At 69.3% G+C, this 115,343-nt stretch carries 92 protein-coding genes, 6 tRNA genes, 2 pseudogenes and 1 riboswitch (1 of these 101 running past the window's edge); of the genes and pseudogenes, 40 read left to right on the top strand and 60 right to left on the bottom strand.

What is annotated here, in order from left to right:
- Nucleotides 1-442: 442 nt before the first annotated feature.
- Nucleotides 443-973: a MarR family transcriptional regulator gene (locus tag AB0M63_RS09755; protein WP_355923667.1), complete on the bottom strand. Its 531-nt coding sequence runs from the start codon at nt 971-973 to the stop codon at nt 443-445.
- Nucleotides 974-1,129: 156 nt separating this feature from the next.
- On the opposite strand from AB0M63_RS09755, the gene AB0M63_RS09760 reads away from it, so the two are divergent.
- Nucleotides 1,130-2,389 (top strand): MFS transporter, encoded by a 1,260-nt coding sequence (locus AB0M63_RS09760; RefSeq protein ID WP_366019464.1) that lies wholly within the window; start codon nt 1,130-1,132, stop codon nt 2,387-2,389.
- A gap of 7 nt (nt 2,390-2,396) precedes the next feature.
- Here the strand turns inward: AB0M63_RS09760 and AB0M63_RS09765 are convergent, their stop codons facing one another.
- Both AB0M63_RS09765 and AB0M63_RS09770 read right to left on the bottom strand, forming a co-directional pair.
- Nucleotides 2,397-4,055 carry a SpoIIE family protein phosphatase gene (locus AB0M63_RS09765; RefSeq protein ID WP_366019006.1) on the bottom strand — a complete coding sequence of 553 codons (1,659 nt, stop codon included), beginning with the start codon at nt 4,053-4,055 and terminating at the stop codon, nt 2,397-2,399.
- Nucleotides 4,056-4,270: 215 nt separating this feature from the next.
- Complete coding sequence (locus tag AB0M63_RS09770) at nt 4,271-5,638, bottom strand: NAD(P)/FAD-dependent oxidoreductase (RefSeq protein ID WP_355923663.1); 1,368 nt, start codon at nt 5,636-5,638, stop codon at nt 4,271-4,273.
- 377 nt (nt 5,639-6,015) lie between these two features.
- Between AB0M63_RS09770 and AB0M63_RS09775 the strand changes: the two genes are divergently transcribed.
- Nucleotides 6,016-6,786: a helix-turn-helix domain-containing protein gene (locus AB0M63_RS09775; protein WP_366019007.1), complete on the top strand. Its 771-nt coding sequence runs from the start codon at nt 6,016-6,018 to the stop codon at nt 6,784-6,786.
- Between the two features lie 297 nt (nt 6,787-7,083).
- Nucleotides 7,084-8,970: a sigma-70 family RNA polymerase sigma factor gene (locus AB0M63_RS09780; protein ID WP_366019008.1), complete on the top strand. Its 1,887-nt coding sequence runs from the start codon at nt 7,084-7,086 to the stop codon at nt 8,968-8,970.
- A 3-nt stretch (nt 8,971-8,973) separates the two neighbouring features.
- On the opposite strand, the gene AB0M63_RS09785 is transcribed toward AB0M63_RS09780, so the two are convergent.
- The 3 genes from AB0M63_RS09785 to AB0M63_RS09795 form a co-directional block, all read right to left on the bottom strand.
- On the bottom strand, nt 8,974-12,195 hold the full coding sequence (locus AB0M63_RS09785) for a BTAD domain-containing putative transcriptional regulator (protein WP_366019009.1): 3,222 nt from the start codon (nt 12,193-12,195) through the stop codon (nt 8,974-8,976).
- A 192-nt stretch (nt 12,196-12,387) separates the two neighbouring features.
- Nucleotides 12,388-12,588, bottom strand: coding sequence for a hypothetical protein (locus AB0M63_RS09790; protein ID WP_366019010.1), 201 nt, complete (start codon nt 12,586-12,588; stop codon nt 12,388-12,390).
- Nucleotides 12,589-12,617: 29 nt separating this feature from the next.
- The gene (locus AB0M63_RS09795; RefSeq protein WP_355923654.1) at nt 12,618-14,699 is read right to left on the bottom strand and encodes an asparagine synthase-related protein; all 2,082 of its coding nucleotides are present in this window, start codon (nt 14,697-14,699) and stop codon (nt 12,618-12,620) included.
- A gap of 671 nt (nt 14,700-15,370) precedes the next feature.
- On the opposite strand from AB0M63_RS09795, the gene AB0M63_RS09800 reads away from it, so the two are divergent.
- The 4 genes from AB0M63_RS09800 to AB0M63_RS09815 all read left to right on the top strand — a co-directional run bounded on the left by AB0M63_RS09800 (nt 15,371) and on the right by AB0M63_RS09815 (nt 20,353).
- Nucleotides 15,371-16,795 (top strand): MFS transporter, encoded by a 1,425-nt coding sequence (locus AB0M63_RS09800; protein WP_355923652.1) that lies wholly within the window; start codon nt 15,371-15,373, stop codon nt 16,793-16,795.
- Nucleotides 16,796-16,862: 67 nt separating this feature from the next.
- Entirely contained in the window at nt 16,863-18,122 is a 1,260-nt protein-coding gene (gene lhgO / locus AB0M63_RS09805) for an L-2-hydroxyglutarate oxidase (RefSeq protein ID WP_366019011.1), read from the top strand.
- A 52-nt stretch (nt 18,123-18,174) separates the two neighbouring features.
- Nucleotides 18,175-18,996 carry a tRNA (guanosine(46)-N7)-methyltransferase TrmB gene (gene trmB, locus AB0M63_RS09810; RefSeq protein WP_366019012.1) on the top strand — a complete coding sequence of 274 codons (822 nt, stop codon included), beginning with the start codon at nt 18,175-18,177 and terminating at the stop codon, nt 18,994-18,996.
- Between the two features lie 49 nt (nt 18,997-19,045).
- On the top strand, nt 19,046-20,353 hold the full coding sequence (locus AB0M63_RS09815; RefSeq protein WP_366019013.1) for a PrsW family intramembrane metalloprotease: 1,308 nt from the start codon (nt 19,046-19,048) through the stop codon (nt 20,351-20,353).
- A 6-nt stretch (nt 20,354-20,359) separates the two neighbouring features.
- On the opposite strand, the gene AB0M63_RS09820 is transcribed toward AB0M63_RS09815, so the two are convergent.
- The 9 genes and pseudogenes from AB0M63_RS09820 to AB0M63_RS09860 all read right to left on the bottom strand — a co-directional run bounded on the left by AB0M63_RS09820 (nt 20,360) and on the right by AB0M63_RS09860 (nt 28,442).
- Nucleotides 20,360-20,500: a hypothetical protein gene (locus tag AB0M63_RS09820; RefSeq protein WP_366019014.1), complete on the bottom strand. Its 141-nt coding sequence runs from the start codon at nt 20,498-20,500 to the stop codon at nt 20,360-20,362.
- Nucleotides 20,501-20,899: 399 nt separating this feature from the next.
- Entirely contained in the window at nt 20,900-21,844 is a 945-nt protein-coding gene (locus AB0M63_RS09825) for an aldo/keto reductase (protein ID WP_366019015.1), read from the bottom strand.
- Between the two features lie 56 nt (nt 21,845-21,900).
- Nucleotides 21,901-22,908, bottom strand: a complete 1,008-nt coding sequence (locus AB0M63_RS09830) for a M23 family metallopeptidase (protein WP_366019016.1) — start codon at nt 22,906-22,908, stop codon at nt 21,901-21,903.
- An 11-nt stretch (nt 22,909-22,919) separates the two neighbouring features.
- Nucleotides 22,920-23,076: riboswitch (cyclic di-AMP (ydaO/yuaA leader) on the bottom strand.
- Between the two features lie 233 nt (nt 23,077-23,309).
- On the bottom strand, nt 23,310-24,464 hold the full coding sequence (locus tag AB0M63_RS09835) for a PP2C family protein-serine/threonine phosphatase (RefSeq protein WP_366019017.1): 1,155 nt from the start codon (nt 24,462-24,464) through the stop codon (nt 23,310-23,312).
- Nucleotides 24,465-24,583: 119 nt separating this feature from the next.
- Nucleotides 24,584-24,657, bottom strand: a tRNA-Met gene (locus AB0M63_RS09840).
- Between the two features lie 52 nt (nt 24,658-24,709).
- Nucleotides 24,710-25,933 (bottom strand): alginate lyase family protein, encoded by a 1,224-nt coding sequence (locus AB0M63_RS09845; protein WP_355923639.1) that lies wholly within the window; start codon nt 25,931-25,933, stop codon nt 24,710-24,712.
- Nucleotides 25,934-26,039: 106 nt separating this feature from the next.
- Nucleotides 26,040-26,147, bottom strand: a pseudogene (locus AB0M63_RS09850) (oxidoreductase); the annotation flags it as partial.
- A 70-nt stretch (nt 26,148-26,217) separates the two neighbouring features.
- Nucleotides 26,218-27,045, bottom strand: coding sequence for an alpha/beta hydrolase (locus AB0M63_RS09855; protein ID WP_366019465.1), 828 nt, complete (start codon nt 27,043-27,045; stop codon nt 26,218-26,220).
- Between the two features lie 266 nt (nt 27,046-27,311).
- Nucleotides 27,312-28,442 (bottom strand): dihydrofolate reductase family protein, encoded by a 1,131-nt coding sequence (locus AB0M63_RS09860; RefSeq protein WP_366019018.1) that lies wholly within the window; start codon nt 28,440-28,442, stop codon nt 27,312-27,314.
- Nucleotides 28,443-28,534: 92 nt separating this feature from the next.
- On the opposite strand from AB0M63_RS09860, the gene AB0M63_RS09865 reads away from it, so the two are divergent.
- From AB0M63_RS09865 to AB0M63_RS09885, 5 genes are all read left to right on the top strand, one after another.
- Entirely contained in the window at nt 28,535-29,032 is a 498-nt protein-coding gene (locus tag AB0M63_RS09865) for a MarR family transcriptional regulator (RefSeq protein WP_366019019.1), read from the top strand.
- A gap of 141 nt (nt 29,033-29,173) precedes the next feature.
- Nucleotides 29,174-29,815, top strand: a complete 642-nt coding sequence (ribA, locus tag AB0M63_RS09870) for a GTP cyclohydrolase II (RefSeq protein ID WP_355923633.1) — start codon at nt 29,174-29,176, stop codon at nt 29,813-29,815.
- 145 nt (nt 29,816-29,960) lie between these two features.
- Nucleotides 29,961-32,168, top strand: a complete 2,208-nt coding sequence (locus AB0M63_RS09875; RefSeq protein WP_366019020.1) for an MMPL family transporter — start codon at nt 29,961-29,963, stop codon at nt 32,166-32,168.
- Between the two features lie 163 nt (nt 32,169-32,331).
- Entirely contained in the window at nt 32,332-33,279 is a 948-nt protein-coding gene (locus AB0M63_RS09880) for an SGNH/GDSL hydrolase family protein (RefSeq protein WP_366019021.1), read from the top strand.
- A gap of 157 nt (nt 33,280-33,436) precedes the next feature.
- Nucleotides 33,437-35,110 carry a carboxylesterase family protein gene (locus AB0M63_RS09885; RefSeq protein ID WP_366019022.1) on the top strand — a complete coding sequence of 558 codons (1,674 nt, stop codon included), beginning with the start codon at nt 33,437-33,439 and terminating at the stop codon, nt 35,108-35,110.
- A gap of 31 nt (nt 35,111-35,141) precedes the next feature.
- On the opposite strand, the gene AB0M63_RS09890 is transcribed toward AB0M63_RS09885, so the two are convergent.
- The 6 genes from AB0M63_RS09890 to AB0M63_RS09915 form a co-directional block, all read right to left on the bottom strand.
- Complete coding sequence (locus AB0M63_RS09890) at nt 35,142-35,690, bottom strand: NADPH-dependent FMN reductase (RefSeq protein ID WP_366019023.1); 549 nt, start codon at nt 35,688-35,690, stop codon at nt 35,142-35,144.
- A gap of 19 nt (nt 35,691-35,709) precedes the next feature.
- On the bottom strand, nt 35,710-36,402 hold the full coding sequence (locus AB0M63_RS09895; RefSeq protein WP_366019024.1) for a maleylpyruvate isomerase family mycothiol-dependent enzyme: 693 nt from the start codon (nt 36,400-36,402) through the stop codon (nt 35,710-35,712).
- Nucleotides 36,403-36,405: 3 nt separating this feature from the next.
- Nucleotides 36,406-36,855, bottom strand: a complete 450-nt coding sequence (locus tag AB0M63_RS09900) for an NUDIX domain-containing protein (RefSeq protein ID WP_355923669.1) — start codon at nt 36,853-36,855, stop codon at nt 36,406-36,408.
- 96 nt (nt 36,856-36,951) lie between these two features.
- The gene (locus AB0M63_RS09905) at nt 36,952-37,374 is read right to left on the bottom strand and encodes an arsenate reductase ArsC (RefSeq protein WP_355923621.1); all 423 of its coding nucleotides are present in this window, start codon (nt 37,372-37,374) and stop codon (nt 36,952-36,954) included.
- Nucleotides 37,371-38,138, bottom strand: coding sequence for an aquaporin (locus tag AB0M63_RS09910; protein ID WP_366019025.1), 768 nt, complete (start codon nt 38,136-38,138; stop codon nt 37,371-37,373). Before AB0M63_RS09910 ends, AB0M63_RS09905 begins: the two co-directional genes overlap by 4 nt.
- Nucleotides 38,135-38,506 carry a metalloregulator ArsR/SmtB family transcription factor gene (locus AB0M63_RS09915; RefSeq protein WP_366019026.1) on the bottom strand — a complete coding sequence of 124 codons (372 nt, stop codon included), beginning with the start codon at nt 38,504-38,506 and terminating at the stop codon, nt 38,135-38,137. Before AB0M63_RS09915 ends, AB0M63_RS09910 begins: the two co-directional genes overlap by 4 nt.
- 104 nt (nt 38,507-38,610) lie before the next feature.
- Here AB0M63_RS09915 and arsM point away from each other — a divergent pair, with 104 nt between their 5' ends.
- Entirely contained in the window at nt 38,611-39,372 is a 762-nt protein-coding gene (arsM, locus tag AB0M63_RS09920) for an arsenite methyltransferase (RefSeq protein WP_366019027.1), read from the top strand.
- On the opposite strand, the gene AB0M63_RS09925 is transcribed toward arsM, so the two are convergent.
- From AB0M63_RS09925 to AB0M63_RS09950, 6 genes are all read right to left on the bottom strand, one after another.
- The gene (locus AB0M63_RS09925; protein ID WP_366019028.1) at nt 39,360-42,215 is read right to left on the bottom strand and encodes a PKD domain-containing protein; all 2,856 of its coding nucleotides are present in this window, start codon (nt 42,213-42,215) and stop codon (nt 39,360-39,362) included. The two genes, arsM and AB0M63_RS09925, sit on opposite strands and share 13 nt — an antisense overlap.
- Nucleotides 42,216-42,407: 192 nt before the next feature.
- Entirely contained in the window at nt 42,408-43,214 is an 807-nt protein-coding gene (locus AB0M63_RS09930; protein WP_366019029.1) for a class II glutamine amidotransferase, read from the bottom strand.
- 21 nt (nt 43,215-43,235) lie between these two features.
- Nucleotides 43,236-44,078 carry an amino acid ABC transporter permease gene (locus AB0M63_RS09935; protein ID WP_366019030.1) on the bottom strand — a complete coding sequence of 281 codons (843 nt, stop codon included), beginning with the start codon at nt 44,076-44,078 and terminating at the stop codon, nt 43,236-43,238.
- The gene (locus AB0M63_RS09940) at nt 44,075-44,722 is read right to left on the bottom strand and encodes an amino acid ABC transporter permease (RefSeq protein ID WP_366019031.1); all 648 of its coding nucleotides are present in this window, start codon (nt 44,720-44,722) and stop codon (nt 44,075-44,077) included. The genes AB0M63_RS09935 and AB0M63_RS09940 overlap by 4 nt, the downstream gene beginning before the upstream one ends.
- 8 nt (nt 44,723-44,730) lie before the next feature.
- On the bottom strand, nt 44,731-45,675 hold the full coding sequence (locus AB0M63_RS09945) for a glutamate ABC transporter substrate-binding protein (RefSeq protein ID WP_355923605.1): 945 nt from the start codon (nt 45,673-45,675) through the stop codon (nt 44,731-44,733).
- Nucleotides 45,676-45,761: 86 nt separating this feature from the next.
- Nucleotides 45,762-46,487, bottom strand: a complete 726-nt coding sequence (locus AB0M63_RS09950) for an amino acid ABC transporter ATP-binding protein (RefSeq protein ID WP_366019032.1) — start codon at nt 46,485-46,487, stop codon at nt 45,762-45,764.
- 151 nt (nt 46,488-46,638) lie between these two features.
- Here AB0M63_RS09950 and AB0M63_RS09955 point away from each other — a divergent pair, with 151 nt between their 5' ends.
- Nucleotides 46,639-47,595, top strand: coding sequence for a LysR family transcriptional regulator (locus tag AB0M63_RS09955; RefSeq protein WP_366019033.1), 957 nt, complete (start codon nt 46,639-46,641; stop codon nt 47,593-47,595).
- Between the two features lie 190 nt (nt 47,596-47,785).
- Here the strand turns inward: AB0M63_RS09955 and AB0M63_RS09960 are convergent, their stop codons facing one another.
- Complete coding sequence (locus tag AB0M63_RS09960; protein WP_355923598.1) at nt 47,786-48,124, bottom strand: MerR family transcriptional regulator; 339 nt, start codon at nt 48,122-48,124, stop codon at nt 47,786-47,788.
- A 687-nt stretch (nt 48,125-48,811) separates the two neighbouring features.
- Between AB0M63_RS09960 and AB0M63_RS09965 the strand changes: the two genes are divergently transcribed.
- Both AB0M63_RS09965 and AB0M63_RS09970 read left to right on the top strand, forming a co-directional pair.
- The gene (locus AB0M63_RS09965; RefSeq protein WP_355923596.1) at nt 48,812-49,171 is read left to right on the top strand and encodes a hypothetical protein; all 360 of its coding nucleotides are present in this window, start codon (nt 48,812-48,814) and stop codon (nt 49,169-49,171) included.
- A gap of 214 nt (nt 49,172-49,385) precedes the next feature.
- Nucleotides 49,386-49,591, top strand: a pseudogene (locus tag AB0M63_RS09970) (flavoprotein); the annotation flags it as partial.
- Nucleotides 49,592-49,840: 249 nt separating this feature from the next.
- Here the strand turns inward: AB0M63_RS09970 and AB0M63_RS09975 are convergent.
- Nucleotides 49,841-50,482 (bottom strand): histidine kinase, encoded by a 642-nt coding sequence (locus AB0M63_RS09975; RefSeq protein ID WP_366019034.1) that lies wholly within the window; start codon nt 50,480-50,482, stop codon nt 49,841-49,843.
- On the opposite strand from AB0M63_RS09975, the gene AB0M63_RS09980 reads away from it, so the two are divergent.
- From AB0M63_RS09980 to AB0M63_RS09995, 4 genes are all read left to right on the top strand, one after another.
- A complete protein-coding gene (locus AB0M63_RS09980; RefSeq protein ID WP_366019494.1) occupies nt 50,387-50,932 on the top strand; it encodes a hypothetical protein in 546 nt (181 codons plus the stop codon). The two genes, AB0M63_RS09975 and AB0M63_RS09980, sit on opposite strands and share 96 nt — an antisense overlap.
- Complete coding sequence (locus AB0M63_RS09985; protein ID WP_366019035.1) at nt 50,925-51,293, top strand: DUF393 domain-containing protein; 369 nt, start codon at nt 50,925-50,927, stop codon at nt 51,291-51,293. The genes AB0M63_RS09980 and AB0M63_RS09985 overlap by 8 nt, the downstream gene beginning before the upstream one ends.
- Nucleotides 51,294-51,391: 98 nt before the next feature.
- Entirely contained in the window at nt 51,392-52,474 is a 1,083-nt protein-coding gene (locus AB0M63_RS09990; RefSeq protein ID WP_366019036.1) for a M23 family metallopeptidase, read from the top strand.
- Nucleotides 52,475-52,572: 98 nt separating this feature from the next.
- Nucleotides 52,573-54,504: a S53 family peptidase gene (locus tag AB0M63_RS09995; RefSeq protein ID WP_366019037.1), complete on the top strand. Its 1,932-nt coding sequence runs from the start codon at nt 52,573-52,575 to the stop codon at nt 54,502-54,504.
- A gap of 546 nt (nt 54,505-55,050) precedes the next feature.
- Here AB0M63_RS09995 and AB0M63_RS10000 read toward each other — a convergent pair.
- Entirely contained in the window at nt 55,051-58,371 is a 3,321-nt protein-coding gene (locus AB0M63_RS10000; protein ID WP_366019038.1) for a type ISP restriction/modification enzyme, read from the bottom strand.
- 626 nt (nt 58,372-58,997) lie between these two features.
- On the opposite strand from AB0M63_RS10000, the gene AB0M63_RS10005 reads away from it, so the two are divergent.
- From AB0M63_RS10005 to AB0M63_RS10015, 3 genes are all read left to right on the top strand, one after another.
- Nucleotides 58,998-60,743 carry a class I SAM-dependent DNA methyltransferase gene (locus AB0M63_RS10005; RefSeq protein WP_366019039.1) on the top strand — a complete coding sequence of 582 codons (1,746 nt, stop codon included), beginning with the start codon at nt 58,998-59,000 and terminating at the stop codon, nt 60,741-60,743.
- 230 nt (nt 60,744-60,973) lie between these two features.
- Nucleotides 60,974-61,975, top strand: coding sequence for a restriction endonuclease subunit S (locus AB0M63_RS10010; RefSeq protein WP_366019040.1), 1,002 nt, complete (start codon nt 60,974-60,976; stop codon nt 61,973-61,975).
- A complete protein-coding gene (locus tag AB0M63_RS10015) occupies nt 61,975-65,109 on the top strand; it encodes a DEAD/DEAH box helicase family protein (protein WP_366019041.1) in 3,135 nt (1,044 codons plus the stop codon). Before AB0M63_RS10010 ends, AB0M63_RS10015 begins: the two co-directional genes overlap by 1 nt.
- A gap of 291 nt (nt 65,110-65,400) precedes the next feature.
- Here AB0M63_RS10015 and AB0M63_RS10020 read toward each other — a convergent pair whose 3' ends face one another.
- The 15 genes from AB0M63_RS10020 to AB0M63_RS10090 all read right to left on the bottom strand — a co-directional run bounded on the left by AB0M63_RS10020 (nt 65,401) and on the right by AB0M63_RS10090 (nt 82,178).
- Nucleotides 65,401-65,565 (bottom strand): hypothetical protein, encoded by a 165-nt coding sequence (locus AB0M63_RS10020; protein WP_366019042.1) that lies wholly within the window; start codon nt 65,563-65,565, stop codon nt 65,401-65,403.
- A gap of 74 nt (nt 65,566-65,639) precedes the next feature.
- Nucleotides 65,640-67,019 carry a Shedu anti-phage system protein SduA domain-containing protein gene (locus tag AB0M63_RS10025; protein WP_366019043.1) on the bottom strand — a complete coding sequence of 460 codons (1,380 nt, stop codon included), beginning with the start codon at nt 67,017-67,019 and terminating at the stop codon, nt 65,640-65,642.
- A gap of 316 nt (nt 67,020-67,335) precedes the next feature.
- Nucleotides 67,336-68,991 (bottom strand): hypothetical protein, encoded by a 1,656-nt coding sequence (locus tag AB0M63_RS10030; protein ID WP_366019044.1) that lies wholly within the window; start codon nt 68,989-68,991, stop codon nt 67,336-67,338.
- On the bottom strand, nt 68,988-72,632 hold the full coding sequence (locus AB0M63_RS10035; protein WP_366019045.1) for an AAA domain-containing protein: 3,645 nt from the start codon (nt 72,630-72,632) through the stop codon (nt 68,988-68,990). The genes AB0M63_RS10030 and AB0M63_RS10035 overlap by 4 nt, the downstream gene beginning before the upstream one ends.
- A 432-nt stretch (nt 72,633-73,064) precedes the next feature.
- The gene (locus tag AB0M63_RS10040) at nt 73,065-73,604 is read right to left on the bottom strand and encodes a GNAT family N-acetyltransferase (protein WP_366019046.1); all 540 of its coding nucleotides are present in this window, start codon (nt 73,602-73,604) and stop codon (nt 73,065-73,067) included.
- Entirely contained in the window at nt 73,601-74,512 is a 912-nt protein-coding gene (locus tag AB0M63_RS10045) for a hypothetical protein (RefSeq protein ID WP_366019047.1), read from the bottom strand. The genes AB0M63_RS10040 and AB0M63_RS10045 overlap by 4 nt, the downstream gene beginning before the upstream one ends.
- 62 nt (nt 74,513-74,574) lie before the next feature.
- Nucleotides 74,575-75,702 (bottom strand): hypothetical protein, encoded by a 1,128-nt coding sequence (locus AB0M63_RS10050; RefSeq protein ID WP_366019048.1) that lies wholly within the window; start codon nt 75,700-75,702, stop codon nt 74,575-74,577.
- Between the two features lies 1 nt (nt 75,703).
- Nucleotides 75,704-75,865 (bottom strand): hypothetical protein, encoded by a 162-nt coding sequence (locus AB0M63_RS10055; RefSeq protein ID WP_366019049.1) that lies wholly within the window; start codon nt 75,863-75,865, stop codon nt 75,704-75,706.
- A 5-nt stretch (nt 75,866-75,870) separates the two neighbouring features.
- Nucleotides 75,871-76,914: a serine hydrolase domain-containing protein gene (locus AB0M63_RS10060; protein WP_366019050.1), complete on the bottom strand. Its 1,044-nt coding sequence runs from the start codon at nt 76,912-76,914 to the stop codon at nt 75,871-75,873.
- Nucleotides 76,915-77,007: 93 nt separating this feature from the next.
- On the bottom strand, nt 77,008-78,123 hold the full coding sequence (locus AB0M63_RS10065) for a glycosyltransferase family 4 protein (RefSeq protein ID WP_366019051.1): 1,116 nt from the start codon (nt 78,121-78,123) through the stop codon (nt 77,008-77,010).
- On the bottom strand, nt 78,120-78,656 hold the full coding sequence (locus AB0M63_RS10070) for a deoxycytidine triphosphate deaminase (protein WP_366019052.1): 537 nt from the start codon (nt 78,654-78,656) through the stop codon (nt 78,120-78,122). The genes AB0M63_RS10065 and AB0M63_RS10070 overlap by 4 nt, the downstream gene beginning before the upstream one ends.
- Nucleotides 78,653-79,192 carry a dCTP deaminase gene (gene dcd, locus AB0M63_RS10075; RefSeq protein ID WP_366019053.1) on the bottom strand — a complete coding sequence of 180 codons (540 nt, stop codon included), beginning with the start codon at nt 79,190-79,192 and terminating at the stop codon, nt 78,653-78,655. The genes AB0M63_RS10070 and dcd overlap by 4 nt, the downstream gene beginning before the upstream one ends.
- A complete protein-coding gene (locus AB0M63_RS10080) occupies nt 79,189-80,427 on the bottom strand; it encodes a metallophosphoesterase (protein ID WP_366019054.1) in 1,239 nt (412 codons plus the stop codon). The genes dcd and AB0M63_RS10080 overlap by 4 nt, the downstream gene beginning before the upstream one ends.
- On the bottom strand, nt 80,424-81,707 hold the full coding sequence (locus tag AB0M63_RS10085) for a UDP-N-acetylglucosamine 1-carboxyvinyltransferase (RefSeq protein WP_366019466.1): 1,284 nt from the start codon (nt 81,705-81,707) through the stop codon (nt 80,424-80,426). Before AB0M63_RS10085 ends, AB0M63_RS10080 begins: the two co-directional genes overlap by 4 nt.
- A 39-nt stretch (nt 81,708-81,746) precedes the next feature.
- Nucleotides 81,747-82,178, bottom strand: a complete 432-nt coding sequence (locus AB0M63_RS10090) for an ATP-binding protein (protein ID WP_366019055.1) — start codon at nt 82,176-82,178, stop codon at nt 81,747-81,749.
- Between the two features lie 175 nt (nt 82,179-82,353).
- Between AB0M63_RS10090 and AB0M63_RS10095 the strand changes: the two genes are divergently transcribed.
- Both AB0M63_RS10095 and AB0M63_RS10100 read left to right on the top strand, forming a co-directional pair.
- Nucleotides 82,354-83,625 carry a helix-turn-helix transcriptional regulator gene (locus tag AB0M63_RS10095; protein WP_366019056.1) on the top strand — a complete coding sequence of 424 codons (1,272 nt, stop codon included), beginning with the start codon at nt 82,354-82,356 and terminating at the stop codon, nt 83,623-83,625.
- Nucleotides 83,622-84,167 carry a flavoprotein gene (locus AB0M63_RS10100; protein ID WP_366019057.1) on the top strand — a complete coding sequence of 182 codons (546 nt, stop codon included), beginning with the start codon at nt 83,622-83,624 and terminating at the stop codon, nt 84,165-84,167. Before AB0M63_RS10095 ends, AB0M63_RS10100 begins: the two co-directional genes overlap by 4 nt.
- On the opposite strand, the gene AB0M63_RS10105 is transcribed toward AB0M63_RS10100, so the two are convergent.
- The 5 genes from AB0M63_RS10105 to AB0M63_RS10125 all read right to left on the bottom strand — a co-directional run bounded on the left by AB0M63_RS10105 (nt 84,168) and on the right by AB0M63_RS10125 (nt 89,599).
- Entirely contained in the window at nt 84,168-85,877 is a 1,710-nt protein-coding gene (locus AB0M63_RS10105) for a mobilization protein (RefSeq protein WP_366019058.1), read from the bottom strand.
- Nucleotides 85,874-86,518, bottom strand: a complete 645-nt coding sequence (locus tag AB0M63_RS10110; protein ID WP_366019059.1) for a MobC family plasmid mobilization relaxosome protein — start codon at nt 86,516-86,518, stop codon at nt 85,874-85,876. The genes AB0M63_RS10105 and AB0M63_RS10110 overlap by 4 nt, the downstream gene beginning before the upstream one ends.
- A gap of 45 nt (nt 86,519-86,563) precedes the next feature.
- A complete protein-coding gene (locus tag AB0M63_RS10115; protein ID WP_366019060.1) occupies nt 86,564-87,466 on the bottom strand; it encodes a DUF2637 domain-containing protein in 903 nt (300 codons plus the stop codon).
- Nucleotides 87,467-87,833: 367 nt separating this feature from the next.
- Nucleotides 87,834-89,126: a DUF3631 domain-containing protein gene (locus tag AB0M63_RS10120; RefSeq protein ID WP_366019061.1), complete on the bottom strand. Its 1,293-nt coding sequence runs from the start codon at nt 89,124-89,126 to the stop codon at nt 87,834-87,836.
- A 233-nt stretch (nt 89,127-89,359) separates the two neighbouring features.
- On the bottom strand, nt 89,360-89,599 hold the full coding sequence (locus AB0M63_RS10125) for a hypothetical protein (RefSeq protein WP_366019062.1): 240 nt from the start codon (nt 89,597-89,599) through the stop codon (nt 89,360-89,362).
- Nucleotides 89,600-89,696: 97 nt separating this feature from the next.
- Between AB0M63_RS10125 and AB0M63_RS10130 the strand changes: the two genes are divergently transcribed.
- Together AB0M63_RS10130 and AB0M63_RS10135 are read left to right on the top strand one after the other, a co-directional pair.
- On the top strand, nt 89,697-90,377 hold the full coding sequence (locus AB0M63_RS10130; RefSeq protein WP_366019063.1) for a helix-turn-helix transcriptional regulator: 681 nt from the start codon (nt 89,697-89,699) through the stop codon (nt 90,375-90,377).
- Nucleotides 90,374-92,011, top strand: a complete 1,638-nt coding sequence (locus tag AB0M63_RS10135; protein WP_366019064.1) for a site-specific integrase — start codon at nt 90,374-90,376, stop codon at nt 92,009-92,011. Before AB0M63_RS10130 ends, AB0M63_RS10135 begins: the two co-directional genes overlap by 4 nt.
- A gap of 34 nt (nt 92,012-92,045) precedes the next feature.
- Here the strand turns inward: AB0M63_RS10135 and AB0M63_RS10140 are convergent.
- From AB0M63_RS10140 to AB0M63_RS10160, 5 genes are all read right to left on the bottom strand, one after another.
- A tRNA-Lys gene (locus tag AB0M63_RS10140) sits at nt 92,046-92,118 on the bottom strand.
- A 173-nt stretch (nt 92,119-92,291) separates the two neighbouring features.
- A complete protein-coding gene (locus AB0M63_RS10145) occupies nt 92,292-93,851 on the bottom strand; it encodes an amino acid permease (RefSeq protein ID WP_355925427.1) in 1,560 nt (519 codons plus the stop codon).
- A 69-nt stretch (nt 93,852-93,920) separates the two neighbouring features.
- Entirely contained in the window at nt 93,921-96,989 is a 3,069-nt protein-coding gene (locus tag AB0M63_RS10150) for an FG-GAP-like repeat-containing protein (RefSeq protein WP_366019065.1), read from the bottom strand.
- Between the two features lie 139 nt (nt 96,990-97,128).
- Complete coding sequence (locus AB0M63_RS10155; protein ID WP_366019066.1) at nt 97,129-99,318, bottom strand: DEAD/DEAH box helicase; 2,190 nt, start codon at nt 99,316-99,318, stop codon at nt 97,129-97,131.
- Between the two features lie 824 nt (nt 99,319-100,142).
- Complete coding sequence (locus tag AB0M63_RS10160) at nt 100,143-100,649, bottom strand: hypothetical protein (protein ID WP_366019067.1); 507 nt, start codon at nt 100,647-100,649, stop codon at nt 100,143-100,145.
- Between the two features lie 240 nt (nt 100,650-100,889).
- Here AB0M63_RS10160 and AB0M63_RS10165 point away from each other — a divergent pair, with 240 nt between their 5' ends.
- Entirely contained in the window at nt 100,890-101,312 is a 423-nt protein-coding gene (locus AB0M63_RS10165) for a hypothetical protein (protein WP_366019068.1), read from the top strand.
- On the opposite strand, the gene AB0M63_RS10170 is transcribed toward AB0M63_RS10165, so the two are convergent.
- Nucleotides 101,291-102,058: a helix-turn-helix domain-containing protein gene (locus tag AB0M63_RS10170; protein ID WP_355910814.1), complete on the bottom strand. Its 768-nt coding sequence runs from the start codon at nt 102,056-102,058 to the stop codon at nt 101,291-101,293. The two genes, AB0M63_RS10165 and AB0M63_RS10170, sit on opposite strands and share 22 nt — an antisense overlap.
- Before the next feature lie 85 nt (nt 102,059-102,143).
- Here AB0M63_RS10170 and AB0M63_RS10175 point away from each other — a divergent pair, with 85 nt between their 5' ends.
- The 10 genes from AB0M63_RS10175 (at nt 102,144) to AB0M63_RS10220 (ending at nt 110,290) form a co-directional block, all read left to right on the top strand.
- Complete coding sequence (locus AB0M63_RS10175; RefSeq protein WP_366019069.1) at nt 102,144-103,118, top strand: LLM class flavin-dependent oxidoreductase; 975 nt, start codon at nt 102,144-102,146, stop codon at nt 103,116-103,118.
- Nucleotides 103,119-103,122: 4 nt separating this feature from the next.
- Nucleotides 103,123-103,473: a metallopeptidase family protein gene (locus AB0M63_RS10180; RefSeq protein WP_355910808.1), complete on the top strand. Its 351-nt coding sequence runs from the start codon at nt 103,123-103,125 to the stop codon at nt 103,471-103,473.
- Nucleotides 103,474-103,515: 42 nt separating this feature from the next.
- Complete coding sequence (locus AB0M63_RS10185; RefSeq protein ID WP_366019070.1) at nt 103,516-105,075, top strand: metallophosphoesterase; 1,560 nt, start codon at nt 103,516-103,518, stop codon at nt 105,073-105,075.
- Between the two features lie 80 nt (nt 105,076-105,155).
- Nucleotides 105,156-105,228: transfer RNA gene (locus AB0M63_RS10190), tRNA-Glu, on the top strand.
- 49 nt (nt 105,229-105,277) lie between these two features.
- Nucleotides 105,278-105,352 (top strand) — tRNA-Asp (locus AB0M63_RS10195).
- Nucleotides 105,353-105,376: 24 nt separating this feature from the next.
- Nucleotides 105,377-105,450: transfer RNA gene (locus AB0M63_RS10200), tRNA-Phe, on the top strand.
- A gap of 68 nt (nt 105,451-105,518) precedes the next feature.
- Nucleotides 105,519-105,767 carry a hypothetical protein gene (locus AB0M63_RS10205; RefSeq protein ID WP_355910802.1) on the top strand — a complete coding sequence of 83 codons (249 nt, stop codon included), beginning with the start codon at nt 105,519-105,521 and terminating at the stop codon, nt 105,765-105,767.
- 72 nt (nt 105,768-105,839) lie between these two features.
- On the top strand, nt 105,840-109,814 hold the full coding sequence (gene hrpA, locus AB0M63_RS10210; RefSeq protein WP_366019071.1) for an ATP-dependent RNA helicase HrpA: 3,975 nt from the start codon (nt 105,840-105,842) through the stop codon (nt 109,812-109,814).
- A 94-nt stretch (nt 109,815-109,908) separates the two neighbouring features.
- Nucleotides 109,909-109,983: transfer RNA gene (locus AB0M63_RS10215), tRNA-Asp, on the top strand.
- Nucleotides 109,984-110,122: 139 nt separating this feature from the next.
- Nucleotides 110,123-110,290 (top strand): DUF6274 family protein, encoded by a 168-nt coding sequence (locus AB0M63_RS10220; RefSeq protein ID WP_355910796.1) that lies wholly within the window; start codon nt 110,123-110,125, stop codon nt 110,288-110,290.
- A gap of 401 nt (nt 110,291-110,691) precedes the next feature.
- On the opposite strand, the gene bldC is transcribed toward AB0M63_RS10220, so the two are convergent.
- Together bldC and AB0M63_RS10230 are read right to left on the bottom strand one after the other, a co-directional pair.
- Nucleotides 110,692-110,898 (bottom strand): developmental transcriptional regulator BldC, encoded by a 207-nt coding sequence (bldC, locus tag AB0M63_RS10225; protein ID WP_003949541.1) that lies wholly within the window; start codon nt 110,896-110,898, stop codon nt 110,692-110,694.
- A gap of 490 nt (nt 110,899-111,388) precedes the next feature.
- Entirely contained in the window at nt 111,389-112,231 is an 843-nt protein-coding gene (locus AB0M63_RS10230) for a hypothetical protein (RefSeq protein WP_355910793.1), read from the bottom strand.
- Nucleotides 112,232-112,455: 224 nt separating this feature from the next.
- Here AB0M63_RS10230 and AB0M63_RS10235 point away from each other — a divergent pair, with 224 nt between their 5' ends.
- Together AB0M63_RS10235 and AB0M63_RS10240 are read left to right on the top strand one after the other, a co-directional pair.
- Nucleotides 112,456-113,547 carry a Glu/Leu/Phe/Val dehydrogenase dimerization domain-containing protein gene (locus AB0M63_RS10235; protein WP_366019072.1) on the top strand — a complete coding sequence of 364 codons (1,092 nt, stop codon included), beginning with the start codon at nt 112,456-112,458 and terminating at the stop codon, nt 113,545-113,547.
- A 274-nt stretch (nt 113,548-113,821) separates the two neighbouring features.
- Nucleotides 113,822-114,079: a DUF3073 domain-containing protein gene (locus AB0M63_RS10240; protein ID WP_355910787.1), complete on the top strand. Its 258-nt coding sequence runs from the start codon at nt 113,822-113,824 to the stop codon at nt 114,077-114,079.
- A 113-nt stretch (nt 114,080-114,192) separates the two neighbouring features.
- On the opposite strand, the gene purM is transcribed toward AB0M63_RS10240, so the two are convergent.
- Both purM and purF read right to left on the bottom strand, forming a co-directional pair.
- Nucleotides 114,193-115,266 (bottom strand): phosphoribosylformylglycinamidine cyclo-ligase, encoded by a 1,074-nt coding sequence (purM, locus tag AB0M63_RS10245; protein WP_355910783.1) that lies wholly within the window; start codon nt 115,264-115,266, stop codon nt 114,193-114,195.
- Nucleotides 115,267-115,300: 34 nt separating this feature from the next.
- Nucleotides 115,301-115,343, bottom strand: the end of a protein-coding gene (gene purF, locus AB0M63_RS10250; RefSeq protein WP_355910780.1) for an amidophosphoribosyltransferase. 1,484 nt of this gene lie beyond the right edge of the window; the window shows 43 of its 1,527 coding nt (coding positions 1,485-1,527); its start codon lies off the right edge, out of view — the gene reads right to left on this strand; the stop codon is at nt 115,301-115,303.

Genomic DNA, 115,343 nt, shown 5'->3' on the forward strand with positions numbered 1-115,343 from the left:
TCCTTTGTACTCACCCTCTCGGGCTTTCCTCCGGGCTTCCCTTCGGTCTTGCGTTTCCGACTCTATCAGACCGTTTCCGGACCCGATTTCCTCGGCGCTTTCCAGGTTTCCGCTTCCGCGTTTCCCTTTCCGGCGGTTCCGACTCTACCAGACCCTTTCGGGCCTGACTCCCAGTCAGCGGGGCTTGTCTTCCCAGCCCTTGGGCCGTTCCGACGTCTCAAACCTTAGCGGATCGACTCGGCAGTTCCTAATCGAGCTGCCGTACCCAAATCGAATTGAATTCGGGCACGCCGAAATCAATCCCGTTGGGAGATCGCGCTAATGGTTTGGGTTGCCGCTGATGCGGCGGAGGTGCTGTCGCAGAACCGTTACGGCCCTGCGGCAACCCGAAGAACTCTACGCATCGAGACAGGCAGTGTCAACCACCCTCTGTCAAGATCTTTTAGTCGAGATCGCTGAGACGTCCACCGGCGTCCGGCTGGGCGTGCTCCACCCTGCGCAGGAGGCGGGTGAGGACCTCACCGAGGGCCGTGCGCTCCTCCGGTGACAGGTCCTGGAGCAGCTCGCCCTCGAAGACCGTCGCCATGCGCATCGCCTCCAGCCACTTGCCGCGGCCCTCTGGCGTCAGCTCCACGATCACGCGGACGCGGTTGGACTCGTCCCGCTCCCTGGTGACCAGACCCTCGGCAACCATGCGGTCGATCCGGTGGGTCATCGCGGCCGGCGTGAGGCCGAGGCGCTTGGCGAGGTCGCTCGGGCCCATCCGGTAGGGGGCGCCGGAGAGGACGAGGGCCTTGAGGACCTCCCACTCGGCGTTGCTGAGGCCGAGGTTCGCGGTCTGGCGGCCGTAAGCGACGTTCATACGGCGGTTCAGGCGGCCCAGGGCCGAGACGATCTTCTCGACCTGGGGGTCGAGGTCCTGGAACTCGCGCTGGTAGGCGGCGATCTGCTCATCGAGTGTCGGTTCGCCCATGGGCGTCAGTATCGCACGGGCCCGCTTGGCGTTGAAGTCCTTCTGGATGTACTGTTTAGCTTCTAACTTTAGCTTCGAAGCCTTCGGTACTAAGAAGTACCGAAGGCGACCAACTACTTGATTGAGGTGAACGTGACCAGGGCGATGGGCGCAGCAATGCGCCGGATCCACGTGGGAAACGCACTCAGCGCGTTCGGGCTCGGCTTCACCGTCCCCTACCTGTACGTCTATGTGGCGCAGGTGCGGGGACTGGGAGCCATGACGGCGGGTCTCGTACTCGCCGTCTTCGCCGTGGCCGCGCTGATCGTGCTGCCGTTCGCCGGGCGGGCCATCGTCCGGCGTGGTCCCCGGCCGGTCCTCATCGCCGCCCTGGTTCTGGCCGCCGTAGGGTCGATGAGCCTGGGGCTGGCGGGTGACGCGACGGCGGTGCTGCTGTCGGCCGCCGCGCTCGGGGCCGGGCAGGCCGTGATGCAGCCGGCGCTCGCCACGATGATCGTGGACTGTTCGACGGCCGAGACCCGGTCGCGTGCTTTTGCCATGCAGTTCTTTCTGCAGAACCTCGGGCTCGGTGTCGGCGGTCTCATCGGCGGTCATCTGGTCGACACGACGAGCGCCGCCTCCTTCACGCTGCTGTTCGGGATCGAGTCGGCGATGTTCCTGGTGCTGGCCGGGGTCGTCGCGACCGTGCGGATGCCGCACTCGCCGAGCATCGGGGACGCCCCGTCGCGGTCGGCCAAGGGCGCCTGGAAGCAGTTGCTCGGCAACAAGGCCATGGTGCAGCTCGGTGTGCTCGGCTTCGTGCTGTTCTTCGCCTGCTACGGGCAGTTCGAGTCGGGGCTGAGTGCCTACGGGGTGGAGGCGGCCGGGATCTCGACGTCCGCGCTCGGTACGGCGCTGGCCGCGAACACCGCGATGATCGTGGTCGCGCAGTTCGCGGTGCTGAGGTTCGTCGAGCGGCGTCGGCGGTCCAGGGTGATCGCGGCCGTCGGGCTGATCTGGGCGCTGGCCTGGGTCACGGCGGGGTTCGCGGGGCTCGGGCACGGGAGTCAGGAGATGGCCACGGCTGCCTTCGTGTCGACGTACGCGCTGTTCGGGCTCGGTGAGGCGATGCTGTCGCCGACCGTCGCACCGCTGGTCGCCGATCTGGCGCCGGAGGGGATGGCGGGGCAGTACAACTCGGCCTTCGCGCTGGTGAAGCAGCTCGCGCTGGCCGTCGGGCCCGCGGTGGGCGGTCCGCTCGGGGCGTCGCTGCCGGGGCCGTACGTCGTGATGTTCCTGTTGTTCTCGCTGGGGATCAGCGTGCTGGCCGTGCGACTCGGGCGGCGGCTCACCGCCGTACAGGATCAGCCGTGGCGGGCGAAGGGGAGTCTGGTCGTCGCTCGGGGGGCTGTGGAGCCCGTGGGCGTGGAGGCGTAGAGCCCCCTCATACCGGGGCCGTCCTGGGGAGGACGAACTCGCACCAGACCGCCTTGCCGCCGCCCGGGGTGCGGCGGGAGCCCCAGGTGGAGGCGATCGTGGCGACGATCGCGATGCCTCGGCCGGACTCGTCGGCGGGTTCCGCGCGGCGGCGCCTGGGGAGGTGGTCGTCGCCGTCCGTGACCTCGACGATGAGGCGGCGGTCGGTGCGGCGCAGACGGAGGCGCATGGGCGGGGTGCCGTGCTGGAGGCTGTTGGCGACCAGTTCGCTGGCGGCCAGGACGCCGAGGTCGTGCAGTTCGGTGGGGAAGCGCCAACTGGTGAGGACTCCGGAGGCGAACGCACGCGCGCGTGGGGCCGCTTCGACTCCGCCGAGCAGTTCCAGGGCGGCGTTGCGGAAGAGGTCGCCGTCGTGGCCGGTGCGGGCCGGATGCTGGAGGACCAGGACGGCCACGTCGTCGTCGTGGTCGGCGGTGACGCCGAGCGCGCGGACCAGGCGGTCGCAGACCACCTGGGGGGTGCCGGTGGCGCCGGCCAGGGCGCGCTCCAGGGAGGCGATGCCCTCGTCCAGGTCCTCGTCCCGGCGCTCGACCAGACCGTCCGTGTAGAGGACCGCGGTGGAGCCGGGGCTGAGCGGGATCGAGCCCGAGGAATGGATCCAGCCGCCGGTGCCGAGAGGGGGGCCGGTGGGTTCGTCGGCGCGCTGGACCGCGCCGCTCTCGTCGCGGACGAGGATCGGGAGGTGGCCGGCCGAGGCGTACACCAGGCGCCCCTCGTTCGGGTCGAAGATGGCGTACACGCAGGTGGCGATCTGGTTGGCGTCGATCTCCGTGGCGAGGCCGTCCAGGAGCTGGAGGATCTCGTGCGGGGGCAGGTCGAGGCGGGCGTACGCGCGGACCGCTGTGCGGAGTTGGCCCATGACGGCCGCCGCCCGCACGCCCCGGCCCATGACGTCGCCGATGACCAGGGCGGTGCGGCCGCCGCCGAGGGTGATCACGTCGTACCAGTCGCCGCCGACGGCCGCTTCGGTGCCGCCGGGCTGGTAGGTGGCGGCGATGCGCAGGTCGTCGGGTTCTTCGAGTTCCTGGGGCAGCAGGGAGCGCTGGAGCGTTACGGCGGTCTCGCGCTGGCGGCGTTCGCTGGTGCGCAGGCGCTCGGCGGCCTCGGCGTGGTCGGTGACGTCGGTGGCGAAGATCAGGACGCCGCCCTCGCCGCTGTCGGCGCTCTCGGCGACCGGGGTGCAGGTGAAGGTGTAGGAGCGGCCGCCGGGGGCCTTGCGGGACTTCAGGGTGCGGGGCTTGCCGCTGCGCAGGACCTGGTCGAGGAGCGGGAGCAGGCCGAGTTCGTCGAGTTCGGGGAGGGCCTCGCGGGCGGGTGCGCCCAGCGGGCGGGTGCCGAAGGCGGTGACATAGGCGTCGTTGACGTACGCGATGCGCTGGTCGGGGCCGTGCACGAGGGCGACGAGGGCCGGGACGCGGTCGAGGACCTCGCGGACGGGCAGGTCGTCGACGGCGGGGACGGGCGGCGGCTCGTCGGTGAGCTGCTCGGCGCGGGCCGCGGGCACGGAGCCTTCCCCCCGCCGGTCCGGGGTGACCGTGTGGTCGGTCCGCGCTGCGGCGCGGCGCTGTGTTCCGGGGAGCCGGGCGCTCCAGCGCGTGAAGTTCACGAATCCTTGCCTCGTGTCAGGTGTCGTCGGCCCACTCCGGACCCTGCCGGGGGTCCGGGGGTTGCCCCCGGGAGATGCAGCACAGTGGGGAAAGCCTCTTGGGTGAGAAGGGCGAGCGTGGGCCCGCCCGAAGTCGTGGACCAGTCTGGCAGTGTGACCGAACCGGGCCGACATTCGTCAGACGCGCGGGCGGTCGGTGGAGTTCCTCGGTCGGATCAGTTCGACCCCTTCGGGTCCTGTGGAGGCTTTCCACCTGCCGCGAGTTCGAACTCCGCCCGGGGATGTTCGAGTGAACCGAGGGAGACGATCTCCCGCTTGAAGAGCCCCGCCAGGGTCCATTCGGCGAGCACACGGGCCTTGCGGTTGAAGGTGGGCACCCTGCTGAGGTGGTAGACGCGGTGCATGAACCAGGCAGGGTAGCCCTTCAGCTTCCGTCCGTAGACCTGCGCGACGCCTTTGTGCAGTCCCAGGGAGGCGACCGAGCCGACGTACTTGTGGGCGTACGTCTCCAGAGGCTCCTCGCGCAGGGCGTGCGCGATGTTGTCGCCGAGGACCTTGGCCTGGCGTACGGCGTGTTGGGCGTTGGGGGCGGTGTCGGTGCCGGGTTCGGGCGCGGTGACGTCGGGGACGGCGGCGGCGTCTCCCGCGGCCCACGCGTGCGTGGCGCCCTCGACCGTCAGCTCGGGGGTGCACTTGAGGCGGCCGTGCGCGGTGAGCGGGAGGTCGGTGGCGGCGAGGACCGGGTGGGGTTTCACGCCGGCCGTCCACACCAGCGTGCGGGTCGGGAAGCGCTGGCCGTCGCTGAGGACGGCGACGCGGTCGGCGCAGGATTCGAGGCGGGTCTCCAGGAGGACCTGGATGTTGCGTCGGCGGAGCTGGGTGACGGTGTAGGTGCCCATCTCCTCGCCGACCTCGGGGAGGATGCGGTTCGTGGCCTCCACGAGGATCCACTTCATGTCGTCGGCCTGGACGTTGTGGTAGTAGCGCACGGCGTAGCGGGCCATGTCCTCCAGTTCGCCGAGCGCCTCGACGCCGGCGTAACCGCCTCCTACGAAGACGAAGGTCAGGGCCGCGTCGCGGATCGCGGGGTCGCGGGTGGAGGAGGCGATGTCCATCTGCTCGATGACGTGGTTGCGCAGGCCGATGGCCTCCTCGACGGTCTTGAAGCCGACGCCGTGGTCGGCGAGGCCCGGGATCGGGAGGGTGCGCGAGACCGAGCCGGGGGCCAGGACGAGTTCGTCGTACGGCAGTTCCTGGCTGCCGGTGCCCTCCTCCTCGGTGGCGAGGGTGCTGAGGGTCGCGGTGCGCTTGCCGTGGTCGATGGCGGTGGCCTCGCCGATGACGATCCGGCACAGCGGGAGGACGCGGCGCAGCGGTACGACGACATGGCGGGGGGAGATCGAACCGGCGGCGGCCTCGGGGAGAAACGGCTGATACGTCATGTAGGGGTCGGGGGAGACGACGGTGATCTCGACCTGCCCGCGCCTGATTTCACGTTTCAACTTCTTCTGAAGGCGCAGGGCCGTGTACATCCCGACGTAGCCGCCACCGACAACGAGAATGCGCGCGCGTTCCTTCACCATCCCATGACGCACCCGGCGCTTGAGTTTGTCCACAGGCTCGACAAATTGTGTGACCGGCGGCCGAGGCCGCGCGCAGGCGCCGGAATCGCCGGAGTGCGGCGCAGGTGCGCAGGTCAGTGAGGGTGATCGGGGTGGTGTTGAGGGGCGCAATCGGGAGGTATGCGACCCGTACTCCGATCGGGGGGCGCTCCGTGCGGAACCTGCCCCTTCTGAATTGACCCCCTCTCAACTATGTTCGTGTGTCGACGGGGTGTAGGGGGATGCGCTCAGCGGGTCCGCGCGGAGCGAGGCTCGCGGACCGGGCTTGTCTCACGATGCTCCGGCTGCCGATGGCGGGGAGTCTCCGGGGGGAGACGTCATTAACCGGGGGAACGTGTATGCATATTCAGGACTCTCATTGGACATCCGCGTCTGCCGTCGCATCCGGCGCCGCGGTCGGTGCGGCGGCGGGAAACGGACGCGGGGACAGCTCGCGTACGGCGCCGTTGCGGGTGGACGCACAGCGCAATCTGGAGCACGTACTGCGTGCGGCGCGTGAGGTCTTCGGCGAGCTGGGATACGGCGCGCCGATGGAGGACGTGGCGCGGCGCGCGCGGGTCGGTGTCGGCACGGTGTACCGGCGCTTCCCGAGCAAGGACGTCCTGGTGCGCCGGATAGCCGAGGAGGAGACCTCCCGGCTGACCGACCAGGCGCGTTCGGCGCTCGGCCAGGAGGACGAGCCGTGGTCGGCGCTGTCGCGCTTCCTGCGGACGTCGGTGGCCTCGGGCGCCGGCCGGCTGCTGCCGCCGCAGGTGCTGCGGGTGGGCGTCGCCGACGAAGGCGAGGGCTCCCTGCTCGACGAGGCGCGGGTGCCGCAGCAGCGGACACAGCCGGGCACGGGCGAGTTGCGGCTGGTCCCGGAGGAGTCGGCGGGGTCCTTGAACTCCGCGGACTACGACGCCGGGGCGGCGGCGCTGCTGGAGGTCGTGGGCCAGCTCGTGGACCGGGCGCGCGCGGCGGGCCAGTTGCGGGCGGACGTGTCGGTGTCGGACGTGCTGCTGGTGATCGCCACGGCCGCACCCTCGCTGCCGGACGCGGCGCAGCAGGCGGCGGCCTCGGCCCGGCTGCTGGACATCCTGCTGGAGGGGTTGCGGTCGCGGCCCGTGTGAGGGTCGGCGGCCCGGTCCTGGGTGACTCGTACAGGTGACTGTGGTGCGTGGGTGCTGCGCCGCCCACGCACCGAACACTGCCCGGGAACATTGTCGGACATTTCGAACGTGGAGATCAACTCCCTTTCAGGGCAGGGAAGTTGAGCCTTCCCCGGAGGGGTGAAAGCTAGTACTGCGTTGCGGGAAAACCCCACGGACGAGTGGTTGGCCCGCCCAGCCGCTTACTGACGAAAAGTCGATATGGCAGGCTGACCCGTTGTTCGGGTCGGATTGGGCAGGCGGCGGGGGCTTTCCGCGATGAGTGTTGACGGGCGGGACGAGTCACTGGGTGACGGTGACCCGGAGGCCGGTGGGCTGACCTCACCACAGGTGCCGAGCCAGGGTGGGCGGGGCGGCGATCCCGGTGAGAGCGGTGTGCCGGCCCAGCGCGAGGGCAGTGTGCTGCCGCCGCCGCTGGAGATGCCGGCCGCCGACGCCTCGCTGATCGAGCGGATGCGCGCCGGTGACGACACGGCGTACGAGGAGCTGTACCGGCGCCACGCGGACGCCGTGCGCCGCTACGCCCGCACCTGCTGCCGCGACGCCCACACCGCCGACGACCTGACCGCCGAGGTCTTCGCCCGCATGCTCCAGGCGGTGCGCGGCGGCTCCGGGCCCGAGTACGCCGTACGCGCGTATCTGCTGACCTCCGTCCGGCGGGTCGCCGCGAACTGGACGAAGTCGGCGAAGCGGGAGCAGCTCGTCGACGACTTCGCGGTGTTCGCCGCGCAGTCCACCCGGGTGTCCGAGGTGTCGGACGACGACACACTGGACCTGGGCGCCGATGTCCGGGCGATGCACGAGGCCGAGCAGTCGATGGCCATGCAGGCCTTCCGGTCGCTGCCCGAGCGGTGGCAGGCCGTGCTGTGGCACACCGAGGTCGAGGACGAGTCGCCGAGCGAGGTGGCCACGCTCTTCGGGCTCGACGCCAACGGCACGCGCGTGCTGGCCAGCCGGGCCCGCGAAGGCCTCAAGCAGGCCTATCTCCAGGCCCACGTCAGCGCCACCCTCACCGACGACGAGGACTGCTCCCGCTACGCCGACCAGCTCGGTACCTACGCCCGCCGCCGGCTGCGCACCCGTGCCGAGCGGGGGCTGCGCAAGCACCTGGACGAGTGCGCCAAGTGCCGGCTGGCCGCGCTGCAGATCGAGGAGGTCGCCAGCGGTATCCCGGCGGTCGTCCCGGTCGCGGTCATCGGCTGGTTCGGCGCCGCCGGGTACGCCAAGGCGATCGCGCTGATCGCGGGCGGTGCCGGAGCGGGTGCGGCCGGCGCGGCGGGCGCCGCCTCGGCGGCGGGCGGGAGTTCGTCCGGCGGGGCGGGCGCCGGTGGCGCGGCGGCCTCCGAAGGACTCGGCGCACCGGTGAAGGCGGGCATCGCGGCCGGTGTGGTCGCCGCGGCGACAGCGGCGGCGATCGCCCTCGCGCTGACCGGCAACCACCACCCGGCGAAGAAGCCCGAGGCCAAACCGGCGCCCTCGTCCTCCCCCATCGCCAGGCCCGAGTCGCCGACACCGACGCCCCCCAGGAAGCAACCCGCCCAGAAACCGGTCGTGTTGGCACCCGCGCCGACCCCCACCCCGAGCCCGACGCCGACCCCCACGCCCACACCGAAGCCGACGCCGACTCCGAGGGCCACCCCGACACCGACCCCCACGCCCACACCGACGCCCACTCCCACCCCGACCCCGACCCCGACGCCCCCACCGGCGCCGACCGTCTTCCAGGTGAGCGAGCTGTCGTACAACGTCAACGGCGACGGCACCGCACCGGAGATCCGGCTCGGCGGCAGCAGTTGGGTATGGCAGCGCTACGGCGTCTCGATCGGCGGCACCCGGTACAGCCACGGGGTGACCGTGCACGGCCGGTCCTCCGTCACGATCGACCTCAACCGCCCGTGCGTCTCCTACGACGCGACGGTCGGCGTCGACGACATGATGCTGGGGATCGGCAGGCTCTCCTTCTCGGTGTACGCCGACGGGGTGCGACTGTGGCGGTCCGGGGAGATCGACGGCGGGGACCCGGCGGTGCCCGTCCATGTGGACCTCGCCGGGCGCGAGACCGTACAGCTGGTGGTCGAACCGCACAGCTCGTTCGACAAGTTGGCGCTCGCGGACTGGGCGGAGTCCAAGTTCACCTGCCGGTAGGAGTCAGGCCGAAGGGGGCAGTTCGGCCAGCGCCTCGGCCATGGTGAGGGTCCCGCCGCGGGCACGCTCGGCGGCGTAGCGCTCGGCACCCAGTTCGGTGCGGGCGGTGGCCTCGGTGCGCTCGGTCCGCGCGCGCTCCGGCATGGGGCGCGGATGACCGCCGCGCAGCCGGTCCGCCGCCGCGAACAGCCGTACCGCGCCCGGCAGTTCGTCGAGTTCGGCGAGCAGCGTCGCCGCCTGGTCCACCAGTGCCGCGGTGACCGCCTCGGCGCACCTCAGCTCCACGGCCTGGCGCAGGGCGGCGGCCATCGCCACCAGCCCGCGCTCGGGGCCGGACTCGGCGGACGTGACCAGGGCCTCGACCGCGCTCAGTGCCGCCCGGAACTGAGGCGGTGGCGTACCGCGTCCACTCTCCGCGCGGGACTGGTCGCAGTACGTGCGCGCTCGGGTCACCTCCCCGTCCTCCAGGGCGATGTGCGCGCGCAGCAGCAGGATGAACGCGTGGGCGTCCGGTACCCCGTGCCGGTCGGTCGCCTCGGTCGCCTCGTCCAGACCCGCGAGCGCGCTCTCCCGGTCACCGGCGCGGAAGGCCAGCTCGGCGAGCCGGGCGATGAGGAACGGTGTCTCGGTGTTCGCACCGACCTCGTAGGCGAGTGCCAGCGCCTCTTCGTACGCTCCCTTCGCCTCCTCGAAGCGGCCGCGGCCCATGGCGGCCTCGCCGACCGCGCTGGACACCTGGGCCCGCACCCAGCGGTCGCCGACACGACGGCAGAGCGTCCGCAGTTCCGCCAGGTCGTCGTCGATGCCCGCCATGCCGCCCGGCGAATCGACGACCATGTGGGTGCGGAACATCAGGATCACGGCCAGCTCCCAATCGCCGCCGTACGTACGCGCGTTGGCGACCGCCACGTCCATGACGTCCCGGATGTCCATCGTGTCGCGCAGGAAGTAGGCGGTGAACGGCCAGGCCAGCCCCGGCATCCGGGCCGCGTCCGGGCCGCCCGTGGCGAAGTGGTCCTGCACCAGCTCGACGTACCGGCGCAACCGCTCGTCCCGCAGTCCGTTCGGCAGGTGGTCCAGGGCGCCGGACTCGGCGCCGAGGAAGAGATGCAGCATCCGGAGGTTCATCCGCTGGGACCGCAGCGGATGACCGGTCTCCGCGTCCGGGTCGGCGAGGTAGGCGTGGAACGGGTCGAGCGCCTCTCCGGCTGTGATCAGGCCGAGGATGCGCTCAGTCCAATCGACGCCCTCCCGCCGGTAGTTGCGCAGCCACCAGAACCAGCCGACGGCGAGCGCCAGCGCGCCCGCCTCCGCCTCGTCGCGCTCGGCGACGGAGCGGGCGAGGGCCGCGCGGAGATTGTCCAGCTCGGTCTCCAGGCGGTCGATCCACGGGAGTTGGTCGCCCGAGCGGAGCAGCGGCTCGGCTTCCTCGACGAGGGCGCGCACCCAGGCCACGTGCCGGTGTTCGGCCGCCGTCCGCAGTTCGGGGGTCTCCGCGGCGCGCTCCACGGCGTACTCGTGGATGGTCTCCAGCATGCGGTACCGCATGCCGTCGTGCGCCTCCCCCGGGGTGGCCACGATCAGGGACTTGTCGACGAGCGCTCCGATCAGGTCCGCCACCGGCCCGGTGCACACGGTCTCGGCCGCCGCGAGGTCCCAGCCGCCGGCGAACACGGAGACCTCGCGCAGCAGCGTGCGCTCGGGCTCGTCGAGCAGGTCCCAGGACCAGTCGACGACGGCGCGCAGGGTCTGCTGGCGGGGCAGGACCGTGCGGCTGCCGGAGGTGAGGAGGCGGAAGCGGTCGTCGAGGCGGTCGGCGATCTGGCGCGGGCTGAGCAACCGCAGCCGGGCGGCGGCCAGTTCGATGGCGAGCGGCAGGCCGTCGAGGCGGCGGCAGATCTCCGCGACGGCCTCCGTGTCCTGGAGCACGGTCTCCGCGTCGGGCCGGACCGCTGCGGCGCGCTCCGCGAAGAGGCGGTGCGCCTGGTCGGGGACGAGGGGCTCGACCGGGCGCACGGACTCGCCGGGGACGCCCAGGGGTTCACGACTGGTGGCGAGGATCGTGAGCGCCGGGCAGCGGGTCAGCAGGGTCTCGGCGAGGTCGGCCACCGCGTCGATGACATGTTCGCAGTTGTCAAGGATCAGGAGTGGGCTGCGCGAGGCGCAGTACTCCACCAGCAGGGCGACCGGGTCGTCCTGCGGGCTGGTCAGCTCGGTGGTCATCAGCAGGGTCTCGCGCAGACCGAGGGCACTGACCACCGCGCCCGGCACCGCCTCCGGCCGGTCGAGCCGGGCCAGCTCGACCAACCACGCCTGCGGGAGCCCGGCGGCGGCTTCCTCGGCGAGACGGGTCTTTCCGGAGCCGCCCGGTCCGGTGAGGGTGACGAGACGGGCCCTGTGCATTTCGGAACGGATGGCGGCGATCTCGGGTTCCCGGCCCACGAAAGAGGTAAGCCGTGGACGCAGGTTGCCGTCGCGGGCGGGTCGCGCCGGGGCGGCCGTCGGTGCCGGCGGGTTCAGCAACTCAGCGTGCAGCGCCCGGAGTTCGGGGCCGGGATCGGCGCCCAGCCCTTCGGCGAGTGTGTGCCGGGCCGTCTCGTACGCGGCCAGGGCGTCGGCGGCCCGGCCCGTGTCACGCAGGGCGCGGACGAGGAGGGCGTGCAGCGGTTCGTCGTAGGGATGCGCCGCGGTCAGTTCCTTCAGCTCCGGTACGGCGTCGGCGGCGCGGCCGAGCAGCAGGCCGGCCTCGACCCGGGCGCGGGTCGCCTCCTTGCGCAGCGCGTCCGGGCGGGTGGCGGCGGAGCGGTCGGGGAGGTCGGCGAGGGCGGGGCCGCGCCACAGGGCGAGGGCCTCGTCGAGGTCGCGGGCGGCGCCGGCCGCGTCTCCCCGGTCGAGGGCGGCCGTGCCCTGGCGCACCAGTCGTTCGAAGACGAACAGGTCGACGTCGTCGCGGCTCGCGGCGAGCCGGTAGCCGCCCGGATCGGAGCCGACCGCGTCCTTGCCGACGGTACGGCGCAGCCGCCCGACGAGAGCCTGGAGGGCGGCCGGGGCGTCCTGCGGGGACTCGTCCGCCCACACCTCGTCGATCAGGGCGCCGGCGGGCACGACCCGGCCCGCATGCAGGGCGAGGGCGGCGAGCAGCGCACGCAGCCGCGCACCGCCGAGGGGCACAGCGGTGCCCTGGTCGTCCTCCGCCCGCGTACTGCCCAGGATTCTGTACCGCACCCGGCCATTGTCACCGGGCGCGCGGCACGAGGTCACGGCGTTCGGTGGCGGGTCCGGCGCTTGGGACGGTTTGTGGCGGTGTGCCGCGCGGGTTCAGGTCGGCCGGCAGCGGCTGGGCTCGGTGACTCGGTTGAGGACCGGGTCCTCGTCACCCCGCTGCGGGGAGAGGAGCTACGGGGGGCGTCCGGTTGTTCAGCCGCCGGTGCTGGACTCGTGCAGGCCGACATCCACTCGGGTGCCGCGCCGCTTGGCAGGGCTGGAGAGCAGCGCCCGCCGCCCGGCAACTCCCGGCTTGCGCCTGCCCGGAGGCTCGGTCGACGCCCGCTCCCCCGCCCGTACGGCACGCGCGCGTGCCGGGTCCCCGTGCAGCGGGTCAGCCGGGCAGGCAGGCAACCGCCCCAACCGTCCTGCCCCCGACCCCCTCAAGCCCCGCCCGCCGCCAACGCCCCCCGCTGCGGCCGGATCCCCGCCGGAACGGCACGCGCGCGTGCGGGCGTCCCCGTCCAACAGGTCCCCCGGCGGGCCAGAAGGCGGCCCAGCCACAGCTCCAGGGACACCAGGTCCGCGAGGCCGTCCAGGGGGAGCGGTTCGCCCTGGGCTGCCGCGCGGAGGGCCTTGCGGACCACTCGGGCCTCCACCAGGCCGGCTTGCGCCAGCAGGGGTGTGTCGAAGAGGGCCATCAGGGAGTCCGCGGCGACCCGGAGGCCCGTGCGGGACGCGGCCGCTGTCGAGGCGTGGGAGGGGGCGCCCCAGCCGGGTGGGAGGTCTCCTACGCCGGCGCCTTCCAGGACCGTACGGAGGATGGCCGCGCGGGCGCCTGGCTGGACCCGTAGGGCTTCGGGGAGGGTGCGGCAGGCGCGGACGACCTGGTTGTCCAGGAAGGGGGTGTGGAGGCGTTGGGAGCGGATCTCCGCGGCCTGTTCGAGGACGCGGAGGTCGGAGGCGTGGCGGGCGAGGGCGGCGCGGGCGCGGAAGTCGCCGGGGCGTTGGCCCGGGCCGACGCCTTGGCGGCTGGGCGCGCCTTGAAGGCGAACCGATACTTCAGCGAGGGCCTCGCCGGTCAGCCAGCGGGCGGCGGGCCCTGGTCTGGCCCAGGTGAGCGCGGCGAGGGACGCGCCGACCGCGCCGCCGGGCTCCTCGAAGCGCTGGTGCAGGAGTCGGTCGGCGAGGACTTCGAGCCCCGCGCCGTAGGGCGTACGGGCGAGGCGGCGGGCCGCGCCGTACACGCGCGCGGGGACCATCACGGAACCGTCCGCCTTCGCCAACGCGGCCACGGGGCGCACCAGATGGCGCCGTTTGCGGTCCATCAGGAGGTCGGCGAGGCGGGCCGGGTGGGCGTCCAGGACCTGGCGGGCGCCGTATCCGGTGAAGTGGTCGGCGCTGCCCGCCGCGAGCCGTGCGCGATGGCGCGCGGCGATGATCAGGGAGGGGCCTGGTTCGTCGGTGAGGGGGCCGTCGAGTTCGGCGTACGGCAGGACGTCCTCGCCGCCGGTCACGACCACGTGGTGCAGGCGGGGGTTGGCCGCGAGGGTGCCGGCCCGCTCGACCTCGGACTCGCGGCCGCGCACGGCGAGGTCGTTGAAGGTGACGGCCAGGAGGCGTTCGCCCGCGCCGGTGCCGTGCCCGAGGACCGTGCCCGGCGCCCCCGGCAGCCCGGCGGCGAGCAGGGCCAGCGTCCCGGAGGCGGGCCCCCCGGAGAGGTCGGCGCCGATCCCGGGGACGGGCATCCCACGCGCGGCACGCCGTTCGGCGGGTCCCATGCCGGGCACCGGGCCCGGGTCGATGTCGGGAACGTGCCGGGGCGCGGACAGGCGCGCGCGCACGGCGTCGACGAGGGCGTCCCGTACGGCGTCCACCGCACTGTCGGGGTCGACGGGCGCGGCCGCGACGGCGAGGGAGGCCACCGGCTCGTACCCGGCGATCTCGCGCGCCCCGGCGCGCAGGATGAGCGCATGCCCCGGCGGAATGCGACGCACCCCCTCGTACGGCGTCGAGTCGTGCAGCGCGGCCGGTACGTCCGGGGCGGCAAGCAGCGCGGCGAGGTGCCCGAAGTCGAGGTTGGCCTCGATGAGATCGGCCAGCGGGAGCGCGGCCGTGGAGTAGGCCGTACCGCCGGCCCAGGGGGTGAAGAACACCGGCTTGGCGCCCGCGAGATCACCGCAGACCATGGTGCGGCGGCCGATCTTGACGACCGCGGTGTAACTGCCGGACCAGGCGGTCAGATGCCGAAGTGCCCCTCCGCGCGCGGAGAACAGGCTCAGCCGCAGCTCCTCGTCGGTGGCGCCGCAGGTGCCGAGGACGGCGATCCGGGTCTCCGCGTCGACCTTCACGACCCGCACCTCGTCGGGCCGCCAGTCGCCGACCGCCCACAGCGGATCCGGGTCGCCCCACAGGAGTTGGGAGCCCACCGGGTGCACCGTCTCACCGTCGAGTCCGGTCGCCCCCGCGGAACCGATCGCGGCGGCTCCAGCGGCGGTACTGCTCCATCCCACCAACCACCGCATCGACGCCTCCACAGGCTGTGGACAACCAGTGCACCGCACGAACTGGGCACCATGCTGCCATGAAGGACGCCTTCCGGAGAGCGGCAAAAGCCGCTCGAGATCGCGCAAGTACGCCCAGGACAAGGGACAACCGGACAACGACGACCCTACGTCCGCGACGCGAATGCGCCCCCGATACGCTCCCCCAGAACACCTAACGCGCCCTCAACTCCCGTGGTAGGAGCGGTATTCGACGCTAAGGGGCGGGGATGATTTTCAGCCAAATCGGCGTTGCGGGCACAGGCTCGCGCACGCTCCGTACACGCCTTGCGCACCGCTTCGCACCGCGCACAGTCCGGGAGGCGGAGTACGCCTCCCGGACCGGTCCGCCGCCCGCGGGGATGTAGGCGGCGGTGTCCCCCAGCCCACTGGATCCAGTACAGCGGGCCGACCCACGCACGATCCATCGAAGCGCTCCCGCGATGGCCGGAGAAGAGCGCACACACGGGCGCACGGCCACACGGCGGGGGCACGTCGCAACCCTGTGTGCAAACCCCGCACTCGCGTACGGACCACAATCCCGCCAACCGGAACAATGCCCCTTAACGCTTGGGATGCGGCGAACTACGCTGGGTTTACGAATGCCGCATGGTTATGCCAGCGCGGCAGCCGTCTGTGTCGAGGGGTGGCGCATGTCCAGGGAGCAACGCGGGCCGAACGAAAAACTCGGCACCGTTCTCGCCCTCGCGGGAATCAGCAACGCAGGACTCGCACGTCGCGTCAACGATCTTGGCGCTCAACGCGGGTTGACACTTCGCTACGACAAGACGTCGGTGGCGCGCTGGGTGTCGAAGGGAATGGTGCCCCAGGGCGCCGCCCCGCACCTCATCGCGGCCGCCATCGGCCAGAAGCTCGGCCGCCCGGTGCCGCTCCACGAGATCGGCCTGGCGGACGCGGATCCCGCGCCGGAAGTGGGCCTCGCCTTCCCGAGGGACGTCGGTCAAGCCGTGCGTTCCGCAACGGAGTTGTACCGCCTCGACCTCGCCGGCCGCCGGGCCGGCTCCGGCGGCATCTGGCAGTCACTCGCCGGGTCGTTCGCAGTCAGCGCATACGCAACGCCCGCCTCACGCTGGCTGATAACCCCGGCCGACAGTTCGGTGGCGCGGGAGGCGAACTCCTCGGAGGGCGCGAGCGCACCGCTCAAAGTCGGCCACAGCGATGTGCAGAAGCTGCGGGAGGCCGCGGAGGACGCCAGGCGCTGGGACTCCAAGTACGGGGGCGGCGACTGGCGTTCGTCCATGGTGCCGGAGTGCCTGAGGGTAGAAGCGGCACCACTGCTGCTCGGCTCGTACTCCGACGAGGTCGGCAGAGCCCTCTTCGGGGCCAGCGCCGAACTCACCCGCCTGGCAGGGTGGATGGCCTTCGACACCGGCCAACAGGAGGCGGCGCAGCGGTACTACATCCAGGCCCTGCGCCTGGCCCGCGCGGCGGCGGACGTGCCGCTGGGCGGCTACGTACTGGCGTCGATGTCGTTGCAGGCGACCTACCGCGGCTTCGGCGACGAGGGCGTCGACCTCGCGCAGGCCGCCCTGGAGCGCAACCGCGGCCTGGCCACCGCCCGCACGATGAGCTTCTTCCGGCTCGTCGAGGCACGCTCCCACGCGCGCGCGGGGGACGCCCAGGCGGCCGGCGCGGCCCTGAAGGCGGCCGAGGGCTGGCTGGAGCGGTCCCGCGACGGGGACAACGACCCGTCCTGGCTCGGCTTCTACTCCTACGACCGCTTCGCCGCCGACGCCGCCGAGTGCTACCGCGACCTGAAGGCACCGCGCCAGGTCCGCCGTTTCACGGAGCAGGCGCTGTCGAAGCCGACGGAGGAGTTCGTGCGCTCGCACGGCCTCAGGCTCGTCGTCTCGGCGGTCGCCGAACTGGAGTCGGGCAACCTCGACGCCGCGTGCGAGCAGGGCGTACGGGCGGTGGAGGTCGCGGGGCGCATCTCGTCGGCCCGCACCACCGAGTACGTGAAGGACCTCCTGCACCGGCTGGAGCCGTACGGCGACGAGCCGCGGGTGGTCGAGCTGCGGGAGCGGGCCCGGCCCCTGCTGATGGCCCCGGCCTGAGCGGTACCGCACATCCCGCCACTTTCCGGCGTTTGAAGTGACTGTCAGTGGTGCAGTGCACTATCGGATGCGGGAGGTGGTGCGCGTGGTCGGCTACGACTGTGACGTGCTCGTGGTGGGTGGCGGGATCGTCGGGCTGTCGACCGCGTATGCGATCACCCGTGCCGCACCGGGCACGCGGGTGACCGTGCTGGAGAAGGAGACGGGCCCCGCCCGGCACCAGACCGGGCGCAACAGCGGGGTGATCCACAGCGGGATCTACTACCGCCCCGGCTCCCTCAAGGCGCGGTACGCGGTGCGCGGCGCGGCCGAGATGGTCAAGTTCTGCGCGGAGTACGGCATCCCGCACGCCGTCACCGGCAAGCTGATCGTCGCCACCGAGCGCGCCGAACTGCCCCGCCTGCACGCCCTCGTGCAGCGCGGCCGGGAGAACGACATTGCGGTGCGGGAGCTGGGCGCCGCCCAGATCGCCGAGTACGAACCGGAGGTGCGGGGCCTGGCGGCCATACAGGTCGCCACGACCGGCATCTGCGACTACACCGAGGTCGCCCGCCACCTGGCCGAGGCCTCCGGCGCGGAGATCCGCTACGGCGCCCGCGTCGCCCACATCGACCGGCGCCCCGAGCGCGGAGTCGCCGTCCGCACGGTGACCGCGACCGGCGGCGAGATCGTCCGCGCCCGCGTGCTGGTGAACTGCGCGGGCCTGCACTGCGACCAGGTGGCCCGTCTCACCGGCGACGACCCGGAGATGCGGATCGTGCCGTTCCGCGGCGAGTACTACTCACTCGCCCGCCCCGAGCTGGTGCACGGCCTGGTGTATCCGGTGCCGGACCCGGCCTTCCCGTTCCTCGGCGTGCACCTCACCCGCGGCATCGACGGCGGCGTCCACCTCGGCCCGAACGCGGTACCGGCCCTGGCCCGCGAGGGCTACGGCTGGGGCGTCGTACACCCCCGCGAGATAGCCACGACGGCCGCCTGGCCCGGGGTGTGGCACATGGCCCGGCAGCACTGGCGGTACGGCGCGGGGGAGCTGCGCCGCTCGATCTCCAAGAGCGCCTTCACCACGGCCGTACAGCGGCTGCTCCCTGCCGTGACCCCCGACGACCTGGTGCCCTCGGCGGCCGGCGTCCGCGCCCAGGCCGTGCTGCGGGACGGCACCCTCGTCGACGACTTCCTGATCAAGGAGGGCCCGCGCGCCGTCCATGTGCTCAACGCCCCGAGCCCGGCGGCGACCGCCTCCCTGCCCATCGGCAGAGAGATCGCCCGGCGGGCGCTGGCCGTCCTGCGGCAGCAGGCGGCGAGACCGGCGCCGGCCGGTTCGCCGTAGCGGACTCCCCCGCAAGCCACCATCCGCCCGCTCCCCGTAAAATCGACGCACTGTGTCTGACTCCCTCAACACCCCCGACGCCCCCGCCGGCTCCACCCCCGCCGAGCCCGCGCGGCGAGCCCGCGTCAAGGGCGAGCCCCGTTTCCCGGACGGCCCGAAGCCCGATCCCGCCGGGTCGCACTTCGAGCGGCGGATCCGGAGTTTCCAGCCGCGCCGGAGCCGGGTGACCACGGCGCAGGCGGACGCGCTGGAGCGGCTGTGGCCGAAGTGGGGGCTGGACATCGACGGGCAGCGGATCGTCGATCTCGCCGAGCTGTTCGGGAACGACAACCCGGTCGTGCTGGAGATCGGCTTCGGGATGGGTGAGGCGACCGCGCAGATGGCCGCCGCGGACCCGGCGACGAACATCCTCGCCGTCGACGTGCACACCCCTGGCCAGGGCAACCTGCTGGCCCTCGCCGACCACCACGGCCTGTCCACCGTCCGCGTCGCCAACGGGGACGCCATCATCCTGCTGCGAGAGATGCTCGCCCCGGACTCGCTGGACGGGCTGCGCGTCTACTTCCCCGACCCCTGGCCGAAGAAGCGGCACCACAAGCGGCGGCTGATCCAGCCGGAGTTCCTCACCCTCGCCGCGGCCCGGCTCAAGCCCGGCGCGATCCTGCACTGCGCGACGGACTGGGAGCCGTACGCGGAACAGATGCTCGAAGTCCTCAGCGCGCACCCGGACTTCGAGAACAGCCAATCCGACGGCGGTTTTGCGCCCCGTCCGGACTTCCGGCCGCTGACCCGTTTCGAGGGCCAGGGACTGGACAAGGGACATGTCGTGAACGATCTGCTCTTCCGTCGCGTACCCCACGACGACCAGCGCTGACGCCAGGCTCCCTCGCGGGCCGTGCCCTTACCTCGTTAGGGTCGATGCCGTGGCCACGTTTTCGCCGTACCCCCCACACCCCGGCCACCCCGCCGGTGGTGTGCCCGGGCACGGGCCGCGCGAACGCTGGTGGCGGCGGAACTGGGTCCGGCACTGCGCGCTGATCACCCTGCTCTCGCTCTCCGGGCTCGTCATCCTCGCGCTCGTCCGCCAACAGACGGGCACCGAAGGGTTCTTGGTGGGCCTCGGGCTCGCGGTGCTGCCCGTGCCGCTGCTCGTCGCCGCGTTCTGCTGGCTGGACCGGGTCGACCCCGGCCCCTGGCGGAACCTCTTCTTCTCCTTCGCGTGGGGTGCCTGCGCCGCGGCCCTCATAGCGATCGTCGCCAACAGCTTCGCGACCAGATGGATAGCGACCACGACCGCCGACCCGACCAGCGCGGACACCCTCGGCGCGACCGTCATAGCGCCGATCGTCGAGGAGTCGGCGAAGGCGGCGGCCGTACTCCTCGTCTTCCTGTTCCGCAGACGGGACTTCACCGGGATCGTCGACGGCGTGGTGATAGCCGGGGTCACCGCCACCGGCTTCGCCTTCACCGAGAACATCCTCTACCTCGGCACCGCCTTCGGCACCGACCAGCTCACCGGCGACCGCGGCTTCACCTCCGTCACCGCGGCGACCTTCTTCGTGCGCATCGTCATGTCCCCGTTCGCGCACCCCCTGTTCACCGTCCTGACAGGCATCGGCTTCGGCATCGCGGCCCTCTCCCCCGACCGCCGGCCCATCCGCCGCACCCTGCTACCGCTGACCGGCCTGCTCCTCGCGATGGGCATGCACGCGATCTGGAACGGCTCCTCGACGTTCGGCCAGTACGGCTTCTTCGAGGTCTACGGCATGCTGATGGTGCCCGCGTTCGGCCTGCTGACCTGGCTCGCGGTCTGGACCCGCCAACGCGAACTGCGCACCGTACGCGAGGAGTTGCCCGTATACGTCCACGCGGGCTGGCTGCCCCCGGCCGAACCCTTCGTCCTCGGCTCGATGAAGGCCCGCCGCCTGGCCCGCGAGTACGCCCGCCACCACCTGGGCAGGTCCGGGGCCCGCACGGTCGCCCAGTACGAGGCCTACGCGACCACCCTGGCCATCCTGCGCCACCGTCACGCCGGCCCCGAATTCCCCTTACGGGAACGGCAGTTGCTGCACGAACTGTGGCTCCGCCGTGAGGTGGCCCGCCCAGCCCTGGACTACGCGGCGAGACGCACGGCACCACCGGTACCGGTGATCGTGCCGCCGTGGCCGGTGTACGGGTCGTACGGGAACGCGGCGGCCCCCTACTCCGTGTACAACCCGTACCACTCCTGACGACCCTCAGGACCGGCCGCAGAGGCTGGACGCGGCCCACGCTCTCACCGCCTCGAAGGCGTGGAGGTCCTGGAGGTCCTGGAGGTCCTGGAGGCAGTGCAGTCGCTCTCCCCGCCCCCGGCCCCGCTGGACCGGGACGAGCCCCATCGCTCCGCGTCGCCCGCGGCAGCAGCCGGCGAGATCCGGCGCCTCCTCCACCGCACCGACCGCACACACCGGCGGCGCCGACCGGTCCCCAGCACTTTGCCGTGCCTCGACCGACCGGAGACCTAGGCCGACGCCTCCGCCAGCTTCCCCAACTCCGCGTCCGCCAGCTCCAGTCCGGCCCACCGACGCCGACCAATCGCCGTCGCTTCCCCGTGACCCGACCCACCGAAGCCCCCAGACCGTGTCCGCAAGGCCCCGCCTGCCTCACGACTCCCCCCGGCACGCGCCCCCACTGCCGCAAGGGCGCGGGAGGCGCCCCCACTCGCCGCACCGACCGGCGACACCAACCCGCCACGAGTCCCGCCCCGCGGGTGAACGACGGGACTTCACGGCCACGACCTAGGCCGACGCCTCCGTCAACTTCCCCAACTCCCCCTCCGTCAGCTCCAGTTCCGCCACCGCCACCAGCGCCGGCAGTTGCTCCACCGTCCGGGCGGAGGCGATCGGCGCGGCGACCGTCGGCCGGGCGGCGAGCCAGGCCAGGGCGACCGTAGCGACGGGGGCGGCGTGGGCCTCGGCGATCTCGTCCAGGGCGGTCAGGACCCGCTGGCCGCGCTCCGATTCGAGGTACTGGGCCGCGCGCCCGGCCCGTGCGCTCTCCACGGTCGTGCCGGGGCGGTACTTGCCGGTGAGGAAGCCGGCCGCGAGCGCGAAGTACGGGAGGGCCGACAGGCCGCCGCGTTCGGCGACGTCGCGCAGCTCGCCCTCGTAGGTGTCGCGGGAGACGAGGTTGTAGTGCGGCTGGATGGCGACGTAGCGTGCCAGGCCCTCGCGGTCGGAGAGGTCGAGGGAGGCCTGGAGGCGCGCCGGGGAGATGTTGGAGGCGGCGATGTGCCGCACCTTGCCCGCCCGCACCAGCTCGTCGAGCGTGCCGACGATCTCCTCGACCGGCACGTCCTCCTTGTCGAAGTGCGGGTAGTACAGGTCGATGTAGTCGGTGCCCAGGCGGCGCAGGGATGCGTCGGCCGCGGCCTTGATGTTGGCGGCGGACAGGCCCGGGTAGTCGGGGTGCTGGCTGACCTTGGTGGCGATGACGACGTCGGCGCGGTTGCCGCGGGCCGCCAGCCACTTGCCGATGACCGTCTCGGACTCGCCGCCCTGGTTGCCCGCGGCGAACGCCGAATACGAGTCGGCGGTGTCGACGAAGTTGCCCCCGGCGGCCGTGTACGCGTCGAGTACGGCGAAGGAGGCCGCCTCGTCGGCGGTCCAGCCGAAGACGTTGCCGCCGAGGACGAGCGGGAAGATGTCGAGGTCGGACCGGCCCAGCTTGCGAAGAGAAGTCATGCTCTACGTCAACAGCCGGACCGGAACCCGATATTCCAGCAGGATCGCCGGGTGGCTCAGGGGTTGAGGCCCTTGCTGCGCAGCCAGGGCGCCGGGTCGCTGGCGGTCGCGGCGCCGTTGATGTGGACCTCAAGGTGGAGGTGCGGCCCGGTCACGTTGCCGGTGGCTCCGACGCGGCCGATGACGTCACCGGTGGCGACCTTCTGCCCGACGCTGACGTTGATCGAGGACTGGTGGCAGAACCACAGCTCGGTGCCGTCGTCGAGGGTGATGATCGTGCGGTAGCCGTAGGACCCGGCCCAGCCCGCCTCGGTGACCGTGCCGCTGTGGATGGCCTTGATCAGCGTGCCTGTGGGCGCCGCGAAGTCGAGCCCGGTGTGGTAGCCGGAGGACCACATGGTGCCGGCCTGACCGAAGGTGCCGGTGATCGTGTACGACCCGACCGGCAGGGTGTACTGCTTGGCCAGCTCGGCGAGCTTCGCGGCCTCGGCCTTCTTCTTGGCGGCGGCCTCCGCGGCCTCCTTCGCGTCCGCGGCCTTGGCGGCGGCGTCCTTCTCGGCCTTGGCCGCGGCGTCGTCGACCTGCTTGGCGACGGCTGCCTCGGCGGCGGCCTGCGACTTGCCGTCGACCTGGAGCTGCTGGAGCTCGGCCTGCTCCATGATCCGGTTGCGCAGCAGCTCACCCGCGTCCGAGGTGCCCTTGGCGGTCTCGGTGGAGGTCACGCCGACGCTGCTGAGCGCGGTCGCGGAACCCTTGGGGGTGCTGGAGGAGTCGTCCAGCAGATGCCCCACGGAGGGCAGGTCCGGCAGGGAGATCGAGACGGGCGGCTTGCCGGTGTTGGCGCTGGCCATCCCGCCGGCGCTCACGGCGGCTATGACACCGACACCCAGGACGGTGGAGCTGCGGGCGAATCCCCCGCCACCACGCTGCTTGGCGACACGGTGCTTGCCGCGGTTGGGGGGAACGGACTCCGCGCTGGGGTTCCACTCCTCCCAGGGGCCCTCGTCGGGGCGGTAACCGCCGTACACGAACGGGGCTTCTGGGGCAGCCTGGTTGGACGCCACGTGGGCGTGCTCCTTTCCTTCCTTCTCGCCTACCGGGTTAGCTGACGGGTTCGGAGCAGGAAGGTCTCCTACGCGCGTAAACCTGTCGTGTTCCCACGGCGGTCGACGAGCGATTCACCCCAAGTGGTGGTTCCCCGGTTCCCTTGCGGGATTCGGCGCGTGCGCACGGAGCCGTCTCTTGTGACGGCTGGGACGACCGCGCTGCGTTATCGAACGTTAATAGACCCGGGCACCCGATTCCAAGCTGTTCCGCTTGATCATTAACCTTTCCTTGCTGGACGAAGGGCCCACGACCGGCGAAAAACGGGCGAGTTGACCAAGTCTCAGAATTCCCACAGCTATTGACGGTATGTCAGTTGTTATGCGGAGGGCGCTCGCCCGATCACACCTGGTGACACCGTTCATGGATGGCGTACGGCGATCATCGCCATGTCGTCCGACATCCCGCCCCCGGAGTACCGGCGCACCTCCTTGGCGAGGATCCCGAGCAACGACTCGGGGCTGCGGAAGGTCCGTCCGGCCAGCCGCTCCCCGGGATCGAAGAAGACGCCGTGGCAGTCCCGGGCCTCGGACAGACCGTCGGTGTACACCAGCAGCGTGGCCCCGCCCGGGAACGGGAACTCCTGGGCGCGGTCGGGCCAGAACCCCAACTCGCCCATGCCGAGCGGCAGTGCGGGTTCCTTGACGAGCAGGGTTTCCACAGTGCCGTCCGCGTTCAGGAGCAGCGGCGGCGGGTGACCCCGGTCGACGATCCGTACGACGCCGTCGCCGTGCGGGAGTTCGGCGAGGACGGCCGTGGTGAACCCCTCGAACGCGTCGAGGCCGTCGCGCCGGGTGCCCTCGCGGGCCAGCGCCCGCTCCAGCCGCTGGGCGACCTCCTCCAGGGTGGTCTCCTGCTCGGCCGCCTCCCGGAACGCCCCGATCACCACGGCGACGGCGGCGACCGCGCCCATGCCCTTGCCGCGCACGTCGCCGACGATCAGCCGTACGCCGTGCGGGGTGTCCTGCACCGCGTACAGGTCGCCGCCGATGGACGCGCCCTCCTGGGCCGCCTCGTACCGTGCCGCGATCTCGAACCCGCCGATCCGCTCGGCGGGTTCGGGCAGTACCGCGCGCTGGGCGGCCTCGGCGATCTCGCGTACGGAGGCGAGCTGTTCGCTGCTGCGGCGGACGAGGAGGTTGATGAGAACGGCGAGACCCGCGACCGTCACCACGGTGACCGCCTCGGTGACCGCGTCGATCCGCAGGACGATGCCGAGCTTCAGGTGGATGGCGAGGACGACGGCGACCGCGGCCAGGCCGGTGAGTACGGTCCCGCGCCGCGAGTAGAGCGGGGCGGCGACGAGCGGGGCGGCGGTGAAGAACGGGGCCGCGGTGAAGTCCTGCGGGGTGAGGTAGTCGTAGAACGCCCCGACGACCAGCAGCAGCGCGGGCAGTCGGCGGACGAAGGCGAGGGTGTACGGGATCCGCCGTCCCTCGTCGGGGCCGAGGCCGGGGTCGGGCACGGGATCGCCGGGCAGGCGCCCGCCGGCTCGCACATACGGACCCTCCTCCACGCGTCCAGTTTTTCGTGGCCGGGGGAGGGCGGCGAGCGGGGTGACCCGATAGGGGAAGGGGCGGAAACACCAAGGGCCGGAATCCAGAAAGAATCTGGATTCCGGCCCTTGGCCTTGAGTAGCGGGGACAGGATTTGAACCTGCGACCTCTGGGTTATGAGCCCAGCGAGCTACCGAGCTGCTCCACCCCGCGCCGTTGTGTTCCCAACTATACGCCATTCGCGGGGTCCGAAGTCACACGAGTGTCAGTCGCCCGGGTTCCCGGCGTGCGTGAGGGTCTCCCAGGAGACGAAGAGGTCGTCGCTGCCGGCCGGCCGGGTCTCCTCGGCGAGCTTGTGCGCGAAGGGCAGCTTCATGCCGAGCCGGCCCTCCAGGTGGTTGAGGGGAACCTCCAGGTCGGGCCCCATGCTGCGGTCGACCTTGCCGCCGCACAGCCAGGCGGGCGCGGGCTCGCCGAGCTGGTAGCGGGCGTGGAGGTCGAGCGCGGCGGCCAGCCGGTCCTTGACCTCCTTGTAGAGGTCGACGCCCTGGTGCCAGGCGGTCTCGGCGATATGGGCGGTGGCCGCCAGCGAGTACCCGACGTGCTTGAAGTTGCGGCAGGTCTCCTGGGCGACGCCGTCCTTGAAGGTGGTCTGCTTGAACCAGTACGTCGTCAGTTTCTGCGGGGTGGTGACGGTGGAGCCCACCGGGGTGAGCGGCACCTTCCCGTCCTTCGCGAGGTAGAAGTAGGCGGGCACCCGGTCGCGGAAGCGTTTGACGGCGGCGTCGAAGGCCCGGTGGTCGTCGAGGAAGACGGCGATACCGATCGCCGCGTCCGTCATCGCGAGGTCCCAGTTGCCGTTGTAGTCGGGCAGGTTCTTGGTGACCTCCGGCTGATAGGCGGTACGCAGCATGGTCTCGAACCGCTCGACCCGGTCCGCCGGCCACCCGGCCCCCGGCGCGTACCGCACGATCTCCGCCGCCCGCACCCACGTCGACCCGGCCCACGCGGTCTGCAGTCCGGCGTCCTCGGAGGTGTGCTCCTTCATCCTCGCCGACCAGTCGTCCATGATCTCGCGGGCCTTGAGCGCGTGCTGCTGCTTCCCGGTGATGCTGAACAGCAGGGCCTGCGTGTACGCCGCGATCGCGTCCTCGCGCTCCTCGACACACCCGTGCGCGGCCTTGCCGTTCCAGGGGCAGTCGACGTCGGCGTACGGCTTCGCCGTGTACTTGTACGACCCGTACTTGCTGTCCCGCATCCCGAAGTACGCCTTCAGCCAGGGCTGTTTCCCGGCGGCCACGTTCTTCCGTACGACGTCCAACTGCCCCTTGCTGACCAGCACTCCGGGGTGCGTGAACGCCGCGTCGGCGGGCAGCGCCCGCGCCATGGTCCGGGTCCCGGTGTCCGCGGCCCCGCACGAGGCGAGAAGCCCCACGACCACGCCCGCGCCGAGCACCGCCCTGACGTGCCGCCGGCCCACTGCCCTCATGTGTCCTACCTCCGCTTTGTCCGCACCGGGTTATTGCGAGCGTGACCGGGAGGGCGGTGGGGCGCAGGATCTGATGGGCCGATCGGTCCTGGCGGGCGGTGGCGCAGTAGACGCCGCCGAGGCCGTCGACTTGCCGGGAGGTCGCGGCCCGTACCTGGGTGGCGGCGCCCTGCTCGGGGGTCTTGGAGCTGTCGACGGGGTTGCCGTGCTCGTCGAACCGGGTCTCCGGGCAGGCCAAGACGGTGACGGATATCCCCATGGTCCTGAGCCTCGCCTTAGTCCCCTTACCCCGCGAGCGTGTCCAGGATTTCCGCGACCGGGACGGGATCGAGGGGGCCGACGTGCGACGCCGCCGCGAAATTGTGCACATGGAACCTGTTGTCGGGCGTGAGCGCGTCGGCTTCCGCGATCATCCTGTCCTGGAGTGCGGTGGCGATCGTCCGGTCCTTGCCGAAACGCAGGTAGGTGCGGGGAATACGTCCCCAGGAACCGGCCCGGCCGACCGCCCGGCCCGCATAAGCGGCTATGGGCTCGTCGGTCTGCATTCCGGCCAGTGTCCGGCGGAATTCGGCATCGGGATAGTCCGCGCAGATCATCTCCTTCAGGAGGGACAGCGCATGGCTGTCGCCCGTCCGGAAGTTCAGCCGTAATACACCGAGCCGGTCCTGGTCGCCCACCACCAGCTCGACCGGGCTGACTGCGTTCGCGTTCTCGGGTGCCGCCGTGCAGGCGTCCGCCGAGGGCAGGACACGGCTGGGGCAGAAGGCCGCCATGTAGCAGATGTGGTGCAGCAGATGCGGGACGGCGTCGCCGACCCGGCTGACCGATACGCCACCCAGGCTGTGCCCGACCAGCACCACCGGGCCGTTCCGTGCCGCCCGCCGCACGATGCCCGTGACGCGTGCCTCGTAGTCCTCCAGCCCGAGGCCCTCCAACGGGGAGGGCTCGACCGCCATCGCCTTGAGGTCCTGCCGCTGGTACGACTCCGGCACGAAAGCCTCCGCACCGTGCCGCGGCTGGTCCACCATGACGACGCGGTGACCGCGCAGCGTCAGCTCCCGCGCGATCGGCATCCAGAACGCGCCCGCGCTGTGGGTGCCGTGCACCAGCACGTAGGTGGTGGGCCCGGGACGCGGATTCGCCGCGGCCGGCGAGGTGCCGGGCCCGGTCGCCAGGGCCAGGCCCGCCGCCGAGAGTCCCAGCCCGCGCAGCGCCGTCCGCCTGGTGGTGCCCGTTCGTTGTCCGTTCGTCGGATTCATCATGGTCGCGATGCTATGAACGGCCTGTTCAGCCCGACAGCCGTCCAGCAGCACCCCCAGGGGTGGTCCCAACACCACTTGACAACACCGGAGTTGCTCACCCCCGCGAGCGGAGCTCCTCAGCCCAGCAGATGCCGGTTCGGCGTCATCGCCCGTTCCTCGTACTCCCCCAGCACCACCACCGACACTCCTCGCGCCGCCAGCATCCCGCTCCCGTCCGCCCCCGTCACGAAGGTGTCCGGCTCCCTCCACGCCGTGACCACCCTCCCTACGCCCGCGTCGAGGATCAGCCGGGCGCAGGGCTTGGGGCGGGAGGCACGGTGGGTGCAGGGTTCGAGGCTCGTGTAGACCGTGGCGGTCGCGAGGCGCGGGTCCCCCGGGGCCAGTTTCGCCAGGGCCGCCTCCTCCGCGTGGACCACCGGGTCGCCGGCCTCGCGGGAGTGGCCCCGGGCCAGTTCCGTGCCGTCCCGCGCGACCACCACCGCGCCGACGCTGAACGCCGTGTCCGAGGGCGGGCAGTCGGCGGCCAGGTCGCAGGCGAGGGCGAGCCAGTGGTGGTCGGCGGCGGAGGGGAGGTCGCCGGTGCCGGGGGCGGTGGGTTCGTAGCGGATGAGGACCACGTCCTCGATGGGGCGGGTCTCGACCAGGCGGAGGCGGCCGGCCTGGTAGTCGCCGGGGCCGAAGAGGCGGGGCGCGTCCGGGGTGCCGACGAAGAGGGGGGACAGGACGAGCTGGAGTTCGTCGGCCAGTCCCTGCTGGAGGAGCTGGGTGTGGATGGTGCCGCCGCCCTCGACCATCAGGCGGTCGACGCCCCGGACCTCGTGCAGGTGCTCCAGCAGGCGGCGCCAGTCGAGGTCCGGGCCCAGCGGGACGATGTCGGCGGTGAGGCCGAGCCGTCCGGCCCGTTCGGCGCCCTTGTCCGTCGTGAAGACCAGCTTCTCCCCGCCCGTGTGCCAGAAGTTGGCCGTGGGGTCGAGATCACCGGAGCCGCTGACCGTGATCTTGAGGGGGTACTCCGGCTTGCCGGCGGCGAGGCGGGCCGCGCGGCGCTCGGCGGAGTTGACGAGCAGGCGGGGGTTGTCGGCGCGGATCGTGCCGGCGCCGATGAGGATCGCGTCCACGGACGCCCGGACCTCGTCGACCCGGTCGAAGTCGGCCGGGCTGGAGAGCAGCAGCCGGTCGGGGCCGGTGTCGTCGAGGTAGCCGTCGAGGGAGACGGCGGCGGAGAGGAGGACGTACGGGTGGGGCATCGGACGCGCTCCCGGCTCGGTGGGACGGCGGACCCGGGTCCGAAGGGAACCGCGGGCTTGGTTCAAGTTTGAAACAAACCTACACTGGTGGCATGACGACCCGCTGGCTGACCACCGAGGAGCAGCGCGCCTGGCGCGCGTACATCGCCGCGACGCACCTCCTGGAGGACGCGATCGACCGGCAGCTCCAGCAGGAGGCCGGCATGCCCCACCTCTACTACTCCATCCTCGCCAACCTCTCCGACGTACCGGACCACCGGCTGCGGATGACCGACCTCGCCGAGCAGTCGAAGATCACCCGGAGCCGGCTGACGTACGCCGTGACCCGGCTGGAGAAGGACGGTCTGGTGCGGCGGGAGGGGTGTCCGTCCGACAAGCGGGGCAGCACCGCGGTCCTGACCGACGCGGGGATGGCCGTCCTGGAGCGGGCGGCGCCGGGCCATGTCGAGACCGTGCGCGCCGCGATCTTCGACCAGCTCACCCCGGAACAGGTGGGCCAGCTGGAGGAGATCAGCGCCGTGATCGCACGGGCACTGGAGACCCCGGAGGACGTCCCGTGGCGCCGCCGCTCCACCCCGCCGTGTTCGTGAGCCGTCCCCGTAGGACGTCTCCGTAAGTCGTCCCTCAATTCTGTTGCTTCAAATTTCAAGCATGAGGTAGGGTCCGTGATCGTGGATGTGCTTCAGTTTTGAAGCACATCGCTACGTCACCCATCGGACTCGGAGACCCGCATGCCCGACTTCCCCGCCGCCACCCCGCGTGCCCGCGTCCGGGTACCGCTGCGCTTCCAGGACGGCTACGCCGTCGACGCCGAACTCGTCACCTTCCACGGTCTGACCGACGGACAGGAACATGTCGCGGTCGTCCTCGGCGACCCCGCCCCCGGCACCACCCCGCTGGTCCGGCTGCACTCCGAATGCCTGACCGGCGATGTCTTCGGCTCCGCCCGCTGCGACTGCGGCCCTCAACTGCGCGAGGCGGTGGAGCGCATAGCCGACCGCGGCGGTGTCCTGCTCTATCTGCGCCAGGAGGGCCGGGGCATCGGCCTCTACAACAAGCTCGACGCGTACGCCCTCCAGGACCAGGGCCTCGACACCTACGCGGCCAACACCGCGCTGGGCCTGCCCGAGGACGCCCGCGACTACACGGCCGCCGCCCAGATGCTCACCGCCCTCGGGGTCACCTCGCTGGACCTGCTGTCCAACAACCCCGACAAGGCGGACCAGTTGCGCGGCCTCGGCATCGAGGTCCACGACCGCGTCCCGACCGGCGTGTTCACCACACCCCACAATGTCCGGTATCTACGCGCGAAGGTCCTCCAGACCCAGCACACGCTGCCGCTGGGCCAGTTGACGGAGCTGCACGCGGGCTGAGCTCCGCGGTGATGGTGTAGCGGGCTACACCATCCATTCGGGAGGGCGCTCCCTCGTGGCGGACGGACGTCGGCGGAAGGGTTGAGACCACGATCTCGACCGACCGTCCGACTGACCGATGCCGACGTGGAGGCTTCCCTCAGCCATGGCTACTCTCCTTTATCACTTGGGCCGTGTGGCCTTCCGGTGGCGCTGGTTCGTCACCCTGTTGTGGGTGGCGGTCCTCGGCGCCGTCGGATTCGCCGCCGCCAAGGCACCCGCCGCCCCCGACGACGGCTTCACGATGCCGGGCATCGAGTCGCAGAAGGCGTTCGACCTGCTGGAGCAGCGCTTCCCCGGCACGGCGGCGGACGGCGCCAGCGCCCGGATCGTCTTCGTCGCCCCGAACGGCGAGAAGGTCACCGCGACCGAGAACAGGGCGGCGATCGAGAAGCTGGTGACGGAGGCGGGCGACGGCTCCCAAGTCGCCTCCGCCGTCGACCCGTTCACCGCTCAGGCGGTGAGCAAGGACGCGTCCACGGCGTACTCCACCGTCACCTTCAAGGTGAAGGCCGACGACCTGACCGACACCGCGAAGACGCACCTGGAGCGGGCCATCGACACGGCCCGGGACGCGGGCCTGACCGTCGAGGTCGGCGGCGACGCGCTCGCCGAGAAGCCCGCGGCCGGCGGCAGCGCCGAGGCGATCGGCATCGCCATCGCGGCCCTCGTCCTGCTCATCACCTTCGGTTCACTGGCCGCCGCCGGACTGCCCCTCCTCACCGCGATCCTCGGCGTCGGCATCAGCATGTCCGCGATCCTCGCCCTGGGCACCACCTTCGGCCTCTCCGAGACCACCGGCACCCTCGCCACGATGCTCGGCCTCGCCTGCGGCATCGACTACGCCCTGTTCGTCGTCTCCCGCTACCGCGAGGAACGCGCGAAGGGCCACGCACCGAGGGAGGCGGCCGGACTCGCGGCCGGTACGGCGGGCTCCGCGGTCGTCTTCGCCGGCCTCACCGTCGTCATCGCGCTCGCCGGACTCTCCGTGGTCGGCATCCCGATGCTGACGAAGATGGGCCTGGCGGCGGCCGGCGCGGTCCTGCTGGCCGTCCTGATCTGCCTCACCCTGGTCCCCGCGGTCCTCGGCTTCTGGCCGAACGCGGTCCTCTCCCGCCGCGAACGCAGGAACAAGACCAAGCGGGGCAACGGCGAGAACGGCGGCAGCCGTTGGGCCCGGGTCGTCGTCCGCCACCCGGTCCCCGTGCTGATGCTCGGCGTCGTCGGCCTCGGCGCGATGGCCACCCCCGCCCTCAACCTCCAACTCGGCATGCCCGGCGACGAGGCCAAGGCCACCTCCACCACCGAACGCCGCGCCTACGACGACCTCGCCGAGGGCTTCGGCCCCGGCTTCAACGGACCGCTGACCATCGTGGTGGACGCCAAGGGAGCCACCGACGCGAAGGGCGCCGTAGCGACCATCTCGAAGGAGATAGCGGCCACGGACGGAGTGGTCTCCGTCTCACCGGCCCGCTTCAACCAGGCCGGGGACACGGCGGTGTTCGCCGCGACCCCCACCACCAGCCCGACCGACGAGAAGACCAAGGACCTCGTCCAGAAGATCCGCGACGAACGGCCCGGTATCGAGTCCGGCACGTCCGGCGCGAGCTTCGAGGTCACCGGCACCACCGCGCTCAACATCGACGTGGCGCAGAAGGTCCAGAGCGCGCTGATCCCGTACCTGGCCCTGGTGGTGGGCCTGGCGATCGTCCTGCTGCTCCTCGTTTTCCGCTCGCTCCTGGTCCCGCTGAAGGCGGCCCTCGGCTTCCTGCTCTCCGTGCTCGCGGCGCTCGGCGCGGTCGTCGCGGTCTTCCAGGAAGGCCACCTCGCCTCCTGGCTGGGCGTCGAGCAGACCGGCCCGATCATGAGCCTGATGCCGATCTTCCTGGTGGGCATCGTCTTCGGACTGGCCATGGACTACGAGGTGTTCCTGGTCTCCCGGATGCGCGAGGCCTACGTCCACGGGGACGGCCCCGGGCAGGCGGTCGTCTCCGGGTTCAAGCACAGCGCCCGGGTGGTCGTGGCCGCCGCACTGATCATGATGGCGGTGTTCTCCGGCTTCATCGGCGCGGGTGAGTCGATGATCAAGATGATCGGCTTCGGGCTGGCCATCGCGGTCCTGTTCGACGCCTTCGTCGTCCGGATGGCGATCGTGCCCGCCGTCCTCTCCCTGCTCGGCCACAAGGCCTGGTACCTGCCGCGCTGGCTAGACCGGATCCTGCCCAGCGTGGACGTCGAGGGCGAGGCCCTGAGCCGCAAGGTCCCGGCCCCGGTGACCGAGACCCCGGCCCCCCGCCTCACACCGGTCCCGTAGGGCCCCCGCAGACCGGGGCCGCCAAGAGCGGAGGCGGCCCCGCGGCGCCGGTTCCCGTGGGGACGGGGCTCCGGCGCAAGTCCCGGGCCCGGCGACGGGGCACTCCCCCGCCCGTCGCCGGGCCCGCGGACGTCCACAACACAGCAGCCAGAGAGGGCAATTGATGAAGACCTCGACACAGGTCGCAGTGGCCGGGCTCCTCGCCTGCGGCACGCTGCTCACCGTCGTGCTGGTCACCCGCGACGACGGCGACGGCGACCACACCGGTGTCGCCTACTCGGCCCCGTCGAAGGGCCCGTACGTGGCCCTCGGCGACTCCTACACCGCAGGACCCGGGATCACCGACCCCACCGGAACCCCCAAGGGCTGCGACCGCTCCGCCGGCAACTACCCGTCTCTCGTGGCCGCCGAACTCGGCCTGAAGGGAGCGAAGTTCCGCGACATGAGCTGCAGCGGAGCCACCACCACCGACCTCACCGGATCACAGGACACGGACAACGGCACCAACCCGCCCCAGCTCAGGGCGCTTTCGTCCGACACCCGGCTGGTCACCGTCGGCATCGGCGGAAACGACATCGGCTTCAGCGCGATGATCAAACGCTGCGTGGCCATGGGCGCGCTGTACCAACTCACCGGCAGCGGCAAGTACTTCACCGAGAAGGCGCCCTGCGAACGCCACTACGTCAACGACGGCTCCGACGCCGTGCGGAAGAAGATCGCCACGGCGGGCGAGCGCCTCACCCGCGTCCTGACCGAGGTCAGGCGCCGCGCCCCCGAGGCCCGGGTCTACGTCGTCTCCTACCCGGCGATCCTGCCCTCCGACAGCGCCGACTGCGGCCGGGGGATGTCCCTCGCACCGGGCGACGTGACCTTCCTGCGCACCAAGGAGCAGCAGCTCAACTCGATGCTGCGGCAACGGGCTTCGGAGGCGGGCGCGAGTTACGTCGACACGTACACCCCGTCCGCCGACCACACCGCCTGCTCGGCGAAGAGCACCCGCTGGATCGAGCCGCTCGCACCGGAGAACCCGGCGGCCCCGGTGCACCCGAACGCGCGCGGGGAGCGGGGCATGGCGGACGCGGTCCTGCACACGATCAAGTCATCGCTGTAGGGCCCACGTTCACGGCCCGAACTGTCAACCCGCTGTACCGCAACCTAAGTTGCACCCGAGGGCACTGTGAGTCACGAAAACGCTCTAGGCCGTCACCGTGGACCCGGCACAGCATGGGCGACTGACGTGACTCGTCCCCAAGCGACCGGGAGACCCAGTGGACCCAAGAGACTTCGACCGCCGCGGCTTCCTCGGCCGTACGGCAGGTGTCGCGGCCGGCGCGACCCTGCTGGGCACCCTGCCCTCCGCCCCCGCATCAGCCACCGAGCACCCCACCACGAGCCACCCGATCAGAACCCAGTCCGGCCTGGTGACGGGTGTCCCCGCCGCCCTCCCCGGGGTCACCGTCTACAAGGGCATCCCCTACGCCGCCTCGACAGCCGGCGAGAACCGTTGGCGCGCCCCGCAGCCACCCCCCTCCTGGCAGGGCGTCCGCAAGGCCGACACCTGGGGCGCGGCCTGCCCCCAGCCGGTCACGGGCATCGCCGCCGACAAGGTCCCCCCACTGAGCGAGGACTGCCTCAACCTCAACATCTGGACGGGCGCGGGGAGTTCAGCCACCGGACGTGACCTCCGCCCGGTCTTCGTCTGGATCTACGGCGGCCGCAACAGCGCCATGTGGGCCTCGCAGCCGGTGTACGACGGGGCGAACCTGGCGGCCAAGGGCGCGGTCGTGGTGACGTACAACCACCGTGTGGGCGCCTTCGGCAACCTCGCGCATCCGGCGCTGAGTTCGGAGGGCGGGCACGGGGGTTCCGGGAACTGGGGTGTGCAGGACACGGTCGCGGCGCTGAAGTGGATCCGCCGCAACATCGCCGCGTTCGGGGGCGATCCGGAGCGGGTGACGCTGGCGGGCTGGTCGCACGGCTCGTCGTTCGTGAACATCCTGATGATCTCGAAGCTGGCCCGTGGCCTGTTCCACCGGGGACTTCTCTCGGCCGGCGTGCAGTACACCAAGGACCCGGCGCTGGGCCATGTGGCGGGCGGATACTCGCAGTTGGCGGCGGCGGAGGCCAACGGCACGGCGTTCGCGAGCTACCTGGGCGCGACCTCGCTGTCGGAACTGCGCGCCCTGTCGGCCGACGAGATCGTGACCAAGGTGTACGCACCGGGCGCCCCGGCGGCGGGCACGAGCTTCGGCAACGTACTCGACGGCTATGTCCTGCCGAAGTCGTACACGGCCGCGATGAAGTCCCGTACCGAGTACGACATCCCGGTCCTCACCGGCAACAACAAGGACGAGAACGGCGCTTCGCCGACACTGACGATGACGGTGGCGGCGTACGAGACGTACGCGACGACGACGTTCGGCGACCGGGCAGCCGACTTCCTTTCCCTCTACCCCGCGACGACCGACGCGGAGGCGGCGGCGCAGTACAACGCCTACGCCCGCGACGAGGAGCGGGTCTCCACCTTCCTCTGGGGCACGCAGTTCAGGTCGACGGCCGGCAACCGCAGCCCGGTCTACGCCTACTGGTGGACCCACGTCCCTCCGGGCCACGACACCACCAACCCGATCGAACCGGCGGACGGCGCCGGCGCCTACCACGGCGCGGAGAAGTACTACTTCTTCGGCAACCTGTACGGCACGGACCGCCCCTGGACGGCCGCCGACCACGCGATAGCCGACACCACGTCCTCCTATGTCGCGAACTTCGTGGCGACGGGCAACCCGAACGGCCACGGCCTGCCACCCTGGCCGGCCCTGCGCACCTCGCAGCCGCGGTCGATGGAACTGGGCGACCACTTCGCCCCGCTCCCGGCGGCGGACAGCGATGCCAAGTACGCCTTCTTGAAGGGGTACTTGGAGTCTCAGGTGACCGAGTACTGAGGGAGGGCGGCGAGTTGTTGGCGCCCGGGGTTCAGCGGGTGCTGCCGCCGCGCGCCAACAACCGCAGCACCTCGCCGAGTTGACGACGTACACCCGCGTCCGCGATGAGGCCGTCCGCGTCGAGCATCCCCCGGTCCACCGGGATCCGTACACAGGCCGGTTCGACGACGGCGGCGCCGGTGTAGCCGAGAACCGTCCGCAGCGTGGCCTCGGCGCCTCCGCCGCGCCCCGGGGCGGCCGCGTTGACCCAGGCCACCGGCTTGTCGCCGATCTCGGTGCCGCCGACCGTCCAGTCCAGCAGGTTCTTGAACGAGCCCGGCAGGGTGCCCGCGTACTCCGGGGTACAGATCAGGATCCCGGCCGCCCGGTCGATCGCCGCCCGCAACTGGGCCACCGGCGGCGGCAACGGGTCCTGGTCGTCATCGGGGTTGAAGTGCGGAAGCTCCGCGAGACCGTCGTACCGTACGGTCTCCACCCGCGCCTCGGGCGCCACGGCGCGCGCGGTGCGCAGGACGGCCTCGTTGGAGGAACCGGCCCGCAGGCTCCCGGACAGCAGCAGGATCAAGGGTGGCGTGGACACCGGCTCAACCTACCCTCGATCACGCGGTCAACGGCCCTTCCAGGACCCGCAGTCCGGCCCGCCGGTCGCCGTCCCAGCCGAAGGCTCCGCCGTCCACCGGCCTACGGCCCCACAGCCCGAGCAGCAGATCCTCCGCCGAGCCCGCGAGAGTGGCCACGGGCTCACCCGGGCCGAACGTCCACGAGGCACCGGTGTCGGTCGCTTCCAGCCGCAGCGCCCGCTCGGGCGGCCGGGCCCGCCCCGCGGCGATCTGCCGGGGCGCCATCGTGTCGAAGACCTCGGCGACGCCGTCGCCCGCGAGTTCGGGGTCGAGCGGCCTCGGCACGCCGAGCGCGTGCTCCGCGTCCCACCGGTGGATCAGCGTCTCCTGACACCGGCGTCGCTGCCAGAAGCCGACGGTGTGCGGCGGGTGGAACGTCCAGGCGGGGGTGGCGGGTTCCCGGTCCAGCGTCTTGAGCAGAGTCGCTCCGGTCTCCTCGAACCACCGCACCAGCCCGTCCCGGTCCGGGGGCACCGTCGGTTCCCGGTAGTCCCCGTGCCCCTCGGTCACGGCGGTGGCGGCCCAGAGGTTCCCGCCGCCCAGGTGCACGGCCAGTTCACGCAGAGTCCAGTCGCCGCAGTGCTCGACGGGCGCGGACAGATCACCGTGCAGACAGTCGCGGAAAGCGTCCGACTCACGGCGCAGGTGCAGAAGATGAGCAGCGGAGTCCATGTCCTATTCCCATCCGTACGGGGACACCTGAGGTTCGACGCCGTCCAGGTACTGCCGTAGGGCCTGGCCGTTTCCTCGTACGAACTCCTCCGGTACGGAGTCGACTTGGACCCACCGCACCTGCGCGTGCTTGAGGGGTTCGCGGTTCTCGGGGTCGCCGGACCACTTGTCGGCGACGAAGACGACGGTGAGAAAGCCGTGCGGCGCCTCCACTCCCCTGGCGGCATGGACGAGGTGCACGACCTTCAGGGACTCCGCCGCCACGACGATCCCGGTCTCCTCGTACAGCTCGCGTGCGGCGGTCTCGGTGATGGGCTCGCCGGGTTCGTGCTTGCCGGCGGGGAGGTCCCACATGCCGCAGCCGAACATGGCCTGCTCGCCCCGCTGGATGAGGACGACCCGGCCCTCGGCCTTGTCGTGGACGATGACGGCGGCGGCCAGCCGGGTCGTCATGGCGTACCGGGCCGGAAGGTGCCGTAGGTCCGGCCGCTCCACACCCCGGCCCCGTATCGGTCGTAGCCCATGCTCACCCCGGGAATGTAGGAGGCCTCACCCCCTGACGGCAACTCCGAGCTCGGCCAGCAGACCGCGCACCCGCCGCTCGATCTCCTCCCGGATCGGCCGTACGGCGTCCACTCCCTGACCGGCGGGATCGTCGAGCCGCCAGTCCAGGTACCGCTTGCCGGGAAAGACGGGGCACGCGTCCCCGCAGCCCATCGTGATCACGACGTCCGAGGACCGTACGGCCTCGACGGTGAGCACCTTCGGTGTCTCGGCGGAGACATCGATGCCCACCTCCGCCATCGCCTCGACCACCGCCGGGTTGACCGCGTCGGCGGGGGCCGAGCCCGCCGACCGGACCTCGACCCGGTCGCCGGCGAGATGGGTGAGGAAGGCGGCGCCCATCTGGGAGCGGCCGGCGTTGTGGACACAGACGAACAACACGGACGGGCGCGGGGAGTTGGCACTCATGGGAGCTGTCCTTGCGGGCGAAGGGCCGGTAGGGAGGGGTCGAGTCCGGGTTGTTCGCCGTGCGGAACCACGACGTCCGCGGGACGGGCGACGCGTCCGTACACCACCGCCACGGCCGCCAACCCGGCTACGGCGCCCAGCAGTTGCGCCCCGATGAACGGTGCGACGGAGCCGGGGGCGATCCCGGCGAAGGTGTCGGTGAAGGCGCGGCCGATGGTGACGGCGGGGTTCGCGAAGGAGGTCGAGGAGGTGAACCAGTAGGCGGCCCCGATGTAGGAGGCCACGGCGGCCGGGGCCAGGGAGGCACGGCCGACGCGCTCCAGGCCGAGGACGAGCAGGATCAGCCCGGCCGTGGCGACGACCTCCCCCAGCCACAGATGACCGGCGAACCGCTCGTGGCGGGAGAACCGCACCAGCGGCTCGGCGAACATGGCGTCGGCGAGCACCGCGCCGCCGATCGCCCCCACGACCTGCGCCGACACATACGCGGCGACCTCCCGCGGCCCCGGCCCGCCACCCGTACGACGGCCGGCGAACCAGGCGGCCAGGGTGACGGCGGGGTTGAAGTGGGCGCCGGAGACCGGCCCGAGCAGGGCGATCAGCACACCCAGACCGAAAACGGTGGCCAGCGAGTTGGCCAGCAACTGCACGCCGACGTCGTGCGAGAGCCCGGTCGCCTGGATGCCGGAGCCCACGACCACCGCCACCAGCAGTCCGGTTCCGAGCGCCTCGGCGGCGGCACGGCGAGCGAGGGACGCGGTCACGCCGTCGCCCCGGCGGTCCGGGGCGTCGTAAGAAATGCGGCGAGTTGCTCCAGGGCGTCGGGCAGCGCCCAGTAGTACACCCAGGTCCCACGGCGTTCGCAGTCGATCAGGCCGGCCTGCCGCAGCAGCTTGAGGTGGTGGGAGATCGTCGGCTGGGACAGGTCGAAGGCGGGCGTCATCTCGCACACACAGACCTCGCCGCCCACCCGCGAGGCGATCATCGACAGCAGGCGCAGGCGCACGGGGTCGCCCAGCGCCTTGAAGACCCTGGCCAGCTCCGCGGCGCGCTCGTCCTCCAGAGGCGCCGAAGCCAGAGCCGGGCAGCACGTGGCGTCCTGACCGATCACTTCAAGTTCTTGTTTTGACACCTCTCTATATTGACGTCTTTCGATTCGAGGCGCAAGGTTGCATCAACAGATGTCGATACAGCCAGCTAGGGCGCCTGGCATCTGTCCCACCGAGGAGTGACGCAATGAGCGAACAGTCCACCGACCTGCGTGAAACCGTCCGTCGGCGATACGCGGCCACAGCCCTTCAGGTCGCCGAGGGCGGGTCCGGCTGCTGCGGGCCGCAGCCGGTCGAGGCAGACGACAACTTCGGCTCCACCCTCTACGCCACCGACGAACGCGACGCCGTACCCACCGAAGCGCTCGCCGCCTCCCTCGGCTGCGGCAACCCCACCGCCGTCGCCGAACTCCGCGAGGGCGAACGCGTCCTGGACCTCGGTTCCGGCGGCGGCATCGACGTCCTGCTGTCCGCCCGCCGCGTCGGCCCGACCGGCAAGGCCTACGGGCTGGACATGACCGAGGAGATGCTCGCCCTCGCGCTGGCCAACGCCGAGAGGGCGGGCGCGACGAACGTCGAGTTCCTCAAGGGCACCATCGAGGCGATCCCGCTGCCCGCGAACACCGTCGACGTGGTCATCTCCAACTGCGTGATCAACCTGTCCGTCGACAAGCCCGCCGTCTTCGCCGAGACCTTCCGCGTCCTCAGGCCCGGCGGCCGTATCGGCGTCTCGGACGTCGTCGCCGAGGACACGCTCACCCCCGGACAGCGCGGGGAACGCGGTGACTACGTCGGCTGTATCGCCGGCGCGCTGTCCTTCGCCGAGTACCGGTCCGGCCTCGAAGCCGCCGGCTTCACCGACATCGTCATCACCCCGACGCACTCGGTCGCGGACGGCATGCACTCGGCCCTCGTCCGCGCGACCAAACCGCCGCGTCAGCCGAAGTAACCCTCCAGGTCGGCGACGACATCGACCGAGCCGAGCGCGTTGTGGATGCGGATGGATCCGTCGGCTCCGACCGGGACCACGGCCAGGATCGGCCGGGTCTGGCCCGCGGTCAGGTTGTCGTTGGACACGTTCGGCAGGCTGCCGTCGCCGTAGGCGGTCAGGTGGGTGTTGACGGTCGGGGCGACGCCCGTCAGGTTGACCAGCACGGCGGAGGCTCCCGCCGGGACGCCGTCGACACCGGCGACCTTCACGGTGAGGGTGCCGCCCGCGCCCAGCGGCTTGTCCGGGGCGCCCAGGGCGTCGCGGGTGTCGAGGAAACGGGTGGGTGTGGTTCCCACGAAGGGGCCGCCGCGGGGGGCGTCCGGGTCGTCGCCCGAGTTCGCCAGGTCGTTGGTGTACACCCCTTGCAGGTCAGCGATCAACTGGACGTGTCCGGCGCTGTTGTAGATGTGGAGGCTGCCGGAGTACGCGCAGGAGACGGCCAGGTTGGAAGCGGTCTGTCCGGCCCGGTAGTTGAGGGTGGACGTGGTCGGCGGGGTGGGGCCGTCGCAGGCGACGGTGACGTACCCGCTGCTGGTGCCTCCGGTCACGGTGACGTTGAGGACGGCGCTGTCGGTCGCCCCGCCCCGGGTGTACTCGGGCAGCGTGACGGTCGTGGTGCTGCCCGGCCCCACCGCGCCCTTGGGCGCCCCGATGCCGGAGCGGGTGTCCAGCACCCGGGTCGGGGTCACCGTGGCCAGACCGGTCATGTCCTGCTCGGAGCCGGCCCTGGTGGTGTAGTACCCCGCGAGGTCGGCGATGAGGTTCACGTCGCCGTGCGCGTTGTAGAGGTCGACGTAGCCGTCGGCGCCCACCTTGACGGTGACCAGGTTCGGATTGTCCTGTCCGGCCCCGAAGTTGAGGTTCGAGGTGTTGGGGCGGGTGGTGCCGTCCGGGTAGACCGTCACATAGCCGGCGGCGGTGGCGCCCGCGTCGGTGATGTTCAGCGTCACCGCCGTCACCCCGGACGACGGGATGCCGCCCACACCGAGGACCTTCAGCCGGACCACGCCACCGGGGCTCACCCGCGCCTTGGGCGCGCCGGTCCCGTACCGGGTGTCCAACAGCCGCTCGGGACCCGCCAACACGAAGGCCGCACCGACCGTGGCCCGGGCCGTCGAGGTGGTGGTCCGGCCGCCGGAGTCGGCGACCGTCTGTGTGACGGTGTACGTGCCGGGGGCCGCGTAGGTGTGCTCCACCGTGCCGCTGTACGGCGTGACGGTGACGGCCGTCGAACCGTCGCCGTAGGTGATCCGGTCGCTGGTGATCGCGTACGGATCGAAACCGACGTCGTAGGAGCAACTGGCGGCGTCCGGCGCCGAGGGGCTGGTCCCGCAGCCGACGTCCGAGGTGAGGTCCGGCACCGGATCGACCTCGTGCTCGACGAGGGCGGCACCGACCCGAGTACCGTCGGCCCTGTTCACCAGCACCGCGATCTGGAATGCGCCGACCCCGGAGTCCTGGGTGTAGGTGTGCGTGGCCGAGCCGGTGGTGGAGGTGGCCGTGGTGCCGTCACCGAAGTCGAAGGTGTACGTCAGTCCGTCCAGCGGGTCCGACCACGGATTGCTCAGCCGCGCGGTGGCGGTGACCGGAACCCCGACGTACCCGGCCTCCTGGCCGGTGCTCATGTCGATGCCGCTCGCCGTGAAGGGATCCTGGAACTCGGTGGCGCCCCGGTCGGTGTGACCAGTGCCGTTGCCGGTGTCCGCGACCAGTGGGTCGTCGACGCGTGCGTGGCCGTCGATGTCCGTGGACAGCTCACCGGGAGCGTCGGCGTCTGCCGAGTCGACGAGCGGTGAGTGTTCCGAGGCCAGCCCGTTCGCGGGGATCGTCAGATCCGTCTGATCCAGGTCGTGGGCGCCCTGTCCGGTGCCCGACCGGAACGCCTGCGTGGTGGCGTACACGGTGCCGGCCCAGTCGTAGTCGGTCCCGGTCGACAAGGGGTTGACCGCGTTGTAGTCCGCGGCGACCTGCGGGGCGGAGGCGGCGTCCACCGTGATCTCGGCCGGGGTACCGGTGCCGGAGCACGTCGTCGTACCGCCGGGCAGCGCGACGGTGTTCTCCACCGACCCGGAACTGCCGTCGGTCAGGCTGATGGCGTCGCCGCAGACCGTGGTGAAGGTGTCGCCCGCGAGATCGATCCCCGTCGTGCCTACGGCCGCGACACCGCCGCCCTGGAATATGTCGTCGGCGAGGGTGATGTTCCGCGCCCCGGCCGCGCTGCTGAAGTCGGTCCCGGTCCCCTGGTTGACATGCACGCGGGTGAGCGAGATGTCGGAGGAGGAGCCGTCGACCGAGATCACCGAGGTGGTGCCGGTGACGAGGGTGCTCTGTGCGGAGGTGGCCCGGTAGGTGATGTGCCGCGAATCCGTGACGGCCAGCGCGGTGGCCCGGGACGCGCTGACCCGTATCCCGGCCATGTCGACGTACTGGGCGCCGGCGAACGTGACCGCCGCCGTGTCCTTGCCCGCGACGGTGACGGGCGATCCGTCGCCGGGTGCGGAGAGAAAGGTGACGGGTGCGTCGGCGGTACCCGTGGACCGGACGGTGACCGGCGCATAGGGCACCTTGCTGCCCGCGACGTACACGGTGTCACCGGGAGCGGCGGCGTCTCCGGCCGCCTGTATCTGGCAGAAGGGCTCCGCCGCCGAACCCGGACCGGTGTCACTGCAGCCGGCGGCCGCGTCGTCGACGTAGAGCGCCGTACCGGCGGCAGCGTCCGCGACAGCCACACCCGGCCCGAAGCAGCCGACGATCAGCACCGCGAAAACGGCGGACGCCACCAGCGGTTGTCTTCGCCCCATGAACACGTTCCCCCACGACCTGTGCGATCCAGTCAGGTGTTCGCTGGAACTGACGGGAGAATAGGTCACGTTGGGGATGGCCGATGCCGGTGATGAGGGTCCGGTTCGTCGACGACTCGAAAGTTTGCGCCACGTTTGATCAGAGCGGGGATCACGAAGACCGGCCCATCAGCAGGAGTTGACCTTTCCGGGTCACGCGGGATGCGGCGCCCCGGCCGTCCGAGGCCGCCCCCGCGGATCGCCCGCCACCCGGTGGACCGAGACCCGCAGGCTGGAGCGGCGGATCTCCAGGATCTGCCGGTACGGCAGCACACTCCACTCCCCCTCGGGCTGCGGGAGCCCGCTGGAGGCCACCACCACCCGGCCCCCGTCGGCGTCGATCCGGTACCGCAGCCGGAAGAAGTCGGGGCCGCGGCGGCGGCTGGGCTCGGAGGCCGGGTCCTCGTCCGCGTACGCGTAGAGCGCCTGCTCCGTCAGCAGCAGGCAGTTGAGGCTGGCGTAGGACGCGCGGGCCCGGACGTCCGCCGCGGCGCGGGCGAGGGCGTCGACCGGGTCCGCGTCCCGCAGCAGGGTCAGGACGCGCAGGAAGTACCGCTCGGAGTCGGTGTCGCCCGCCGCTCCGGCCAGCAGATCCGCGTCGATAAGCTCGTCGAGGGCGTCGTACGGCGCGAAGAACCCGTTGTGCGCGAAGGCGAAGGTGCCCGCGGTGAAGGGGTGGGTGTTGCCGGGGGCGACGGGCAGCCCGGGGCTGGCCAGGCGCAGGTGCAGCAGCGCGGCGTCGGCGGGCGGGCCGGTGAGGGTCTCGTCCCAGAGGCCGCTGCCGGCCGCCGGGGCGGTGTCCTTGACGATCCGGGGGCCCGCGGCCTGTCCGGTCCAGGCGGCGATGCCCCAGCCGTCGTGGTGTTCGTGGCTCAACTCGGCGAAGGGGACGGCGAGTTCGTCCAGGGCGGTGGCGAGGGGCACGGGAGCGCGGGTGACCACGCCCAGCAGGCGGCACATGCTTGAACTTCCTTACGGGTTTCAGGGGCGGCGGGCTTCGAGCCAGGCCGCCGTCCTGGACAGGGCCGCGTTGACGGCGATGAAGCAGGCCGCCGCGACCAGATACGTGGACAGCACCGCGTGGTAGTACTCGCCCAACACCTTTGCCTGGTGGAGGAGTTCGAGATAACTGACGACGTAACCGAGCGTCGAGTCCTTCAGCAGCCGGACCAACTGGCTGACCAGGGCCGGGACCAGCGCTCGTAGCGCCTGCGGTGCGACCACGTGCCACATGGTCTGACGGTGTGTCATACCGAGGCTGTACGCGGCCTCCGTCTGCCCGCGCGGCAGGTTCAGCACCCCGGCCCGCACGATCTCGGCGACGACGGCGGCGTTGCCCAGCACGATCGGGATCACCAGTTGCCAGAACACCGGGAAGGTCAGGCCGATGCCGGGCAGCCCGAACAGGAAGACGTAGAGAAGCAGCAACAGCGGTACGGAACGGAAGAGTTCGACGTACGTCCGGGCCACCGCGCGCGTCCACCGGTGCCGGGACAGCCGGCCCAGCGCGAGCAGACCGCCCAGGGGGAAGGCGAGCGCGGCGGCGACCGCCGTGGCGAGCAGCGTCTCGCCGAGCCCGTCGAGGAGGAAGCGGAGAACCGGCCACTGCCCGAACATCCACCACTGGCTGCGATCGAGCTGACCGTGCGCGGCGAACTGCCGTACCGCCAGGGCGAGTAGCGCGGCGAGGGCGATGAGGGAGACGGCCGTGGCGATGCGGATACGGCGGCGGGCGCGGGGGCCCGGCGGGTCGAAGAGCAGGTGAATCTGGTCGCCGTGCTTTGTCTTGCCGTGCTTCGGCGTCGTCGTCCTCGTCATCGTCATCGGGCCACCGCCAGTCGCCGTTCGAGCCGACCGGTGAACAGGCCGGAGGTGAGGGTGATCGCGACGTACACGACCGTGGTGAGGGCGAAGCTGGTCAGCGGCTGGTCGTACTGGAGGGTGACGAACTGGGCCTGGCCGGTGAGTTCGGCGACGCCGACCGCCGCCGCCAGCGACGTGCTGAGGGCACAGCCGATGAAGATGTTGCCGAGCGGCTGCACCATGGGCCGGATCGCCTGCGGCAGGATCACGTACCGCAGACAGGCCCCGAAGCCGAGCCCGAGCGCGCGTGCCGCCTCCACCTGCCCCGGCGGCACTGCCCGGACCCCGGAGCGGACGACCTCGCACACGAACGCCGCCCAGTACAGGGCCATCGCGGTGGCCGCGGTGGCGAACAGCGGGTACAGCAGGCCGAGATCGGGCAGCCCGAACACGAACAGCACGAGCAGTACGAGGAGGGGGACGTTGCGGAACACGGCGACGTACGCGGCGCCGACTGCCCGAAGCGGTTTTATTGGGCAGATCCGCAGCACGGCCACTACGACGCCGCCCACGACCGCGCCCGCGAAGACGAGCGCGGTCAGGGCGAGCGTCAGCAGCAGCCCGTGCCCCAACTGGCCTGCTATGTCCGGGAGATGGTCGGTCATGGCGTGGATCAGCTGCCCTCGGCCGAGCCGATCACCGGCGGCTTCGGGGCGTCACCGGTCACGGCGGTGCCCAGCGTCGCCTTCCACAGCTTCGCCCACAGCCCGGACGCCTCGATCTTCTCCAGCCAGGCGTCGACGAACTTCTTCATCTCCGGGGACTGCTTCGGTACGCCGATGCCGTACGGGTCGGTGGTGAAGGGCTTGCCGACCACCTGCACGGACGAGTCGCGGTACTGGACGCCGACGAGCAACGCCTGGTCGTTGACGTAGGCGTCCGCGCGCCCCTGCTTGACGGCCTCGACGCACTGGCTGTTGCCCTCGAACTGCAGGACGGTCGCCTTCGGGGCGAACTCCTTGAGGTTGCTGACAGCCGTGGACCCGCTCTGCGCACACACGTTCTTGCCGTTCAGGTCCTTGACGGACGTGATGGCGGTGTCGCCCTTCTTGACGAGGATCGCGTTGCCGGAGGAGTAGTACGGCCCCGCGAAGTCCACCTTCTTCGCCCGCTCCGGGGTGATGGAGTAGGTGGCGAAGACGGTGTCGACGGTGCCGTTGCGCAGCAGTTGCTCGCGGGTGGAGACGTCGACCTGCACGAGCTTGGTCCTGCTCGCGCTGCCGGTGAGGTACTTCGCGAGCATCGCCGCGAGCCCGGCGTCGAAGCCGGTGACCTTGCCGGTGATCGGGTCCTTGAGCGAGAACAGCGCCGCGGTGTCGGTGCCGCCGACGACGAGCGTGCCGCGCTTCTTGATGGCAGCCATGAGGCTGCCGGCCGGTATCTGGGCGGTGGAGGCGACGGGGGCGGCGTCCAGGACCTGCTGGTACGCGTCGCCGGAGGCGGTCGCCGATCCTGACGCTGCGGCCGGCAGGGCCGCGGAACCGCCCCCGCACGCGGTCAGGGTGAGGGCGAGCGCGGCGGGGGCACAGGCGGCGGTGAGAATACGGCGCGTTCTCATGGGGAATGGCCTTTCCGGGAAGATCTTTCGGGAAGCTCTTACAGGAAGCACTTTCGGGAAGCACTATCGGGAATTGCTGTGCTGATTCAGTGAGCGAGAACCTTCGACAGGAATTCACGCGCTCTCGGGGAACGCGGGCCGTCGAAGAATTCGTCGGGCGCCGCGGTCTCCTCGACCCTCCCGTTGTCGAGGAAGACGACGCGGTCGGCGGCCCGACGGGCGAAGCCCATCTCGTGCGTGACGACGAGCATGGTCATCCCGTCGGCCGCGAGCGAGCTCATGACGTCCAGCACCTCACCGACCATCTCGGGGTCCAGCGCCGACGTGGGCTCGTCGAACAACAGCACCTCGGGATCCATGGCCAACGCCCTTGCTATGGCGACGCGTTGCTGCTGCCCACCGGACAACTGCCCCGGGTACGCGTCCCCCTTGTCGGCGAGCCCGACCCTGGCCAGCAGCTCACGGGCCCGCTCGGCGGCGTCGTAGCGCGACCGTCCGCGCACCTTCACCGGAGCGAAGGCGATGTTCTCGACCACACGGAGATGCGAGAACAGATTGAACGCCTGGAAGACCATCCCGACCCGCGCCCGCAGCCGGGCCAACTCCCGCCCCTCCTCGGGCAGAGGCTCCCCTGCCAGCGTGATCCGCCCGGAGTCGACCGTCTCCAGCCGGTTCACACAGCGACACAGAGTGGACTTCCCGGACCCCGACGCCCCGATCAGAGCGACGACCTCACCGGCCCGCACATCGAGATCGACATCACGCAGAACATGATGGGCCCCGAAGTACTTGTTAACTCCCTCAAGACGCACGAGAACGCTGTCAGTTGAGCTGTCCGTTGACCTGTCTGTAGAGCTGTCTGTCGAGCTGTCCGTAGGCACGGGACAAGCATCGTCGGCGTCGCTCCCGACGGTCCAATTCGAATGTCACCCGGAATTAATAAAGGGTCTTTATGCTTGCCGGATGTACGACCCCCGACAGTTGCAGGTCCTCGCCGAGGTCGCCCGCACCGGCACCTACACGGCCGCCGCCGAGTCCCTCGGCTACACCCAGCCCGCGATCAGCTACCAGATGCGCATGCTGGAGCGCACCGTCGGCGCCCCCCTGGTCACCCGCCGCGGCCGTGGCGTCCGCCTCACCCCGGCCGGCCACGCCCTGGCCCGGCACGCGGACACCGTCCTGGCCGCGTTGCGCACGGCGGAGTCCGAACTGTCCGTCCTGACCTCCCCGGCCGGCGGCCGCATCCGCCTCGCTGCGATGCAGAGCAGTTGCGTCACCCTGGTCCCCCGCGCCCTCGGCGCCCTCCGCCGCACCCACCCGGAACTGGAGGTCACGGTCACCCAGTCCGAGTGCCATGTCTCGCACAGCCTGCTGTTGGAGGGGGAGGTGGAACTGGCGGTGATGTGCGAGGTGGCGGCGTCGGAGCCAACTGGGCCGGCTGAAACGCCGGCACAGGCGGCCGGCGAGGGCTCCCTCACCCTGGACCCCCGGCTGCGCCGCATCCCCCTCCTCACCGACCGGCGCTGCGTACTGCTCCCCGCCGACCATCCGGCCGCGGCCAGGACCGGCGTCCGGCTCGCCGACCTGGCGGACGAGCGCTGGGTACTGGAGTCCGGCCGCACCCGCTTCCTCGCCGCCTGCCGCGACGCCGGCTTCGCACCCCGCATCGCCGCCACCGCCGACGACCAACTCACCCTGCACCACCTGGTGGCCCACCGCATCGGCCTCACCGTCCTCAACGAACTGGCCGTCACCGCCCACACCGACCCCCGGGTAGTGGCCCGCCCCCTCACCGACTGGCCCACCCGCAACGTCTTCGCCCTGCTGTGGCCGGACACGCTGGGCATCACTGCGGCGGCGGCACTGCTGCGGGCTCTGCGCGAGACGGCCGGGTCGACGACCGAGCTACGGGCCGGCTGACGATCACAAAGGTGGGTCAACGGCACCGGCACGACGGCCATGCTCAGTTCCCCTCCGTCACGGACGCCGGCACCTCGTCAAGGTCCCGGGCCGACCGGGGCATCCCGCCACGGCCGCATCGCCCGCGCAACGCTGCCCACCCCGGGACCGGGTTGTACGGGGGCGCCCGCCGATGCCGGCAGGCCCCGTCTCAGGCCGTGTTCGTCGGCTTCGTCGATTCCGCGGTGCGGTGGTGTTCGGCGTTGATGCGCTGGGCTTCTTCGAGCTGGTCTTCGAGGACGATGATGCGGCAGGCGGCCTCGATGGGGGTCCCGCGGTCGACGAGTTCACGGGCGCGGGCGGCGATGCGCAACTGGTAGCGGGAGTAGCGGCGGTGTCCGCCCTCGGAGCGGAGCGGGGTGATCAGACGGGCTTCGCCGATGGCGCGGAGGAACCCCTGGGTGGTGCCGAGCAGTTCGGCGGCCCGGCCCATCGTGTAGGCGGGGTAGTCCTCGTCGTCGATACGGCCGAACAAGTCATCTGCTGTCATCTGCACCTCTCTGTGGAACGCGTAGAGGGGCCTTGGTGCCAATGGCACCAAGGCCCCGAAGGAACTACTACACCATCTGCCGGCTCGGATGCCGCGCCGGCCTTCTGTTTCCGCAGCCCCGACCTTGATGCCGTCGGGGGTGCTGGGATCGCGGTTGCTTGACCGGAGACCACCTCACTATCGATGTCCTGCGGTACCCGGGTTCAATGTGTCGGCCCGGGCGATCCTGATGGCGCTCTGTTCCTCCGTTCTTCCCTCTGGGATCAACTGCTACCTGACGGGTACTGCGAACTGCACCTACTGAACTGCACTTGCGGTACTGCTCACGGCGGCCCCTGATCACCGCGGGCCACCCGGTGCGGTCGTCAGTCCCGTCGCCGTCCTGCAACAACCTGGCTTCGCGACTCCACCACCGCACCGTCCTTCGCACTGCACCTGCTTGTACTGCTGCCCGGCAGTTCGTGTCTGCCCGGCCCTACTGTCTCTCTGAGCTACGAGAGAACCATAAACACACCCGCACCCCAATGTCTACTCCAACAAACACAGATTTCCGCGCGTTCGACAGTGAGGCAATCAGCCTCGAACAGTGACGCGGGCAGGGGTGAGGCGGTCACGGCCACGGAGGCGGCACCTGCGCCCTGGGCCACCGCTCAAGCAGTCGAACGGCCGGCAAATACAATCTGCCCCATGTCCAAGCCTGACCAGCTGCTCGTTGACGTCGCCACCGTGGTGGAGTCCGGGCAGAGCAACCAGATGTCCCTGACCGTGGTCACCGGTGGCGCTGTCATCACCGGCCGCCTGGCTCCCGAAGCCGTGTGGCGTCGCCGGGTGTCGGAGGTGCTGACGGATTCCGCCCGCCTGGGAGAGTTCTCCGCCGTCTTCGACACCCCCGCGAAGAAGGACGGACCGCCCACTCATCTGCACTTCCATGTCGCCCGGATCCTGCAAGGCACAGTGGGAATCCCGGAGACGGGCGGGATGTACCGGGTCGCGATCGACGACGTCAGCGCCTGGACCATGGGCGACTTCAGCTACTCCGACCACTGAGCAACGCCGGCGACGGAAACGGGTCGCACGCGGTGGGCCCGGCCGGCTACTCGCGCCGGCCGGGCCCACCGCTGTTCGGGGGTCGGCTCGTACCTGTTGCGTCGGTCAGACAGACATGGGGGTGCCGAGCATCGCGGAAGCTTGCTGGAGCGAGTCGTGGATGCCTACGGGTACGGCCTTGGGATCAGCGGGAGCGCATCGCGTGCTCGGCTCCGCCATGGGCATCCCGGTCGCCGTGCCGCACTACCTGAATTCCGCGCATACCGCGCATACCACCAGAGTCTGGAACGGCTGCGCGAGATAGGCGTCCTGATCGGCTCGTACGAACCTCACCGGCCGAAGGCCGGCGGCGGGGCCGATCGTTACCGCTGGGAGGAAGTGCTGAAGTCGCTTGCTCCGAGGCTGTCTGCGAGGTCGTGATCACTTGCACTTCGGTTGAGCGCCAAAGCTTGTTGGGTGGTTCCGGACGCTGGTTCATTGTCCGGAACGACCTGGTCAGGGCATGTGGTGGGTGCACCGTGCTCCGTCCATGCCGTGATGGTCTCTGTCACATCATCCGCTCACGCATCGCTCGCGCATGGCGGGGCGCTGGGCAGCGGCTTTCGGCTCATGAACACCTGGACTGGCGACGCGTACCAACTGACCCCCCTCGCCCATCGCAACCGCCCTTCAGAACACCGCCCGCACGTGGAAACCACCGTCCTCGGTCCTCCCGTACACAAACTCGCCATCGACTTGGGTTACTTGTTCAAACAAGCCCGCAAGACCAGTCCCGCCGCGCGGTATCGACGGCACAGCGAGACGAGTGGGCTCGTTGCGCACTTCCACGAACAGTTGCTCCCCCGAACCGTCCGACGTCGAGGAGTCGACCGTCACCTCGATCCGTGCTTCCGGCGCGTGTCGTGCCGCGTTCGTCAGGGCCTCCTGCACAACGCGGTAGGCGGCGTGCTGGACGTCGCCCGGCCAGCGATCCGGCGCGTCGACAGCGATGCGGGCGCTGTCGGTCAGGCCAGCACGAGCCAGGAGTTGTGGTATTTCGCGCAAGTTGCCCACCCGTGGATCGCCGTCCTGTGAACGCAGCATGCTGGTGACGGCCCGCATCTCCTCGAGCGCCCGGCGGCTGAGCGCGTGGATGGCAGAGGCCTCACCAGCGGTATCACTGTCAGGCGTGCGTGAGCCGAGAGCCTCCGCCCGCAAGGCGATGAGGCTCGCCGCATGACCGACCGAATCATGCAGGGCGCGCGCCAGGGCGGACCGCTCCTCAATGGAGGCGAGACGGCGGACCAGACGCAGTTCTCCACCGTGCTGCACAACCTCGCCGCGTTCCTCATCGTCTTCCAGACGGCCATCCTGTACTTCACGGCCGGCTACTGGAAGATCTTCGGCAAGGTCTGGCAGGACGGAGTCGCGACAATCGTCTCGTACGCGACGATCTTCGTCGAACTGGCCTTCTCGTTCGCGCTGTTGTCCTCCCGGCCCTGGCTGCGCAAGGTCAACACTCTCGCCCTGGAAGGAATGCACCTGGGCATCGCAGCCTTTATGGGCCTTGTCTGCTTCGGGCTGCTGATGATCGGTGCGGACTGTGTCTGCCTCAGGGACGACGACTACCGGTCGATGTGGCGCCGTGCGCAGGCCGGATACGCACGACTGGCCACCGGTTGGCCACCCGAGGCTCGAAGCTGGCGAATATCCCCACTCACCGGCTCCGCCACCAGGACGTCCGGTTCGCGTCTCCGGAAGGAAGCCCACGATCATGTCTGAGCCTGTGATCGTCTTCGACGGCACCTGCGGCTTCTGCCGCTTCACCGTTACGCGCCTGGCGCGGACTTCCCGTCTGCGCCTGGCCGGACAGTTGCTGCCGTACCAGAGCGCGGACCTGGCCTCGTACGGACTGACCCATCAGAAAGCGCGCGAACGCATGTGGCTCGTGCAGGATGGCCAACTCCATGGTGGAGCACAGGCGTTCACCGCATGGTTCGCAACGGGCGGCTCGACGGCCCGCATGGTGGGCCGAACGCTCACCCTGCCCGGCATACGGCATACGGCCGAGGCCGCCTACCGGTTGATCGCCCGCAATCGGCATCGCATCCCCGGCCCTTGGGAGCGTACGTGCACGATCTGACGCCTGAGTCGCAGCGTGCCCCGCAGCCGGCCGAGGCCCGCGCCCTACAGCGTTTCCTCGCGGCGGATCCGGATGACTGGCCTCGCCTTGCGCCGAAAGTGACAGAGGAGGTCGGCTCGGACACTCTTCAGCGGATCGTCCGTGCCACGCTCACCCGCATCGGGGAACTCGACACGGTGACGGACAGCCCCGACGGACTGATCGTGTCCGGCAGCCAGGGCAGGGTGCGCGCCTGGGCCCAGGTGGCGCCGGGCGGCGAACTCAGTGCCCTGCGCATCGAAGGCGCCCACTACACGCCGTCCCGGCGCCGCCTGCGTCTGCCCGCGCCGGTGACATGGGCGACGTATCTGATTCTGGTCACTGTCTGGAACATCCTGACCGTCTGGACAGCCGCCGACCGCGCCGCCTGGCTCGGCGACATGGCCACCCTCGCAGGCTTCTACGTGATCGTCGAAGGCTGCGGCGCACCCGCACAACAGCCCCGCCTGTTGCGCCGTACGGTCGAGGCCGGCGCCGTCGCGGCGCTCGCCTCCACATGGCGGCTCCCCGACCTGCCGAACGGCAACGGTGTGCTGCGCCTCGCCGGCGGCCTCGCACTCCTCACGGGATCCCTGTGGCTGGTCGTCGCCGCGCGCCGCCATCGCTGGCGGGCGCCTCTGTCGCGACCACTTCAGTTCCCGCTGGTGGGCACCTGGTACGTCGTCCAGGGCGGCGGCCGCATGCTCAACCACCACGCCCAGGTACCGGAACAACGCGGCGCCCTCGACCTGGTCGCCCTCGGCACCCTGGGCACCCGCACGCGACGAGGCCGTGACCTGGGCGCGTACGCCGCCTACGGCCACCCCGTCCACTCCCCCTGCGACGGCCGCGTGATCTCCGCCGCCAACACGGTCCAGGACCAGAAGCCCGGTGAAATCCGCTACCAACCGCCGTACGGCAACCACGTCTTCCTCGACACCGGCCGCGAGATCATCAAACTCGCGCACCTGCGCCCCGGCTCGGTGACCGTGAGGACGGGCGACACCATCCACGCGGGACAACTCCTCGGCGAAGTCGGGAACACCGGCAACACCACCGAGCCGCACCTGCACATCCACGCCGAACGTGACGGCCTCGGCCTGGACCTGGAGTTCACCGGCATCCCCGAACGGCTGTATCGCGGGCGGGCGATCCACACCTGACGCACCGCACACCGCACGCCCGAAACACCGCGGGACGGCACACGCCACGGCCCGGCATGCCCTGTTCCACCACTCGAAGAAAGCCTGCAGGCACACCCATGCCCTTTGTCCGAACACGCCGCGCCCTCACCGGGGCGACAGCCCTCACCGCGCTCCTTGGCGCCTTCACCCCCTCAGCCCACGCCGCCGCATCGCCGAGCCCTGTGACCATCCCCGGCACTCACCCCGACCACCTCACCGCGGCAGAGGACGCCGGCCGGATCCCCACGACCACGAACCTCACCGCCCGCCTCTACCTGGGCACGCGCGACCCGAACGGCCTCGACGCCTTCCTCACGGCCGTCACCACACCGACCAGCCCTCATTACCGGCACTACCTCACCCCGGCGCAGTACGAAAGACGCTTCGGCCTCACCCCCAGCGCCCGGAACCGGATCACACGGTGGCTCACCGACGCGCACCTGACTATCACCGAAGACACTCCGCACTATCTCCAACTCACCGGCTCCGAAGCCGACGTCGCGACGGCGCTGGGCACCCGGATACACCGCTACGAGACCTCGGCAGGCACAATCCAGGCGCCGGCCGACGACATCCGCGTCCCCGCCTCCCTGGCCCAAGACGCGAAGGCTCTCGACGGCCTCTCCTTCAACCTGCCTGCCGCGGCCCGCCCCCTCGGCCAGACCGAGCATCACCTCGACGCCCGTCGAGCCGTGTGCTCCGCATACTTCGGCGAACGGCGGGCCACCACGCTCCCCAAGGCATACGGAAAGACGCAGACCTTCGCCCCCTGCCCCTACACGCCACCCCTGCTGCGCCACGCCTACGGGGTGACCGCCGCGGGCGCCACCGGAAGGGGCCGCACCGTCGCCATCGTGGGCGCGTACGGCAGCCCCACCGCCGAACAGGACGCGAACACCTACGCCACGGCCACCGGCGACCGCCCCTTCCGACCGGGCCAGTACCGCGAACGGATCAGCCCATCCGACTGGAACATCACCAAAGCCTGTGCCCCGCCTACGAGTTGGGCCGGCGAGCAGGCCCTCGACGTGGAGATGGCCCACGGGTACGCGCCCGACGCCAGCGTTCTCTACGTCGGCGCCAACTCCTGCCTGGACACGGACCTCATGGACGCCGAGTCATACGTCATCGACCACCACGCCGCCGACATCATCTCGAACTCGTGGGCCGAGGTCATCCACACCAGCGCCCCGCACCTGACGCCTGCCCTCCTCAATGCGTGGAACACACTGTTCCGGCAGGCCGCGGCAGAGGGCATCGGAACATACTTCGCCGCCGGCGACTGCGGCGACCAGTCACCCGACGCCACCCCCGGCGGCCTCAACTGCGACCCGAACACCACCCAGGCACAGGCCGACTTCCCGAGCGGCTCGCCCTGGGTGACCTCTGTCGGTGGCACGACGCTGGCCACCACCAAGGACGGCAGGTACGCCTGGGAAACCAGCATGGGCGACAACCTGTCGATCCTGTCCCCTCAAAGCACGGCGTGGGAGCCACTGCCCGGCCTGTTCACGTTCGGCAGCGGAGGCGGCCCCAGCGACTTCAAGCAGCCCTGGTACCAGCGCGGCACCGTCCCCCACGCCCTCGCACACGGCCACCGCACCACACCGGACGTCTCAATGGAGGGCGACGGCGCCATCCCGGTCGTGATCGGCTACACAGTGTCCGGCCAGTTCGAAACAGTCGGCTACGGCGGCACCTCGGCTGCCGCCCCGGCCTTCGCCGCCCTCCAGGCGGACGCCGAGCAACTGTCCGGCCACACCCTGGGCTTCGCCAACCCCTTGCTGTACGCGATGCGGAGCACCGGAGTCTTCCACGACATCCAGGACCCGGCCCGGCCCACCGCCGTCATCCGCGACATGGGCCCGGACTCCGGAACCTACCGATACCTCCTCTACGCTCTCGGCCGCGACTACGGCCTCAGCGCGACCAGGGGCTACGACTTGTCCTCCGGTCTGGGTTCGCCCACCCCGTCGTACCTCGGACAGTTCCGCCGCCACAGCGGCTGACGGCCGGGTCGTGGCCGACCGGCGGCCGGGCCGCTGACGCGGGACGAAGAACCCACCCGTCGGCCACCGAGCACTGTCGCTCACGCACAGGCACTCAAAACCTCGAAGCGCCCCGACCCAACAAAACCGGTCGAGGCGCTTCTTCGCAGGCCAGAGGGGCTAACCCCCGCCCACCACCCGTAGGCCCTGTGGGACTCGAACCCACAACCAATGGATTAAAAGTCCTGGCCAAAGCTTGCTGGGTGGTTCCGGACGCTGCTTGAGTGTCCGGAACCACCTGGTCAGGACAGATGTGACTCGTGACCCGGTCTTCCCCGTGATGGCCTATGCGGTTCCGTCCGCTCACGCATCGCTCACGCAGAAGAGGTCGGCTGAGCAGCGCGTTCAGCAGCGATGTAGGTGCGGCGCTACTGCTTCTGGCGCTTGCAGTCGCAGCTTGCTCCGGAGTGAGAGCGGATTCGTGCCCGATCAGATCGCGTCGAGCCGAGTCGCAGGTTCGCGACGACTTGGACCAGTTGCACGTGGTTCGGCGGCCGACTTCTTCGCTTACAGGTCGAATAGTGCGTCGCCCGCGTCCGATGTTGCCTTCAGCGCCTTGGTTGCCTCCGCGGGAACAGGGAGGATCCCCGCTGTGGTCAGGTCCGTCACCGTGATCAGTGGGCCCGCGCACACATCATTGAAGAGATCGGCCTGCGCTGGCTCCTCTCGCACGAGCAGGCCGAGGACATTCAGCAACTCCAGCAGTTCCGTTGTCCATGAGGGAAGCCAGCGTGGAGCCACCTCGTGGTCCAGTTCGAGGCGTCGCTTGCCGGCGGGGTTCCTCCGTCGGTAGCCGAACCACTTGTCGAGAACATTCATCCCGGACACTTCGTACTCCCGCACCGCGCGAGGCACCGGACTGATCCGTCCACTGCCGACCCACAGATCCTGTGTCACGGGGTCGTACGCCAGCTTCTCCGGCATGGCTTCCGCATCGTCCGGGATCTCCTCGACGCATCGAGGGCGGTCGCGTGGTAGCAGCACCCTGCCGTACGGCCTCCCGGCCGTCTCGTCGGTGTACCGCTCGCCGTAGGTGTGTAGCCACAGGACTCGCTGGCCGATGGCAACTGCCCGCTCCCACAAGCAAAGGTCAACGGTGAGGGGTATCCGCGCGCCGGGGACTTCGAGGTCCTCTCGGAATCGAGCCGTGTACTCCGGGTGGGACGCGATCGCGGCGATGTAGGCCAGCAGGTCTTCAGCGACGACCGGTATGCCGAGCCGCCCGGCGAGCAGAGGGAGCAGACCGGGCATGACGTTGGGCAACGTACCGGCGGTGTTGCGGTAGAGAGGACGGGCGCAACCGCTGCGGTTGTTGAAGTAGTGCATGTCGGGAATGAGGGCGCTGAAGACCAGTGCCGGACCGTTGACCACCGGGTGGGCGTTCTGCTCAACGGTGTAGATCTGACGGTCGCTGCGAACTCGCCAAAGGTCCGCTCTGCCTCGCTCCATCAATCGGCTGTCCGGCAACACGTATTGCCGGTCGAACGAGCGGAACCCTATGCGCACCGTTTGAGGGTTCGTCCTGTGCTCGGCGGCGAGCGGTGTCCGCCCGTGAGACTCAACTCCTGGCAGGGGCGGAACGTTGTCTGAAGGCGCTCGCTCACCAGAGCGTCCGAGCATCTCGGCACGTCTCTCGGTATCCGCAGCGAGTAAGCGCTGCCACCGTTTATGAAGTGTGTCCTCGTCCGGTGCGTAGACCCACATGCGCCCAGGTGTGACACCACGAGACGACCACGGCATCAGATCTCTCAACTTTGGGCAGGACTCCCACAGGTCGCTGCCGGGTGGCAGAAAGGCGTCCGTCTCACCCGTGGCGCACTCGCGCCATTCGGGGTCATCGAGCGTGAGTGTTGCCAGGCGTTCGATCTTCTCGTCTCTGCGCCCGCCGACCTTGAGGTGTCTTACTTCTGCAGTCTGCTGATCTGTCCGCGGCCTGGGGCTGTCCCGCCATCGCACGAAGATCGCGATGCACAGTTCCTGGGCAACCTCGGGGAAGATCCGGGTCGCGACATCCGCACGTTGGCCCTCCGGAGACAGGTCGACAATCCAGCCTTCGTCGGCGGTTTCGCGTAGATAGCGCCGCATTCCGGCGAACGCCCGCCCCTTGAGCCATGCCTTCGGAGTGATCAGCGCGACCACACCGAATGGCACGTCGTCGTGTGCGTCGAAGACCTTCCAAGTGGCCCAGCGCCAGAAGTAAACGTAGAGGTTGGCGATCTTCGACTCGTACCTGCCGTTGCCAGGTTGCCGGAAGGCCCCCAGTGGGGCCGGGACGTCCGCCTCAGGCTCCCCTCGTTCCACCCACTTACCAGCGCCCCGTTTCACGGCGTCGTGAGGCGGGTTGCCCATGACGACCATGACACGCTCGTCCCGCTTGACCTGGTTGGCCTGCCGACGGGATTCCGCGAGCGCTCGGTAGGTGTGAGGGATCCAGTTGAACTCAGCTGTCGGACTGTCCAGGGCGTCAGCCACCAACAGCCTGAGTCCCCGGGCGGGGGCTGCGGACCCGTACTGCTTGAGCATGGCGTGCATGCGTAGTTCCGCGACAGCGAACGGACCGACCTGCATCTCGAAACCGACCAGGCGACGTCCCACCATCTCTCGCAAGCGTGGGCCCACCGCACCTGGGCCCTCCGCCTCGGCGATGGTCACGGCGGCCAGCTCCAGCGCCGACAGGAGGAAGGTGCCGGTACCCATGGCTGGGTCGACAAGGACCACGTCGGGAGATGCGAAGCCGGACGGGATACGGAAACCCTCCCGCTTCAGGACGTCCTCGACGAGCCGGGCCATGGCCGAGACGACGCCACGCGGTGTGTAGTACGAGCCTGTACGAATCCGCAGGTCCGGGTCGTAGATCTGGAGGAAGTGTTCGTACAGCAGGAAGTAGGCGTCCCCGGTGCCATCGTCCAGAACATCCCACCTGACCGCGCCGATGACACGAAGCAATGTGTTCAGCGTGGTGGACAGGCCAGCAACAGAGTCGCCGGCCAAGACATCCAGGGCCTGCCCCATCAACGAGTGCTTCTTGCCGAGCTTCGTGGCGATCTCATGCACAGTTTCGCCTTCGAAATTGATCTCCTCCACCCTGGCGAGCAGCAGTGCGAACACCACTGCCTGACCGTATTGCTCGACGAACTGGGCGTCGGTTGCTTCCGGAAACAGTAGGTGTCGCCAGTCCTTGGCGAGTGTCGTGAATGCCGGTGGACGTCGACGGCTCTTCTCCTGTGCGATCGCTTCTCCGACCTCTTCCGACAGAAGTTGGCAGAGCCCGGCGACTGCTCGGATGAGCTGACTCGTGGTGCGAGGTGTCTGCGGCTCCCAAGTCAGAAATTCGCGTAGCACCCGCGCGAGTGTCCCGTCGGCAGGGGTAAGCCGGGATCCAGAGGTGAGAACCGAGCCCTTCATGTGGGCCACTTCACCGACCCGTTGGCCCTCTTGATGGACGGAGAATTCGTTGCCGTCACAGAGCAGAACGTTGTTGAGCAGCCGCAGTTTTGCCCACTGTTCGGCGTTACGGCCTGTGTAGACGGACGGGTCGGCCTGGGTGCCCGGCTTCTTGAGCTCGATGTAACCGACGAGGGCGCCTCCGACCTCAACGGCATAGTCCGGGCGGGCTCCCATGTCCACAAGTGGGACTTCGCCGATGAGAGTGACTTCCAGACCCAGGCCACGACATATGGACCGGATCATGTTCTCCAACGGTCCCCGGAGCTGGTCTTCCTGCCACCCACTGCCTCTCAGCTTTGGCGTGACCTCCGCCCCAAACGTCGACACGGCGGCCTGCACTGCCTGCTCGAAGCTGCCATCGATCCTGCGACCGGACCCCATACCGCCCCCATCCCCAAGGCGGGCAGATCCGGCCGACGTCAAGTCAGTGCGGCCACCTGCCGCACCGTGCTCCCCGTCGAGGCCGGACTTTTCCGGCCCTCGCTGTCCCATGACCGTAGGAGGGGAGCGCGGGGCGCCTGGAGGGTGCATGCAGGGGCGCACAGAAGCACCAATGCCATCGTCCTGCGACGGCTACACGGGGCCACCAGGACTCCGCATGGCCTGAAGGAACTCGGATTGGACGAAGTTCTGACCAAAGCTTGCTGGGTGGTTCCGGACGCTTCTTGGGTGCTCGGAACCAGGTCGGAGGGGGCTTCGGAGGATTCACAATCCACGCCGTGATCGTCCGCTCCACGTCATCCGCTCACTCACCACCAGCCCGAGCGTCAGCGCTTCCGTAGATCCTCGTGAGGCACGAGAAAGGTGCCGCCTCCCGCCTACTTCGTTCGACACACGTCGTAGATCACGTACCAGTCGTCGCTCGTCGCGCTCTCGTCCATGTGTCCGTGCTGCCCGGGGTGCCTCAAAGAGCGCGTCGAGGAGGTCCCATGGTTGAACCATGGGACGGTGGCTGCTGCCTCTGGCAAAGTGATCGGCACTGCTAAACGATTCTCGTGAGGAACCTTGTGAGTACGCTCGGTAGCTTCATCTGGTCAATCGCCGACCAGCTTCGGGGCCCCTACCGCCCCAACCAATACGGGACTGTGATCCTTCCGTTCACGATCCTGAGGCGGCTCGACTGCGTACTTGAGCCGGACCGCACGGTCGTACGGGAGCTGGCTGCGACGTACGAGAACCCAAACCGGCTCAAGATCGAGGTCAAGAAAGCCACGGGGCGGACGTTCTACAACACCTCCAACTACGAGTTCGCGAACCTGCTGGCCGATGCGGACGGGTTGGCGGACAACCTCGCTGACTACATCGACCGGTTCTCCACCGACGTGGACGTGTTCGAGTACTTCGACTTCAAGAAGGAGATCCTGGCCCTGGAGAAGGCCGGGCTCCTGCGCGAGATCGTCAAGTCCTTCGGCGCCGTCGATCTCCACCCCGGCGTGGTGTCTAACGCAGACATGGGTGACGCCTTCGAGTACATCATCCGCAAGTTCAACGAGGCAGCGAACGAGACCTCCGGAGACCACTACACGCCGCGCGATGCGATCCGGCTGCTGGTCGACCTGCTCTTCGCGGAGAAGGACGTTGATCTCACCGAAGGCGGCATTATCCGGTCGCTGTACGACCCCACCGCTGGCACCGGCGGCATGCTCTCCCTGGCAGAGGAACACCTGCTCGCTGCGAATCCTGACGCCAAGCTGAACCTGTACGGTCAGGAGTACAACCCGCAGTCGTATGCCATCTGCAAGTCCGACCTGATTGCCAAGGGCCACGACGCGACCAACATCGCCTTCGGTAACACGCTCACCGACGACGCCTTCAAGGGTCGCCAGTTCGACTATTGCATGTCCAACCCGCCCTACGGGGTGGACTGGAAGCAGTACGCCAAGGCGATCAAGGAGGAGCGCGACTCCGCTGGCCCCTACGGCCGATTCGCGCCGGGACTCCCGGCGATCTCGGACGGGCAGATGCTCTTCTTGCTCCATCTGGTCCACAAGATGCGCGCACCCGAGGACGGCGGTGGCCGCGTCGGCATCATCATGAACGGCTCGCCGCTCTTCAGCGGCGCCGCCGAATCCGGTCCCTCCAACATCCGCAAGTGGCTACTGGAGAACGACCTCGTCGAGGCGATCGTCGGGTTGCCGACCAGCATGTTCTTCAACACCGGCATTCCCACCTACATCTGGATCCTCGACAACACCAAGCACCCTGACCGCCAGGGCAAGGTCCAACTCATTGACGGCACGTTGTTCTGGACCAAGATGCGCAAGAGCCTTGGGTCGAAGAACCGCCAGATCAGCGACGATGACCGCGCCAAGATCGTGCAGTTGTACACCGACTTCGAAGAGGCCGACCCTGACTTCTCCAATTCTCTACGCAACGACGAGTTCGGCTACTGGACGATTACCGTTGAGCGGCCCCAGCTGGATGACAACGGCAAACCGGTCACCGACCGAAAGGGCAAACCGAAGCCCGACACCAAGAAGCGCGACACCGAGAACGTGCCCTTCGCCTACGGCGGCTCCACCGCCGGCCCAGCAGGCAAACACGACGTCATCCAATCTTACTTTGACACCGAGGTGAAACCGCACGTCCCCGACGCCTGGATCGACTGGACCAAGATCAAGACCGGCTACGAAATCCCCTTCACCCGCCACTTCTACAAATACGTCCCGCCCCGGCCGTTGGCCGAGATCGATGCGGATCTGGAGAAGCAGGTCGCGAAGATCCTCGACCTGCTGCGCGAGGTGGAGAAATGATTAGGGCGAACTGGCGGAACATCCCGCTCAAGCGAATCGTCGGCTCTATGCAAAGCGGGACCAGCGTGAACGGTGCCCCCTGGCCGGCCCAAGACGATGAGCTAGGTGTACTTAGGACGAGCGCAGTTTACGGTGGAGTCTTCAGACCCGCAGAGAACAAACAGGTCGATAGCTACGACATTGATCGGGCATCCTGCCCGGTGCTGGCTGGCTCGCTGATCGTGAGCAGGATGAACACGAAGCAGCACTTGGGCGTTGCTGCCGTAGCGCTTCGGGACTACGCAAACCTCTACCTGCCAGACCGATTGTGGGCAGTGACCTTTCGTGGTGCCGACCCGCGGTTTATCGATTGGTGGACAAAGACGTTGGCTTACCGAACCCAGGTGGAGGCTGTCTGCGTCGGAACGAGTTCCTCAATGCAGAACATCAGCCAGGGTGACTTCCTGGAGTTTCGGATTGATCTTCCGAAACCGGAGACGCAGGGCGCCATCGCCGACTACCTCGACCGCGAGATCGCCCGCATCGACAACCTCATTGGCGAACAGCAGAGCTTGATTGAGACACTGCGTGAACGCCGGCGCGCAGTTGTTGACGGCGTAGTCCGACGGGGCGTCGGTAACGTGCGTTTTCGTGACTCGGGGGACCCGCTAGTCGGTGACGTCCCCGAAGACTGGTCGATCGTCCCGGTACGCCGGTTGGTGACACTTCTCGATTCGAAGCGGATCCCATTGAGCGCCGAGGAGCGTGCCGAACGGCCTGGCCGATATCCGTACTACGGCGCAACATCAGTCATCGACCACGTTGACGATTACCTCTTCGATGAGCAGTTGGTTCTAGTTGCCGAAGACGGCTTCGGGCTCCTCTATCGCTCCAAGCCCATTGCACTTCATGTCGAAGGTCGGATTTGGGTGAATAATCATGCTCATGTACTTCGCCCTCTCGGTGTCCCAGCGCGGCTGCTCGCTGCGCGGATCGAGGCTGAGAATCTTGTCCCCTATATTACCGGTTCGCGGCAACCGAAACTCACAGCCGACGCTCTGATGGCGATGCGAATCTCGTTCCCGCCCGAGGACCAATGGGCCGATATTCTCGCGGTACTCAATAAGGAAACGGCGAGCATCGACACGCTCATCGCCGAGACCGAACGGTTCATCGAGCTTGCTCAAGAGCGCCGGACTGCGCTCATCACCGCCGCTGTGACAGGTCAGATCGACGTACGAGAGGCGGCCTAATGGCCGATCACAACGAGTTGGTCTTCGAGACCGAGATCTGCGAGCAGCTCCACACCCACGGTTGGCTCTACTCCGCGAACGATACCGGCTACGACCGTGAGCGTGCCCTGTTCCCCGCGGACCTGTTCGCCTGGCTGGAGGAGACCCAGAAGCCGAAGTACGAGAAGGCTTTGAAAGCCGCTGGTTCGCAGGAGAAGTTCCTCGACGTGCTGGTCGCAGCGCTGGACAAGCCCTTGGAACACGGTGGTGGCACGCTCAATATCCTCCGCAGCGGCGTGCAGTACATCGGCGGCGGGCGGCTGAAGCTGGCCCAGTTTCGCCCCGAGACGACGCTAAACGCGACCACCAACACCGAGTACGCCGCGATGCGGGTGCGGGTGATGCGGCAGGTGCACTTCTCCACCGCCGACCAGCGCAGCATCGACCTGGTCTTCTTCGTCAACGGCCTCCCGGTCGCCACGGTCGAGTTGAAGACCGACTTCACCCAGTCGCTGGACGAGGCGGTCAACCAGTACAAGCAGGGTCGCAATCCGCTGACGAACGGGCGACTGGAGCCGTTGCTGTCGTTCGGTCACCGGGCGCTGGTGCACTTCGCGCTCTCGAATGACCTGGCGGCGATGACCACAAGGCTGGAGGGGGAGAAGACCCACTTCTTGCCGTTCAACATCGGCTTCGACAGCGGTGCCAGTAACCCGCCGGGCACGGACGGACGGTCGTCGACGGCGTACCTGTGGGAACGCGTCTGGGAGAAACACGCCTGGCTGAACATCATCGGGCGGCTGATGATCGTGCAGACCAAGGAAGAGTGGGACGTCACCACCGGCACGTCGGTGCGGAGTACGAGCATGCTCTTCCCGCGGTTCCACCAGTGGGAGGCCGTCACGAGCATCGTCGAGGCGGTGAAGGAGGAGGGTGTCGGGCAGCGGTACCTGATTGAGCACTCGGCCGGGTCGGGGAAGACGAACACCATCGCTTGGACGGCCCACCGGCTGGCGCGGCTGCATGTCGATGATCGGAAGGTGTTCGACTCGGTCATCGTGGTCGTGGACCGTACCGTGCTCGACTCCCAGCTGCAGGATGCGATTCGGCAGATCGACGGCACCGGCAAGATCGTCGCAACTATCAGCCCCGAGGACGTCCGCAAGGCCGGCGCGAAGTCGAAGTCGGGTCTGCTGGCGCAGGCGTTGAAGAACGGTGAGCTAATCATCGCGGTGACGGTGCAGACCTTCCCGCATGCGCTGGACGAGATACGGACCGACGCTGGCCTAAAGGGCAAGCGGTTCGCCGTCATCGCTGATGAGGCGCACTCCTCCCAGTCGGGTCAGATCTCCTCGAAGCTGAAGCAGGTGCTGACCGCTGAGGAGGTCAAGGAGATTGAGGAGGGCGGCGAGATCGACGTGGAGTCGGTGTTGGCCTCGGAGATGACCGAGCGGGCCGAGTCGGAGAACATCTCGTACTTTGCCTTTACCGCGACGCCGAAGAACAAGACGCTGGAGCTGTTCGGTCGCAAGGGGGCCGACGGGAAGCCGTACGAGTTCCACCTGTACTCGATGAAGCAGGCGATCGAGGAGGGCTACATCCTCGACGTGCTCAAGGGCTATCAGTCCTACGACACCGCTCTGAAGATTGCTGGCAGAGCCGAGAGTGGTGATGGGGGCGAGGTCGAGGAGGCCACGGCCCGCAAGGGTTTGATGCGGTGGGTGCAGCTCCACCCGACGAACATCAGCCAGAAGGTGCAGATCATCGTCGAGCACTTCCACGCCAACGTCGCCCACCTCCTCGAAAGCAAGGCGAAGGCGATGGTGGTGACCGACTCGCGCAAGTCTGCGGTGAAGTACAAGCTGGCCATCGACGCCTACATCGCCAAGCGCCGCACCGAGGACTCCTCGTACAACTACCGCACCCTGGTCGCCTTCTCCGCCGGCGTGACGATGACCGAGGACGAGACCTGGCACAGCGACTGGGGCCCGCAGCCGTCGAAGGATGACGAGTTCACCGAGGCCAACATGAACCCCGGCGCCGGAGCTGATCTGGCAGCTGCATTCAAGGGCGAGACGTACAAGATCATGCTGGTCGCCAACAAATTCCAGACCGGCTTCGACCAGCCCTTACTCTCGGCGATGTACATAGACAAGAAGCTGTCAGGGGTCACCGCAGTGCAGACGCTCTCGCGGCTCAACCGCACCCATCGCACCGCTGGTGGGGAGCAGAAGCGCAAGACGTTCGTCATCGACTTCGCCAACAAGCCCGAGGACATCAGGGCAGCCTTCGAGCCGTACTTCAAGAACGCGACCCTGGAGACCGAGACCAATCCGTACGTCGTCGTCCACCTGGCTAACAAGCTCGCCCAGGCCGGAATCTATGCCGAAGACGACGTTCGCAAGGTTGCCGAACTGTGGGTGACTCGGAAAGGCAACAACGCGCTCTCGGCGGCGATCAGCCCGGCGCAGCACGGTTTCCGGCGCCGCTACGCGCGGGCGATCGAGGAGGAGGACAAGGTCACGCTCCAGGCGCTCGACCTGTTCCGCAAGGATGTCTCCACCTACGTACGTCTCTATGACTTCATGTCCCAGATCGTCGACTACGGCGACGCCTACATGGAGATGCTCTCGATCTTCCTGCGCCTGCTGGAGAAGGTCATCGCCGAGTCCGCCTGGGCCGCCGACATCGACCTCTCCGACGTGGTGCTGGTCGGGGTCAAGCACAACAAGGCAACCCCGATCAACATCTCGCTCGTGGGCGACGGACAGATGAAGGGCATCAGCGCAGCCGGCACGGGAATGAAGAAGGACCCGAAGTACGTCGCGCTCCAGGTCGTCATAGACAAGATGAACGACCTCTTCGGCGCCGAATCGTTCGCCGAGTCTCAGATCAGGGAGTTCGTGCAGGGACTCGTCCAGCGGTTGCTCGCCGACCCGAACCTGATCAGGCAGACCAAGGTGAACTCCAAGAAGCAGTTCGTAGAGTCACCAGACTTCCAAGCAGCCGTAACGGAGGCGGTCGCAGACAACCAAGACGCCCACAACACGATGGCTGACTACTTCTTCACCGATGGGCCGGCCATCAACTCGATCATCGTCGCCCTCGCGGATGCCTTCTACGAAGCGGCGGTCGATCAGCAGGTGGATTCATAGAGTCGATCAGCAGGTGGATTCATAGATACGACAGCACTCATTTCCGCCCCCAGCAGACCACACCGCTGCGGATGTGAGGTCAAGCGGGATCCATGGCCCTGCTGCCCGAGCCCGGACCCAGTCGATCGCCTCTACCAGTACGCCGGGCGCGGCGCGGCGACGACCGCTGACCGGCATGGCACGGTCGGACTTTGGCTCCTCGGCCTCCAGGCCCGAACCGCCGCGACGCTGGGCGACGCGAAGACCGTACGGGTCGCCAACGAGCAGGCGGCCCCTCGTGTCTTCCGCGGATCAGGGCGGCCTCGGGCAGCGGGCTGCTTGCTTGGCTCGGTCCATCACAGCAGCGGTCTTGTCATGGGCCAGTTGCTCGATGTCCTCGGGCACCTCCCGCTCATCGAATACGAAGAGCGGGCCGCCCATGAGTTGGGCGGTGGTCTTCCAATCGAGACGAGCCATTGCTTCGTGAGCGGCACGTCGGATGTCCTTCAGTTCGCCGATGGCCGCGAGGTCATCGCCACGCTCGCCCCATGCTATTCGGGCACGCTGCTCTGGCCGCCGTCTTCTTCGAATTCGAGGGCACGCTCAGCTGAATCGATCAGGTCAGCGTACGTCAGGACCTGAATCCGGGAGAGATGGGCATTGTAAGTTCGAATTGTTTGGTCGATTTGTTCGCGCGTGACGCTGGATGCCGCCCGTTGCGGGTACCCGATTACCACCGTTGCGCGAGCCCGCCGGTAGTCATAGTCCAAATTCAGGTCATGGCGATGCAGAGTGCCTAGCGCTGCACCCATTTCATCAAGCGTTCTTAGGTAGTTCATGCATTGTCCGACTGCCTCATGAACGGCACTGGACAGGATGAGGTGGTTGTCCCGTGGGCGTCGCACCAGGGGAGCCTCAGGCCCTTTAAGTTCGATGATGTTCAAGCTACGGTCCGCGGAGATAAGCGGGATGTCATGCTGATGCAAATTCATCAGATCGCGCCGGGCTGCGATCCCAATGTATTGGCCGCCGAAGATCCAATATTGCCCGTCCAGCGCCTTTTGCATGCGAGTCTCGTTGGTGTCATCAGCGAGGGCAAGCTTGCGTAGATCAGCCAGCAGCGTCCGACGCCTGCGGATGACTGCAGACTCGGCTGCGAGCATGCCTGTGGGCGTGGAGGTGAGTCCAACCAGGACCTCGTGGATGTCACTTCGGCGCGCCAGCATCTCACCAAATGCGACCGCGGTGACGCCAGTCGCTCCTTGCAGCTGAGCGAGGGAAATTACTCTCTGGGCGAATTTTGCAATGAAGTTGTCGATTGACATCTCGGGGCGCGGTTCTTCAAATGAGGAATCGGCATCCCCACCGGAGGATACGTAGCAGACCCCGTCATACAGTCCATCCTTGCAAAATTGCTCGAATGTTTCCCCCAATCTCTCCTTGTATGAGAGCCCATCTCCGAGTCTTTCGTAGGTGTCGTCAGGCTTGCGCACCGGGGCATTGACGCGCTCGTTTTCCTGCAGGATGAAGAAGAGCCCGAGGTGCGGCTGTAGCCGGTTCAGCTCTTGGCTTCCATATTGCCGTCGAACATCGAACGCGATGGACGTCAACTCTTGGATTCGATTGTTGTAATTGTTGCTGTATGAGGGTCCACCGAGAGTTTTCAGGACGATCGCCGCGAGTGGGATTCCATCCTTAATTACCGCCAAGTCCCATGCCGAGCGCCCCAGACCGTAGGCACCCGGCAACGTCGCGGCGCGTCCGACATGAATCCAAGACCGCTCGACACCGCGCTCGGCGAGCGAATCGACCAGGGCGGCCAGGACCGCGACCCCGGGACGGCCGACTCTGACACTTACGAGATCGTCAGACCCACCTTTGCCGCGTTGAGCCCAGTGGTTCGCCACTGCTTCCCTCACCGACTCCACCATCGGCTCCCCTCCAGCGACGATCGTCTACTGCAACTGACGCTACAGGCCAAGTGTGACAGTGCGATCAGAACGTTGTGGCGGTCCGTCGGGGTGGCTCTGTCTAGCTTCGACAGTGGGATCGAATCCCTGACGGGGCCAGCTCATGCCGCGTAGTGCTGTCTCTGACGATCAGCGTTGCGCGGCGTGTTGTTCCTTCCCGTTCCTCTCCGCGCAGGCCCGTAACACATCGCTCCGGTAGAGGGAGCCGCTGGCCAGGTCGCCGAGGTTCAGCCAGGAGGCTCCCGCGCCGTGGCTATGACGGCGCGGGAGACCAGCCTTACGGGGTGGCCAGGGTTTCCGGCCGGCGGATCACTGCCGAGATGCCGCGGATGCCCACTGCAGACCCGTCCTCGTGCCGACATGTGCCACCAATCCGCAGGCCGCTGTCTTCGGCGCTCCGTGGACTCTGGGCGTGCTCGTCGTCCACGATCAGTTCGGCGAGTACCTGGTCCTTCAAGCTGTCTCCCCGAGCCGCGGACACGGCGGTGTTGTCCTGGCAGCGGTCTGCCACGCGCCGCCAGCGGTCGGCGGAATCCGGGTCACCGCTCCACATCCATAGACCTGCGGCTGCTCTTGCCACTTGGGCCATGAACTCAGTTCCGCCCACGTGGACCGAGCGTGCTTCCATTGAGCCCGGGGACCCGGCCCACGCGTAGTTACCGATGACCGCTTCGAGCACGCTGTCCTTCCCATCGAAGATCAGGAGGCCAGCACCGCTGCCCGTCGGCTCCTTGGCTGGTCGGACAAGATCCCGGCCCAGACGTTGCGCAGCGTGGTAGCCGATCCGGTTCAGTAGGTTGACGACCTCTTGCGGGGTAGTTCCCTCGTCCGTGTCACCGTAGAGGACGTCCACGCGTACCCCGCGCGATACTGCGTCCTGGATCGCTTCGCCAAGCTTCAACAGGCTACCCACATTCACCGTGGGCGAGGCGATCAGAACGTGGTTCGCGGCTGTGGCCAGTGCTTCGGCGATCAGGAGTTGGTGGGACTCCTCGCCGGTCACCTCCGAGAACAAGACTGCGTTGATCGATTGTTCCGAGGAACCGGCACCGTCGTTTCCGAGTGGATCGGCTTCGTCCAGCCAGGGGAACGAGGCATCTGTCTGAGGGAGAGCCGAGGCCCAGCCACCGGAGGCTGGTGGCTTCCGCCCCAGGATGCTCAGCGGTGTCGGGCGGTCCGCCTGGCCAGTGGCGGCTGGTGGATCCGACGCCAAGGGTGATTCCTTCCCGGCAGTCTGCGGCGTCGGGTGGAGGCTCGGGGTGGCCTCAAGGTCCTCCTGCCTGGCCTGTGCGACAGCCAGAATCTCGGCCGATAGCGCCTGGTGCCAGCTCCGGGGAAGCCCCGTAATGGCCCGGTCGGCAAGGTCGACGCGTACAGGCAGGTAGCGGCTGAACGTCACGAGTCTGGGCCGTCCGATGCTGCGCACCCATTCGCCGCTGGCGCGCGGCAGCAACTTCTGGATCTGGGACTCATCCAGCGTGTTGCGCAGGATGCGCCGGGGAGTCGACGGGTTGAGGTCTGGCCGCGCCTCCTGCTTTGAGACGGTAAGAACTTCACCGCGCCTGGCCAGTTGGCCTGCAGTGCGATCGAAGACGACCGTGCAGGGCGGGGCTGGAGCCACGACGACCGACGCCGGATCCTTTCCCGACGAGCACGCCTGCTGCCCTTCGTCTGTAAGGACGAATGTGGCTTCCCGGCCGCTGGTGACGGCGACCCAGCCAGCACCGACCAGTGTCACTACGGCTTCGACCATCAGTCGTTCGTGGACCCGGAAGGTGCCGCACAGCGAGGTCAGCGTTGCGCCCTGGTGGGAGGTGACACCGGCCTGTGCGGCAATCTCCTCTAGGACTCGCCGCTCCAGACGACTGTACGGGCGGCCCCGAGCCACGCTGAAGTTGACGCTGAACATGCTCACAGGAACGAGGACGATCACGAGTTCTCCCCCAGGTCAGCCGGGATACGCACAGCCCTGCCGTCCAGGAACCATTCGTCGAGCAGAGTGACGATCTTCTTGAATGACCACAAGGGCTGGGACTCATCCTCGAGAGGTACTGCCTGCATTTGGTGGAGGAAGAAGTCCCAGGACCCGACGAGGATCAACAAACGCTCCGCCCGAGAGAGGAGCACGTTCATCCGACCCGGGTCGTCGAGGAACCCCAGGCCGCGGCCGATCTCCTCCTCGTTGTTGCGGACAAGACTGATGGCGACGACGTCCGCCTGGTTACCCTGGAAGGAGTCGACGGTGTGGGCAGGGAACCGGTTGCCGTCGATGGTTTCGGCGTTGAGGCCGAGTTGGGCCTGCAGTCCGGCAGGCAGGGGCGTACCCCGCAAGTGCTTGCTGAGCAGACTCACTTGCCGGGAGTACGGAGCCAGCACCGCGATCTTGCCCTGACACCCGCCATCCGGTCCCAAAGCCCGGAGGAAGTTGGCGAGTGCGCGCGCCTCCGCTGGATTGGTGTACGGCGACTGGCCGCTCTTCGGGCCGACCTCGCAGGTGACAGCGTCGTTGCGGCACCACGGTACGTCGAGCCAGACCACGGCCCGGTCACGGATGCCGTGCGGAGTGTGGAAGCCGTGACGTACGCGCTCCACCGGTTCGTGCTTCTCGTCCAGGGTGCGGTTCACCAGTCGCCCCTGGTAGTAAGCCTCGGAGATGAGCTGGCCGATGTCCGGGTGCATGCGGTGCTGGCCGATCAACTGCCCCGCGGACGCTCCCTTCGCCTCGGTGTCCGTGACGAGACGGTCGGTACCCGTGGCCACGGCGCAGTACTCGTACAGGCGGTGGAAGGTCCTCAGCCACTCCTTGGCGTACTCGCGGAACGCATCCCTATCTGTCTGGCTGCGCCGTTCCCACGAGTCGAGCCATTCCTGGTCGAGCAGGCCGGACGCCCTCACCTTGAGGCGGCTGAGGGTCTGTGCCACCGGGTCCAGCTTTTCGATTCCTTCCTGATAGTCCACGTACCGGTAGGGATCCAGTTGCTTGTGGTCGCCGATCAGCAACCAGCGGTGACCTGCCTGCAGTGGCAATGCGAGGTCGAACGCGTGCGCCTTGCCCGCTTCCTCGACGATCGACCAGTCGAACACCTGGCCTGCGGCGAGGGCGACCAGGTCGCCAGCACTGGTGGTGCAGTACGTGAGGTTCGCGCCGCGTTTCACCAGTTCTACGAAGTCCGACGAGCGGCGGCCGAGATCCCCTTGCTCCTGCATCATGTTGATCTCACCGACCATGGCCTTCGCGTCCTCCAGCCAGGCGAGCTGAACCTTGCTGGGCGAACTAATGGCACTGAGTTGGGAGATGCTGCGTAGGAGTACTTGCCTGGCCACGCCCTCGACGCCGTCCTCCGGCAGTGCAGCGCCGGCCTTGTGGGGACCCCGCAGCCGAATCTGCAGTGGCCTGTCGGTTTCGGGTACGTTCTGGAACGCTTCACCCACCTTCGATCTGAGCACGTCAACGGCGCCGTGGGCCTGGGCCGTGACCAGTACCTGGACTACGGGATCCTCCGTGAGGATCTCGCGCAGCAACCAGGCAACGAGGGTGGTCTTGCCTGTACCGGGAGGCCCTTGCAACGTGTAGATGGGCCGCACTCGGAGGATGTCCTCGATGCTGGCCCGTTTGGGCTCGTCAACCCGTTCGTGGGGGAGCTCGACGGGAAGCTCGGAAGCGCCTGTGTCCATGCGGACGTGGCTAGGAGTGGCCAGCGACCGCAGGAGATATCCGTGCTGGTCGAGGGCGTCGATGGCCTTCTTACGACGCTGGAATAGGCTGATCTGACCCGGCATGCCAGCGCTGCGGAGAAACCCCTCTTTCTCCAGCTTCACCCGGCCCTTGCTCAGACCGGGGCGGCTGAGTGTGACCAGCTGGGTTGTCTGGTCCATGGCGTCGACCTGCCATACGTTGCCGTCATCGTCAGAATGAGGGTCCCGGGGCGGGAGTTTCAGGCGGTCGCCGTCTCGGGCTCCTGACAGGATGACTCTGGACCGGTCGTTGCCTCGTACCTCCTTCTGCAGGAAGTCGATCAGGTCCTCGCGAAACGCCTCGAAGACTTCATGCCCTTCGGGGCGCGCGCGTTCCTTGACCTCGGCCCACTCCACTCCATCCTTTGACCACGGACCACGGACGACCTCGTACGGGAAGATCTGTGAGTCGAGGAGGAGCAACTCGATCTGGTTACTCACACGGACGAACTCGTGGAAGCGACTGAGCTCGCGTGAGACCTGCGCGCTGCGGTCGATCTTCGGCAGCACGGGCTCCCATGACGTGGAGTTCTGCGCGATTGTACGGTCGCGGGCCACCTCCTCCCTGGCGTAGGCGAACACTCGACCGGGCGGGAGTTCGCGGAAGCTGTCGTCACCCTCGCTGAAGAGCAGCGGCTGGGCGGACCGGCAGTCCGCGACCTGCCAGCTGGACGTATTGTCCTTCCCCCGGTGCGCCGTGATCTTTAGGCTGAGCCTGCCGCCGACGAGGATGAAGTACGGCCTGCCCGGGATGGCGTACAGAAGAGGCTTCTGCAGGTCCTTGCGGACGAACTCGCATGCCTCCTTTCGGTGGACTGGGTCCCCAGGGATAAAGGTCCCCATGGGGTCCAATCGCAAGTGCTCACGCAGCCCGCTCTCCATCAGCTGATCGATGAACTCTGGCCGCCGCAGATCGAGGGCCAGGACGTACTGCGCATCCTCCTGCTGGGTGCGCAGAGGGCTCGCCAGAGTCCGCGTGATGTCTTGGATCCGACTGATGATGTCGTACGGCGCGGTCAGGCGCTCTAGTGGGTCTGCGGCGACGAGGTCCAGCAGCAGCTTGCGCTCGGCCTCGGTCAGCTCGTGTTTGGCGGTGTCGATGGTTTTGAGTACCCGTGCGTGGCGCTCGTGCGGGGTATTGGTGGTGAAGCGTTCGAGGTCGAACATTAGCCGTGCGCAGAGGATGCCGAAGGCGAACCAGTCGTCGTCCTGACGCCAAGCAGTCACGCCCCCTGTGGTGCGCTCCGGTGGTACCGGCCAGCCAGCGGGAGGCTGGGTCCCCACCGGACGGCCAAGTTTGACGGACCATTCAAAGCCACCGAGCCGAAGGGATTCGGCACCGAGGTCCTCGTCGAAGAAGAGGGAGTCGAGGTCCACGCCTCGGTGCAAAACCTGTCGCTCGTGCAGCAGGTTCAGCCCTGTGGCGACGCGTTGTAAGCCGCTCCACAACTGTTCGCGTGCGGCCGTCCTGCGGTCCGAGAGCCACGAGTAGCGGGCGCGGTGCTGCAGTGCGTCGGCGACGCGCGTGTAGCCCGGTGCCTCCAGGATCATGACGAAGCACTGGTGTTCCCGGTCAAGGCCCGCGTCCTTGAGCACGACCAGTGCGTCTTCCGACCTCGGGCTGCTCGCAACCTTGTACAGGGTGCGCAGTTCCTGGTCCCACAAGGCGCGTTGCACTCGGTCTGGCTGCTCGCCCTCATACGTCCATGTCTTTAGCAGGTACGTGTAGCCGTCGCTGAACGCCTCCCAGACCTGGGATTCGCCATCACCTGCGTGTGGACCTCCAGTGATTTCGTACCTGTTCCGCAGAAGCAACGTCCCGGCGGTGGGAGTTGTCATGCGCATCCACCTTCACGAGCTGGAGAGCGGGTGAGAACACACCGCGGCGGCCTTGCTCGGTCGCGCGGGTGAGCTGTGATCGTAGTCACGCTCACTGGCCACTGTGGTCGGTTCTGAATATGCGCTCTTGTCGGTGTTGGTATCACCCTGGCGTGCTTGCGCCGGTCTCCGCGCTGCCGACTGCCTGGTGTGCTGGCCAACTGAAGTCCCGGTGAGCGGCCGTTTCAGCTGCTTGAAAAGGGGTCCGCCTCTGCGAGGAGACGGGCGCTTCGTTCGATGAACTTGTCGCCCACTCGGGCCTACCTTTCGAGCTTGCGAACGAGGTCTACGCGACATCGACGATGACGAGGCCGCGCCTCGCCCTGGATGTATCCGAGGAGAATGCGGCGTCCCGGGACACTCCTGAGGTGCTGACACCGACGTGGGCGCGGGTTAATGATTGGCGCGGATCATTACGGTGAGCACTGGCGAGGCCGGCGACAGCTGGCTCTGACCGATGTCTTCGTATCCCCACGACTTGTTGAGCGCGTGGACCTTTCCGTCGCCGGCCGCCGGGTTGACCATGAGCGTGACGTACGGTTCATCGCGGGTGGCGAGGAGGGCGTCGTGGATGCGGCAGGCGGTGCCGGTCTTCCGCCAGGCCGGCCGGACGCCGATCTCCTTCAGGGCCACAGGCGGACGCTCGGTGTACTTCTCCGCCGGCGTCGGGCTGGTGCGCTGCCAGTAGCGGTCGCCGTGCTCGATGGTGTTGCCGTAGGCGTAGCCGACCGGGTGCCCGTCCGCGTAAGCGAGGACGGCCGTGAAACCTGGCTCGGTGCTGTGCCGGTCCAAGCGTTCGCCGAACGCAGTGACGGCGTAGTTCGGCAGGTGGAGGAGCGGGGCGCGTACGTCGGCGTACACGTCGAGGAGGTCACCGCGGGCGGTGTCGAGGGTGGTGAAGGTGCGCAGTTCGATGGCGGGCGCCGTGGTCATGCGGCCATCCTCCAGGTGGCGGTGTGCTCGGTCCAGGTCTGCACGGTGGAGCTGCCCGGCGCGGTGGCGCGCAGTGCGGCCCCGAACTCCTGCAGCATGCGTGTGACCCGGGCGTGCTGGGTGGCGGCTTCGGCGGGGACCTTCATCGCGGTGGCCGTGGCGGCGTCGGGGGCGCCCTGGGCGAGCTGGGCGTGGGCGAGCCGGGTGGTGGTGATGGCCCGGGACCGGATCATGTGGGGCCGGAGGGCGGACAGGCAGCGGTGGGCGTGGTACTGGTACTCGGCGGTGGAGTAGTCGCCGAGTGCCAAGTGTGCGGAGAGGGCCAGGGAGTCCAGTTCGGCCTGGTCGTAGAAGGCGAGCATCCACACCGGCCGGTAGTCGGCGGGATCGGCGCGCAGCATGGCGTCCTGGGCCTGATCGAAGGCGCGGCGGGTGCCGGTGCGGTCCTGGGCCGCGCCGTGGATGGCGCCCTGGCGGGTCAGGCCGAGGGACGCGAACAGGGGGTCGCGCCGCGTGAGGTGAAGGTTGCGGGCGACGTCGTTGGCGGCGAACGCGTCGGCGGGGCGACCCATGTGCCGGTACATGGTGCCCGCGTGGCTCCAGATGCGGAACTTGATGGCCTGGTCGCCGGACATCTCGGCGAGGGCCTGGGCCTCGCGCATGTGCGCCTTGGCGACGTCGTAGCGTCGGCCGTCGATGGCGGCCCACATGGCGGAGGAGCGGAAGGCGGCTGCTGAGGCGTAGAGGTTGCTTCGTACGCGCTGGGTGGCGCTGCCCGCGTTCTGGAGGTTGAGTGCTTCGTCGGCGAGGGCGGCGGCCCGCTGTTCGATGCCGAGTTGTCCGCCGTGGCGGTGGTCGCTGGCGATGATCTCGGCGAAGCGCTTGTTGAGGCGGTTGACGACGCTCATGCCGATACGGCGCGGCGATGCGGTGCCGGGTGCGGCTGCCGCAGCAGCCGCCGCGAACCTCACTAACCGAGAGACGGATCAGGACCGAAGTCGACGACCATCATGGTGGCCGTGCCTCCGGGCGGGCTGGTGAGTACACCGCGTACGCGGACTGCGGTGCCGGTGTCATGACAGTGGACCGCTGTGTGGTAGTCGGTGTCGGGAAGATCCATCCAGACGGTGCGGCTGCGCCGTTGGAGGAGAGCCTGGACGCCTACCTTCCCCGTCTCGTCGTCCGGGTGCCGTCTGAGGTCTGTCACCAGCCCGTAGATCACGTGCTCGCGGCTGTAGACGCTTGTCTTGAGTTGGTCGGACACCCTTTCCACGATCGCGATGGCATCGCGGTTGAATTCGACCTCAAGCGGAGTGCCGGCCGGCGCCGCCGCCACACGAGACCAGTTGAACGTGACGTCCAAGCTGTCGACTGCCTCGCTGTTCACGACCTTCGACAGCGCTTGGCACAACTCGTAGGAGACGCCTTCCCCGATGGAGTCGGTGATCTCGCTGGGGGTGGGGACCCGGTCGGTGCCCGCCATTTCCTCCAGTACGCCCAGCGCTCGCGACATGGTGGCGGTGACCCGTCGGTCGAAGAGTGTTTCCTCGACTTCGATGTCGATCTGGTTCTGTCCTCGCTCGTACACATCCAGAGGTGAGCGGGCCTGGCTGATGATGGGCACGATGTACGAGCCCTTACGGGTCTGTCCGAGCCGCACTTCGCGGGCCTGTTCCCGTGCTCGGGTGGGGAAGTTACGGAAGTGGCCCTGGCGGCGGATGGTGGACGCCGCCGAGGCCACGCGGAGTCGTTTGGCGGACTGGAACAGCTCGAATCCGGCGTCCAACGGGATGGAACCGTCTCGAAGGGAGGGATGCGAGGCTCTGAGATCCGTGACGTCGTGGAACACGGACGCGATGGAGTCCTGAACAGTCCGTGTGCCCTCGGAGCCGATGCGTGCCAGGTCTTCAACGAGGATGCGTGCGCGTTTGGCGAAGTCCGGAGCGCCCGGTTTCATGGGAACGAGCACGACCTCCTCGGTCGGTCCCGGCAGGCGCCATAGCTCCGCCACGTCGCTGCCGGACACCGTGGACCAGCCAGTGACCTTGAGGTAACTGCGGATCTCATCGGGCCCGAAGGGGAGTTCGTCAGTGGCCATGTCAATTCACCGCCGTGCTGCCGGACAGGAGAATGCTCCGCGCCATGTCGAACATGGAGCGCATGGACTTCGCCGTCAACTGCTGTTCTTGCGGCAGGCTGATCGCTGTAGTGGCGCTGCTGTTCGCCGCCTCCCGACCGTGCAGGCAAGCCCAAACGTCCATGAGCGTCAGTGAAATGCCATGGCGCGGAAGGCATTCCGGACTTCGGTGAGGGGCTGTCGATCGCGGGTGTAGTAGAGCTTGTTGGTCAGTAGCACTGCCCAACGCTGCTGCCGGGGCGAGATCCACATGCCGGTTCCGGTGAAGCCGTAGTGGACCCAGATGTCGTCGTCGGGGCAGGTGCTGGGGGCGGGGTGCCAGAACAGGCCGCGTACGGGTTCCAGGGTGCCGGTCTGGACGGTCAGCGACTCCGCGGTCCAGGCATCACCGAATACAGCCCGGTCCTCGGCGGCAGCGCCGACCAGCATGTGGCGCAGGAAGACAGTGAGGTCGTCGAGGACGGTGAAGGCGCCGGCGATGCCGCACACCCCGCCCAGGAGGCGGGCGGAGAAGTCGTGGGCAACGCCTTTGAGGTGAGTGTTGGTCTCCTGGTCGAGTTCGGTCGGCGCACACCGGGCGGCGATCTCGGCGGGCAGTGGCCCGAAACGGGTGGAGTTCATGCCCAGCGGCTGCCAGGTTCGTTCTGTGGCGAGCCGATCGAGGCGTTGTCCGGAGAGGTGTTCGGCGAGGTAGCCGAGGATGAGGGCGGCTCGGTCGGTGTACTCGACCGCTTCGCCGGGCCTGCGGTGAAGGGCCTCGTGCAGGACTCCGTCGCGGACATCCTGAGGGTCGCTGCCGTACGAGTTCCTGAGCTGGGCTCGGAGCGGGACACCGGCGGTGTGGGTCAGCAAGTGGCGTGCGGTCGCGGCTCCGAGCGGCTGGCCTTGGACCTCGGACCAGAAGGCGCCGAGGGGAGAGTCGAGATCGAGCTTGCCTTCCTCCCACAGGGCCCCGATGGAGGACCAGACGGCGAGGATCTTGGTGAGGCTGGCAGCGTCGAAGACGGTGTCGGCGCGCATCGGTGCGTCGGGTTCGTCGGGGTCGAGGAGGCCGGTGCCGCCTTGGTCGCGGGTACCAGCGGCGTCGCCGACGGCCCACACGGCCCCGGGGTACACCTTCTCGCGGACGCCCTCGTCCAACAGGGCTTCGATGTGGTCGCTGTCGTACGTCATGGTCTCCCTGTTCGCCGGGGCATCCCGTCGGTCAGCGTAGTGATGTTCGCGGAGCGGGCCGGGAGCGACGTGTCGAACTGTCCGTAGTGGAGTTCAGGTGAGCTGGCGGCCAAGGTCGGTCAGGGATCGTGCGGTTGCCGAGAGCGGATAGCGTGCGGCGTTCGCGTGGCCCGTCTGTCGCAGGGCGGACAGCAGACCGGGCGAGGTTCGCAGGCGGTCGAGGTCGCGGGCGAGGGTGGCGGAGTGGGTGAAGTCGGTGGCCGCGCCCGAAGCGGCGAGGCTCTCGCTGAGGCCGGGCACCGGTTGGTACAGGACTGGCAGTCCGCAGGCTTGGGCCTCCAGTGCGACCAGACCCATGGCTTCCAGGGTGGTGGAGGGCATGACCAGGACGTCGTGCTCGGTGAACGCTTTCCACAGCTGTGGACGGCGGAGCCAGCCGAGATAGCGGGCCCTTATGCCGGCCCGTTGCAGCAGCGGGGCCAGGGCACGGAACTGAGCCCGGGGCGCGGCGATGCTCAACTCGACGCCCGGCACGGGCGCCAGGCTTTTGATCAGGGACTCGACGCCCTTCTCGGCGGTCAGCCGCCCCGCGTACAGGAGCCGTAGATGGCTGGTGGAGTTGCGGGCGGGCCGCGCTGGCGGATTGGTGAGCAGGTCGTCGGGGATGCCCCAGGGGATGTGGGTGATCTTTCGGCGGTCTACCTGCGGGGCGAGTTTGCGGAGGTGGTCGGCCATCGCGCCGGTGGGCACCACGATGGCGTCGGCGGCTCTGACAGTCTCTCGCAGGACGTGGAGCTGGTCGCGGTGGGTCTCGGCGAAGATCAGGTCCGTGCCGTGGACCAGGGCGATGCGGGGATGCAGGGGCAAGGCCCGGATCAGGGCGGGGCTGGCGCCGAAGGCGAGGTGTTGCAGGTGCAGGACATCGATCTGGGCCGGGTCGACCGCGGCTGCGAGAGCCTTGCGAAGGGCCGCGACGTAGCGGCTGAAAGCGGTGCCTGCCAGGCATTTGCCGGGTACGGACACCAGGTCGAGGCCGTCCGGTAGACGGGGTCTGAGGGCTGACGGGGCGAGCATGAAAGCGCGTGCCGGGATGAGGGGTTGGGCGCCGGTGTAGAGGTCGAGGAAGAGTTCGACGCTGCCGCCAGGGCTTCCGGCGGGCAGGTCCAGGAACGTGGCGGCCAGCGGCCCGGTGGTCGGACGGGGGCTCATACGACACCTCCGGGGATCTCTTCGTAGAGGCGGGAGATCTCGATGCCGTCCGTAGCCGCGTACTTGGCGGCCTGTTGCTGGTAGCTGGCCGGGGTACCGAAGGCGGTGAGGAAGACGAGCTTGCCGAAGGTCATGCCCGGATAGATGCGGACGGGTCTGGCGGCGCGGATCTCCAGGGTCCAGCGGATCGCGTGACCCTGGTGGCCGAGTGGGGCGGAGACATGGACCCAGATGCCCAGCGAACCGATGGTGCGATCCCCGTTGAGTATCTGTGCGTACGTCTCCGAGCCGGTCTTCTCCAACGTGACGCCGAGGTAGAGAACCGAGGGCTCCAGGACCATGCCCGTGGCGGGGATGGACTGTTCGGTGAATGTGGTGGGTACTGCGGCATCCAGATCGCCGTCGCAGGCGCGGATCGTGTCGCCGAGTCGCCAGTCGTAGGCGTTCGGGGAGAGGCGGGCGGGGTCGTACGGGTCGATCGTGATCTCGCCGGCCCAGAGGGCGGTGGCGATGGCGGGGCCGGTGAGGATCACGACGCGACCGCCCGGATACGGGCGGCGTCCCGCCAGTAGCGGGAGGACTGTGGGCCTGACGCGTCCTGGTACTTGCCGCGGTACAGGTCGATGTCTCCGGTGGAGACGAAGAACATGATCTGCCCGATCTTCATGCCCGCGTACACCCGCAGCGGGCGGACAGGGGAGAGCATCAGGGTCCACTGGCCATGGAAACCGATGTCGCCGATGGGCGCCGTGATCTCGACGAACAGGCCGAGGCGGCCGACCGAGGAACGGCCGAAGAGCAGCGGGACGAAGAGATCCGAGCCGACCACCTCTGTGGTGTGGCCGAGGTACAGCTCGCCGGGCTGGAGGACATATCCGTCCGCGTCGATCCGGATCGAGCGAGTGGGGTTGGGGCAGTGGGCGTCGAGGATGCTGGTTTCGTACGTCAGCAGAGTCGGTCCGAGGCGGACGTTGTAGCTGTTGGGGTTGGTCTGTTCCGGGTCGAACGGTGTGATGCGCAGACGGCCGTCGGCGACGGCCGCGTTGATCTCGGGCCCGGTGAGGATCACTGTCCGTCCCCTTCGATGGAGTCGGCGGAGTCAGGGAACGGAGTGGCCAGGACGCGGCGCACCGCGTCAACAAGTCGCAGGCCAGCCTGATGGGTTGTTCGTCCGCCGAGATAGCTGTCGGCGATGTAGTCGGTGGTCAGCACACTGCGTACGGTCGGCGGCAGCAGCGTGGGGGCGACGACCAGCGGGCCGGTGCGTTCCGTGAGATGAGTGAGCAGCGTGTCGTGGTCCTCGGCATGTACGTCGGGGAGGAAGGCGTGGACGAGTTGGTTGTCGAAGGGCTCGATGGCCAGCAGATCGCCAAGGGTGAGGATGTCGCCGAGTGGTACAGAGCGCAGGGCGGTCTCGTTGAGGATGACCGCGTCCGCGCCGAGGCCGGTGTGCAGGCGGGCGGCGATCTCGTCCAGGAGGAGGCGCCGGTCCAACAGGGCGTTCTGGTAGGGCTCGTTCACGATGCCGAGCGGGTTCGACAACGCACGCCCGATGAAGGCGATCTTCTCCAGCGGTGGGACGAGTTCTGCGGGGACCACGGAGGTTTCGGGGAAGGTGCATGTACGAGCGGCCCAGCCGCCGCCGACGAGCTCGGCAACGGCGTATCCCACGCCGAGTTCGCGCCCTTTGACCACGAGGGTGTCGCCGACGGGCAGTGGCCCGTAGGCATCGCTGTGGCAGTGTCCGGCGAAGATGACGTCCGCGAACGGGCAGGCGGCGGCCAGCTTCAGGTCTTCGCCGAAGCCGGAGTGCGACAGCACGATCCAGGCGTCGGCACGGTGGTGGTGCTCCAGCATCACCTCACGAAGCGCCTGGGCCGGATCGGTGACCCGGTGTCCAGCACGTTGGCCGGCGGGGATCGCGTTGAACGCCTGCGGGCCGAGCACCGCGGTGACGGCGACTCGACGGCCGCCGATGCGTTTGATGCGTAAGCGGTCGAAGAGCGGGCTCCCGTTGTCATCGGTCGTGTTCGCGCACACGGTCATCTCGTGCAGTGCCGGTTCGAAGTAGTGCGGCCAGCCGTGGTTTCCCGGGGCGATCAGGTCGTACAGGCTGGTGAGGGCATCGCGTTCGAGCTGGCCTTGGCCGAAGCGGTAGAAGCCGCTGCCTTCGAAGAAGTCACCGCAGTCCACGATCAGGCTGTCGGCCCGCGCGGCGTGGAGATGGCTGAGCATCGGCGCGGCCTTGTCGAAGGCGGAGTGGACGTCGGTCGTGGCGGTGATCCTCTGGAGTCGTCGGTTCATGGGGTCACCTCGCAGATATCGGCACCCAGGGTGTGCAGCTTGGTGGGCAGGTCCGCATGGCCACGCCGGAGCTGTTCGAGGCCGCCAAGGGTGGTGACACCGCGCGCGGTAAGTCCGGCGATGAGCAGGGCGGAGCCCGTACGGATGTCGGTGGCCTCCACGCCGGCGCCAGTCAGATGCTGGGGACCGGTCAGGCGGCACTCGGTGGGCGAGAGTTCGTGGATCTCGGCGCCCAGGCGTACGAGTTGGGGCAGCAGGTTGCCGTGGCGGCCGGGATTGATGGCGTCGGCGAACAGGTGGGTGCCGGGGAGCCCGAGGGCCAGAGCCATCAAGGATGGTTCGAAGTCGGCGTCGAGGCCGTCGGGGGCAAGGGACGCGACGGCTCGCAGCGCTCGGCCGGTCGGCTCTGCGGCGTGGGCCTGGACGATGAGGGCGTCCCTTTCGACACCGGCGGGGATGCCCAGCCACTGCAGGGCGCTGACCAGAGGAGCGATGTCGTCACCGCGTACACCGCGGATGCGGGCGTCACCCCCGGTCGCTGCCACCGCGCAAGCCAGTGTTCCGGCTTCGACCTTGTCGCCGGGCACCGTCCAGACGACGGTCTCGTCCGAGACCGACGTAGGCGGTATGACGGCCAGGACGCCCTCGCTGACCCGGCACTCCCACCCGGCCCCCTGCAACGTCTCCACGACGGTGAGTACCTCGGGCGAGAGGTTGGGCTGCCCCAGCCGCAGCGGCCGTCCGGCGACGACGGCGCGCAGGAGGGCGACGACGGTCGCTCCGCGGGAGCGGAAGGGCAGCACCAAGGACACTGTTCCGGCCCCGGATGCAGCCGCTTCCACGAGATAGCCGTGGTCATCGACGGTCGTACGGTCGCCGAAGCTCTCGTAGACCTTGAAGTGCTGCTCCATCCCACGCTCACCGATCCGGCAGCCGCCCGGCCACGGCAGCCGGGCCCGCCCGTACGCGCCCAACAAGGCCGGTACGAGGTAGTACGAGGCCCGGATACGAGCGGCGACCTCCGGATCAGGGCCCGGTTGGGGCCTGTCGCTCGGCAGGATCACCGTGGTGTGCGGATCGCTCACCGAGCGGGGCGTGTGCCAGCCGGCCTGCTGGAGCAGGGCGAGCATCGTCTCGACGTCCGTGTTCGCCGGGACGTTGTCGAGCTGCACCGGGCGGTGCAGGGCCGCAGCGGCGGCGAGCAGGGGGAGAGCCGCGTTCTTGGACCCGTCGACGGTGACCGAACCGGCAAGCGGGGCGCCGGGGCGAACAGCGACCACTTCGGCGGCGACCAGGGGGTTCCGTAGGGCTGTCAACAGTCAACTCCTCTGCGAAGGAAGGTGCGTTACGGGTGGGAGTGGGACGCTGACCTTGAACTCGGCCCAGCAGCGTTTACCGGACGGCATCAGGTCGAATCCGTGGTGATCCGCGAGTTCGGCGACGAGGAAGAGGCCCCGTCCGCCCTCCTCGTCCGGATCCGGCAGGCCGACCCGTGGGAGGTCGGAGCCGGCGTCGGTCACCTCGATCAGCAGACCTTCGTCGCCCAGGCGGGCGCCGGCTGCGATCGGTCCGTCGCCCGCGTGCCGCACCGCGTTCGTGATCAGCTCGCCGGCCACCAGTTCCGCCGTGTCCAGGAGTTCTGGATCGAGGAAGGCGCCCCATTCCCGTATCCCGTCTGCGAGTTGCCGACGCGCGGACGCGGCACCGACTGGCGTGCCGGAGACGGGGAAACGGATCTGATGCACTTCCATGAGCGGCCTCCTGGATCGGCGCGGTCACTCCACCGAACGCTGTCGTGACCCATCGGGACCAGGCGGTGTGCCAGGGCCGCATCACTTATGCAGGAGGTGCATCACGGTCAACTGCCGTTCCATTACGCTCGGTTGAGCAGGCAGGATCGCGACGGCAGGAGGAGCCGTGGCACAGATGGCCGAAGCGCAGGGCGAGGCGAGACGGATCGGTGAACTGATCCGTCGAGCACGCGTGTTACAGGGGCGCTCTCAGAAGGACGTTGCCGCCGCACTGGGGTATCACCAGTCCAAGGTGAGCCGTCTGGAGAGCGGCAGAGGCACGGAAGACGTTCGCATGCTGCGCGAGATCGCACAGGTGCTGGGCATCCCGCCCCAGCAACTGGGCCTCTCTGCCGCCTCGGACGCCCATCCCTCCGACCTTGAGACAGAGGACATGCACCGCCGTAGTTTCCTCGCCGCAGGCATCGCAGCACTCGCGGCTCCTTCTCCGTCCGCTGTAGGGCATCACGAACTGATTCGGGTCCTGCTGCCAGGCACGAGCCCCGAAGCCACAGGCGAGCCGCTGGGCATCGAGCAGCTTCGTGAGCGGACACGGGCCGTACGCCGCTTGTTCTGCACCTGCGACTACACGGAGCTGGAGCGGACCCTGCCGGGTCTGATCGCCGACCTGCGCCAGACCGGCGGCGGCTCGGCGGACCCGGCGGAGGCGTCCGCGCTGCTGGCGACCGCGTATCAGACATCGGTGAGCCTGATGCTGAAGCGAGCCGATCAAGGCAACGCCTGGCTCGCGGCGGGCCGGGCCATGGCCGAGGCGGAGCGGTCCGGAGATCCCATCGCCCTCGCCGCCAGTGTCCGCGTTCACGCGCACGTCCTCGTCCGTGAGAGGCACACCGCGCAGGCCGTGAACATGGTCCGCCACACCGCCGACCAGCTCACCGGCTCCTACGACCAGCGCTCGCCCCGGTACCTGGCGGCGATGGGCCTACTGCTGCTCCGCGGGGCGACCGCCGCCAGCAGAAACGGCGACCGCGCCACCACCCAGGACTTCCTCACCGAGGCCAAGGAGGTCGCCCGTTACGTCGCCTTCGACCGGCCCGACGCCTGGGCGAACTTCAGCCCCACCAACGTCGCCCTGCACGAGGTCAGCGCGGCCGTCTCCTTCGGCGACGCCGGCATCGCCCTCCAGGCAGCACGGCCGCTCATGCGGCGGCACATTCCCGTCCCCGAACGCCGGGCCGCGCTGTGGCTGGAGACCGCCCGCGCCTACAGTCAGCAGGGCAGACTCGCCGACGGCTACCAGGCCCTGCGCATCGCCGAGAGCTGCGCGGCACAGGACATCCGCCGCCCGGCCGTACGCGAACTGGTCGCCGACATGGCAGCCCGCGACCGCCGCCGGGCACTGCCCGAACTGCACCGCTTCAGCCGCCAACTGGGAGTGCCCGCGTGAGTGACCAGCCCGACCAGCCGTTCCTGCAGATCGTGGTCTGCGCGGCCGGAGTCGCCACCGACGTCGGCAAGCTGATCACAGCAGCGCACGAACGGCACTGGGACGTCGGCGTCGTCGCCACCCCGCAAGGACTCGGCTTCCTCGACGTAGAGGCGGTCGAGGCCCAGACCGGCCACCCCATCCGCTCAGCCTGGCGATCGACCGGAGACCCACGCCCCACCCGGCTCGCGGACGCCATCGCGGTCGCCCCGGCTACGTTCAACACCGTCAACAAATGGGCCGCCGGAATCTCCGACAATCTCGCCCTGGGCATCCTGTGCGAAGCACCCGCCATGGGCGTACCGGTCGCCGTGCTGCCGTACCTGAACTCGGCCCAGGCCGCCCACCCCGCGTACCACCAGAGTCTGGAACGGCTGCGCGAAATGGGCGTCCTGATCGGCTCGTACGAGCCACACCGGCCGAAGGCCGGCGGCGGGGCCGACCGCTACCGCTGGGAGGAAGTGCTGGAGCTGCTTGCTCCGAGGCTGTCTCTGCGGTCGTGATCAGCGCCGCCGTGCCGGCGGCGGCTGCGGGGACGGAACGGCGGCTGCCGTGTCGTCCGCGGTGTTGGGGCGCTGTGCTGCGTTACTCGCTCGCACCGTGCTACGGGCCTGTGCCGCGCGAGCTCGTGCACTGGGCGCCGGTCGTGCGCTGAGGCGTTGGATGCGCCAGATCAGGACCCGTGCGGGAGAGCCGGCATCATCCAGGGCGCGCTGCTCTGCGGCCTGCTGGAGGAGCCGTGCCGGGTCGTGGCCGGCGGCTTCGGCTTGGGCGAGGGTGGCGGTGAGGGCGCCGAAGGCGGGATCTTCGATGACCTGCTGGACGTGATCGGGCGCGGCCTGGCGCAGGTGGCGGACGTGTCGGTCCACGGTCTGCTGGGGCGGGCGGCGCTGGGCGAGGGCGGCCAGGGGTGCGGTTGCGGTTTGGTCGTAGGCGGCCTGGAGGTGGATCAAGGTCTGGTGGGCGGCGGCGACTTGCTGGTCGTGGTGGCGGAACAGGTGCCAGCGGGCGGCGGCGATGACGACGAGGATCGCGGCATCGAGGAACATCGCCAGGGCCGCGCCGTTCGTGGGGGTGGGATCGCGGAGCATCGCTCGGACGGCGCCGCGCAGGGCGCGGGCGTGGTGGTGTTCGGCGCGGATGCGGGAGCGGGTGGCGCGTTCGAACGCGGTTGCTGCATCTCGGAGTTGGGGGCGGATGTCCTGTGGCGTGAGGAGGGGGAGAGCGTCGAGGGCTTCGCCGAAGGCGGCTATGTGAGCCTGGGACGCTTGGTCGTCAGGCTGGTGGAGATGGTGCGGGATGCGCTCGGCGGCGGCGGTGGCCTGGTGCCAGGGGTCGGGCTTGTGCCGGCCCGGCCGGCCGATGGGCTGCGAGTCCATACACGCCAGGCGTTCCTGGATCTTGGGGAAGGACAGGTCCGGGGCGAGTTTGGAGCCGGAGTACCAGATGGGGCCTTCTGCGTCGTCTGCGAGAGCGACCTTGTAGCCGCGCACGTCGCCGGAGGGGAAGTGCACGACCTCGACGAGCACACCGTCGAGGTGGCTGAGCAGGTGGACGAACTCGTCCATGCTGGAGGCGGCGGCTACTGCGGTGCGGACGGTGGCGCGCAACCGTTCCGGGGCGGTCTTGTCCTGGCCAGCGCGGCGGGCCTTTTCCTGCTCGGCGCGGGTGGGCCGCTTGGCGGCCGTGCGATCCCCACGTACGACCTGGAGGAGGCCGTATTCCTTCTCGACGGCGGCCAGTTCGCGATCGGCGGTGAGGTAGTCGTTCCAGTGGCGGGCCGTACGCAGGTCGGCGCGGACCTTGGTGGCGGCGATGTGGATGTGGTCGGGGGCATGGCGGACGGCGACCCATCGGCAGCCGTCCGGATCTCCGTCGGGTGCGATGCCGGTGGCGGCAACGACGCGGCGGGCGATGTCGGCCCACTCCTCGTCATTGAGGATGCGGTCGGTCTCGGCGGCCCGGATCGAGCAGTGCCACGTGTGCTTCTCGGGGGCGCGGCCCAGTCGCCGGGCCTGCTTGACGTGCAGGTCGAGGTCGGCGACGAGGAGCCTCCTGGTGGCGTCGAAGTCATCGCTGCGGCCGGGGTCGGGGGCGAAGCCGTCCCAGGACGCCACAAGGTGGGGGTCGGTGTGGTCCTTGGCCCTCTTGGTGTCGAACAGGTACCGGATCAGGCCGGCAGTGTCCGTGCCGCCGCTGATCTTCGCGATCATCGGGCAGCCCTCTTGGTGACCGCTTGGTTCGCGGCGGACGCGATGTGGCGGACGGTGGCGCCTACTGCGTCCAAGGTGGGTTCGACCTGGGCCAGCATGGCGTTGTCCCCAGGGTGTGGATGGCCGCCGGAGTTGAGCTTCTTGGCGATCTGGTTGACGTTGCGGCCGATCCTGGCGACCTCGCGGCGCAGGGCGGTCAGTTCGTCGATGTAGTCGTCGAGGGGTGTGCGCTGGCCGGGGAGGGCGAGTTCGCCGTGGAGGTGGGCCATGACGACGGCGCCGACGTAGTGGGCGCCGGCGATGTTCAGGGACCGGGCCTTGGCGAGGATCGCGGTCTTCTCGTCGGCGCTGTAGCGCACGTCGACACGCTCTTTGCGCTGGACGGATTCGCGCTGACGGCGGCGGGCGACGCGGTGCAGTGCAGCGGCATCGGCGGCTCGCGGCAGCGGATCGGCGGGGGTCTCGACGAGCTTGTCCTCCTCGGGCACCCCCTGGTGCCCGAGCCCCTCCGCCACCCCTGGGGCGGAGGCACCCTCGTTGGACCGCCCCTTGGACGGTCCAACGGGATACCTTGCTGGCTGGGTTGCGGTGGCGGTCATCTCCCGTTGGGTAGTGGGGAGTTCGTAGCCCGGGTCGTGCATGAGGGGGTTCTCCGTGGCGCGTTCGTGGGGCGGGAAGCGGTCGTCTCAGAAGGCGCGGGCAGATGCCCTGTCGCCTTCGGCCTGCCGCTGCGAGGCGGCTTCGTCGAGTTCGGTCTGCAAGGCGTCTTTGACCTTTTCCGCGTCGGCCCTGCCGATGGACAGGCCCTTGTCTCGTATCGCCACCTCGATGTGGCGGCGTGAAGCGCGGCCTCCTCGTCCGAGTGGCGCGGTGCGGGCGATGGTGAGGAACTCCTCGGAGACCGCGCTGGACTCTTGGTCTTCCGGCTCGTCCGATGGATGCGGGAGCTCCGGCAGATTGGTGGCAGCCCGCGCCACGTCGGAGTGCCGGTCCGCCACTTCGAAAGCGGCTGGCTGCGGCTGACCGGAACCGTCTTCTGTAAGGCGGGCGATCTGGGTGCTGTTGCGGCTGCGGTCGGCGGTGTTGTGGCGTTGAGTGGCGTCGGCGAGCTCGGCAACGAGCTGGTGGATCTGTCGCATCAGGACACCGAAGGCCAGCAGCGCGGCAGTCGGGGGGACCGCCGCGACCACGTAGTCGAGCAGGGGCACGGCGCCGGTGCCGCTCGTGCCACTGACGCCCGCCACGTTGAGTGCGATCGAGCCGACCGATCCGGTGGCGGTGAGGGCGATGGCCCACCCGTCGGTCGCTTGACGCAAACCAGCGCGGAGCATGAGCAGTTCGCCCGCGATGATGAACGCGTCCAGCGTTGCGGGCCAGGCCCACTGGCGGACCGGGGAGTTCCTGAGTCCGTGTTGTCCGGCGACCTCGGCGAGATGCGCGTACGAGAGCCAGAACCCGCCGGCGGTGAGGGCCACGATGACCACGCTCGCTGCGATGAGCGTGAGTCGCTCGGCGGCCTGCTGGGTCGTGGTCGGCCGTCCTTGGTCAAGGTGGTCGTCTGGGTTGCTGGCGGTGGAGAGGTTCGTCAAGCGGGGTGCTCCTGGGCGTCGGCGTGTGGTCCGTCTTTGCCGTCTTGGCCGTTGCAAGCGCAGGTCAGGGCAGGTACGGCACGGGGTTTGGTCTGCCGTCCCGGCCGATGCCGGAGGCGTTCTCCGGCATCGGCCGGGACGGCTTAGTGGTGGTGTGCCGTCCCAGCGGTTGACGCTCTGACCTGCGGCGATACGGCGGGGACGGGCGGGACGGCACAAGACGGATCGGGACGTGGTCCCGGTCCCGCAACGCGGCCTTCATGATCGCGTTGCCGTCTTGCCCCCGGTTGCCGTCTTGTCTGCATGCCGTTTGACCTGCGGGATCACGGCAGGGACGGCAGGGACGGCCACCGGGGGGATGCGGGGCTCAGCCCGAGGCGGAGGTGCTAGGCCCGGCGTCCACCGGGTGGACGGTGGGGCAGTAGCGCCGCCAGGCGTCGAGGAACTTGTTGCGCATGTAGCCCTTGCGCTGGGTTCCGTCGGCGAGGCGGACGTTGCCGGGCTTGATGGCGTACGGGCTGAGCATCCGTGCCAGAACGCGGGAGTCCAGCCCGCTGCGCCCCCACTCCGCCCACGGGGCCTCGGCGTCCTTGCGCAGGTGGTAGAGCAGCTCGTCCGTGGAGAGGCTGTCCGCCTCCCGCTGGGCGACGAAGACCCGGCGGATGTCGGCGAGGATCCGGGCACCGCCGGGTCGCTCCTCCTCCGCCTCGACCTCAGTGGCCACCATCCGCGCACACGCCGTACGGGCGCGACGGGGCCAGGACCCGGCGGCAAGATCGGCGACGATGACCAAGGGCTCCCAGGTGTCAGCCGCCCGGTCTTCCACCGGCATGACCGGCTCCAGCTCTGCCGACTCGTCCAGCAACGGCCTGGCCCAGGCAGCGATACGGTCCCGCAGTTCATGCAGGGCCGGGATGTCGCGGCGGGAGCGGAAGGGCTTGACCTTCTCGCCCTCGGCCCGGCGCCGCATACGGATCACGATGGCCCGGTCCATGATCGTGTCGGGCAGGTCACCGATCCCCGCGATGGCCGCCATGGCGAAGGTCGCGAAGCGGTGCGGGGTGTGGTCGTTGCCCACAACCCGGGTGACGTACCGGTTGCGCTGGTGACCGGCGTTGAGCAGGCCGCGCATCTCCTCGTTCTTCTCGGCCACTTTCGGAGTGCCGAAGATGGTGTCCGCCTCGTCCACCAGAAGCGTGGGCGGGTTCTCCTCGGTGATCGACCGGAAGATGGCCGCCGGGGTGGTGTTGATGGTGAGCATCGGCTCGTGGACCGTCTCGGTCAGCACGTCCAGCAGCCGCGACTTGCCGCACCGCTTCGCCGGTCCCACCACCGCCAGACGCGGCGCGTGCTGCCACGCGGGCTGCAGATGCGTCGCCGCCACCCACAGCGTGACCGCGTCCAGCGCCTCCGGCGAAGGCAGGATCACGAACTTCGCTATCTGCGCACGCAGTTCGTCCAGCAGCGCCGAGCCGGGCGTCGGCTCAGGGTCCGGCACCGGCTCATCAGCAGGCCGATCTGCCGAAGTGGTGTCAGGCGCACCGTCGTTGGCGGACGTCGGCGCTTCGCCCGAGTGGCGGCCGAGCTGGCCGGGGACGGTGACGGGCGGCCACGAGGGCTTGTCGGAGTCGGAATAGGGCTCGGCTCCCGCATGTTCCACGGGGCAGCTCCTTTTCTGGCGGTGGCGGGCGTGTGCGCCCTGGCCGCCGGGTTGGTTCTTCACGGGCCGGTTGGGGTTACTCGGGCCTCCGGCGTTGCACCGCCGGGGGCCTATCCCCGTCTCGCGGGCGCCCGGCCATCGCGAGGGAACACGGACCGTACGTCCACACCCGGCAACAGTCCAGCGTTTCTGTGTCAGCTCAGCGCAGAACGGTTTGCTACGGTGCTGCGCCATCACGCCGCCAAGCCCAGCAGATCGAGCAGATCCGCGGTCACGACCCGGTAGGCGTTGCCCAGCCGCAGCACCCTGCAGGGGTACTCGCCGCGCTTCGCCAGCTCGTACCCCTTGCTCCGCCCGAGCCCGAGAGCACGGTTGCCTGTGTCCAGGTCAACTGACACAGGGAGGGCGAGAAGCTCCTCCCGGCTCATCCCCTTCGAGCCCTTCATCCGGCCGGCCGTCACGTCTTCGCGCATGCAGTGCGCTCCCTTTCGGTACAGCCTTCGGCGAACGCGACCCTCACGTCCGGCTCCAGGCGTCTACCAACCATCATCGGGAAGCTAATGTGTCTGCATGACACAACGCGGTGTGGATCCTGATGAGGACGACGTCCCCGAGTGGGCGGACCGGGTCAAAGCCAACGTCGCCGGCGAAGTCCGGCGCAGAAGGAAGGAGATGGGATGGAGCGCACAGGACCTAGCCGACGCGTGCGAGCGGCTGGGACATCCCATCCCGCGCAACGTGATCGCCAACATGGAATCCGGACGCCGCGCCAGCCTTCCCCTGGTGGACGTCATGGTCCTGGCCGCCGCCCTGGAGACGTACCCGGTCTGTCTGATCTTCCCGGTCGGGTACGTCGAGCAGACCCAGGAACTCCCCTTCCAGGACCTCGTGCCCACCTGGGACGCCCTCCGCCGCTTCACTGGCGAGGAAGAGGTCTCCCTGTACGACGCGGGCCTGGTCCCCGACTTCGAACTGCACGACAGCCTCGTACGCACCGCCCTGGCCGCCCTCGAAGAGGAGGAACGGGCGCGGTTCGCAGCCAGGACGGCAGGCAACCGCGCCCAGCAGGAAGACGCCGAGCGCAAGCGGACCAAGTATGCCGACGAGGCCCTGTCTGCCAAGTACAACCTCCGTCACCTCCGCCGCGACCTCCGCGACGAGGGAGCCACCCCACCCCACTTGCCACCCGCTCTGAGCGACGTCGACCCACCCGAATCCGACCCCAACACCACGCCGGAGGAACGCGTTTGAAGGGCTCCACCCACCGCCGCTGCTACTGCCGTGACGCACAGACCGGCAAGCCGCTCGGCAAGAACTGCCCCAAGCTCTCCAGCCGCAAGCACGGCTACTACTCCATGCGCCAGGAACTCCCGCCGCACGAAGACGGCACCCGCCGCTCCTTCAGCCGCGCCGGCTACGAGTCCCTGAAGGACGCCCAGTCGGACCTCGACCACGTCCGCGCCCTGCTCGCCCTGGCGGACAAGGATGACCCCGACAGCCTCCAGCGCCTCGTCGCCCTGCTGGAGGAGGTCGCAACCGAGAAGGCCCCGCTGCCCGCCATTGAGGAGACCCGGCGTCGGCTGCGGGCGGGCCTGGCCCTCCGTGGCAGCCTCACCGTCGGTGAGTGGCTCGACCAGTGGTTCGCCGCGAAGAAGCGCCGCAAGACCACGCTCAACGGCTACGCCTCCCACATCCGCGTCCACTTGAAGCCGCGCATCGGGCATGTACGCCTCGACCGGCTCAACGTCGGTCACTTGGTGGAGATGTTCGACGCGATAGCCGACGAGAACGAGGTGATCGCGGCCGAGAACGAAGCCCGCCGCGAGCAGATCGCCCGCTGCAAGCCGAGCAAGCCCGGACGCCCCGTGGGAACCGAGCGGAAGCTGCTGGCGGCCGAGCGGGCCAAGCTGGCAGAGATGAAGCCGTTCCGGAAGATCACCGGTCCGGCATCCCGTCAGGCGATCCGCCGCACCCTCCGCGCGGCCCTGAACTCCGCGATCGCCCAGCAACTCATCACCTTCAACCCGGCGTCCCACGTCGAGTTGGAGTCCGGCAAGCGCCCGAAGCCCCTCCTGTGGACCGATGAACGTGTCCGGCGGTGGCGAGAGACGGGTCAGATCCCCGGCCCGGTCATGGTGTGGACGCCACAGCAGTTCGGTGCCTTCCTCGACGCGGCCGAGGGTGACCGGCTTTACGCGATTCTCCACCTCATGGGTACCCGCGGCCTCCGGCGCGGCGAGGCGGTCGGCCAGGACTGGCACGAGATCGACCTCGACGCCGGCCTCATCACGCCCGCCAAGGAGATCGTGGTGGACGGCTGGGACCCCTACGAGTCGGAGCCCAAGACAGACGGCAGCGCGAACACGATCGCGCTCGACAGCACGACGATCGCCGAGCTGCGCGACCACAAGGCCCGCCAGGAGAAGGAGCGCGCCAAGTGGGACACCGCCTGGCAGGACACCGGCAAGGTGTTCACCAAAGAGGACGGCTCCTGGCTCCACCCCGAGACGGTCTCCGAGACCTTCCGCCGCATCCTCGCCACGACCGACCTGCCGCCCATCACCCTCCGGGACCTACGCCACGTCGCCGCGACGCTCACGCACGGAGGCGGCGGCGACATCCACGCCGTGAAGGAGACACTGCGGCACTCCACCATCACGCTGACCTCGGACACGTACACGAGCCTGCTCCCTGAGCTGGACCGCGAAATCGCCGAGAAGGCAGCGAAGCTGATCCCTCGGTCGCGTCAGGCGGCTGCCGAACCGTCCGCCCAAACGGCAGCCAATCCGCAGGCCACGGCCACATCCGCTCACGCATCGCTCACGCAGTGGCTCGAAAACGAGGAAGCGTCCGAGTCGACCGAAGTCGACCCGGACGCTGCGTAGCAGGTCAGAAGGGGTTTCCCCTCCCCCGCGCCGGTAGGCCCTGTGGGACTCGAACCCACAACCAATGGATTAAAAGTCCACTGCTCTGCCAATTGAGCTAAGGGCCCAGGCGATGTTGCCTCCCCGAGCATAGCGGGAGGTGGCCGTGTCTCCGATCGGGTATCGGGGACACGGCCGCGCCGGACGCTGGAACAGGGTGCGAGCAAGGTGCGAGCAGGGCCGGAACAGGGGTACCCACAGGTCCGGACTGTTCCGGACTGTTCCAGAGCGTTCCGGACTGTTACGGATCTACCGGTTCGGGAGCCCCGGCCCGCGCCGCCACCCGCGCCTTCGTGCGGGCGTGCTCCGGGTTCAGGAACCAATGTCGGGCCGACGCCTGCCACCACACCGCCGCGAAGCCCAGCACCACCAACACCGCCACCGGCGCGTAGTTGAAGGACTCCCACGTGACCGGTGAGACCTGAGGCAGCATGAACAGCACCGTGATCACGGCCACCCAGATCACCGACACCACCCCGATCAGCCGCGACCACCGGCCCAGGTGCCACGGCCCCCGCTGGAAGTCGTCCCCCTTGCCGAGCCGTAGCAGGGTCGGGATGACGTACGCGATGTAGAGGCCGATCACGGCGATGGACGTGACCGCCGCGTACGCCGTCACATTGATCAGGTAGGGGAGGCCGAGGACCAACGCCCCCGCCGCCGCCAGCCAGACCGCCGCGACCGGTGTCCGGGTGCGCGGGCTCACCGTGTGCCAGATGTGCGAGAAGGGCAGCGCTCCGTCGCGCGAGAAGGCGTAGATCATGCGGCTGTTGGCCGTGACCGAGGCCATTCCGCAGAACAGTTGGGCGCCGATCACGACCAGCAGCAACAGCTTGCCCGAGGTTGCTCCCAGGGCGTCCAGCAGGATCTGGGCCGGGGGCGCGCCCGTCCCCGACGTCCGCTCCGCGTCGTACGACTGGATCGCGTACGTGAAGCCCAGCAGGAGGACGAAGCCGGCTATCCACGACGTCCAGATGGAGCGGACGATGCCCTTCGGGCCCGCCGTCGACGCGTCGTGCGTCTCCTCCGTCATGTGGGCCGAGGCGTCGTAGCCGGTGAAGGTGTACTGCGCCATCAGGAGGCCGAGGAGGACGACGTAGACGCCGCTGCCCCAGCCCGTGTTGTTCACGAACTTCGTGAAGACGAAGCTCGTCGACTGGTGGTGGTCGGGGACGAAGGTCAGCGCGCCGACGATCACGCCGACGCCCAGCACGTGCCACCACACGCTCACGCTGTTGAGGAGAGCGACGATCTTCACGCCGAACGTGTTCAACAAGCCGTGGAGGATCAGGATCGCGGCGAACAGGAGCACCGTGCGGCCGGACGTCACCTTGAAGTCGAACTGGAGGTTCAGGTACGCGCCCAGGAAGGACGCGGCCCCGAAGTCGATGCCCGCGGTCACCGCGACCTGGCCGAGGACGTTGAACCAGCCCGTGAACCACGCCCAGGCGGCGGCCGTGCGCGGCGGCGCCAGGCGGTGGGCCCAGAAGTACAGGCCCGCGGACGTCGGGTAGGCCGAGCAGATCTCGGCCATCGACAGGCCGACGAACAGCGTCATCAGGCCTACGGCCACCCAGCCCCACATGATCACGGCCGGGCCGCCCGTGTTCATGCCGAACAGGTACAGCGTCAGGCAGCCCGACAGGACCGAGATGATCGTGAAGGAGACCGCGTAGTTGGAGAACGCCGACATGCGGCGGGCCAGAACCTGCGTGTAGCCGAGCTGGGCAAGCCGTTCTTCGTCGGAGAGACCTGCGGGGTCTCCCTTTGACAGCCCACTCGCTATGGCGTCATCTGTCATGCCCCCAGCGATTCCCTCACCGGGGACGTGACATGCGTCACCTAAGGACTCGATAAGGACTCGGTGTGGCTAGAAAACGCCCTTGTAGCCCTGCCACCCGCCCGACACCTTCACCCGCGCCCCGAACGACCCCTTCCCGTCACCGCTGTTGCGGAACAGGTTGCCTGCCGAGTCCCGCTCGACCAGGTCCGCCTTCCCGTCCCCGGTGACGTCCCCGACCCCGACGACCGTGTCGTACGACCCGCCCCACGCCGTGAACAGCTTCACGCGCGCCCCGAACGTGCCCTTGCCGGTGCCGTAGTAGCGGTACAGGTTGTTCGACTTGTCCTGCGCCAGCAGGTCGCCGACGCCGTCGCCGTTGAGGTCACCGACACCGACGACCTTCTTGTACGTCTTCCAGTCGGCGTACAGCTTCACCCGCGCCGACAACGTGCCCGTGCTCGTGCCCTTGTAGAGGTAGACCGTGCCGGTCGACGCACTCCGCGCGATCAGGTCCGGGCGGCCGTCGCCGCTGATGTCGCCGGGGGCGGTCAGCACGTCGTACTGGTTCCAGCCGCTCGTCCCCAGTGACGTGTACGGCGTCGACGGCTTCAACCCCCCACCACAGCCCGGCTTGTACGCGCGCAGGGCGCCGCTCGCCAGCCGGACCAAAACGTCGTTGCAGCGGTCGCCGCTCAAATCACCGAAGGGGACCGCCTTGTTGACCGTCGTCCAGCCGGTGCTGGTGCCGAGGTTCACCGAGAACGTGCCCTTGCCCGAACTCTGCCGGAAGCCCAGCGTGCCCGAGGAGTTGAGGGTGAGCAGGTCGCCGAAGGAGTCGTTGCCGATGTGGTCGTGGCGGGCCGGTGCGGCGCCGAGGAGCGTGACCGTGCCGCTCACCGTGACCGGGGCGCCGACGCCGTCGGCCGGGGTGACGGACACCGTCCAGTCGTAGGGGCCGTCCGTCAGGAACGTGCCCTTGCTGTCCGTGCCGGACCAGGCCACCGCGAGCTGTCCGCGCGTCTCGCCGCCGTCCCGGGTGTCCACGACCTTGCCGGTGGCGCGGCTGCGCACGGTCAGCCGCCAGGTCGCGGCCGGCTTCGACAGCAGCAGGGTGGTCAGGGTGGGCGGTGTCTCGTCGAACTCCGGCGCGAGGAGGGTGGACGCCGAGGCGGCCGGGGCGAGGAGGCGCAGTGGCTGCTGGGGTACGCCGGCCGGTACCAGGTGGACGCGCTCCTGGTCGTCGACGTAGGCCACGTTGGCGGTCGACTCGTCGACCGTCCAGCGCACCTCGCGCTGTGAGACCCCGGTATCGGGCAGCGCGCCGATCACCCGGCTCACGGGGGTGCCGTCCGCGACGGTCGTGAGGACCAGTTGCCCGGCCGACCTGTCGTGCGTGACGACGAAGCCGTCGCCCAGCTCCGCCTCACCGGCCGGGACCCGTACGGACCTCTTCGCCGTACGGTCGTACACGCCCGCCGTGCCGTCGGCACAACTCCAGTACAGCCAACGGCCGTTGGCCCGCAGTTCGGTGGGCGCGCAGCCGGCGTCGGTGGTGAGGGTCTCGGTGGTCTTCCGGGTGGTGAGGTCGTACGCCGTGAGGGTGCCGGGGGTGGTTCCCGGGGTCCACAGGGTGTCGCCGGAGAGGGCGGCGGCGCCGGGGGTGCGGGTGAGCGCCGGGTTGCCGTCGTCGCCGATCCGGTAGACGGTCTGCGCGGTCGGGGCGGTGTGGATCAGGTACCGGCCCGAGATGTCGGTGATCCGGCCGCCGGTGGGCACCGCGCGGCTCCAATAGCCGTACGCGGCGGGGCCGTTGACGATGAGCGAGTCGCTCGCGCCCGTGCCCTTCACCAGCCAGGCGGCACGGTTGTCGGCCGTGCCGTGCAGTTGCGAGCAGCCGACCTCGGTCACCGGGCAGGTGCCGAGGGTGGGGGTGGTGCCGTCGTAGGAGGAACGCTCGCCGAACGTGGGCGTGCCGGTCGCGGCCACCGTCCGTACGTAGTCGTCGCGGTAGCCGCTGCGGCTCTCGTCGGCGACGAGCAGCCGCCCCTGCTCCAGGGCCAGTCCCTGGATCGGGACCGTGGGCTTGGGCAATGCTCTGAGCCGGGTGACGACCGGGGTTCCGTCGGGGCCGGGCTGGATGCGCTGGATGCCCCAGTCGTCGCTCGTGGTGCGGCCGATCTTCACGGCGGTGCCGTCCGGGCCGACCGCGATCCCGAAGGACGAGGACGGCATGAGGGTCACGGAGTCGCCGCCCGCGATCGGCTGGGCCGTCACCGTGCCGACACCGTTGACCAGCCAGTCCCCTACGACGGCCAGGTCGTGCGTGGCGTTCACCCCGTCGGTGACACCCTTCAGCACGATCTCGGCCGGGGCCGCCGACAGGTCGGCGCGCGAGAAGGCCAGCACCTTGGCCTTGTCGTAGGCGAAGACGACGACATGGTTCCGGGTGACCGCCACACCGGTGTACCCGAGGGGCAGCGCGCCGCTCACGCCGCGCACCTGTCCGGTCTCCCGGTCCACGGCGACCAGCACCTGCTGTCCGCCCAGCGAGGAACGGAAGAACACGTCCGTGGCGTCCGCACCGGCCGGCAGCCCGAGCGTCAGGCCCGCGGGACCGCCCGCGACGGCCACGTCCCGGGTGGTTCCGTCGGGGCCCGGGGTGAGCAGCCGCAGGATCCGGGTACTGGTGCCGTCCTCGGCGGTGGTGGTGCGGTAGCCGATGGTCAGGTTGTCGAAGGAGGTGAGGACGCCGAGGTCCGCCGGGACCTGGAGCGTACGGGTGGTGCCGTCGGTCGCGTCCCAGAACTCGACCCGGCGGTCGGTGTACTGGTACGCGAGGACATCGGTGCCGGTGGCCCGCGCGGCCACCCCGGCCCGCACCGGCACGGGCGTCGACTTCCCGTCCGAGTAACGCGTCCACAGCAGCGCGGAGTCGCCCTCCACCCGGTTGAAGACACCCTGCGCCCCGGCACCGTCGTGGCCGCCGTGGCTCGCGGTCGCGAGCAGCGTGGCCGACAGGTTCGTACCGCGCAACGCGGCCGGTACGACGGTCTCCTGCGCCGCCCCGACGGCGGACGCGGGTGTCACCAGCAGCGGGCTCAGCCCGGCGGCGAGTACGGACGAGACGGCGATGCCCACGAAGGCACGACGAACCACGGTTTCCCCCCGGAAACAGACCTGAACCCCACAGAAGTCGGCTGATCATACAGTCAACACACAGCCAAGAACGCACAAAAATGGCCCCCGCCCGATCCCGGGCAGGGGCCATCTCGCTACTGCGCTACGTCACTTGACGTCAGCCGTTGCGCTTCCAGCGCGGCTTGTCGTCGCGGCGGCCGAAGGAACCGGTGCCGGTGCCCGTGCCGGTCGTGCCGCGGTGGCCGTACGGGCGGTCGTGGCCGCCGGTACGGAAGCCCGGGCGGTCGCCCTGGCGGTCACGGTTGAACGGGCGGTCGCTGCCCCGGTGGCCGGTCGCGGGACGGTCGTCGCGACGGAAGCCGCCACCCGCGGGACGGTCGTTGTCCCGGCGGTCGTCGCGGCGGAAGCCACCGGACGGACGGTCGTCACGACGGTCGAACGAACGGCCACCGCGGTCGCCGTCACGGCGGTCGTTGCCGCCACGGTCGTCACGGCGGAAGCCGCCCGAGGGACGGTCGTTGTCACGGCGCTCGAAGGAACGGCCGCCACGGTCGTTGTTGAAGCCGCCGGACGGGCGGTCGTCGCGACGGAAACCACCCGAGGGACGGTCGTTGTCGCGGCGGAAGCCACCGGAGGGGCGGTCGTCACGACGGTCGAAGGAACGGCCACCGCGGTCACCGTCACGGCGGTCGTCGCGGCGGAAACCACCGGACGGACGGTCGTCACGACGGTCGTCGCGGCGGAAGCCACCACGGTCACCGTCACGGCGGTCGTCACGACGGTCACGGCGCTCGTAGTTACCGCGCTCGTCACGCTGCTGACGCGGACGGTCGTAGGAGGAGTTCTCCTCGCGGACCGGCGCCTCGGCGGCGACGGCCGGCTGCTCGGCCACCGCGGCCTCGGCCACGGCGGCGGCCTCGGCGAGCGCCACCTCCGGGTCCTCGCCCCGCTCACGGGCGGCGCGGGCGACCAGTCGGTCGGACTCCTCGCGCAGCTCGGCGGCGCGGCGGGTGGCCCGCTCCAGCTCCTTGGTGAGCTGGGTGACCTCACGCTCGGCCTGCTGCGCGGCGTCGCCCGCCGACTGGGCCTGGACCTCGGTCATCGAACGGGCGCCGGTGATCTCGGCGACCTCGGGCTCGAAGGCCGTACCGGAGTTGATGATGTGACGGCCGGCGTCGACGCCCGCGTCCTCCATCAGCCGGAAGATCTGGCGGCGCTGGTGCGGGAGGGAGAGCGAGACGACGGTTCCCGTGCGGCCGGCGCGAGCGGTACGGCCCGCGCGGTGCAGGTAGTCCTTGTGGTCGCCGGCCGGGTCCACGTTCAGGACCAGGTCGATGCCGTCGACGTGGATACCGCGGGCGGCCACGTCGGTCGCGACCAGCGCGTTGACGTAACCCTCCTTGAAGTCGGCCAGCGTCCGCGTACGGGCGCCCTGCGTCATGCCGCCGTGCAGCGCGTCGGCCTTCACACCGGAGTCGCGCAGCTGCTCGGCGATGCGGTCGGCGCCCAGCTGGGTGCGGACGAAGATGATCGTGCGGCCCTTGCGGGAGGCGATCGCGGCGGTGACCGGCGCCTTGTCCTTGGGCTTCACGATGAGGATGTGGTGGGACATCGTGGTGACGTTGCCCTGCGCGCTGTCGACCTCGTGCGTGACCTCGTCGGTCAGGTAGCGCTTGACCAGCGTGGAGATCTCGTTCTCCATGGTCGCCGAGAACAGCATGCGCTGGCCGCCGGCCGGGATCTGGTCGAGCAGCTCGGTGACCTCGGGCAGGAAGCCCAGGTCGGACATCTGGTCGGCCTCGTCGAGGACGGCGATGCGCACGTCCTCCAGGGAGCAGGCGCCACGGTTGATGATGTCGCGCAGGCGACCCGGGGTGGCGACCAGCACGTCCACGCCGCGCTCAAGGGCGTAGATCTGGTTGCCCATGGACGTACCGCCGCAGACGACCTTCATCTTCAGGCCGAGGACGTCGCCGTAGGGCTGGAGCGCGTCGGCGACCTGCATCGCCAGCTCGCGGGTCGGGGTGAGGATGATGCCGCGGGGCTTCTTCTTCTCGGTGCGGCCGCCGGACAGCGTCGCCAGCAGCGGCAGACCGAAGGAGAGGGTCTTGCCGGAGCCGGTGCGGCCACGGCCGAGGATGTCCTTGCCGGCCAGGGCGTCCGGGATGGTCGCCGCCTGGATCGGGAAGGGGGTGGTCACGCCGTTCTGCGCGAGCTTGCGCACGACGCCCTCGGGGAGACCGAGCTCCGCGAAGGTCACCTCGGGCGCCTCTGCGGCAGCGTCTACGGCCGTCTCGTTGCCCTCGTTCTCGGGCATGACGACGTGATCAGTACTGGAAATGGACATGCGAATGCGAAACCTTCCGGAGTCTCCGTCGGCACGCGCCCGTCAACTCCGTGATTCGCTATCGACCGCCTCAATGCGGTCCGCCACGGCAAGGGAGAGTACGCGCCACACGGCGCGCTCTGCAGTGGCGCCGGGCAATGGGATCAAACGATCTACCACCATACGCACCCACCACCCCTGAGGGCAAACCGGCCCTCATTGACATAGGTCACATGGGCCACGGGGGGGCGTCGGGTCGGTGGCTGCGGGCTCGGGGTCACGTCGGGCGTCGGGGTCGGCTGCGGCGCGGGCACGGCGGGCGCCCCCGTCACACGGAGCGCGGCACGCCTCAGACCGACGCCCCGGCCTAGGACGCGGGTTCGGCGACGGCCGGCTCGGCCGTCGAGGGTCGGCTCCGACGCGGCCGTGGTCGCCCCCCGTCACACGGACGGCACACGGAGCGCTGCACGCCTCAAACCGGCGTTCCGGCCGCCGGCGCCGGCTCCCGTTCCGCCAACTGGGGCGCGAGGTCGGCGGACCGAGGACGAGCGTTCGGCGCCAGTCCGCTCGGTGTCGGACCAGGCGTCGAGGTCTGCCGCGGCGCGCGCGCAGTGGGCACCCCCGCGACCCACAAGCCACGGCGCATGGACCACGGCACGCCTCAAACCGGCGGCCCCGCCGGCTCCCGGTCCGCCAACCGAGGCACGGGGTCCTGGTGGGCCGAGGCCGAGCGTTCTCGGCGGTGGTCGGCTCGATGCCCGATCTGGCGTCGACGTCGGCCGCGGCGCGGGCACGGCGGGCGCCCCCGCGACCCACCGGCCACGCCACATGAAGCGCACCACGGCTCAAACCGGCGACCCCGCCGCCGGCGCCGGCTCCCGGTCCGCCAACTGCGGTGCGGGGTCCTGGTGGGCCGAGGACGAGGGTTCCGCGACCGGTGGTTCGGAGGTCGGGGGCTGGGCGGTCGGGGTCGGATCAGGTGTCGGGCTCGCCCGTGTCGGGGTCGGTTGGGGGGCGGGGGTGGTCGGTGCCCCGGGCTTGGCGCTCGTGCCGGGTCTCGGGGCCTTGGACGCGGACGGGCTCGCCGCGCCCGGGGCGGACGGCGAGGCCGAACCCGAGGCGGACTCCCCCGCTTTCGGCTTGCCGTGGCCGTGCTTCCCGTCTCCCGCCGGACCACCGAATCCGAGCCCGCCGCCCGGCGCCCCCGAACCCCCGTCCGGCGCCACACCGCCCCGCTGCCCGGCGGAGTGCGAGGGCTTGGCGGTGCCGCCCGCGTCGTCACCCACGCTCATGCAGCCGGCGGCAGCGGTGACGGCGACGACCGCGGCGGCCAGACGGACGGGTACGTACATGGGGCGCACGGGGCCACCTCCGGGGGCGGAAAAAGGAGTCCCCCTCTCAACTCCCGCCGCCCACCGGAAGACACGCGCCATGGCCCGCATCGCCCAGTACCGACCCCTCGGCGGCCGGGAATCGCCCCCCACACACACAACGCTTACGCCGTCGCCCATTCCCGGCCGGGAATTGTCCCGTTCACCCCGCCCGCCGCACTATCGGCCGCGAACCGACCGGAACAGCCCAAGGAGCCACGGATGACCGCGACCAACCCCCAGGACCTGGCCGCCCGTTACATCGCCCAGTGGACCGAACCGGACGCCACCCGCCGCCGCACCGCGATCGAGAGCCTCTGGGCCGAGGACGGCACCCACATCCTCCAACCGCCCGCCGAGATCCGCGAGATCGCCGCAGGCCTCGGCTTCGACCACCCGACCCTGCGGGCCCAGGGGTACGACGCCATCGAGACCCGCGTCACCCGCAGCTACGAACAGTTCGTCGAGAAGGGCGAGTTCACCTTCCGGCCGGGCACCGACGCCGTCCTCCTGGACGGTCTCGTCCAGTTCCGCTGGGACACGGTCGCGGTCGGCAGCGGTGAAGTGGTGGGGGGTGGGCTGGAGATACTCGTCCTCGACGCCGACGGCCGTATCCGGACCGACTACATGTTCCCCGGAGCCTGATCCTCCATCGACGCGGCGGCCGTCGTCAGCGCCTGAGCCGTCGCCGCGTCCGCCGGCAGGAACGCCTCCAGTTTCAGTTCCGCGAGGGTCACGTCCACGGCGGTCGCGAAGGTCGTCACGGTCGTCATCAGCCGCAGCTCCCCGTACGACGACCGCAGCCGCAAGGGCACCGCGAACCCCAACTGCCCCTCCGCCGCATCCAGTTCGGGCACATACCCGGCCAACTCGTCCCGCAGCTCCGGGAACGCGCCCAGCCGGTTCAGGATGTGCCGTGCCCACTCGGCCAGGTTGAGGATGCGTGGGGCGACCCCGTCCGGGTGCAGCGCCAGCCGGTACATGTTCGCCCCCGGCCCTTGCAGTTCGGCCGCCGCCCCCTCGGTGATCACCCCGAACGCGCTGTTGGCGGCGACCAGTTGACCACCCCGGTCCACGACCAGCGCCGGATACGGCAGATGCCCGCGCAGGATGTGCCCGATCGCCGCCCGCACCGGAGCCAGCGCCGGATCGTCCAGCGAACTCTCCGGGAACACCGGCGCGAACCCGGCCGCCAGCAACAGCTCGTTCCGCTCCCGCAACGGCAGTTCGAGCGCCTCCGCCAGCCGTACGACCATGCCCCGCCCCGGCACCGACCGCCCCGACTCGACAAAGCTGACATGCCGCTGCGTGGTACCGGCCCGCAGCGCCACCTCCAGCTGACTCAGCCGCCGACTCGCACGCCGTTCACGCAACACCCGGGAGAACTCCACACCCCAGTTCTACGACGGCCGACCCCAACCGGCCATTCCCCCCAGGGAATTGAAGCCATACCCAGCTCTCACGACCATCACCGTCATGGACACCCTCGCCATCGGCGTACTGCTCCCGACCGGAACCGCCCAATGGGGCCCGACCGACGACCCCCGCGACCTGATCGCCCTCGGCCGCACGGCCGAACACCTCGGCTTCGCCTCCCTCTTCGTCAACGACTCCCTGATCAGCCCCCGCATCGAAGCCCTGACCATGCTCGCCGCCCTCGCCCCGACGACAGAGCGGGCCATCCTCGGCACCGGCGCCCTGCTCCCCTTCCTGCGCCGCCCGGTCCAGGCCGCCCAGTCCCTCGCGTCGATCGACCTCCTCTCCGGCGGCCGCCTCACCCTCGCGGTCGGCGCCGGCTTCCCCGGCCGCTTCGGACGCCCCTTCTACGACCTCTCCGAAGTCCCCTGGGCCCGCCGCTTCGCCCGCCTGGACGAGACGGTCGACCTCTGGCGGGCGCTGTGGCGGGGCGCCGACTCCTTCCACGGCGAGTTCCACCACTTCCCCGGCCTCCCGCCCGCCCTACGCCCCACCCGCCCCACCGGCCCACCCATCTGGCTCGGCGGCGCCACCCCGGCGGCCCTGGCCCGCACCGGCCGCCACTACGACGGCTGGCTCCCCTACCCGCCCGACCCCGCCGACTACACGGCAGGCCTCCACGACATCCACGCGGCGGCGACCGAGGCCGGCCGCACCCCCGAGGCGATCACCCCGGCGCTCTTCGTCACCGTACGAACAGACGACGACCCGCCCTCCGCCCGAGCCGCACTCGACGACTACGCCCGCGCCACCTACGGCCTGCCCCTCCCCGAACTGGAGAAGATCCAGGCCGTCGTCGCGGGCACCGCGGAGCAGGTGGCCGCCCGCCTGACCCAGTACGTCACCGCGGGCGCCCGCCACCTCGTCATCCGCCCGGCCGCCCTGAACCTGCGCGCCCAGCGCGAGCAGATGGAACGCGTCGCCGCACTGATCCCCGGTCTTTCGCCCCGAACCCGCGTTCGTCCCGGACAATAGGCATGTGCTGGAAATGACACGCGAGACGTTCGAAGAGCTGGTCAGCGAGGCCCTGGACCGGATCCCGCCGGAGCTGACGCGGGTCATGGACAACGTGGCCGTGTTCGTCGAGGACGAACCCGAACCCTCCGACCCCGAGCTCCTCGGCCTCTACGAAGGCACCCCCCTCACCGAGCGCGGCGAGTGGTACGCCGGAGTCCTCCCCGACCGGATCTCCATCTACATGGGCCCGACCCTGCGCTACTGCGCGACCCCGGAGGACGTCGTACAGGAGGTCGCCGTCACCGTCGTACACGAAGTCGCCCACCACTTCGGCATCGACGACGAACGCCTGCACGAACTCGGCTGGGGCTGACCGCCCCGCATACCTGTCCCCAACCCTGGGCATACGGGACCAATGGCCAGCGTCCCCGCAGCCCTGAACCGCCTCCGCCGAGCCCAGCGCACCCTGACCCGCACCTACCGCGCCCGCCGTCCCCGCCCAGCCCTCGAACTCGTCCCCCAGCCGCACCCCTGGCCCCGCGCCCTCGGCCTCGTCCTGGTCGTCATCGTCGGGGCCTGGCTCGGCCTGCTGATCGTCGGCAACGTACGGGCCCAGGTCGGCCCCATGAACACGACCATGACCCTGCGCCCGTCCCTGGTCGGCGGCACCAAGATCAACGTGTCACCGCTCGGCGCCCTGTCCCTGGACAGCCACCACGCCCCCGTCCGCCTCGACGTCAACGTCGACCAGCTCGACCCGGAACGCTCCCAGTCCCTCGTCGACCACCCCGAACGCATCTCGGGCCTCCAGGACGAGGTCGCCCACGACGTCGAACACGGCACCCTCGACCTGGCCGTACGCTCCTGCGCTGCCGTGGTCCTCGGCGCCACCACCCTGGGCCTGGCGGTCTACCGCCGCCCCCGCCGCGCCCTCGCGGCCGGCGGCCTGGCCCTCGCCCTCCTGGCGGCGTCCGGAGCCACGGCCTACGCGACCTGGAACCCCAAGTCCATCCTGGAACCGAAGTTCTCCGGCCTGCTCTCCTCGGCCCCGTCCCTGGTCGGCAACGCCCGCAACATCGTCACCGAATTCGACGTCTACCAGCAGGAGTTGGCCCGCCTGGTGACGAACGTGACCAAGCTCTACGACGTCACGTCCACCCTCCCCGCCTACCAGCCGGACCCCACGACCATCCGCGTGCTGCACGTCTCGGACATCCACCTCAACCCCGCGAGCTGGAAGATCATCGCGTCGCTGGTGGAGCAGTACAAGGTGAACGTGATCGTCGACACCGGCGACACCATGGACCACGGCACGGCCGCCGAGAACGGCTTCCTGGACCCCATCGCAGACCTCGGTGTCCCCTACGTCTGGGTCAGGGGCAACCACGACTCCCTCGTGACCCAGCGCTATCTGCAACGCATGAAGAACGTGCACGTCCTGGACGAGGGCCGCGCGGAGACGGTCGCGGGGCTGCGCTTCGCGGGCATCGGCGACCCCCAGTTCACCCCCGACCGCTCGGTCGCCCCCGGCGGCGACGCGGCGGAGGAACTCGCCGGCGACCAGCTCGCCTCCTCCCTCCGCGACCAGCGGGCCGCGGGCACCCCCGTCGACATCGCGATGGTCCACGAGCCCTCGGCGGCGAGGTACACCGACGGCGAGGTCCCCCTCGTCCTGGCCGGCCACCTCCACCACGAGGGCACCGAGATCCTGCCGCACGGCACCCGCCTCCGCATCGAGGGCTCGACCGGCGGCAGCGGCCTGCGCGCGGTGGAGGGCAAGTACCCGGACCCGATCGAGGCCTCGATCCTCTACGTCGACCGCGACAGCCACCGCCTCCAGGCCTGGGACGAGATCAGACTCGGCGGCCTGGGCCTGACCACGGCGGAGGTCAGCCGCCACCTCCCGAAGGAGAACCAGCCCGGCGCCACCCAGTCCCCGAGCCCCTCTCCCACCCCCTCCACGACGGCCCCGTAAACCGTTTTGGCGATACCTCCCGCCATCCCATATGCTTCTCACGTCCCCGACGCGCTGAGAAGCGCCCAGGCGGGCCGATAGCCCTCATCGTCTAGCGGCCTAGGACGCCGCCCTTTCAAGGCGGTAGCACGGGTTCGAATCCCGTTGGGGGCACGCAACACCGTGTGCGACACTGGCTTCGCCGGTCAGCGCACAACAGCTTGGTCCTGTGGAGCAGTTTGGAGTGCTCGCCACCCTGTCAAGGTGGAGGCCGCGGGTTCAAATCCCGTCAGGACCGCTGAGGTTTCCCCGGAAGCCTCGTGGCTGGGTAGCTCAGTTGGTACGAGCGATCGCCTGAAAAGCGATAGGTCGCCGGTTCGACCCCGGCCCCAGCCACCGGATCGAAAGCCCTGTCCCATCGGGACGGGGCTTTCGTCGTAGCCAAAGCCATGGGGTGGGGCGCGATGGGCCAGGACACGGACCTGGAGAAGATACGGGCGCGGTACGGACTGCTGGCGGTGGTGGGCAGCAACCTCGCGATCACCGCGGTGGCCATCGTCGGCGTGTGGCAGCTCGACGGCGACCGCGCGGTGATCGTCGGCGTCCTCAGCTCCGCCTTCACCGCGATGGCCAGCCTGACCACCGCCTACCTGGGCATCAAGGCGGTGTCGAACACGGCGAAGGCGATGTCCGCGAAGAACCCCGGGCAGTAGTCGGCCCGTAGGGGGGCGCCCCCGGCAAACCATTCGCCAGGAATTTCGGCGAGGTGAGATCCTGGACGACGTATGTCTACGCACCCCGCCTCCGCACCCGGCGCTCCCGCCCCCGGCGCCCCTGCCCTCGGCGACCTCGCCCCCCGCCTGACCGAGCTGACCCTGCGCGACGCGCACCGGCTCGGGCGCAGGCTCGAAGGCGCGCGCAAGATCCGTAAGCCGGAGGCGCGTGCCGCCGTCCTCGCCGAGATCGAGGCCGAGGTGGCCCGCGGCGAGGAGCGGATGGCCGAGCGGCGCACCCGCATCCCCGCGATCTCGTATCCCGAGCAGCTGCCGGTCAGCCAGAAGAAGGCCGACATCGCGGCCGCGATCCGCGATCACCAGGTCGTGATCGTGGCCGGCGAGACCGGCTCCGGCAAGACCACCCAGATCCCCAAGATCTGCCTCGAACTCGGCCGTGGTGTGCGCGGCATGATCGGACACACCCAGCCCCGCCGCATCGCCGCCCGTACGGTCGCCGAGCGCGTGGCCGAGGAGATGGACACCCCGCTCGGCGAGGCCGTCGGCTGGAAGGTCCGCTTCACGGACCAGGTGAACCAGGAGTCGACCTTCATCAAGCTGATGACGGACGGCATCCTGCTCGCCGAGATCCAGACCGACCGCGAACTGCGCGCCTACGACACGATCATCATCGACGAGGCCCACGAGCGGTCCCTCAACATCGACTTCCTGCTCGGCTATCTGGCCCAACTGCTGCCCAAGCGGCCCGACTTGAAGGTCGTCATCACCTCGGCGACCATCGACCCCGAGCGTTTCTCCCGGCACTTCGGCGAGGCCCCGATCATCGAGGTCAGCGGCCGGACGTATCCAGTGGAGGTCCGCTACCGCCCGCTCCTCGAAGACGACTCGGAGGACTCCGACCGCGACCAGATCACCGCGATCTGCGACGCCGTGGAGGAGCTTCAGGGCGAGGGCAAGGGCGACATCCTGGTCTTCCTCTCCGGTGAGCGGGAGATCCGCGACACGGCGGACGCGCTGGTGAAGAAGAACTACCGCTTCACCGAGGTCCTCCCTCTCTACGCCCGGCTCTCGCACGCCGAGCAGCATCGCGTCTTCCAGCAGCACACGGGCCGCAGGATCGTTCTGGCGACCAACGTCGCCGAGACCTCCCTCACCGTCCCGGGCATCAAGTACGTCATCGACCCCGGCTTCGCCCGCATCAGCCGCTACAGCCACCGTACGAAGGTGCAGCGGCTGCCAATCGAGGCGGTTAGCCAGGCAAGTGCCAACCAGCGCAAGGGGCGTTGCGGCCGTACGTCCGACGGCATCTGCATCCGGCTGTACTCCGAGGAGGACTTCGAGGCCCGTCCGGAGTTCACGGACGCCGAGATCCTGCGGACGAACCTCGCCTCCGTCATCCTCCAGATGACCGCGGCCGGCCTCGGCGACATCGAGAAGTTCCCGTTCATCGATCCGCCGGACCACCGCAACATCCGTGACGGCGTCCAACTCCTCCAGGAACTGGGCGCGTTGGACCCGGGCGAGAAGGACCCGCGCCGACGGCTCACCCAGACCGGCCGCAAACTGGCCCAGCTCCCGGTGGACCCGCGCCTGGCCCGCATGGTCCTGGAGGCCGACAAGAACGGCTGTGTCCGCGAGGTCATGGTGATCGCCGCCGCGCTCTCCATCCAGGACCCGCGCGAGCGCCCCGCCGACAAACAGACACAGGCCGACCAGCAGCACGCCCGCTTCCGGGACGAGACGAGCGACTTCCTCGCCTTCCTGAACATGTGGCGGTACATCCGCGAGCAGCAGAAGGAGCGCGGCTCCTCCGCCTTCCGCCGGATGTGCAAGCAGGAGTACCTGAACTTCCTCCGCATCCGTGAGTGGCAGGACATCTACAGCCAACTCCGCACGGTCGCCAAGCAGATGGGCATCCAGTTCAACGAGGAGGACGCGGCCGAGCAGAGCGTGCACGTCTCGCTCCTCGCCGGGCTGCTCTCCCACATCGGCATGAAGGACGTGAAGGACGGCGCGAAGAACGAGTATCTGGGCGCCCGCAGCGCCAAGTTCGCGATCTTCCCGGGTTCGGCCCTCTTCAAGAAGACCCCGCGCTTCGTCATGTCGGCGGAGCTGGTGGAGACTTCGCGCCTCTGGGCGCGCGTGAACGCCAAGATCGAGCCCGAGTGGGTCGAGCCGCTCGCCGGCCACCTCCTGAAGCGGACGTACAGCGAACCGCACTGGGAGAAGGACCAGGCGGCGGTGATGGCCTTCGAGAAGGTCACGCTCTACGGCGTCCCGATCATCGCGCAGCGCAAGGTGAACTACGGCCGCATCGACCCGGAGGCCTCCCGCGAGCTGTTCATCCGCAACGCGCTGGTCGAGGGCGACTGGCGCACGCACCACAAGTTCTTCGCCGACAACCGCCGACTCCTCACCGAGGTAGAGGAGTTGGAGCACCGCGCACGGCGCCGGGACATCCTGGTCGACGACGAGACGCTCTTCGACTTCTACGACCAGCGGGTGCCCGAACACGTGGTGTCCGGCGCCCACTTCGACTCCTGGTGGAAGCACAAGCGCCATGAGGAGCCCGAACTCCTCGACTTCGAGCGCTCGATGCTCATCAACGAGCGCGCGGGCGACATCAGCAAGGCCGACTATCCGGACTCCTGGCACCAGGGCCGGCTGAAGTTCCGGGTGACGTACCAGTTCGAGCCGGGCGCGGACGCCGACGGTGTCACGGTCCACATCCCGCTCCAGGTCCTCAACCAGGTCACCGACGAGGGCTTCGACTGGCAGATCCCGGGGCTGCGCGAGGAGGTCGTGACGGAGCTGATCCGCTCCCTCCCGAAACCGATCCGCCGCAACTACGTACCGGCCCCGAACTTCGCCCAGCGCTTCCTGGCGACGGCGACCCCGCTGCAGGAGCCGTTGACCACGACCATGGCGCGCGAGCTGAAGCGCATGGTCGGAGTCCCCTTCACCGCCGACGACTTCGACTGGTCGAAGGTCCCGGACCATCTCCTGATCACCTTCCGGATCGTCGACGAGCGCCGCCGCAAGATCGCCGAGGACAAGGACCTGGAGGCGCTCAAAATCCGGTTGAAGCCGAAGGCACGCCAGGCCATCTCACAGGCGGCCGCGGCGACGGCCGAGCGCGAGGGCGGCGAGTCCCTGGAGCGCAGGGGCCTGACCGACTGGACGATCGGCACCCTCACCCGGGTCTTCGAGACCCGCCGGGCGGGCCAGCCGGTGAAGGCGTACCCCGCGCTGGTCGACGACGGCGACACGGTCTCCGTACGGCTCTTCGACACGGAGGAGGAGCAGGCGGAGGCGATGTGGAAGGGCACGCGCCGGCTGATCGTCCGCAACATCCCGGTCAATCCCGCGAAGTTCGCTTCCGAAAAGCTCACGAACGCACAGAAGCTCGCGCTGTCCGCGAATCCGCACGGTTCGATCCAGGCGCTGTTCGACGACTGCGCGCTGGCCGCCGCCGACAAACTCATCGGCGACTTCGGCGGACCGGCGTGGGACGAGGAGTCGTACCGGAAGCTCTACGAGAAGGTGCGCGCCGAGATCGTCGACACGACGGTGCGGGCGGTGGGGCAGGTGCAGCAGGTGCTGGCCGCCTGGCAGGCCTGTGAGCGCCGCCTGAAGGCCGCGCACAGCCCCGCGCTGCTGGCGAACCTCGCGGACGTACGCGCCCAGTTGGACGCCCTCGTGAAGCCCGGCTTCGTCACGTCGGCCGGCATACGCCGCCTGCCCGACCTGATGCGCTACCTGGTGGCCGCCGACCGCCGCCTCCAGCAGATGCCGACCGGCGTCCAGCGGGACACCACGCGCATGGAGAAGGTCCACGAGATGCGGGACGAGTACGCCTGGCTCCTGGAGCAACTTCCCCAGGGCCGCCCGGTGCCCGCCTCCGTCCGTGACATCCGCTGGATGATCGAGGAGCTCCGGGTCAGCTATTTCGCGCACGCGCTCGGCACGGCGTACCCGGTCTCCGACAAGCGCATCGTGAAGGCGATCGACGCCGCCGCACCGTAACAGCGCCCGCACACAGGGTGAGTTCGACCAGGCGGGCCCCCTCCTGTACAGTCTCATCTCGCAGCACAACGCACCATCAAGTGCCGCGAAACCAGGTCCTGTGGAGCAGTTTGGAGTGCTCGCCACCCTGTCAAGGTGGAGGCCGCGGGTTCAAATCCCGTCAGGACCGCAGTAGATGAAGGCCCGCACCGGCGACGGTGCGGGCCTTCTTCATGCCCTCCTCTGAACGCCTGCCGTCTTGACGCCCCCACATCCGCCAGGTACCCAGAAACCAGGCCCCGTTCCAGCAGGGCCACTGGAGGTGGCGTATGGCGGCTTCGGTCAGGCACGAGACGCGGGCCCTGCTCCGTGCGCACCTGTCGGCCGCCAGCTCCTACCGCCATGTGACCCGGCACTGCCCGATCTGCCACCGGCTGCTGCGGCTGGCCCTGGACTCCCCTCCGCTCCGGGACGATCCGGAGGGCCAACCCTCTTAGCGCACATAGGTCGGCGGCAACAAGCCATCCGGCATGTGACGGGTGTCACCGCATAAGTTTTTGAAACCGCGGAACTCACACCTCGCTTACAACTGGTCAATTTAATATGTGCAATTGCACCCCTACGGGCGATGGTCCACAGGAGATCCGACAGCCCTCCCCAGACTCCGACAAGGTCCCTCACAGGACCCTGCGTTCTGCGCGCACGGACCCACGACCAGGCACAAAAAAGATCGCGCTGGACCCGGCGGAGTCCAGCGCGATCTACGACGCACCCTGTGTTCACAAGTCTGAAGAGCTTGGGCGTGGGCTCTGTTGGGGCAGAACCCGCGTCGCTTGGAGCTGTGCTGTCGGGCGCCTGACCGGTTGGGGGACCAGCCGTTTCGCCCTTATTCAGTTGGTCAGGCTTCGCTGCGCTGCTGCGGAATGCCCGCGAGCAGTGCACGGACCTCCGCCTCGCGGTAACGGCGGTGTCCGCCGAGCGTGCGAATCGAAGTGAGCTTGCCGGCCTTCGCCCACCGCGTGACCGTCTTGGGGTCCACACGGAACATCGTGGCGACCTCAGCCGGGGTCAGCAGCGGCTCGGCATCAGGGGTGCGAGCGGTCATGAGCGGCCTCCTCGGGAGAACCGAACCTTCTCGGTTCTTTCCTCTAAATTCTGCACCTTGACCCGCGTTGCCCGAAATGGCGGACGCGAGTCGAGTCGGTTATAGGACGAACGGCTTGTCCTCGGCACTACAACTACACCATCTGTCCAACCGCGTAGGCCAAACCGATGGAATTGCCCTCCCAGGTGGCCATCAGCGACGGAAGCCGATGGACCATGCCATAGCGGACAGTCACACCACTGTGACGATCAGTCACAGGGCGATCAGGAGTCATCCAGACCCCCCAAAGCACGCAATGCTGAGATTCCGCCCACAACGGGACGGACAGAGTCCTCCCCGGACTCCTTGTCCTATTTTGGCACGAGGGTGGGCAAGGGGCGCAAGGGATCTGTACGTGCGTTCCGTCACGCTTGGCATCAAAGGTCCGGATCGGGACCTACGTCCCCTGTTGACGAACCGTAAGAATCCTATGCGCAGTTGTTCGAAACTGTCAGTTCGCCGAGCGCCGGTCCCTGACCGACCGCCAGCGCTCCACGAGCCGCCCGTACGCCTCGCCCGCCGCCGCCCCGTCCCCGACCCGCAGCGCCTCGATGCCCTCGGCCACGTCCGCCGCCGAGTGGTCGTCCTCCAACTCGCCGGCCGGCAGGACGTGCACGAGCCCGCCGTAGTCCAGTTCCACCAGCGAACGCGGATGGAACTCCTCAAGCCAGCGCCCCACGTCCACCAGACCGTCGATCAGCGGCCCCTCGTCGATCGCGTCCTTCAGGGCCCGCAGCGCCCGCGCCACCCGCCGCCGCGCCTGCACCATCGGCGTCCGGTAACGCAGCATCGGCGGATCGTCCCCGGAGGCCTTGTCGTAGCGCCGCTCCTCGTCCCCTACGAGCACGAACCAGTTCAGCGGCACCTGCCAGGTCGCCGTGCGGATCCACGGCCTGGCGTCCGGGTTGCGGGCCAGCCAGCGCTCGTAGTCCTGGGTGGCCTGATGCCGTAGGAGCGGCGGCAGTACGGCGTCCAGGACCGGCGGCGGGAGCTCCTCGGCGAGGTCGCCCAGGGCCTGCCAGCCGCGCAGCCGGGTGCGCCAGGGGCAGACGCAGACCACGCCGTCGACCTCCACCACGAAGGCGTCGGCGCTCTCGTGCACCGGCACCGGGACGGGCGGGGTGGGCAGCAAGTCGGCCAGCGCGCGGCGCAGTTCGTCCTGGTACGACGGACGGTCGGGGCGGCGGGCGTAGCGCGTCCAGTGGCCGCGCTCCGGCTCGGGGAAAGCGGCCAGTGGTTCGTAGACCCGCAGATAGGTCGCGTACGGGACGATCACCGAGGACACCTTGGGCACGCCTGCTTCCCTCCCCCGCCGACCGTCGGGAAAACCTCCGGGACCCGCTCACGAACGCGCGGGAAAACTATGCAAATCGTCGCACGGACACCCCCCTCCAGTAGGTGATCCTGAACACTGCACCGATCGCGGTCGGACGCAGGCTCTACGCTCGTGCCACCGGCACCCGCCACCCTTACGGGCGCCTGTCTCCAACCGCCGCCACTTACCCAGGAGTCACCACAGTGACCGACGTAGACAACGGCGTCCTGCACACCCTGTTCCACTCGGACCAGGGCGGTCATGAGCAAGTCGTGCTCTGCCAGGACCGGGCCAGCGGCCTCAAGGCCGTCATCGCCATCCACAACACCGCCCTGGGCCCCGCCCTGGGCGGTACGCGCTTCTACCCGTACGCGAGCGAGGCGGAGGCCGTCGCCGACGCGCTCAACCTCGCCCGCGGGATGTCGTACAAGAACGCCATGGCCGGTCTGGACCACGGCGGCGGCAAGGCCGTCATCATCGGTGACCCGGAGCGCGACAAGACCGAGGAACTGCTGCTCGCCTACGGCCGGTTCGTGGCCTCGCTGGGCGGCCGGTACGTCACCGCGTGCGACGTCGGCACGTATGTCGCCGACATGGACGTCGTGGCCCGCGAGTGCCAGTGGACGACCGGACGCTCCCCTTCGAGCGGCGGCGCGGGCGACTCCTCCGTGCTGACCGCCTTCGGTGTCTACCAGGGCATGCGCGCCAGCGCCCAGCACCTCTGGGGCGATCCGTCGCTCAGCGGCCGCAGGGTCGGCATCGCGGGCGTCGGCAAGGTCGGGCACCACCTGGTGGAGCACCTGCGGGACGAGGGCGCCGAGGTCGTGATCACCGACGTGCGCGAGGAGTCCGTACGACGGATCCTCGACAAGCACCCGACCGGCGTGAGCGCCGTCGCGGACACCGAGGCGCTGATCCGGGTCGAGGGGCTCGACGTCTACGCCCCCTGCGCCCTCGGCGGAGCCCTGAGCGACGACACCGTGCCGGTGCTGACCGCCAAGGTGGTGTGCGGCGCGGCCAACAACCAGCTCGCGCACCCGGGCGTCGAGAAGGACCTCGCCGACCGCGGGATCCTCTACGCACCGGACTACGTGGTGAACGCCGGCGGGGTGATCCAGGTCGCCGACGAGCTGCACGGGTTCGACTTCGAGCGGTGCAGGGCGAAGGCCGCGAAGATCTTCGACACTACGCTGGCAATATTCGCACGTGCGAAGGAAGACGGTATTCCGCCGGCCGCCGCGGCCGACCGGATCGCCGAGCAGCGGATGCACGAGGCGGCCGCCCGGAACAGGTGAGCGGTACCCGCCGACGGGCACTTAGAGAGAACTCTCACGTTCGTCGGCGGGTCGCCTGCCAAGAAGTGGTTAAAATCGCGGTTGACCAGCGAGTACAGGGCACCTCGCGGGTCCTGGAGCCCGGCACGTGCTGCGGGCGACGTACCGTATGGGCGCGGGCTCAGGTACCGTGGAAGCCCTACGGACCGGTCTCTCCACGGAGAGTCCGTTCCAGATCATGAACGCGTGTCAAGACTCTGGGGCCACCGAGCCCCGTATCCGAGGGGGTCGAGCCATGGGGCGCGGCCGGGCAAAGGCCAAGCAGACGAAGGTCGCCCGCCAGCTGAAGTACAGCAGCGGCGGGACTGACCTCTCGCGTCTGGCCAATGAGCTGGGCGCTTCGACTTCGAGCCAGCCGCCGAATGGCGAGCCGTTCGAGGACGACGACGAGGAAGAAGAAGACCCGTACGCTCAGTACGCGGATCTCTATAACGACGACGATGAGGACGAGGACGACGAGTCCGGTCCCCAGTCGCAACGTCGAGGCGCTTGACGCACCAGCGTCCCTCGCAGTTCCGTCATTTCCGGAGCAACTGCACCTCACCCGGTCCGGGGCAACACCGCCGGACCGGGTTTTGTGCTGCTGTTCGTCAGACTGAGGCGCTTCTAGATCGAATACGTGCCGACCATCTCCGCGCCCGTCGCGTGGTCGCCGCGCTCGGTGATCTCGCCCGCGACCCAGGCCTCGACCCCGCGGTCGGCCAGGGTCTCCAGGGCCACGTCCGCAGACTCCTCCGGGACGATCGCGATCATGCCGACGCCCATGTTCAGGGTCTTCTCCAGCTCCAGGCGTTCGACCCGGCCGGTCTTCCCGACGAGGTCGAAGATCGGCGCCGGGGTCCAGGTGGAGCGGTCCACGATCGCGTGCAGTGTGTCCGGGATCACTCGGGCGAGGTTGGCGGCGAGTCCGCCGCCGGTGATGTGCGAGTAGGCGTGCACATCGGTCGTGCGGGTCAGCGCCAGGCAGTCCAGCGAGTAGATCTTGGTGGGCACGAGGAGTTCCTCGCCGAGGGTGCGGCCCAGTTCGTCGACGCGCGCCTCCAGGTCCAGGCCCGCCTGGTCGAGGAGCACATGCCGGACGAGCGAGTACCCGTTCGAGTGAAGTCCGGAGGCCGCCATCGCGATCACCGCGTCACCCGTCCGGATGCGATCGGCGCCGAGCAGCCGGTCGGCCTCCACGACGCCCGTACCGGCGCCGGCGACGTCGAAGTCGTCCGGGCCCAGCAGACCGGGGTGTTCGGCTGTCTCGCCGCCGACCAGGGCGCAGCCGGCCAGCACACAGCCCTCGGCGATGCCCTTCACAATGGCGGCGACACGCTCGGGGTGCACCTTGCCGACACAGATGTAGTCGGTCATGAAGAGCGGCTCCGCGCCGCACACCACGATGTCGTCCATGACCATGGCGACCAGGTCGTGCCCGATCGTGTCGTAGACGCCGAGACGGCGGGCGATGTCGACCTTCGTGCCGACGCCGTCCGTGGCGGAGGCGAGCAGGGGACGCTCGAACCGCTTGAGGGCGGAGGCGTCGAAGAGCCCGGCGAAACCGCCGAGGCCGCCGAGGACCTCGGGGCGCTGGGTCTTCTTCACCCACTCCTTCATGAGTTCTACGGCGCGGTCGCCCGCGTCGATGTCGACGCCGGCAGCCGCGTAGGAAGCACCGGAAGCGGGACTCTCAGACATTGCCTGGGATCTTTCGGGTTGATTGGTACGAGGCTTACGGGCGACGGATCGCGTCGGCCGCCGCCGTGGCGGCCGGA

The organism is Streptomyces sp. NPDC051576, from assembly GCF_040681835.1.
Taxonomy (GTDB): domain Bacteria; phylum Actinomycetota; class Actinomycetes; order Streptomycetales; family Streptomycetaceae; genus Streptomyces.

Bases quoted from the DNA above. Each gene is read 5' to 3' on its own strand.
- ribA (WP_355923633.1), top strand. From the start codon at position 29,174: ATGCCCGACTTCCCCGCCGCCACCCCGCGTGCCCGCGTCCGGGTACCG.
- AB0M63_RS09800 (WP_355923652.1), top strand. From the start codon at position 15,371: ATGTCCAGGGAGCAACGCGGGCCGAACGAAAAACTCGGCACCGTTCTC.
- AB0M63_RS10000 (WP_366019038.1), bottom strand. From the start codon at position 58,371: ATGGGGTCCGGTCGCAGGATCGATGGCAGCTTCGAGCAGGCAGTGCAG.
- AB0M63_RS09935 (WP_366019030.1), bottom strand. From the start codon at position 44,078: ATGACGATGACGAGGACGACGACGCCGAAGCACGGCAAGACAAAGCAC.
- AB0M63_RS09960 (WP_355923598.1), bottom strand. From the start codon at position 48,124: ATGACAGCAGATGACTTGTTCGGCCGTATCGACGACGAGGACTACCCC.
- AB0M63_RS10065 (WP_366019051.1), bottom strand. From the start codon at position 78,123: ATGAGCCCCCGTCCGACCACCGGGCCGCTGGCCGCCACGTTCCTGGAC.
- AB0M63_RS10165 (WP_366019068.1), top strand. From the start codon at position 100,890: ATGACCGCGACCAACCCCCAGGACCTGGCCGCCCGTTACATCGCCCAG.
- AB0M63_RS09985 (WP_366019035.1), top strand. From the start codon at position 50,925: ATGTCTGAGCCTGTGATCGTCTTCGACGGCACCTGCGGCTTCTGCCGC.
- AB0M63_RS09905 (WP_355923621.1), bottom strand. From the start codon at position 37,374: ATGAGTGCCAACTCCCCGCGCCCGTCCGTGTTGTTCGTCTGTGTCCAC.
- AB0M63_RS10040 (WP_366019046.1), bottom strand. From the start codon at position 73,604: ATGACCACGGCGCCCGCCATCGAACTGCGCACCTTCACCACCCTCGAC.
- AB0M63_RS10110 (WP_366019059.1), bottom strand. From the start codon at position 86,518: ATGCACGACCCGGGCTACGAACTCCCCACTACCCAACGGGAGATGACC.
- purM (WP_355910783.1), bottom strand. From the start codon at position 115,266: ATGTCTGAGAGTCCCGCTTCCGGTGCTTCCTACGCGGCTGCCGGCGTC.
- AB0M63_RS10025 (WP_366019043.1), bottom strand. From the start codon at position 67,019: ATGGTGGAGTCGGTGAGGGAAGCAGTGGCGAACCACTGGGCTCAACGC.
- AB0M63_RS10155 (WP_366019066.1), bottom strand. From the start codon at position 99,318: ATGTCCATTTCCAGTACTGATCACGTCGTCATGCCCGAGAACGAGGGC.
- arsM (WP_366019027.1), top strand. From the start codon at position 38,611: ATGAGCGAACAGTCCACCGACCTGCGTGAAACCGTCCGTCGGCGATAC.
- AB0M63_RS09965 (WP_355923596.1), top strand. From the start codon at position 48,812: ATGTCCAAGCCTGACCAGCTGCTCGTTGACGTCGCCACCGTGGTGGAG.
- AB0M63_RS09865 (WP_366019019.1), top strand. From the start codon at position 28,535: ATGACGACCCGCTGGCTGACCACCGAGGAGCAGCGCGCCTGGCGCGCG.
- AB0M63_RS10050 (WP_366019048.1), bottom strand. From the start codon at position 75,702: ATGGCCACTGACGAACTCCCCTTCGGGCCCGATGAGATCCGCAGTTAC.
- AB0M63_RS09925 (WP_366019028.1), bottom strand. From the start codon at position 42,215: ATGGGGCGAAGACAACCGCTGGTGGCGTCCGCCGTTTTCGCGGTGCTG.
- AB0M63_RS09755 (WP_355923667.1), bottom strand. From the start codon at position 973: ATGGGCGAACCGACACTCGATGAGCAGATCGCCGCCTACCAGCGCGAG.
- AB0M63_RS09875 (WP_366019020.1), top strand. From the start codon at position 29,961: ATGGCTACTCTCCTTTATCACTTGGGCCGTGTGGCCTTCCGGTGGCGC.
- AB0M63_RS10020 (WP_366019042.1), bottom strand. From the start codon at position 65,565: ATGGCTCGTCTCGATTGGAAGACCACCGCCCAACTCATGGGCGGCCCG.
- AB0M63_RS09860 (WP_366019018.1), bottom strand. From the start codon at position 28,442: ATGCCCCACCCGTACGTCCTCCTCTCCGCCGCCGTCTCCCTCGACGGC.
- AB0M63_RS09775 (WP_366019007.1), top strand. From the start codon at position 6,016: ATGCATATTCAGGACTCTCATTGGACATCCGCGTCTGCCGTCGCATCC.
- AB0M63_RS09995 (WP_366019037.1), top strand. From the start codon at position 52,573: ATGCCCTTTGTCCGAACACGCCGCGCCCTCACCGGGGCGACAGCCCTC.
- AB0M63_RS10035 (WP_366019045.1), bottom strand. From the start codon at position 72,632: ATGACAACTCCCACCGCCGGGACGTTGCTTCTGCGGAACAGGTACGAA.
- AB0M63_RS09825 (WP_366019015.1), bottom strand. From the start codon at position 21,844: ATGACTTCTCTTCGCAAGCTGGGCCGGTCCGACCTCGACATCTTCCCG.
- AB0M63_RS10130 (WP_366019063.1), top strand. From the start codon at position 89,697: ATGACACAACGCGGTGTGGATCCTGATGAGGACGACGTCCCCGAGTGG.
- AB0M63_RS09900 (WP_355923669.1), bottom strand. From the start codon at position 36,855: ATGACGACCCGGCTGGCCGCCGCCGTCATCGTCCACGACAAGGCCGAG.
- AB0M63_RS10095 (WP_366019056.1), top strand. From the start codon at position 82,354: ATGGCCGAAGCGCAGGGCGAGGCGAGACGGATCGGTGAACTGATCCGT.
- AB0M63_RS09940 (WP_366019031.1), bottom strand. From the start codon at position 44,722: ATGACCGACCATCTCCCGGACATAGCAGGCCAGTTGGGGCACGGGCTG.
- hrpA (WP_366019071.1), top strand. From the start codon at position 105,840: ATGTCTACGCACCCCGCCTCCGCACCCGGCGCTCCCGCCCCCGGCGCC.
- AB0M63_RS09820 (WP_366019014.1), bottom strand. From the start codon at position 20,500: ATGGGGCTCGTCCCGGTCCAGCGGGGCCGGGGGCGGGGAGAGCGACTG.
- AB0M63_RS10090 (WP_366019055.1), bottom strand. From the start codon at position 82,178: ATGGAAGTGCATCAGATCCGTTTCCCCGTCTCCGGCACGCCAGTCGGT.
- AB0M63_RS10160 (WP_366019067.1), bottom strand. From the start codon at position 100,649: ATGTACGTACCCGTCCGTCTGGCCGCCGCGGTCGTCGCCGTCACCGCT.
- AB0M63_RS10045 (WP_366019047.1), bottom strand. From the start codon at position 74,512: ATGAGCGTCGTCAACCGCCTCAACAAGCGCTTCGCCGAGATCATCGCC.
- AB0M63_RS09780 (WP_366019008.1), top strand. From the start codon at position 7,084: ATGAGTGTTGACGGGCGGGACGAGTCACTGGGTGACGGTGACCCGGAG.
- AB0M63_RS10205 (WP_355910802.1), top strand. From the start codon at position 105,519: ATGGGCCAGGACACGGACCTGGAGAAGATACGGGCGCGGTACGGACTG.
- AB0M63_RS10240 (WP_355910787.1), top strand. From the start codon at position 113,822: ATGGGGCGCGGCCGGGCAAAGGCCAAGCAGACGAAGGTCGCCCGCCAG.
- lhgO (WP_366019011.1), top strand. From the start codon at position 16,863: ATGCGGGAGGTGGTGCGCGTGGTCGGCTACGACTGTGACGTGCTCGTG.
- AB0M63_RS10055 (WP_366019049.1), bottom strand. From the start codon at position 75,865: ATGGACGTTTGGGCTTGCCTGCACGGTCGGGAGGCGGCGAACAGCAGC.
- AB0M63_RS09980 (WP_366019494.1), top strand. From the start codon at position 50,387: ATGACCGACCGAATCATGCAGGGCGCGCGCCAGGGCGGACCGCTCCTC.
- AB0M63_RS10125 (WP_366019062.1), bottom strand. From the start codon at position 89,599: ATGCGCGAAGACGTGACGGCCGGCCGGATGAAGGGCTCGAAGGGGATG.
- AB0M63_RS10080 (WP_366019054.1), bottom strand. From the start codon at position 80,427: ATGAACCGACGACTCCAGAGGATCACCGCCACGACCGACGTCCACTCC.
- AB0M63_RS10175 (WP_366019069.1), top strand. From the start codon at position 102,144: ATGGACACCCTCGCCATCGGCGTACTGCTCCCGACCGGAACCGCCCAA.
- AB0M63_RS09795 (WP_355923654.1), bottom strand. From the start codon at position 14,699: ATGCGGTGGTTGGTGGGATGGAGCAGTACCGCCGCTGGAGCCGCCGCG.
- AB0M63_RS09955 (WP_366019033.1), top strand. From the start codon at position 46,639: ATGTACGACCCCCGACAGTTGCAGGTCCTCGCCGAGGTCGCCCGCACC.
- AB0M63_RS10145 (WP_355925427.1), bottom strand. From the start codon at position 93,851: ATGACAGATGACGCCATAGCGAGTGGGCTGTCAAAGGGAGACCCCGCA.
- AB0M63_RS10015 (WP_366019041.1), top strand. From the start codon at position 61,975: ATGGCCGATCACAACGAGTTGGTCTTCGAGACCGAGATCTGCGAGCAG.
- AB0M63_RS09845 (WP_355923639.1), bottom strand. From the start codon at position 25,933: ATGAGGGCAGTGGGCCGGCGGCACGTCAGGGCGGTGCTCGGCGCGGGC.
- AB0M63_RS09760 (WP_366019464.1), top strand. From the start codon at position 1,130: ATGCGCCGGATCCACGTGGGAAACGCACTCAGCGCGTTCGGGCTCGGC.
- AB0M63_RS10105 (WP_366019058.1), bottom strand. From the start codon at position 85,877: ATGATCGCGAAGATCAGCGGCGGCACGGACACTGCCGGCCTGATCCGG.
- AB0M63_RS10010 (WP_366019040.1), top strand. From the start codon at position 60,974: ATGAACACGAAGCAGCACTTGGGCGTTGCTGCCGTAGCGCTTCGGGAC.
- AB0M63_RS09930 (WP_366019029.1), bottom strand. From the start codon at position 43,214: ATGTGCCGCCTGCTGGGCGTGGTCACCCGCGCTCCCGTGCCCCTCGCC.
- AB0M63_RS10060 (WP_366019050.1), bottom strand. From the start codon at position 76,914: ATGACGTACGACAGCGACCACATCGAAGCCCTGTTGGACGAGGGCGTC.
- AB0M63_RS09770 (WP_355923663.1), bottom strand. From the start codon at position 5,638: ATGGTGAAGGAACGCGCGCGCATTCTCGTTGTCGGTGGCGGCTACGTC.
- bldC (WP_003949541.1), bottom strand. From the start codon at position 110,898: ATGACCGCTCGCACCCCTGATGCCGAGCCGCTGCTGACCCCGGCTGAG.
- AB0M63_RS09895 (WP_366019024.1), bottom strand. From the start codon at position 36,402: ATGGACTCCGCTGCTCATCTTCTGCACCTGCGCCGTGAGTCGGACGCT.
- AB0M63_RS10185 (WP_366019070.1), top strand. From the start codon at position 103,516: ATGGCCAGCGTCCCCGCAGCCCTGAACCGCCTCCGCCGAGCCCAGCGC.
- AB0M63_RS09880 (WP_366019021.1), top strand. From the start codon at position 32,332: ATGAAGACCTCGACACAGGTCGCAGTGGCCGGGCTCCTCGCCTGCGGC.
- AB0M63_RS09945 (WP_355923605.1), bottom strand. From the start codon at position 45,675: ATGAGAACGCGCCGTATTCTCACCGCCGCCTGTGCCCCCGCCGCGCTC.
- AB0M63_RS10220 (WP_355910796.1), top strand. From the start codon at position 110,123: ATGGCGGCTTCGGTCAGGCACGAGACGCGGGCCCTGCTCCGTGCGCAC.